This window comes from Paraniabella ginsengisoli (genome assembly GCF_022513635.1).
Lineage (GTDB): Bacteria > Bacteroidota > Bacteroidia > Chitinophagales > Chitinophagaceae > Niabella > Niabella ginsengisoli.
In genome coordinates, this window is the sequence record NZ_JAKWBL010000002.1 from 403,156 (window position 1) to 517,699 (window position 114,544).

Genomic DNA, 114,544 nt, shown 5'->3' on the forward strand with positions numbered 1-114,544 from the left:
AAAATCGAAAACTATGGGATTTGATCAGTATCATGAGCCACCAGAAGAGCTATCACAGCCAGTTAGAACCTTTGCCAGAATGATAAAATCGTTAGTTGAAGAGGCAGAAGCCATCGATTGGTATGAACAACGCATTCATGTGGAAAAGGATCAGGAAGCTAAAAAAATTATGACGCAGGCACAAAAGGAAGAGTTCATTCATTTTGCAATGGATCTGGAATTTTGCTACGCAAGAAGGAAGATTGGAGAACTGTTATGAAGAACGTATTATTTAAGCCGGGAGATATTGTAGAAAATGGCGAAAAAGCAGAAGATGCGATAGAAGAGTAAGTACTTAATCAATATGGCAAACAGCTGTCCGTGAAATTACAGACAGCTGTTTTGTATATATATTCGATTAAAGTTATTTTTTAGAGGTACGCATCGCTTTTACTTTTTTGATACCGGGATCTTTGATCAATTTTGAATATTCTTTTGACCCGACACCATATAAAGCTATTTTTCCTTCGCTATTTGCATGCACACCAAATCCATAGCGCTTTGTCAGCGGTGAAGCTCGCAGGCAGGGTTGCCCTTTAGAAAAAAAGTTTCGCGTGCTGTTTTGTGTTCTGCTTTTGTAAGGTCGTTTCTTTCAGCATAGACCTGGAAGATAATATCGTCAGATGTGAATTTGTAAGGATTTTTTACAATCAGTTCGTACTGTTGTTGTGCCACAGTTTTTAAATCATTTTTTGACTTTGGAATTTCAGCAGTTTCAACCGGGCAGTCTTCTGCAATTTCAATAAAAGTATCTATATAATTGGTAGTGTGCTGTTTCATTTGGAAATGAGTTAAATTATTTTATCAATCGCATTTCGGTCAGGATCGGTTTAAAACCTATTTTTTCATAAGCCCTGATAGCGTTGTTATTTTCGCTGTAAACCTGAAGACGTACTTCAGTCAATCCTTTAGATTGAGACCATTCTAAAAGGCTATCAACAATTTTTTGATTGAGGCCTTGCCCGCGGAAAGCAGGGGAAACGTACATAAAACCTAAAAATGCATAACTGTTGAAATTATTGTAAGGTTTCCCTTTTTGAATACGCGCTGATCCACTCGCCACCAATTGTCCATCTACTTCTGCTACAACAATAGCGCAGTCTTCCCTTTTGAGCATTTCTTCAATATCATAATAATGAAAATGCGCTTCAATCATCGTCGAATCATAAGGTCTTTCTGCTTCTACAATGCCTTGCTCAAATTCCAATAGTACCGACAGATCATCAATGCTTGCCTTTCGAATAGTGATCATCCTCAAACAGTTTATGCAATGTGCAATAATATATTTCTTATTTGTCTGGTATGCCGGCGGGTGTGAACAACTATAAAGCTCAACCATTCATATCTTGTAAGATGGCCTATTGTAGGGAATTCCATGTCCAGACAAAGTTCTTTGAGATTTTTACTAAGTGCCGTTTGTAATAATGTTTGTTTGTTTTCTTCGAGTGACTGTGTTAATTGAGTTGTATCGTGAGGCGGATTGTCTGGCCATAGTGATGGGTCTGCCTCGCCCTTGCTGTCCATATCTTCAAATATTTCTTTTAATACAGAAACATGTTCGTCAAATGCGCGGCTCGTTTCTTCAGTCTTCTCATCTGGCACACCGCTACTGCTTTTTATAATGTGTTCCGTAACCTGGCCAATGCTCCAGCTACCTTCAAAAGGAACTGTATTGAGTTGGTCGCTGTTTAGGGCCGAAATTATTTGTGTCAACTCCCCAAATGCATCTGTGATATCATATGCTATTTGCTGCTGTATCTCCATGTTATATCAATGGTTTTAAAGTTAGTGATGAAGATATAAAAAATGCGAAAGGATTATAAGATTGCGCTTCTCGAAGACTTGATAATTGAGACAAATAGAACCTGTGGAAATACAGGAGGTTTAAGCGTGAACTTCAACACATCTTTTTACAAGAATGAAAAGACGCGATTTTATTAGCTAATGAGTACAGTTGTATAACTAAAAAAGCACCTACAGAATGTAAATGCTTTTTAATGTGACCGCGTTAGGATTCAAACCTAAAACCTTCTGATCCGTAGTCAGATGCTCTATTCAATTGAGCTACGCAGCCATTCCCTTTACGGGAGGGCAAAGGTAATAATAATTACAATTCCATCAAAACGATTTTTCCAATTAATTGAAATATTTTAATGGATAATCAATATTTGAGAGCTCAAAGTGTTTTATTTTAAAGTAAATATCACTGTTTTGGAAAAAAATGTTTTTGGTCGATAAACAAATCTTCACCCATCCACCATTTTAGCTTAATATGATTGATAGGTTTTCCTTTTCTGTATTTTTTTGGAAAATGTAGATTTTTTAAGATATGAGTGAGTTTTGTAAGGTAGGTTTTCATGAGCGTTAATTTTATTAGTTCTGTCTTTCAAAGGTAAATTGAAAAAGATATAGTTCAAATAACTAATATTGGTGATGTATTAGCTAATTCTTATATTTACTGCTTAATTTCGTTTAAGCGTACTTAGCAGATCCTCAAATAAACCGTTGAAATTGACCGTGTTTCAATATTAAATGACTGCACGAAAGCCCATAAAAGTTTCAGAAAAGGTAAAGATTACTATTGCCTTATGCGTAAGTGCATTAATTCTCGTTTGCCTTGGTATTTACGCAAGTTCAAGAACGGTGCGCTATAAACAATCAATGCGCGACGTTAACCTTTCAGGTATTATCATCACGCATTCGCAGGATGTATTAAATGCGATACAAGATGTCCAATCTGCCTACCGTGGGTATATTATTACAAACGATTCTTCTTTTCTCAAGTCTTTCGATATTGCCAATCGTTTTCTGCAAGCTAGAATCAGTTCTCTAAAGAGCATGCCAATGACCTATACTCAGCGAAACTTACTGGATAGTATAAGCAGTTTAGCATTGGAGCAAAAACAATTTGCTTTCAGCATTATTGTGAAGAGGCGTTATGTATCATTCTTAGAAGCATGGAATTTTTTAAATAGCCGGGAAGAAAACAGGCTTGTAAATAAATTAAGATATAGCGTCTTGAAATTTACCAACGCTGAGAAGAATCTGCAATCGGCTAAGTTGAAACGTGAAAATGATAATTTCAATAAGGTAATATATGTTGTAGTGATAAGTGTGATCGCCGCAGTTTTAATCATACTTCTCACACTTATATACATACGTATTATTTATCAGCGTCTTGTCAATACTGAGCAGTTGTTGTTAAAGTCTCAGTTGAGATTGGAAAGCATACTTGATAAGCTACCTGTAGGAGTAATCATCGTTAACACTAAAAGCAACGAATATCATGCTAATAATAAGGCTGTAGTATTGCTTAATGAACAACTGCTTCCTGATGGAAATGTTTTTGAATCGCATGATAAAATAAACACATTAGAAGGGGTTCTAAAACCTGAGCTTAGAGATAAATTATTTATATCGCATGCCATTCATGGTGAAGAAAATATCGGGTTTAATGAAACAACCATTAATGTTGACGACCGTGAGGTACCTTTTAGGGTAAGTGCTATACCAGTTTATAATGAGAAAGAGCAGCTCGAATACGCTATTTCAGTTTTTGATGATATAAGTAACATCAAACAATTTGAGAATGAGCTTATAGAAGCGAAAAAACTTGTTGAAGAATCTTTAAGGTTAAAGCAATCTTTCCTTAGTAATATGAGCCATGAAATTCGCACACCTATTAATGCGATTTTAGGTTTTGCTGAATTGCTGGGCAAAAGAGATATAGGATCTGAAGAAAATGAATATGTCCGCATCATTCGCTCAGCAGGAGAAAATTTGTTGAGGTTGTTAAACGATATACTAGATTTTTCAAAACTGGAATCGAATATGATGGTGTTTGAAGAGCACCCTGTAAGTATTGATGGTATTTTAAATTCTATTTGTAATTTATATCTGCCGAAGGCAAGAAATAAAGGCATCACACTAAACTATGAATGTGATGCCAATGTTCCGGAAGTAATAGTGGGCGACCCTGTAAGACTGACGCAGGTTATTACTAATATTGTAGGAAATGCTATAAAATTCACGCCTAAAGGAAGTGTATTGATTTTTGCAAAATTGATATCTACAACCGACACACAATCTATTATTGAGTTTAAGATCAAAGATTCTGGTATTGGTATTTCAAAAGATAAGTTGTCAAGGGTCTTCAAAAGATTTGAACAGGCGGGTTCAGAAACAACCAGATTATATGGTGGTACAGGATTAGGATTGAGTATTGCGAAACATATTGTGCAAAGCCAGGGCGGTGCCATTTCTGTTACGAGTGAATTAGGTGTTGGTTCCATCTTCAGTTTTACAATGCCCTTTGCAAAATATGATTCAGAAAATTCGGTGAATAAAAAACCAGTAGAATCCGTTACCGATCTATCGTTTTTAGAGGATCTGAGAATACTTTTAGTTGAAGACAATACACTAAATATCAAACTTATTAACGGCATATTTTTAGGGACGAACGTTAAAGTGGATGTAGCAGAAACTGGTGGACAAGCCGTAGAAAAAGTAAAGGATAGTTTTTACGATATCATTTTGATGGATATAGAACTGCCTGATATGAACGGCTATGAAACTACACGTATTATCAGAAAGGATTTAAAAATTCAACTGCCTATAATAGCGTTAACTGCTCATGTATTAGCTGGTGAGAAAGAACGATGCCTGGAAGCTGGCATGAATGATTATCTTACCAAACCGGTTAATACAAGACAATTATTTGAAAAGATTAACGCATTGATCACGCGTGAATTTGGTTTAAAACAACTTGCCGAAGAGAAGTTGGCTGTTAATACACTACCTTCTCAAAAATTATTTTCGACCGAAAATACCGTTGTTGATTTAAGCTATCTTAGAGAATTGTCAGATAATAATAAAGAATTTGAAAAGGAAGTAATAGAACTATTTTTATCTCAGGTCCCATCGCAAATGCAAGAGCTGGAAGAAGCCATCGACCATAGAAACTATTCTGAGATCAAAATGCTGGCTCATAAATTGAAGTCATCGACAGCCGTAACCATTGGCAAAAACTTACTCCTCACTTTGAACTGCTTGAAGAAAAAGCGATCAATAACGAATTGCCTGATAGTGCACTGCGTAGCTATCGCATCATACAAAACGTATTGGCAAAAGGGATTATTCAATTGGAAAATTTACTCCAGACCTCTTACTGATTTTCATTAACCTATGATTATAGAAATTGTTGAGCCACATCTTCAATCTTAATAGTGGTTGAGTAAAAACCTACTATTTTTTCAATCACTTTTTCAACTAAAACATCAGGGCATGAAGCGCCGCTGGTGATCAGGATTTTTGCCGGATGTTTAACCGTTAGATAATTAGATGTTAAAACCTCCTGATGGGTATGGAAATTGAAATGCAGTATGTCTTTATCAGATATGATTTTTTCCGGACTGTTGATATAATAAGTAGGTAATTTTTCTTCACAAAGCTCAACCAAGTGTGATGTATTAGATGAATTATATCCTCCAACAACAATAGCCAGATCGGCATCTGTGCTTAACATAGCAGCCACGGAAGTCTGATTGTCATTAGTTGCATAACAAAGCGTATCCCTTGTATCTGCAAAGCGTTCTGCCAGGGATTCTTTGGAAAGCTGATACTTATCAATCATTACATCCTTTAAATAATCTGAAATGGCTTGCGTATCGCTGGCAAGCATGGTAGTTTGATTAACAACACCAATCCTTTGAAAATCCTTTTTTATATCAAACCCATCACTGTATTGGTTTTTGAATTCTTCATAGAAATCATTGGCATCAAGGTCTCCTTTAATGTATTCGGCCAGACGCACTGTTTGCTGCATGTCTTTTACAACAACGGTTGGGGCGCCGGAAGCAGCATGAGAAAAAGTCGCTCTTGTTTCTTCGTGTGATGGCTTACCATGAATGATGATGGTGTAATTTTTCTTAGCAATGGCGGCGCTTCGGTTCCAAACCTTTTCAACAAATGGACAGGTTGTGTTATATTTTTCCGTTGGAATGCCAATATCGTTTAGCTTTTTTCGATTGAAAGCGTAGTGCCAAATGCAGGTATCAGAACAATATCATCTTTTGTAAGGCTGGTAAAAGGAATTAATTCTTTTCCATATGTATCCTGTAAAAACTGAACACCATGGTTTATAAGATCTGCATTAACCTGGGGATTATGTATCATTTCGCTCAACAAAAAGATGCGTTTACCCGGATTTTCTTCAACTGTTTTGAAGGCTATTTCAATAGCGTTTTCTACTCCGTAGCAAAAGCCAAAATGCCGTGCCAGATAGATCTGTACCGAACCGAAATCGAGCAGAGTAGGAGTAAAGTCTTTTTTAAGCTTGTCGTTTTCCTTTCTGCGTTTCTTAATAGCGGATATTAGTGAACTTCTGTAAAAAACCGGTACATCAAACTGCTTCATGCTGCAAAGATAAACAGGAATAACTGATAACGAAAATTAGCAAATTAGCCAATGTGATTATGTGATAATAGTTTCAAGTTCCAGGTTTCAGGTTGTGTGTCCGTACGCCGTAATTCATACATTGTACATTGATTGAGGAGGAATATGCAGGATGAATTATAATCGGAACGATAAAGCGAGCGTGGCAATTTCGATGCTACATATTTACTGTTGATATAATAAAATCTTTTCCATGGACGGAGAATCTATATTTTCCTATCTTCATTTCAAGCATTTTTTATATACAAATTAATCGACAATGGGAGAAACTATGAATCATACAGACTGGAAACACACAGCTAATATTTATGAAGTTAACGTGAGGCAGTACACGCAGGAAGGCACTTTTGTTGCTTTTGAAAAAGAACTGCCAAGACTCAAAGATATGGGGGTACAGGTATTATGGTTTATGCCTATTACGCCAATTGCAATAGAAAAGATGAAAGGAACAATGGGAAGCTATTACGCTTGCTCCGATTATACTTCCATAAATCCTGAATTTGGAACTTTAGATGATTTTAAAAATCTTGTTGCAACGGCGCATCAACAAGGCTTTAAAGTTATTATAGATTGGGTGGCTAATCACACTGGTTGGGATCATGTTTGGACACGATCTCATCCTGAATATTATAAACATGATAGTAACACAGGAACTTTTCATGCGGCAAGTGGCATGGATGACATTATTGAGCTTGACTTTGATAATCCCGCATTGCGGAAGGCGATGATCGATGCTATGAAGTTTTGGATAGATGAATGTGATATCGATGGTTTTAGATGCGACCTTGCATCATGGGTGGAAGTTGATTTTTGGCAGGAAGCAAGGCCACAGCTTGATGCCGTAAAACCTTTGTTCTGGCTCGGTGAATTTGATGAATTGGAAAATCCTGATTATGGAAAAGTATTTGATGCAAGTTACTCCTGGAAATGGATGCACAAAACAAAGGATTTTTTCAGCAACATCAACCTTTACAAGAACTGCTGGATCTTTTGCAGCAATACGGGGGATTGGAAATGGAAGCATGCGCGCCTGGTTTACCACTAATCATGACGAGAATAGCTGGAATGGTACAGAATATGAAAAGTACGGCGATATGGCTAAATCTCTTGCAGTATTTAGTTGTATCTGGAATGGTATTCCTCTTATTTATAGTGGACAGGAACTGCCTTTAAAACATAAGCGTCTTATGTTTTTTGACAAAGATGCAATTCCCTGGACAGGCAAATATGCATTGCACGGCTTTTATAAAACCCTTTTTAACCTTCATGCCAACAATCCGGCATTACGTGGTGGTGATGCAGCAGCTCAAACGATTAAATTAGCTACGAATGCTGATGATAAAGTACTTGTCTATTTACGTAAAAATGAAAGTGATGAAGTGTTAGTTATATTGAATTGGTCGGCCCGATGCAGTATCTTTTTTAATAACCGATGACCGATTGGAAGGTATTTTTGATGAGGTTTTTTCCGGCATTTTAAATGATTTCAGCTCTTCAAGGAGCTTTGAAATTCGGCCATGGGGCTATTGGGTTTTTGTTAGGAAATAGGTAAATTGTAATAATAAAAATAGCCCACGATTTAAAAAACCGCGGGCTATTTTTATTATTGATTAATTGTGATTAGAATGAACCACCACTTTCATCTCCAGACAAATTAATTTGATAACTGTATCTACCGCTATATCCCGGATAAATACCTATCAACTCTATAACATTGCTTCTAGCCGCACCAAGCGTTTTAGCAAATTCATCCATGTTTTTAATTTCCTGCCCATTTACTGAAGTGATGATGAAACCTTTTTCCATTCTTGTTTTTTTCAACGGTCCATCAGCACGAATGTTAGCTACTTCAACGCCACCTCTGATTCGAAGTTGTTCTGCACGTTTAGCATCAACGTTCTTTAAATCAACACCAAGTCTATCGGCAATTGTTTCTGCCGAGCTAAGCTGAACCATTTTTGATTGTGCAGAAAGCGTTACATCAACTGTTTTTTCTTTTCCAGCTCTTAAATAAGTGATTTTTACTTTGTCGCCAGGTTGAGCAAGCGCTATTGCTGCGCTTATTTCCAAGCCAGACACGATACTTTGCCCATTAATTTTTGTTATAATATCGCCTTTTGTAAGGCCGGCTTTACCTGCGCCTCCTGCAGGATCGGTTCCAATAACATACACGCCATCCTGTACATTAGCTCTTTTCAGGAATTCTTCATTTTGTGAAGGCACTCCAGAATATGTAACGCCAAGATAACCTCGTTTTACATCACCATATTTTACTATATCGTTTACAATCTTTTTACAATGCTGGATGGTATTGCAAATGAGTAGCCAGCGTAAGTACCTCCTGGTGCTAATATTGCTGAGTTAATGCCTATTAGTTCACCATTCGTATTGATCAATGCGCCACCACTATTTCCAGAATTTACAGCAGCATCTGTTTGAATAAAAGACTCAACAGGTGACTCACTTTGCTGGCTGTTAATACCAATACTTCTACCTTTTGCACTAATGATACCAGCTGTTACCGTAGCTTCCAGATTAAATGGATACCCTACAGCTAAAACCCACTGGCCTAATGCCAGGTTATCAGAACTGCCATAAATTAAATAAGGAAGATTGGTCGCTTCTATTTTCAACACCGCTAAATCTGTGCTTGGATCACGGCCAACAACTTTTGCTGTATAAGTTTTGCGTCCTTCGTTTAAGGTAACTTTAATTTCTGGTGCTATACCTTTACCATCACGATCAGATATAACATGATTGTTGGTTACAATATAACCATCCTGGCTTATAATAACACCGCTACCCGATGCTCTTTGTTCAGGTATTATTTGCGGACCCATGCCGCCAAAAAAATCACCAAAGAAATCTTCAAATGGATCGCCGCCGCCTTGACTGTTAGGTAAATCGTTCGTCAGTTTTTTAGCAGGGATTTTAGTTTTGATATGAACAACCGCAGGAACTGCCGATTGCGAAGCCTTTGTAAAGTCGGTTGGCTCGGCGGCATTGCCCTTGTTGTCAAAAAAACTTGCATAATTTACGGGTAGTTTACCATCAAGTGGAACTCCTAAAGTGGCGGCAGGCCCCTAAAGAATTTTCCATAAATATAAACTCCTGCAAATGCTGATAGTACACTAATCACGACTACCAATAATAACTGTTTAGCTTTCATATTCTTTTTCACTTTTTTTATGAGTAATTCAAAAATTATTCCTAATGCCCTACAAAGTAACAAATTGTCAGACGTATTTCTTTTTGGCTATAAGCAGTTTAACAAAGTTTTACTAAAGTCTTCGTACTTTGAAATGAGACGTTATAATATACGATTTATTTCCTTTAAAATTTTGAAATCTATGTTAAAGAATTATATATGAAGTTAAGATAATGATTCCAACCACTTCATTGTATCTATTCCATCTGCATAATCAGTTAATCCTGGATGTTGAGCTGCTCCAAAGCTGATAAACTCTTTGCCAACTATGCATTGTATCGATTCGTTTGTTTGCAGATCATTTTTGATCTGATTGATATCATCATATTCTTCATAATGCAATTGACTGACCGGAGAAAAAATGTTCTTGTCATCAATTAATAGAAGAGCTGCATTACTCATATAGACCTTATTGTTGAGAATATGCAGCGCAAGATTATAATCGTAGTTATTTTTATACTTATGATGATCAGCCAGGTATTCGTATCGTTTAAATATGTTTATTAATGGTAGAAAATCATAGCCTTTTGGTACATATAGTTTTGTAATATTACGGCATCCCATGCCGAAGTATTGGTAAACATCATCTGCTAAAAGATCCAATTCTGTATCAGTTTCATGTCCTGTAAGAACAGCCACTGATGTTCTGTTTCTTCGTATAATATTCGGAAATTTTCCAAAGTAATAATCGAAATAACCTGCTGTGCTATTGCTGCCAGTTGCGATATATGCATCGCAGTTTTTAAGCATATCTGCAATACCAATAAAATTTTTTAAAGAAGCTTCCCATTCAATTAATTTTTCTACCAAATGTTTGATCAAAACCTCATCCTTTGAGGAGGGTTTGATAAGACTTCTGTGTCCACTTATAAAAACGCATAAAAAGTCGTGAAAGCCAACAAGCGGAATGTTGCCGGCCATTACAATTCCTATTAATTTTGGATTGGAAGGCTGTTCTTTAATTTTTGGATATAGAGCGATCCACTTTTCAAGTTCAGATTTTTGTAAAAAATGATTGACAATATTGTTAATACTAAGCTCAATAAATTCGGGTAAAAACCAGCCGTTCTTAGAGTAGGCTTTCTCTTTTACTTCCTGCCAATCTTCACTGTTTTGTTGCATGTATTGACCCAGCTTTGCCATCAGGTCAATACGTTTCGATAAATTCATGTCTATGTTTTTTAACAATGGCTCATTTTCGCCATCATTCAGTAATTTTGCCGTTTTAGATAACAAATATAGTTTCATAAAACAAACAATAGGCTATGGCAATAAAAATTACAGATGAGTGTATAAACTGTGGAGCGTGCGAACCTGAATGTCCTAATAACGCGATTTATGAAGGTGGGGTAGAGTGGGCCCTTTCTGACGGTACATCAGTTAACGGCGAATTTACTTTGATGAATGGCAATGTTGTAGATGCGCATTTTAAAAATGAACCTCTTGCAGTTGATACTTATTACATCACACCTGATAAATGCACTGAATGTCAGGGATTTCACGAAGAGCCACAATGTGCTTCCGTTTGCCCTGTAGACTGCTGTGTGCCGGACGAAATGTATCAGGAAACAGTAGATGCATTAATGGAGAAAAAGAAAAATTGCACGTTTAGTTTCCCTTGGACTCATTTAAGCTGATTTAATTTAATAACTATGCCACTTGTATCTTCAGGTCTCAGTGGCATATTTTTTTACATACAATGAAGAAAAATATTGCATTGGTTACGGGAGGTTATTCTGGCGAAGCCGTAATTTCTTATAAAAGTGCCACTACTATTCAGAATAATCTGGATAGGGAAAAATATAATGTATATAAGATTGACATAACCAGAGATGGTTGGTTTTACATTGCTGATGACAATAGTAAATCGGAAGTTGATAAAAACAATTTCACTATTACAAACAACGGGCAAATAGTGAGCTTTGATGCCGCGCTCATTATTTTACACGGTACACCCGGTGAAGATGGCAAGTTGCAGGGGTATTTTGATATGCTCAACATTCCCTATACCGGTTGTGATGCAGCAACTTCTGCGATAACGATGAACAAGAGTTATACAACTGGCGTAGCGGGTAAATCTGGAATAAATGTAGGCAAATCAGTTTTATTATTCGACCATTCGCCGAAACCTGCTGAAGAGTTATTGGAGAAATTGGATCTGCCGGTCTTTGTTAAGCCGAACAGCGGTGGCTCAAGTATTGGTATGAGTAAGGTTTTGAAAGCGGAAGAATTACAACCTGCCATAGAAAAAGCTTTTAAAGAAGATAAGCAGGTATTAGTGGAAGAAATGATTACCGGTCGTGAATTTACCATCGGTGTTTATAAATCAAAAGGTGAAATAATAACACTTCCGATGACGGAAGTAAAGGCTGATGCGTCTAAGGTATTCTTTGATTTTGAAGCAAAATACGAAGGAAAGTCAACCGAAATTACACCTGCGGAAGTTGAAGAATCGATTGCTGAAAAAGTGAGGACAGCTGCTAAACAAGTATATGCCACTTTTAACTGCAGAGGTGTAATCAGGATCGATTTTATTTATAATGAAGAGCGCGCTGCTCCGTTCATGCTGGAAGTAAATACTATTCCAGGCCAAAGCGCTGCAAGCCTGGTTCCACAACAGGTAGTGGCCGCAGGCGGAAACTTAAAAGATTTTTATACTTTACTGGTAGAGGAATGTTTTTTGTAAACAGTATATTTACCGAATAAATGTGAAGAATGTTTAGATTTATTACAAAAAAACCGCTTTGGATAAATATATTGGTAGGCGTTTTACTGGCTATTTTACTCTTTGTTGGAGTGATCAGCTCTTTAGGATGGTTTACCAATCATGACGATGCTAAAACTGTTCCAGGGGTTACAGGTAAATCTTTAGCCGAAGCAGAAAAGATTCTAAATGATGCGGGCTTTACTGTAGAAATACAGGATAGCCTTTATTTTGATACACTTTCGCCAATGCAGGTAATCCGGCAAGTTCCAGACGAAATGGAAGTTGTAAAATCAAGCCGTACTGTTTATCTGACTTATAACCGTGCACTTCCTCCACAGATAGAAATGCCAAATATTGTTGGTTATTCTTTTAGAAATGCAACAATGGTGTTGGAGAATGCTGGTTTAAAAGTAGGGGATACTACTTTCCGCCCCGATTTTGCTAAGAATTCCGTGTTGGAGCAGTTATATAAAGGTGTAACTATTCAACCTGGTGCTAAAATAGCTATGGGTAGTAAAATCGACCTCGTTATCGGATCACAATTAAGTACGAGTGCTTACGCCATTCCGAACCTTATTGGCCTAACTACTACACAGGCAAGACTATTGCTCGAAAGCAAGGGTATTATGCTGGCTTCTATTATTCCAAACCCTGATGTGCGCGATACCACAAACGCTTATGTGTATCGTCAAAGCCCGAACAGATTTGATGACCAGGGGAATATTATTAGCATACGAGCCGGCCAGGTGATGGATGTATGGGTTAGTGTGTCTGCTCCGGTTATAGATTCTTTAGGTATAGAAGGAAGTGGAAATGCAGATAGCCTTTCTGAAAATGAATAATCTTGCTGATCTAAAAAAATAAACTTTAAATATTATGGAAACCATTACGGTTCAAAGACTGAAAGAACGAATGGACAATGGTGAAAAAGTAAATCTCATCGATTGCCGTGAACCAGCCGAATATGAAGAATACAATATTGGTGCAACTTTAATCCCGCTCGGAGACATACAAAATGGTGATTTAGGGTCACTTGAAGGAAAAGAGGATGAAGAAATTATAATCCACTGCCGCAGCGGAAAAGAAGCGCGCCGCATGCCTTTACTTAGATTCGATGGGGTTTAAAAAAACAGTAAATGTTGAAGGTGGAGTGCTGGCCTGGAAAGAGGCGTTTGATTCAGAATAGTATCTAAAATATTACATTGTAAAACAGGCCTGCAAGGTTTTTCTAAACCTCGCGGGCCTGTGTTTTTTAAAATGTAAAACTCAAACCAACATTCCAATTCGTTCCTGCTTGGGTGAAATAATAATTTTCAGTAGCAACTAAACCGTCGGATAAATAGCTAAATGTATATCCATTGTTTTCATATTTTTTATTGAAAACATTATTAACCATAAATATCAGGCTGATGTCCTTGAATGTGGTTGATGAAAATTGATAACGCAATCTTGCATCGGTTAATGCGTACGGATTAATACTTCTCAATTTGTTTTGAGAATTATCCAGATATTGCCTTCCTACATATTTTTCTAACAGATCAATATAGAAATGTTGTTTAGTATCAGGCTTTGTGAAGGGCTCAAAAGTTAAAGAGGCACCTGCAATGGTATTTGGTGAAAAAGAAATATCAGTATTGCTAAATGTTTCCTCGATCTGCCCACCGTTGTCATAATCATCGCTGTATTGAATAATATTTTTTATTTTATTTCGGCTGAAAGTGGCGTTTGCATTGGCTTGCAGCCAACTAACGGGCCTGAATGCAGCGGTTAACTCAATGCCAGCGCGATAGCTATTGCCTACATTTGTTCGAGCGTAAGCTCCCACATCATTGATTTTTCCGGTAGCTATCAACTGATTTTTATACTTCATATAATAACCATTAACGCCGGCTTCAAATGTTTTGGCGTTGAACTGATAACCCAATTCGAAATCGGTGAGTTCTTCATGCTTTGGCGCTTCGTCAGTGTTTGCTTCAAAGTCATCACGATTTGGTTCTTTATTAGCAACAGCAACGGAACCATATATTTTACTTTGAGCTGTGTTGGTGTGTTTCAAAATATAACTCAAACCAGCTTTGGGATTAAAGAAAGTATAATTGCCTCCTGATTTAAGATCAGGGTTTTTTCTAAATCCGTTTATTACATAATCAACATTTCTTAATTGCAGATCAACAAAGCCAAACAGGTTTGTGATAATTTGTTGCTGCAATTTGGCATAAATATTAAAATCGTTTTTGAGGGCTGTTAAATGATACCATTGATAATCTAAAGGGATACCAACTTCTGCCCATTTTACAAAGCCATAATGTTTGGCGTCATATTTTGTAAAAGCGCCTCCAAAGTTTAATGTCGTATTGTTCTTATTATAATTGGCAGAGAATACGGTTCCGTAGTAATGATTGTCGAGCCATAATTGCCGGGTAAGTTGTATATGAGTAATAATAAAATCGCCGATAGTAACTGGCGAAAGACCATAGTCTTCTATTTCTTCACCTTCTCCAAAGTCGCCGTTTTTATATTCGTTATAATAACCTTTTCCTCTTGTCAGAAAAAAGCTCAGATTAGACGACCAGTAAGGATTGAATTTATGATTTAAAAATAACTGGTAATAATCCTGCTGATAATTATCAGTTTGATCGTTGTAATAATTTCCATTAGCCATTTTGCCTAATGTGTTTGTGTTTCTTCCAATCTGATCAAGTTGTTGTGCATAATCAACTGAAGATGGATGGTCGTCAGATGTAAAATAGGTGCCAATGCCATTCCATGCTTGGCCTGTCTTTTCTTTTCCACTTAACAAATTGAACTTGATATTCGTCATTTCATTTTTGGATGTCCAGCCTGCGATAAACTGAAGTGATTTCAAATCGCTGTTGGAGCGCTGAATATATCCACTGGAATTGATTTTTGATAAGCGTGCGTCAAATTGAAAACCGCCACGAAGCAGGCCGGTTCCGGCTTGCAGCGTATGTTTCCAGGTATTGAAAGATCCATATGCATTACTTATTGTAGCAAATGCTTCTTTACTTTGTTCGATGTTATAAATATTTAAAGATGCTCCGAAAGCACCGGCTCCATTGGTAGATGAACCAACGCCGCGCTGCAATTGAACCGAGCTGGTAGAAGATGCGATGTCTCCGAAATTCACAAAGAATGCGCCCTGCGATTCCGGATCATTCACGGGTATTCCATTAAAAGTGACATTGGTTCTGGCTATATCCGTACCCCTGATGCGCATGGACGAATAGCCAACGCCAACACCATCATCGGAACTGATCACAACTGAAGGAATTTGGTTTAAAAGATTAGGGAAATTCTGACCCAGGTTTTGTTTTGCAATTTCCTTTTTGCCAATATTGCTTATGGCAAAAGGTGATTTTTCATTCAGTCTTGTTGAGCGCACCTCAACCGGGTCAAGGGTTTGAGCGCTGTCTGTTTTTGTACTGTCGGTTTGTGCGAAAAGAGATGCGCTTACAATTGATAGCAAGCTGCTGAACATGAAAGTCCTCTTCATTTGTTTTTCTTTTTAAAAGATTAAAAAAATTAATGAGAGGGAAATGCTGAAATGAGAAAGGATTAGAAACTCTTCCTTCCCTGCGCAGGCATTACCCTGATCAGGTTTTACGGGTATTATCTCAGCTTCATCAATAACTAAATATTGAATCGGCACCCCGGGAAACACTGTGCTTTTTAAAAGCGCTGCAAAGGTAGGGATAAAGGCAGCCCATCCCCAAAAACTATTCTGTTAAATCTAACGATGCAACTAAAGCCCCTTCCCAAGGGGAAGGGGAAAATGTCTTTGGAAGTTTTTTATGTAAAGAATCTGTGAAGAGGGAAAGGAATCTCGACCTAAGTTTCTCCCTTCGGGGGACAGGGGGCTTTATTTTATAATATTAAACAACCTTTTCCACCTTGGGCCGTTTTCATAGCTAAACCAGATCATCCAGGCTTTACCAACTACAGCGCTTTCAGGAACAAATCCCCAGAAGCGGCTGTCCTGGCTTTTATGGCGGTTATCACCCATCATCCAATAATAATCCATTTTAAAAGTGTAGGTATTGGTTTGTTTGCCGTTGATGAAATAAGTGCCATTCTTGTTCTCAAGCGTATTGCCTTCGTAACTTCTTATAGCACGTTCATACATAGGATAATTTTCGGTTGTCAAAGTAATGGTAGCTCCTTTTTCAGGAACCCATATTGGACCATAATTGTCAACCGACCATTGATGTGCAGTATCGTAATAAGGAAATAGCCGATCCGCTTCGGCGCCAGCCGGATAAGTTTCTTTTTGTATTGTTGCTGCGTCAACCGCGGGAAGTTTTTGCAGCATATCCAACTCCGGAAGTGTAAGATTGATATGATAAATGCCATTCCCCATTGCACTGAAATCCGGGCTGCCACTTTCCATGTTTAATCTGATGCCTGCATCGCGCAGAAAAATCATCAAGCTGAAGATTGTTTTTTGTTTTGAAAGTATAAAAAGTAGCTGAAGTTGGAGAAACAAAAGCAGGTTTATTATCAATATAAACAATGCCATCAACAATTTTTAATGAATCGCCAGCCACGCCCACGCAGCGTTTGATGTAATTGTCTGTTTTATCCATCGGATGTACAGCAAGTGGATATTCGGCGGGAGTATTTAGAATGTATTGATATTGTTGATTACCCATTTCAGCGCCTCTTTTAATGTCGTAATAAGGCACGGCAGACTCAAAGCCATCTGCGTGAATCACCGTATCACCTGCAGGGAAGTTAAATACAACACAATCATTTCTCTTCACAGGCGCAGCAAACCAGCGGGTGTAAGGCAATTCAATTAAGGTTGAATAAGATTTTGTATTGACTTTAGGTAAATAGTTATGTACAAAAGGAACAGACAAAGGCGTATTAGGAATACGCGGCCCATAACTAAACTTGCTCACAAAAAGAAAATCATTTACCAGCAATGTTTTTTCCATCGAACTGGAAGGGATCGTGTATGCTTCAAAAATAAAAGTTCGGATAAGTGTGGCTGCGATGATCGCAAATATGGCTGCATCCACCCACTCGCGCCAGCTTGGTTTTTTATGCTTCTCTACACCTTCAGCTCCAATAAATCGGGCGTCTTTATGATTAGCCAGCCAGGGAAAATAAAACGGCGCTAACAATGCTGCGGCAGTATGATCTAAAAAAGAAAAGCGGCAAAAAACTTTTGCGAATTCTATAAAAATACCTGGCGTTATAAACCAGCCAACAACCGGGATGAACTGCCAGAAAACCCAATGTTTAGGTCTGCCTGCAATATCCTGCATAATCCATGTGTTATAAAATGGAACGTAGGCTTTCCACGATTCACGCCCTGCTTTTTTAAATAATTTTGATAAACCGAAAGACGGTAATAAAACAAGCAGTAAACTTATAAGATAGATTATTAGTAATTGATTGAACGGCATTGACCTGACTTTTAGCGGCAAATTTATCGGAAATGATTGACATAGTTAGCTGCATCGTTGATAATTAACAAATACCGTGAACTATGATTTGTCTGAACCTGGATTTATAGGATTAAACGGATTAAGGGGATACAAGTTACTTATCTCCGCTGCTTAACTAGAAAAGAGGGAAGTAGTTCATACACGGTGTTTATGATTTTATCTTCAACACCTGTAGCAAAAGGAGACGGCTTATCATAGTAATACATAGAGTTGGTAGTTTCATAAATAAATCGAGGGTCTTTCAGCGCTTCTTCTGATGCAATATAACAAGGCACATCATTAGAGTAGCCATTTACCCAAAGCTTATTTTTGTCTAGCTCCTTTTTTAATCTTAGCGAGTAATCGGACAAGGTTTTACCACCATAAAATACCATAACAAGATCTTCACCAAAGCTCCATACCTGAATGGGAAAATGTGTAAGAGCTGCGGGCAGAGCGCCGCCCCTGGCTATTTGTTCTAAAGCAAGCCGGGCGTAATAGGCTTTTACTTCTCCCTGCTTTGACTGTGCGATTAATTTATTTACATCTGGAACCTTGGCATAGGGCAGATCTATTTTTTTGTTTTGCATACAGGAATATCATTTACCGGCGTTAGCGTGGTGGCCAGCATCCTCCGGGTTTCATCTGCTATTTTTTGGCCACACAAAATTGTAAACTCAAGCGCTGATAATGTACGGGTATTTTCTTCCCTGAAAGGATTGGCATCAGCACCACAACCTACGGCTACAAGTGCGGTTACACCAGGATGGTCTTCTTCAATAAGCTTTAGAGCTTCTCCTGCCCAATCGCTAGGTATCTGATTGGTAGCGGCGCCCATAGCAACGGCATGGCAGGCATAATTTAAAAACACTGCACTTAATTTTCCGCTGGCATCTGTTACTTTTAAAAGCGGCATGTCGTGGTCTGCAGCTCCATCCATGGCACGCCTGTTTCTTGCGAAATCACCGTTGCCAATTCCCCAGCTTAATTTAGATGGCTTCCTGTTTTTGAGAGCAGCTAAAGCAACTTGCTCCAGTTTTTCCGGTAGTGGGTTAAAAAACGGGGCATTTTTTGAATCGTTGTGGAAGTTCCACCCCACCATGTTAAGTTATTCATTGAAACATATGCACTGGTATAATGTTTGGACATGTTATTTCATGCAAGTAAAGTTGGACAAACTATTACCTAAAATCCTTAAAAGATTTCAATATGTATAGAGACGGTGCGCGAAAAAGCTTATGGCAACAAGAAGTAATTACATTTGACCTGCCTGGATTATTTGAGTCATATGATGTAGCCATTGTTGGCGGCGGCATTACCGGATATTCCTGCGCTGTTAAACTTCAGGAAGTGGGTCAAAAATGCATTGTTATTGAAGCTGCTAATTCTGGATTTGGAACTACTGGTGGGACCACTGCTCACATCAATACATTTTTCGATGCGAGTTACGATCAGGTTATAAACGATTTTGGGTTGGAGCAGGCTACCAAATTAGCTCAGGCTGGGGAAGAAGCGTTGCAAATTATCAAATCAAATATAAAAAATACGCGATCGATTGTGAATTTGATGAGCGGTCGGGATATCTCTTTGCTTTAGATGAAAAGCAGGAAAAAACTTTGGAAAAAATATGGGAGGCATCAAATGAGGTTGGAATACCTATGGAATATACTAAAGATTGCCCTTTTCCTATCCCTTTTGTAAAGGCAGTACAAATCCCAGGACAGGGACAGTTTCATCCACTCAAATATATTGACGGGCTTGCAACAGTTTTTAATAAAAATGGGGGACATATTGCAGACAACTGTCGCGTCACAAGCGTTAGTCCCGACGACAACTATCTTACAGTAAATACAACGTCCGGGCCTATTATAGCAAGACAAGTAATCTATGCTACGCATACCCCACCAGGTGTAAATATCCTGCATTTTCGGAATGCGCCTTATCGCAGTTATGTGCTTGCTGCAAAGCTGAAGGGTTCCTATCCCCAGGCTTTAGGATATGATCTTGAAGACCCGTATCATTATTATAGAACTCAGAAAATAGAAGGGGAAGAGTTTTTGATCGCTGGCGGAGCAGATCATAAAACCGGTCATGAGGATGACACAGGCGTAAGGTTTTCTATGCTGGAAAACTATGTCAGGCAATATTTTGATGTTGAAACTATTGCCTACAGCTGGTCCAGTCAGTATTATGAATCTGCAGATGGCCTTCCTTACATTGGACGGCTACCAGGTAGCGACAAAAGAATATTTGTAGCTACAGGATATAGGAAACGGGATGACATTTGGCACGATAGCCGGACAAATATTATGCGATCTTATTGTCAAAAATGAAAGTATATATGAGGAGCTTTTCAAGCCGTCGCGCATTAAGCCCATGGCTGGCTTCTCAAATTTTGTTAAAGAAGGCGCTGATGTTGTGGCATCGTTTGTAAAAGATAAAATTTTTATTGATCAATTAAAGTCGCTTGCTGATCTGAAAGAAGGTGAAGCAAAAACAGTTAAATATGAAGGAGGGCTTTACGCCATGTATAAAGATGGCCGGGGCAGGATTCATGCAGTTAATAGCTCATGCCCCCATATAAATTGCAATGTTCATTGGAATAGTGCAGAAAAAACCTGGGATTGCCCTTGCCACGGTTCAAGGTTCGGTTTGAATGGGCAAGTGTTAAATGCACCGGCTGTAAAAGATCTTGAAAGAATAAAATTTATTGAAGACGATGAAGCAACAGATAATTAATACAGGTTTTCCAAGTTTAAATATGGATCGATCGAAAAGAAGTAGGGATGATTATTTTCTTGATACCGGTGCAGTCAGCCTTTCAAACAAATTCATCCTTTTTAGAAAGCGTTAAAAGTCTAAAAATACCTTCAGAAAATGCTGATGAAACTAATCGATTGATGCAACTCAACATCCTTTCGGTAAAGGATTTTAAATCCCAGATTAATAAAAATGAAATTTGAATAAATTCATGAAACAGGTATCAGTTAATAACTTTAAAACAAGTAACCTTAATACAACTATAATTTATCAATCCCGGGTAACTGTTAATATAAGCTGTTATGGTTTGATATGCAGGGCTGGAAGCGTCATTAATCACAAACAATACCGTACTTTTTGATTGATGTGATTTTTTCCCTATTTCTTTTTAGGAATAGGCTTGAAAATACCCTTTTGAATAGCGAACCGTTTTGCGGGAACAGCGTTACTATCGACAAGCTCATTTGTCTTCGCATTCATCACCCAAATATCCTCACCACTCTTTGTTAGCGTGGCAGGATAGCTAAACCTGTCTGCGGTTAAGGTTGTAGCCGATAGAACCGCGCTACCCCAGTTATCTTCTGTGGTCAACTGAAAGATCTTATCATTACCTCCATTCACAGCTAAGGTCAATTGACCAGGTTCGTTTAGAATCATACCATCAGCTCCCATAAAGTATTGATCAATCCTAACTGTTTGTACTTGCTCCGGGTCATTTAGTGATACTTATAAAGACGGCCTGTATTGCTATTACAAACTAACAGAAATCCATCAGGGTGGTAAACGATACCATTAAGCCCAACCCCTCAGTTACAAATATTTTATTTTTAGCAAATAAAGAAGGCGTGCCATCCGGAGCTAATTTATAGATGGCGTGCGCATAGCTGTCAGTAATATAAGCGTTCCCTGCCTGATCAAATACAACGTCATTGGGGAAGTGTTTGCCTGAAATAAGCGTTGACAGATCAATATCTAGGTTGCGACGACCACTAGATAAATCTATACTGATCAGCCGGGCCATTTTCTTTCTGGTATCTTGTGAAGTAAACCTACTATAGTTAACATCGCCGGCAAGAACGTAGAGGCTTTTTCCGTTGGGATGTATCTTCATTCCATAAGTGGATTTTAACGAACTGTACCGCTTGGTAATTGGTACAGTGACAGGGAACAGGAGCGAATAATTGTGGAAATCACTTCGCAATTCGTGTAACTTCGAGAATTTCAAGGTACTTGTCTAATTAAGCATTTTATTACTTTGCTTTTTAAATCCAGCGTTAAACCTTTTTAAACAGGATTTTGGATAGATGCTTTTTCCCATTAACTTGTTTCTTATATTGTTTGCCCGAATGCCGATTTCAGCCGCGGACTTGTTCTCTTGCGTTTGTATGTCTGATCGAATGTAAGGTATGATGTAGGGGCATTATAAAATTTTGATTGGTATGAGCGGCTGCCAATGACTGTTGACAAGCCCATAATGTTTCTGCATACGGTTGGTATAACTTTCTGCTTAAACCAGAATCAGCAACATCTATATCCCAAATGCCCGAGCGATGCCACAAATCTAATTGGTCCCAGTCTGGGCGGTCAATAAGTGGGTAAATACAAATGCCCCAAAAAGGAACGCCACTGGCCATTACTTTATCACATTCATTCGTAACCATTGAGATCCATTGTGAACGATGTTCCATGGTATGACTTGTTTCACTAAGAATAATGGGTCTCTTATATCTATGATAAGCGTTAAGTAATAATTCACTTAATGATTTTACATCTTCAATCGTTTCCTGATTTTTCCAGTTAACAGTATTTCGGCTAGGATGGTACCATTGGCTGTTATGATAATAATCCAGGCCCACTATATCGAGATATTCGGGCTTTCCTCCAAGTTCCGGGCAAATTTTCCCGCATAACATATCAAGACACTGAAACTGGCTCTCATTAAATTCAGCAGCCTGTTTACATAATAACAAGTCGGTTTGATCAGGTATCACATGGATGAGTGGCTCCACAGACAAAAATCTAACTGTCGGATCTATTGCTTTCATAGCTGCAATACCAGCGATATAAGCTTTCATCAAACTATATTTTACCTGCCATCCCATATTTATTGTATAAGGTGCTGTACCTGCTACATCGCCACCCAGCCATGCCAGAAAACTCACTTCATTAATAGGAGTTATGATCGGGCTGTCATCCGGTCTTAATTTTTTATAGAACGTAAGGAATGATTCACAGAATCTGACAAATCTTTTAACGAAGTGAGGATGGCAAGGAGAAAGGTCATCAGGGAATCCAAAGTGGCAAAGATCATACACCACTTGTATATCATGATTCTTTGCCGCCAGAATAATTGTTTCCACATCATTCCATCTATACTTAAAAGGCCGATACTCTACCTGGCTCCATCTTACACCTTCCCTAATTGTTGAAATATTGAATGTGCTCAACAATTTATAATCATCATTTATCTGATCCAGGTGGCCGGTCAGTGATAACAAGTCTATTCTGTCGCCATGAACATTTAAATGATCAGAGCATTCAAACCCGCCCATCCAAAAACTTTTGAACGGATTAATGTCGGTCATAGATCCCATTTTTAGATACAAAAGAATTAACATTGCCATTTGCAGGCATCAATGTATCAATCTCCTGGAGTCGTTTAAACAACGTTAACGACTGCGCTACAACCTGATCCATATTATAATACTTATAAGTACCCAAGCGCCCAGTGAAATAAACATCCGGAACACTTTCTGCTAAAGCTTTATACTTATTATATAACAACTGATTTTCTTTTCGCGGTACAGGATAATAAGGATCACCTTCATCTGCTGGATATTCGTAAACAACTGTTGTTTTCGGATGTTTTTGTCCGGTCAGTTTTTTAAATTCTGTACTCCGTGTGTATAAATTTGTTAATGGATAATTTACAGTTCCGGTAGGTTGAAAATCTTCCTGGTCGATAGTTTCAAATTTAAAATTGATAGACCGGTAAGGAAGTTTGCCAAAGCGATAATCAAAATAGCAATCAATAGGACCTGTGTAAATTACTTTTTTATGAGGTATAAAATGTTGGATGTCCTTGTAATCAGTATTAAGCATTGTATAAATATTAGGATGCGACAGCATCTTATTAAACAAATGCGTATAACCGCGCAATGGCATCGCCTGGAAAGTATCTGTGAAATATCTGTCATCTTTATTCAGTCGTGTTGGCACCCGCGCTGTTACGGAAGCATCCAGTTCAGAAGGATCCAGATCCCATTGCTTTTTTGTATATCCTTTAAAAAACTTTTCATACAATTCCCTGCCAACGCTGTTCAGTACTACATCTTCTGATGTTAATACAGGTGATATATTTTCAGCATTTTTATTTAAGAAGGAAGAAAGTTCGTCAGAAGAAAGATCCAATCCGTATAATTTATTAATTGTATTCAGATTGATGGGAATCGGGACAAGCTGCCCGTCTACACTTGCCAGTACACGATGCTCGTAGGGACGCCAGTCTGTAAACTTACTCAGATATGTAAATACCTGTTTTGAATTGGTGTGAAAAATATGAGGCCCATATTTATGAACCAAAATGCCAGCCTCATCATAGTAATCGTGGGTATTTCCGCCAACATGATTTCTTTGGTCAATGATAAGAACTTTCTTATCTATTTGCGAAGCGAGCCTTTCAGCCAGTACGCTTCCTGCAAACCCGCATCCAACGATAATAAAATCAAACATAGGTTTTTAAAGTTTTTTGCTTAGTTAAGCATTTTATAATTTCATTATTTATAGCCTCCCAGGTCAGGTCCCATGATTGTTCTTTAAGAAACTCATCTCTTATGTTATCCCTTTCGGCATTATCTGTCTCTAATTCGTGTTTGCCATAGGCGATAAATTCATCAACATTGTGCGCTATACTCACAAGACCCATTGTACCGTAAGGATCGATTACATCTTCGACTGCTGTGGAAATGACTGGCTTTCCTGCAGCCAGGTATTCTGGAGTTTTAGTTGGACTGATGTAACGTGTAGCTTCATTTAATGCAAAGGGCAGCACAGCCACATTCCAACCACTTATATAGGAAGGTAGTTCTGCATATTTTTTCATACCCAGGTAATGAATGTTCGCTCTTCTTGGAAGATTTTGTTCATCTATTTTCACTACAGGTCCAATAAGGACAAAATGCCATTCTGGTTTTTCTTGAGCGATTTCATCTAATAATTCAATATCAAAAATTTCATCAATCACTCCAAAAAATCCAAATCGGGGAAAAGGAATTTTAGACTGATCGGGCGGATCCATTTGCCGTTGTCTGGCTTGGCTAAAATGCGATGCATCAATACTGCTTGGGAAGCAATGAATATTTGCGTGCATTTGTTTTTTTTCATTGAAAAGGCTTCGCCCGCCTGTAAATACAATTGATGAAGAGTCCAACAATTCCCGCTCTAATATCAGAAGGTTCGTTGGTGCATTTTTAAATGCAGACAACTGATCCATACAATCATAAATGATCAGTTCAGGATACAGATGTCGTGTAAATTCCAAAGCCATCGGAGTGTAGTACCAGAGTAAATAATCTTCAATGTCAAACGCTGTGATTACGGTATTAATTATCGATGTTAAGCGCTCGTTAGTTCCATTGTTAATCTGATCATTTAAATGAGGCACAACAATCGTTATACCTTCTTCCCGTTGCGCATAAAATCCATCATCTTCTTTGTTGTAGACGGCCTCTTCAATGTAAAGGACATTGTATTGATTTGAAAAGCGACTGATCAAATGTTGCGGTCTTTGATAAACGAAGTTCCATCGTAGATGGGAAAATACAAGTAAACCTGGTTTGTGATCCATAGGAACTGTTTTAAAGAATTAACTGATTACAATTTCACCTTCCTTACTGAGTTTCGAAATAATGACCGATGTTTAGTAACATGCATCTTTTACATTAACTAGAGCAAATAAAAATATGATTTGATAAACCATGGAGGTGGCTAAAATAGTATTCGATATCGCTGTCTTCGATAAATGAAAGTTATTGTGTTTAAGGTCTTATCGCTATCCTAATCAATAGAATCTCTATTAGCATCAACACCGCAAAACCTGATAGGAGCATAGGACCTAACGGATAGTCAAAAGTATTAGTGATACCCTTCTAATTACTGGTGCAATTAGAAAAAGGCATAAGAAGGATTATTGTGAATAGACATGAAAAAGCCGTTGTCAACGAAAATGGGAAACGCCGTTACCGTCATGCTCCCGTATAATAGCTCCACTGCATGTCTTCCAATTGTGTTGCTTCGTTTACTTCTTTACTCCTTTTACTGCTTAGTGCCTTATTCAATGTCTCTACTTCTTCGTCAGTGCGGCCCGATCCCTCAATTTGTTCATCAATTAACCCATTGGTATCTCTTACTTTCTGTATTGGGTCCTCTTCATACTGCCATTCTTCTTTCAGCTGTGTACTAGTCCCCTCATTCCAGGGCCCCTTAAATTTATCCCCTTCAGACATGTTATAATATCTGTTACTATAACGTGGGTCGCTTTGCAGTATAGCCGGGGGAAATTTGGTTGTATGGTATCAAGTGCCGCTTCAAACATTTGGTAATGGGCTACCTCACGAGTCATTAAAAAACGAAGTGTTTCTTTTACATAAGGGTCATCCGTAAATTTTAAAAGATACTCGTAAACAATTTTTGCCCGTGATTCTGCGGCCATATTAGACCTGAGATCAACTGTTAGGTCTCCGTTGGCGGTAACATAGGCTGCAGTCCATGGGTTGCCGTTACTATCAGATAATATCGGGCCACCGCCTGACATGACTCCAAACTGAGGATTGATCATTGCTTCGTGAATGTAACTTTCCTTAGAGGCTGGGTTCATAGTCTGCATAATTTCTGATTCATCTGCAGCACTCTTCAGATCTCCACTTACCCCCGCTAAAAGCATTTGGATAGTGGCGCCAACAATTTCAAGGTGGCTAAATTCTTCCGTCGCAATATCCATTAACATATCGTACTTGTCTGGATGGGGCTGTCTGCATGGAAAAGCCTGTACGAAATATTGCATTGCAGCCTTCAGCTCTCCATTAGGTCCGCCGAATTGTTCTAATAAGATGCGTGCAAACTTAGGGTCTGGTTTGGAAACCCTTGCATTGAATTGTAAATCCTTTACGTGATGAAACATATACTTTATTTTTAGAGATAAAAGAACCATTATTATTAATGGCATGTCGGTTATTGAAGACTGTTGAGCATTGACCGGCTAGAAACCGATGATCTTTTTTGATAATAGTAACGTCCGGTTTTGGGTAAAAAGTCAAACTAGATGCCATGATTAGTGCATTCGACTATTATATTCGTAAACAGACTATTGTGAGATCGATGGTATTAACAATACTGCATCTCTAATTATATGTTGAGAAAAAAATATACAACTTACACATCAGATGGGGAATTTATGCCCATCAGAATGGAGGAGGTCTGCAAATTCATGTAAAAGTTGTGACTATCCGATAACGCTCATTAGTAAATAAGGTGAATACGATAGTTTTTCAATAGCCGACTTTTATTTATAGTTGGCCGAACAACCTTTCTTTTTCAAAGTAACATTTACTGAATGATAACTAATCGGGGAAAAGAATGCACAACCTGCGCAACTGGCGAAACAAACAAAGTATACTAGAGCCAACTCTATGCGGTCTTATTTTCGGCACCCGTCTTGTACTCACAAAGTGCTGCTCAACAATTCGAATTTGTAAACAACAATCTACACATCATGAATAGCTTCGGTAAGAATCCCAATAAGAAAATTCAGCCCGATATAGGGCCTAAATTATGGTTTATGGGAAAAAGTCTAGATTATATAGGTTATGTAAAGTTGCCGGTTTGTTTGGAAGAGTGGGAATGGCATGAAGCAGAAATGGACGGATATCGGTGCCAGATAATAACAGACATAAAACAAAAAGACCATAATCCGAAAGAATAAGCTAATTATAAATATAGGGTAATGCTAATTGGCTTATTAAAGCGTAGGCTGATCAATAATTCTCTGCATCAAACATACTTAATTGAGCGTATTGATTTGTTACACACGCGCATTTACATAGAAAAGAGTCGACCTTTTTCAATTTTACCTGGTGGTACATTTAATATTCGGAGAACATAATTTTTAATATCAAAAAATATCAAATCATGGTTAATCATTCTGAAGGAAAAGTAGCAGAGGCTATAGAAAGTCAAACAGCCAAAGTGCCTTCTGACGTTTTTTTATGGGCGTCGCTAGCAGCAATGGCAGCATCTTTATCATTCAAGCTTTTAAAGCATGATCACAAAGCATTGTTTGTTGGTCAATGGGCAGCGCCATTTTTATTAATGGGGATTTATAATAAGATCGTTAAGACAGAAGGATCTGATTAAGATGTGTCTTAGAAGCCTGTTGCTAATCAGACTGATTTTTAAAAAGATATGTAGCAGGCTTCTTTATTATTTTATAATAAAATTCTTATGGTGATAGCGGGTAGTAACGTGGTTGCTAAACTTTTTACAGCGAGGGCTCTCAAATCGCTATTTGTTATTGGATGAGATGCCGATGACCAAATGGGAGTAAAATTATAAATGCCTGATGCATTGCGGTCAAGACATCAGGCATTATAATTTACAACTAAAAGGTTGTAGTTTACACCCCATTTTTTTAAATGGCTTCTATATTGATACCATTTTTCGCCAAGTCGGTAAGTGTATTATCGCAGGTTTTTTCTTGCTCTAATATTTCTAGTAAGCTATTTAATGCATCTTTTTCATCTAACGCTTTGGCATAGGTAGCCAGCGTTCCATAAGTGGCAATTTCATAATGTTCCACTTTTTGAGCTGCCCCAATAATAGCCGCATCTCTAACAGGGCCTACGGTAGTCTCTTCAAGAATACCATTTGCTTCTTCTATAAGCCCCTGCATAGCATCGCATTTTTTTGCCTGAGCTTTTTTGCCTAAAGATTGAAATACTTTTTCCAGAATGGCCACATGACCTTCTGTTTCTTTTTGGTGCGCATCTATTGCTTCTTTTAGTTCAGGTGCAGAGGCGTTTTTAGATAACTTTACCAATGCTTTGGTTAAAGCTTTCTCTGCCCAATAAATATCTTTTAACCCGTGCTCAAGAAGTTCGTCTAATTGGGTTGCTGCATCTTTCTTTGGAGTGGTTTTCTTTGCAGGTGCTTTTTTGGGAGCTTGCGATTTTGCCTTTGACATAATAATAAAATTTAGAGGTAAAGTATTAGTGAAGAAATTTAATTTGTATATACAATTCAATTAGTGTACCAAAATATATTAATACTATACCCTGTATTAACCCGCAAAAAATAGCATTTCAATAGAATTAATTTCGCGTTGCGAATGGCATCAGTGTTCATGGTAAGATGGTTCGCTATTAATGTAAATGTTGACAAAACCCCTCGTTAAAACAAGGGGCTTTTGTCTTTACTCTAAATCTTAAACACGCTGTTAGGCTCATATAACTTATCAAACATAGTACCGCAAGTCTGCTAGCGGTAGACATATTCAAGTAAAATGTTACTTATTTAATGCGATATCATTTTGAAGAATGGCCTGAATGCCTGTGCTACACTGTGTTTCGATAATTGCTGATCAATATTTTTATTTTAAGATAGTTGTCTTTAATCTCTTTTATGTAACTGCTGTGATTATCTAACTCAGAAGGCTCAATTTCCAAAATTGATGTGGCTAGCGCAATATTATTCAGGCAATTTTTTATATCGTGAAACAGAGTGGCTAAATTTTTATCAATGTCATTATCAGGCATATTTTATAGATATTGGTTGGAACATAATATTTAAGGTGAGATTAAAACAAAGATCTGTGTAAATTCCACTATAAGTTGTGAAAATTATTGCACACTATACCTGTTAGTACTTTTGCGCATTGAGATTGCAATCTCAAAATGGCACATGGCTACCATTGTCAAACCCTAGCAAATAAACGGTTTTTAGTTTTAACAGCTTCCACTATGCATTCCACCAACTTCCTAAACTTAGCGTTACGATTTTAACCTGATGCAGCTATACGTGCGCAAAGACTACGCCATTGTTCATTAAGTAATCCTCTAAATAAAATTATGAACTATTTCTATACCATACATACCTATACAAAACGACCTTGGCGGTAGGAAATTATTTTCCAAACAATCAAGAAAAGAATAGTTTTCTTATTTCTTCTGACAATTTGTTTCAAAGTCTGGCAAAGAAAATGCTTATTATATGTGACCATTTCATCCTATTCAAGCAAGAAATAAGAATTAATCTTTATTTTTAATAAATACCTCTAATCATCATTTGTTTTTGTTAGCAGCTCTGATGATTCGCTTGAAGGATAGCGGGGTAGCCTTTGTGGAAATCGTAATACGACACAGATTCTTTGAAAATTTAGTATGCCCTTATCGAATGTTGGTACATTCACATTATTTTGATGCGGCCTTCTAGTAAAAAATATATTCACTAATGAGCAGAAGAAATATCATCGTTATCGGCGCATCCACGGGCGGCTTTGAAGCTATCCAAAAACTTGTATCAGGTTTACCGCGCCATTTGCCAGCCAGCGTTTTTATCGTCTGGCATATAAGTCCGGAAGTGCGCGGCTTGCTGCCGACTGTACTCAATAAATACGATACATTGCCGGCTGTAAACGCTTTCGATGGCCAGCTCATTGAAGAAGGCCACATCTATGTTGCGCCTCCTGATCATCATTTGATATTGGAGGAGGGGCGTATGCGCATTACTCGTGGTCCAAAGGAAAACCGCTTCCGTCCGGCTGTAGATCCACTGTTTCGCTCTGCCGCCTATGTTTATGGCTCAAAAGTAATTGGCATCGTACTTTCGGGGGCGCTTGATGATGGAACGGCTGGCCTTTGGATGGTTAAGCATTTTGGTGGCACAGTTGTCGTGCAAGATCCATCCGATGCGGCAATGCCTTCTATGCCTCAAAGTGTATTACGAGCAGTAAAAGTGGACTATTGTGTGCCAGTTGCAGAAATACCCTTGCTTTTAGAGCGGCTTTGTGCTACTCATATTTCTGTGGAACAAGATAGTAACGTAAACATGAAAGAGCAAAAAAATACAGCAGGAACTCGGGGTCGCCAAGGGAGATAAAGCCGCCGGCGAAAAAGTAAAGCAATTTGGCAAGCCTTCAAACTACGCCTGCCCGGAATGCCATGGCGTGCTTTTTATGCTGAAAGATGGTAGTCTTTCGCGTTACCGCTGTCATACGGGCCATGCTTATTCCACGGACAGTTTGCTTGCTTCAGTTACCGAGTCTATCGAAGATAACCTCTGGAATGTCATCCGTGGCATTGAAGAAAGTATTATGATGCTTAATAACACAGGTGACCATCACGCTGAACAAAATGACCCGAAGCTTGCGGCACAATATTTTCAGAAGGCAAAAGAAGCCGGTGATCGCCTTCAGGTGCTTAAAGATATGGTGGCTATCAACGAGCCACTTAGCATGGAACGGATATCTGGAGATGGATCTTAAAAAGTATGCAATAGTGGTACACACTTTACTGTTCGTGATTGTGTAATCCTCTATTAAGTATAAGCCCTATTAAGATATTCTTAATAATTTATTTTACATGAATAGTTTTCTTATCGTTGGTATTGGTGCATCTGCCGGTGGCTTACAAGCACTACAGGCATTTTTTCAAGCCACAGCACCTGATTCAGATATCGCATATGTAGTAATCCTGCATCTTTCACCGGATCATGACAGCCAACTGGCGCAGGTATTACAACACTCAACCACAATGCCGGTGTCTCAGGTAACCGAAAAGATACGCATTGAGACAAATCATGTGTATGTTGTACCTCCGGATAAACACCTGGAGATGAAGGACGGATACTTGACCGCAACCACTAATGCAAATCTTGCTGAACGGCGGGCTCCGGTAGATATTTTCTTCCGCTCATTAGCAGAATCTCATAATGAACGCTCGGTTGGTGTGGTGCTGTCCGGCACTGGTGCTAATGGTTCTATGGGGTTGAAACGTATCAAAGAATGTGGTGGCGCAGTTTTCGTTCAAAATCCACGTGAGGCCGAGTTCAACGAGATGCCGCGTAGCGCTATCGCAACGGATTTGGTAGATGAAGTGTTAAGCGTTTTGGATATTCCTTCCAAGATTATAGCTTATCGAAATTCTGTGGGAACTGTACAGATTCCGGAGGAACCTAAAGAACGGCATGAGGATGACCAGCAAGCCCTAAGAGTTGTGCTTACTGAGCTGCGGCTCCGTACCGGGCATGATTTTTCCAATTACAAGCGTCCTACTTTGCTGCGCCGTATTGAACGCCGGATTCATGTGCGTGGCCTTTTGGACCTGCCCGCTTATGCTTCGTTCCTGATTCAGCATCCGGAAGAAACCCATTCGCTGCTGAAAGATCTGCTGATTTCTGTCACTAATTTCTTTCGTGATAAAAAGCCTTTTGAGGAGTTGGAGGCAACGCTGTTACCACAAATAATGGAGGGTAAAAATGGCGAAGATCATCTCCGAATTTGGGTAGCAGGTTGCGCTACAGGAGAAGAGGCCTATAGTATTGCTATGATCTGCGCTGATCTCACGATGGGTAGGACGGATGCACCAAAGGTGCAGATATTTGCCACCGACATAGATGAGGCTGCTATTGCAGCTGCACGCGAAGGTTTTTATAGCCTCAATGATGCTGCCGACGTGTCTCAGGAACGTCTGAATCGTTATTTTACTAAAGAAGGGGAAGGTTATCGGGTACGCCGTGAATTGCGGGAAAACATTTTGTTTGCCAATCACAATTTTCTGAAAGATTCTCCCTTCTCGCGTATAGATTTGGTGAGCTGCCGAAATGTACTTATTTACCTGAACCGGCCTGCGCAGGAGCGCGTTTTTGAAACCTTCCACTTCGCGTTAAAGCCCAATTGCTTCCTGCTTCTGGGCTCCTCGGAAAGCGTAGACGGTGCTACTGACTTATTCAATATTTACAATCGTGAGCAGCATATATGGAAAAGCCGTCAGGGCGTCTCCCGCAGTATCATTGTCCCTGAAACTTTACCGCGCATCGAAGCTCCTCGGCTTCCGGCAGAAGTAATCCAGCCGCGCCCTCAGAAGCGCATATCATTTGGCGAATTGCACCAGCAGGTGGTTGAACTATACGCACCGCCTTCACTTATCGTAAATGAAGAGTACGACATCGTACATATTAGTGAGCATGCCGGCCGCTACCTTAACTTCGTGGGCGGCGAGCCGACGCAAAACCTACTTAAAGTGGTGCACGAAGACCTGCGGGCAGAACTACGTGGCGCACTTTACCAGGCCGCACAACGCCATACTCCTGTAAGCGCATTAAATCTGAAAACGCTTACTGACAATTACACACAAACACTTAATATTCATGTACGGCCGGTGCCGGAACATGAGACTGGGGTTGTGCGTGGGCTGCTGCTTGTGATCTTTGAGCCGGTAGCCGGACAAACCGAAGAAGTGTCTTATGTTGTGGCCAGCGATGAGCCTGCAAAACATCTTGAAGAAGAAGTAAGACGTCTTAAAACGCAACTTCGAAATAGCAATGAGCAACATGAGTTTGCTTCCGAAGAGTTAAAGGCCGGCAATGAAGAACTACAGGCAATGAACGAGGAGCTCCGCTCCGCTACTGAAGAGTTGGAAACCAGCAAGGAGGAATTGCAGAGTATTAACGAAGAGCTGAATACCGTTAACCAGGAGCTGAAGGTGAAAGTGGAAGAAGTGAGTATGACCAGTAACAATTTACGCAATATTATTAACTCTACGGATATAGGTACCATCATACTTGATCGTGCTTTCCGTGTAGTACTATTTACACCTGCTGCCCGCAATATTTTCAATCTTATCCTTGCTGATCATACCCGTCCGTTGTCAGACATTACCAATCGTTTAGTCAAGGACAATTTAGTAACCAGTGCAGAAAGAGTGCTTCAAAGCCTTCATGGTATGGAGCAGGAAATGGAAACCCTGGATGGACATACCTTTCTGACACGCCTCACTCCTTATCGCACCCACGAAGACAGTATACAAGGCGTTGTTATCTCTTTTGTAAATATCACCGAAAGTAAAAAAGCTGAAACCGCCCTGCGCGCCGCTGAGGAATGGCGCAGATTTATCCTGGAGAGTGCAACGGATTATGCCATTTTTACTATGGATCTACAGCGGCAGATAAATAGCTGGAATATTGGTGCGCAAAAGATGTTTGCTTACGATGAAGCAGATATCCTGGATAAAAAAGGAGATATTTTATTTATCCCTGAGGACCGTGAGAAAGGCGATCCCGACAAGGAGGCTCAACTTGCATTAAGTGAAAGCCGTGCGGAAAACGAGCGCTGGAACCTGCGCAAGGATGGTTCCCGCTTTTGGGGCTCTGGCCTTGTCCAACCATTACGTGACGAAAATGACATCCTAATAGGATTTGTCAAAATTATGCGTGACCTTACTGAAAAGCGACTCGCAGAGAAACGTTGCGCGCTAATGAAGCAAGGCAAACTTATCTTGTAAAACTTGACGATGCAGTGAGGCGCTTAGCAGCACCGGCTGGTATTGAAGAATCAGTCACACGCGTGGCTATGGAACACTTTGACGCAGATCGTTGTTATTACTGCGAGATAGAAGCAGGGAAAGCTGTCATACGTCATGATGCCAGGCGAGAAGGCCTGCCTTCCGTAGCGGGTGTCTATGATCTGGAGCGCTTTCCGCTTCACAAAACTATCGTAGAAAAGGGGCGCACGTTTATAGTGCCCAACGTTCGTGAAGCTGATAGCATTGACGAAGATCTCCGGCAACTGTGTGAAAGCCTTCAGCTGATTTCGTTTTTGAACGTGCCCGTCATAAAGGATGGGCAACCGGCGGGGCAATTGTGCATCGTACAGAGCATGCCACGGGACTGGGCCGATATAGAAGTGAGCCTTGCTGAAGAAACTGCAGAACGTATCTGGGCAGCTGTGGAACGATCGAGGACCCAAAAAGCCCTTTTTCAGTCAGAAGAAAAATACCGCACACTATTCAATTCGATTGATGAGGCAGTAACCACACTTGAAATCATTTTCGATGAGAACGATAAAGTCGTTGACTGGCTTATGATTGAATCCAACCAGGCCATGACAAAGGTGACTGGGTGGTCCGACGAAATTGTCGGTAAGAAAGCCAGTGAATATTTAGGAGATGTGGAAGCAGCCTGGACCGAGGCTGTTGAACATGTGGTAAAGACTGGAGAGCCCATTAGAGTTGAACATCCTGTTGCCGGACTCAACGGTAACTGGTTCGAGGTATATTTGGCGCTGGTTGGTGGCAAAGGAAGCCGTCAGGTTGTTTGCGTATATAACAACATCACCGAACGCAAACGTCGCGAAGAAAATCTTGCTTTTCTTGCCGAAATCAGCCAGGATCTGGTAGAGATGTCTAAACCCGAAGATACGCTGGAAGTGGTGGGAGCAAAGATCGGTACTCACTTCAACATTGCTCGTTCCATGTTTGTAGAAATACATGAGAATGAGGAGAAGGCGATGGTGCGCGACTGGCATCGAACGGACTTGACAGGCATTCACGGTGAAGTATTACTCTCCCAGTTCATTGACGAAAGATATCTTAAAAAATGCCGCGCAGGAGAGACCATAATCATTACAGATGTACACCACAGTCCGCTCGTTGATGGACCGCAAGTTGAAAAGATATTTGGTGTTACTTCATTCATCAATATTCCTATAGTTAAGGAGGGAAAATGGGTTTTTACCATGGGCATTTACGATGTCTTGCCACGTAAGTGGCACAATGAAGAGATTGAATTACTGGAAGAGTTGACGGCACGCATCTGGACGCGGTTGGAAAGAGCACACGCAGAAGAAGCTTTGCGCAGGTCTGAAGAAAATTACCGGGTTATTGTTAACCAAAGTATAGCAGGTATTCTTAAAATGGATGTTCAGGGGCGGGTTATATTTTCCAATGAGCGGTTTTGCGAAATGTTGGGATATGATTGCCCGACATTGTTACAAATGGACATAAACGATATCGTTTACGAAAAGGATCAGGAACGGAATACAGACGCTTTTATGCAATTGGTGTCCGCAGGTAAAGCATACGAGATTGAAAAACGACTGCTTCACAAGGATGGTTCGATAATATGGGTAAATAACCAGGTTTCGCCGATCTTCAACAATATGGGCAATGTGGAGGGCGTCGCTATTATTTCTATCGACATCAACCATCAAAAAGAATTGGAACAGCAGAAGGACGAGTTCATTGGTGTCGCCAGCCATGAGCTGAAAACACCTCTCACGAGCATCAGAGCATATGGTGAGATCCTGGAAGAGGTGCTTCTGGGTTCCGGTAATCCCAGGTACATCGCACTGATGAGCAAAATGAATGGACAAATAAACCGCCTGATCAAGCTTATTTATGCACTACTGGATACCACAAGGGTATCCGGCGGACAGCTTATTTTACAGAAAGAACGGTTTGATCTGAACACATTGGTGGAAGAACATGTGCAACAGGCCCGGCTTATTTCCGCCAACCATAACATATTAATACATGTGGAGACATTGACCGAACTATATGCTGATAAGGAACGTATAGGACAGGTATTGGACAACCTGTTGTCTAATGCTATAAAATATTCCCCTGATGGGGGTAATATTGTGGTTAATGTAGAGGAAAAAGAAAGCACCGTACAAGTCAGTGTGCAAGATTCAGGATTAGGGATACCTCCCAAAGCGCAGGAAAAAATATTCGACCGGTTTTTTCGGGTAAAAGTCCCAACTACAAAAATAATTTCAGGTATCGGCCTGGGCCTATATATATCCCGGGAGATTATTGAAAAGCATGATGGCAGCATGTCTGTTATAAGTGTTGAAGGAAAGGGCAGTATTTTTTATTTTGAACTACCAACAGCGGAAAAAAATCAAAATTTATGAAAACGATATTTTTAGTGGAAGATGACGAGAGCCTACAGGATATTGTCCGGCTGATATTTGGACAGTCCGGCTTTAATATTTCTATCTTTGGCAGTGGGGAAGACCTATTAACTGAAGCCTCTCGCCCTGATATATACCTGCTAGATAAAGAACTACCAGGTATCGATGGTTTAGAGGTGTGTAAAAAGCTTAAAGCCGATCCGCAGAAAAAAGTATTCCTGTAATTATAATCTCTGCGGTACCTAATATTCGCGCGTCCGCTTTAAACGCCGGCGCGGACGATGTGCTGGAAAAGCCTTTTTCAATTCATATATTAAGGAACCTGGTTTTGCAACATGTTAGCGAAACAGCAATATGATCAACCCTGATTTTTTCTCATGTTAATAGCTGGCTTAACATCAAACATTTTGTTTACAGGCCGAAGAGTAAATTTAAAGTCTGGGTGTCCGACATATTAAGAAAATCGTTTCTGGCAGGAGGATCTTGCCTATTCGCTAACTCATGTTTAAACTTCTGCTGTCGTACACACTCAAATGTAATCTAACTTATGTTATATCCATCTTATCGCATGCCTTAATAAAATAAGGTTAAACGATTTTATATCCGTGGAACTAATTTACTTTTAGTTTATTGTACAACGTTTTTCTGTCGATATTCAAAATCGCAGCGGCCTTGGTTTTATTATACTTGACACGCTTTAAGACTTCCATGATTTTAGTAAACTCTGCTTGCTGCGTTACCAGTTTTAAGTTTGATAAATTAGTTTCTTGCTCAGCAGGCATGCTTTCAGATGTATTGCTTTCTTCTTCATTTTTTAAAATAGCTAATTCACTTTTCAAAATATCCGGATTAATACTACTACCATCAGGCGTAAACAGGCACATGCGATTGATGAAATTTTTAAGTTCCCGAAGATTGCCCGGCCAGGAATAATGCCGCATGATGTCTACGGTGGAAGTTGGTATAGGGCCGAAATTTTTATTCAGCTCATTTTCCGCCAATGCAACAAAATTGTTTATGAAAGAGGGTAGGTCTTCAATCCTTTCACGCAAAGACGGGACAATAATGGTAAACTCATTAAGGCGGTGAAATAAATCATCACGAAATTTTTGTTCTTTCACCAATGTGTAAAGGTTTTGATTGGAAGCTACAATGATGCGAACATTAATAGGATCTTCCTTGCTGCCACCAACTTTTCTGATCCGGCGTTCCTGGATGGCCCTTAATAGTAAAGCCTGTACATTGTAAGATAAGTTACCTATCTCATCTAAAAATATAGTGCCATTGCGGGCTAATTCAAACGCTCCATGTTTTAACTGTTCAGCTCCGGTAAAAGCGCCTTTTTCGTGTCCAAATAGTTCGCTGGCGGCCAGTTCCTTAGAAAGACTCCCGCAATCAACTGCAATGTAAGGGCCTGAGGCGCGTGAACTTTCTTCATGTATTAAACGCGCCAGTCTTTCTTTACCTGTACCCGTTTCACCAATTAAAATGACATTATAATTGGTTGGGGCAATCAGCGTTATGTTGCTGTATAACATTTTTGCAGCCACGCTGTTTCCCTTCACATAGGTTTCACTCTTTTCGGTATGTATGACTTTTGGAGAATCATTAGCCGTGGTTTTTCTGTTAAAAACGCTTTCAATAAGTTCTAGTATTTTTTCCGGAAGAAGGGGCTTTTCAAGATAATAGAATGCGCCTGTCTTCATCAAATCTACAGCAACCTGCACACTGGCATAGCCAGTAATAAAAATAACTGAAACATCAGGTTGAACTGATTTTATTTTTTCAAACATCTCTTTACCTTGTATGTCGTTTAAGACGTAGTCGCAAAAAATAAGATCAAATTTTTCAATATTTAATATCCGCATAGCTTCCTTTCCCGATGCTGCGGTTGCCGTTTGATATTGATGCCGCGTAAGAAAAGTTGAAAGTAATTTACAGGTTGCTAAATCATCATCAATGATGAGTATCTTTTTCATTTATGAAGGTTTGGAGGGGTTATAGTATATAGAGTACCGTAAGTAACAAAATAAAAAGCATTAAAAAAATAAAAATTAAGTATCCCATAACGTCCTAAACATGAGCATTTGATTCCACAATGTGTGGTTTTATGTCCACTTGATGTATGCTAAAAGAGATTTAATGTTTTCTTATCGTAAACATTTCGCTAAAAATGATGTGATTTCTAACTCAATTACGCTCTGTATGTCAATAGAATAGTCAGAGAGGACACTTACGCTGCCTGGGATCAGTTTTTTGTTTTGTTATTTTATAAAATGATTGCTATTAGGCATACGTATTGTTTTGTTCATGCTGATTTATAGAAAACCTTTGACAGTCAGAAATATCAGACAATATTTATATGCTTGAAAAGAACAATTTAATCGTGTTTTCTCATCTCAGGTGGGATTTAGTTTATCAAAGGCCGCAACACATTATCAGCCGTATTGCGAAAGCGTACAATGTATTATATGTGGAAGAGCCTGTATTCAGCGACTTGAAAAAGGGAGTTGAAATGTCTCTTGATAAATCTGGAGTGATCGTAATAACGCCTATTTTAAATAAGAATGATAAGGAAAGAGCAACTATCACCTTGGCGCATTTATTAGAATTGCTACTAATGAGTTTGAATTTTAGCAGCTATTCATTTTGGTATTATACACCAACTGCCTACAGTTTTACCAAACATCTTCATCCTTCAACCATAATCTATGATTGTATCGATGAATTATCAACTTCTAAAAATACGTCGGTGGACCTGCTTGAATTGGAGTCTGAACTTATTGCTGCTTCATCTGTGGTTTTTACTAGCTGTAGGAGTTTATACAACCTGAAAAAAAGAGAAAATATTCATTATTTTCCCGATAGCGTTGATAAACAACATTTTTCAAAAGCCAGGCTACTTCAGGCTGGCGTTTCTGATCAGTTAAACATACCGTTCCACCGGTTTGGTTTTTTCGGCGTTATTGATGAGCAGTTTGACGCTAATTTATTAAGGGATGTAGCCCGTAAACGTCCGTCATGGCAATTTATCATTATTGGTCCTGTTATAAACATAGATGAAGAAGTATTACCGAGAGATACTAATATACACTACCTGGGGGCTAAACAATATGAAGAGCTGCCTGTCTACATCAGTAGTTGGGATGTAGCATTTTTGCCTCTTGCTTGTAATGAATTCACCAGGTATACAAGCCCCACTAAAACGGCTGAATGCTTAACTGCTGGTAAGCCGGTGATCTCTACAGCAATAGAAGATGTGGTAGACTCTTATGCTGACCTGGGGCTTGTGCATATTGTTAATGATGCAGAAGAATTCATTCAGTCAGGAGAAACACTGCTAATTCCACCTAGCTCAGCATCGCTTGACAAAGTAGATGCTTATCTTAACGGCAATACCTGGGATCGCACTTCACAGGAGATGCAACGTTTGATTGCCGATTCACTGAAAGGTAAAGTATCAGCTATCTAGGTAATTCCAAATATTCATATTTGGCAACCTGATAGCATAGTATGAGTAAGCGTTTAAAGAATCTGTTTTGATAGTTTAATCAATGGCATTGTGTTTCTACGCAACGCCATTTTATTTGCTGATAAATCGATAGTATTGACTTGCTTTCATATGTGGTTTTATTCGTGAATAAAAATAAACGTAGCGTAGCTAAAAATTTAGCGGTTGCTTTATATAGCTAACTATAGTTCTAAATTTTATTCATCCGGACCATGTTCACGAAATGTTCCGCTTTCGTTTCTTCAATAAAGTATTGGAAGTCGCTGATTAAAACGTTGCTCAGAAGGATCTGGATAGTCTGAAAACTCTATGAATTCATCCCAATAGCAATTGTACATTTACAACACTCTCTGCTCAGGGGAAGAAGTGATCCAAATTTAAGTACTCTAGAGTATAACTAATATTCATATTACCGTTAAGGTAATCATACACAGAGCCGCCTCGGTACGCATTTGTAACATGAAATTGAATTTGATCAGCAATTTTAGATAGTTGCGGGGAACCTATAAGAGTATTAAACATTCCGAAATGAATACAAATTGTTTCATGAGGTAAGTTGCTCGATGATTGACAAAAGTTCTTTAATCTCAAATGGCTTTTCTAAAACACCGTCTGCACCTGCTTCAGGAGCTAACATATTTATCTGAGGGTTGGCTGATAACATCAGCACAGGCACGTGCATAATCCTGCTATCCGCCTTTAATAACCTGCAAAGATCTACGCCATCTATATCAGGTAGCTGTTTGTCAAGAATGAAAATATCTGCATCCAGGAAGTTGCTGTTAAGCATACTTTTGGCAGTACCAAAGATTGCTAGGCAATAACCAGCTTTTTCAAAAATAAAACTAGCGACATCTAATATCGCGTAATCGTCTTCAACAAAGATGATTTTTTTAGTTTTTGCGTGTAACATATTTTGAATTGTAAAGATGAAGTTCGAGACTTTTCTTATTCTGCTGCTATCACAAATTTAACCGTTGTGGTTTTGACTTTTATTATTTGCACACTTAGCCGTGTCTGATTTTTCGACCTTTTTAATAAAGCAAAAGTGCTAAACTTATAAAATAAAAAAAACAGTTAGTAGACACTAACCGTTTTATCGAAAACTATGCTGTGAATAATATGCTACTAAAATTCTTTTTATCAACGGAATTTCTTACATCTGTGTTTAAAAATAGCCGTATAAATTTTTATAACAAGTGACTTATAATGAGAGCCTTTATTCAGTCGCTGCCCGGGAATTGATAAAGCTCTCTGCAATCTCCGTTAAGGCTTCATTTGTTGTCTTTTCATTATCAAGCGTTTTCTCTAATAAATCAGCTATTTCTATGTGGCTCATGATCCTGGCGAAGGTTCTTAATGTACCATAAGTAGCAATTTCATAATGCTCGACTTTTTGTGCCGCTAATATTAATGCTGCATCGCGCGTATAACTGTCCCTGTCTGTATCGGCAATGATACTTTCTGCTTCTTTTATTAGGCCCTCCATTGCTTCACATTTTTTACTGTCAGATGCTTCACCTAAAATATCGAAGATGCTTTCCAGGGTTTCCACATGCTGTTGTGTTTCTTCAGCATGCTTAGAAAAAGCGGTGGACAGTTCTTCACATGTGCTTGCTTCCTGCATGCGTGGCAAAGCTTCTACCAACGATAATTCAGCTCCATATATATCTTTTATTTCTTCAATAAAAAACTTATGAAACTCGCTGTTTTCCATATCCTCGAATTTGTTATTGTTTCCCATAATCTTTTTATTTATAATTTAATAATTATTTGATACGAGTTAATGTTCTGCACCTGTCTTAGAGTGAATCAGTCTATTGTGATTATGAAGATGTATTCCCGGGCTCCTTGCATCAACATCATCGCATTTAGGTTGCTTTCATCTCACCTACCTGGCGATGAGATCCGTGAGATTGTCGGAGTTTTTCAACATTTGAAGGGCTAGTCGCGTTCGTTGAAAATGTAACATTGTGTTCAAGTTGAGCCATGTCAAATTTCTCATTATCATATTCGACTGTATCTTTTGAATTATTATTACCAATTTTACATGCAGCGGTACAAAGCGCAAATGAATTACAAGTAGTAGAGCATTTTTTCATTTGTATAATTTTTTAGTTTGCAATTTTACTGCGATTGCTTCCGATCCGTTAACTGTTGGCGGAAACGATAAGTCGACGCCATATTTATATTGATAAGGATGATCAAGAGCCATGCCGTATGATTAAACTATAAGAAAATATGTTTAACGCACGATCAAAGTGACTTTTAAGCGAGAGAGGAGGCCTATTGTTTAAAGTATCTGGGGAATTTTTGCCACAAAAGATTATCATTATGTGGCAAAGCAGCATCAGGTAAGCGATCATAAACCTATCGAAAGATATTCAGGCCTGTAATCTGCCGTCACTTACACTAGTTTTATTAAAGTATGGAGGTTTTCAAATGCTCAGACTGTTCTAAAAAAATTGCTGTGTAAATTATTTATATGTAACAATTCCCAAATCTTTCTGATCATCAGGTGGCACTAATTCGAATAACGTGAGAATCTAATAAGGCTAATTTTGCCCTCTAACGAGTTTTTTTAGGAATCATCATAATATTATCGTCATCTTACGCCATCTATCCAAATTTTTAGGAGAGAACACTCTGTTGTTTGTTAAATAGCATATTTCAAAACAGCGCGGCCCCGTCGAGTGAAAGAGCTGGAAATTCTAAGCAGTACTTACAATATAAATTTTACAAGTCTTAGCAATTGTATTGATCATTAGCAGCAGTCTGCAGTATAGTAACCTGGCCAGCACCGTTGCTTTTTGGTGTTTCAAACTTAATTTGAAAACCACCTCGACAACAATTCGTGGCGATGTCTGAAGTGAGCGATATGGAAATGAATAAAAACCGATTAGTAAAATGAATGATTTTTTTGACAGAAACTGCGTCCGTCGTTGTTAAGGAACAGCCAGCTAAATTATATCAACTAAATGTAAACAGGGAGATTGAAGTATCGGTAACTATACCAGCACAAGGCAATACCTGGCTGGTTTTGGAGCAGGGAAAATAAGGCTGTTTAATACGATAGATAATGATATGAATGTATTCTCGTTGGATTTTTTTCATTCGAGGTTATCTTTTAAAATTGTGCCTGGTGATTTCGGGTTTTGCAGTCGTTCGGAAATCAAGGAATTTTTTGTCACTACAGTTGATCGAATTATTAAGCTTTAAGTTTATACGTCAACTCTGTGTTACAAACTGCCGTTTCCATAAGTTATTCAGTTGTCACAAGTAATTAAATATTTCGTTTGTTACTTTCCATTGCAATGAACTCTGGCAAGTAATTGGGCGTACACCCTTTTGATACCATTTCACCTTTATAAAGACCCGTTTTCTCGCCAAGAGCGACACACCTGTTTCGATACTTTTTTCATAAACTCCAATCCAGCCTGCAAGAAAATTCATAGCCCATTGAACTGCAGGCTCTTCAATGGTAATACTGGTCTCAATTGCTGAAAGTAAGTCGGGCGTATTTTCTGGCGGTGCCTGACCTGTCCATCTTAATCTTGCCTGATAGTACCAATAGGTGCGTCTTTGAAGTGAAGCCGGACTATTTTTCCAGGATTGAATCAATGTAATTGTCTTTTTATCCTTAGTGAGCTGGTTGGCCATTAGCCAATCCATTAGCTGATTTCGCTCATCAAATGGATGAGTCTGCATGTCCTTATCAAGCTTATCGATCAAATCCTGTGAAAGAAGCTTGTTGTCCATAATTAAGATGGCTAATTGTCTGGGCAAAAACCTTTCAGTTGACCATAGTTCCATAGCCAGTTCGTGGTCCTTTTTAATATCCTTCGCAATTTTCCGTAAGTCCCCTAATTTAGTTTTAGTATTGATTTGAGCCAAAATGTTTTCCGCCCGTGAAGAAAGTTTCATATCAATCTTTTGTTTTTAAGACAATAAATAATTCTGACTACGTCGGGTTATTTGCGATTAATTGCAATACATATTCGTCTATTCAGTTTTGTACTAAAGATAAATAGAAATCGGAAGTTGAGTATTTGTTGATCAACTGCCTTATTACAAATACCCTTGTTACGTACGTTTATGTTTGCCGTTCAAGTTCCGGTTTTAAATAGTCAACGATTTTGAGACGGCTAAACTGTCTTCTAATAATCTGTATTTAATGATCAGATTATCCTGAATTGTTATTTGTATGAAAAACATGGAGTCAACTATCTTGTTTGTTTGAAGCATTCTTGTAGAGAATTCTCCTGCAATTACAGCGTTGTTATTATCAATAAAAATATTCTCAATGTGTGCCGAAATAGGTTCAGTATTCTTCCATAGCAATTCATAAAACTTTGAAACTTCCTGCTTGTTGCTTCTTCTACCTAACCACGGTGCCTTGGTTTCATCTCCTGGTATATACCAATCAATCTTGTCTGAAAAAAGCTCGCCCAATTCCTTTAAATTCCTTTCGGATTGGTGTTTGAAAAATGTTTGAATGATGGTTTGAGTAACGATGTTCATATTTTATAGTTATTCTAAATTTTTCTCAAAGATGAGGTTGTTTTTTTACAATTACAGCGAATGGTTTGGGTATTGGCTATGAGGCGAAATATATATTCGTCTATTCAACATGTACTAAAGTAAATAGAAATCCGAATTTGAGTATTTGGTTCAGTCCACTTTTTCAATAAAAAAGCCTCCTGTTAAAGAGGCTCCAACCTATAATAATAGGTATGCCATTAACTCATTAACCAGGGTTACTAAATCTTTTAAAGAGAATAAGTAGAGTACCCGTTAAGTTTGTCAGAAACTTATAGTAAATACTCTTTTCATTAATATCTGTTCAAAGAATGATGAGGTGGTTACTATGAATATGAAATATGTAATCTTTATTCTAATTCCTCATTTATTGTTTTTTATTTTCTTTATAAATTGATTGGAGCTTTTAATTTCTTGTTTTTAGGCCTTTCGAAATATTTTTCTAGTTCGCTGGCTTAGCTCCAGGGATCCAATACAACTTTTACACAACCATCTTCTTTTTGCTTAAAGATCTCATAACCGTGTTCAACCTGAGATAGAGAAAGCCGATGTGTAATGATATCGTCCAGCTTTACTTTCCCATCAGTCACATACTTCAAAAGTGTATCTATGTATTTGTGAGCCGGAGCCTGTCCGCCTTTTAAAATAATTCCTTTATCAAAAAATTGTCCCACCGGAAAGTTATCGTAATGTGCAGGATACACCCCAAGTACCGATACGATACCTCCTCTGCGTACGGCACTCATACAAGCTTCCAGAACTTTGGGCGAACCTTTTTCAAGATTGATAACAGCCTTCGCGCGATCCCACATATTGCGGTCGGGTTCAAATCCGACGGCGTCTATACAAACATCAGCGCCGCGACCTTCTGTTAAATCCCGTATTGCTGCCACAACGTCTTTAGCGCCATCATCCCAATGCACAGTAACACAATCGGCTACTTCCTTTGCTTTAGTAAGGCGGTATTCAAGCGTATCAATAATGATTACTTTACCTGCGTTTCTTAAATGTGCTGATTTAAGGGCCATAAGTCCAACTGGCCCGGCTCCAAAAATAGCAACGCTTTCTCCTCCTTTCAGTTCGCCCCAGTCAACACCAGTGTAACCAGTTGGGAAAATATCAGTCAGAAATAATACCTGCTCATCAGTGAGTTGTTCCGGCACCTTGCGAGGTCCGTAGTCGGCATAGGGTACGCGTACATATTGAGCCTGACCACCATCATAACCGCCATACAAGTCTGTGTATCCAAACAATGCGCCACCCTTTTCCGTTAAAATACCACCTTCTGGTCCGTAATGTTCCGGGTTGCTATTTTCACAATGTCCCGGAAGATGGTGATCGCAGAAGAAACATTGTCCGCATGCGACAGGAAAGGGAACAATTACACGATCCCCACGTTGAAGGTTCTTTACACCTTTGCCCACTTCCTCAATAATGCCCATAAATTCGTGACCAAGTACCATATTTCTTGGTTGCGGTATTCCCCGGAGTAAATATGAAGATCGGAGCCACAAATCGCTGTGGACGTGACTTTCAGAATAACGTCACGATCGTTTTGGAGTTTAGGGTCATCTACGGTATCAAACTTGATGGAACCGGGACCATGTATAACTGCTGCTTTCATTGTATGTGGATTTAAAGTTTATAATATTGTTATTTTGTCTACTGTTCTGCAGGCTTTTGCGAATTTTTCATATTATCAGCCGCTATGCTATCTGGCATTATGTTGCTCATGGCTACATTCATTTTGTTTTTAAAACCAGCAACAACCATATCTTCATCGTTCATTAAAGCATTATATCCAGCTTCAGCGACATCCGCAGGATCTGCCAATTTACTTTTGTCCTGCACAGCTTTTGATTCAGTCATATTTGCTTTGTTGAAAAAATCTGTATCAGTAGCGCCGGGAAGTAACGCAGTAACAACAATCCCTTTTTCTTTTACCTCACTTCTCAATGCTTCTGTAAAAGACTGTACAAAAGCTTTAGTGCCATGATATACTGACTGCCATGGGCCGGGAGCTTTACTCGCAATTGAAGAAAGGTTCAAGACTCGCCCATCTCCCTGTACTAACATGTCCTGCAGATATAATTTGGTGAGAACAATGGTTGATGAAATATTCAGTTGCACAATCGCCAGTTCACGATCAATATCCGTGTTCTCAAATAGTCCATATAATCCTTGTCCTGCATTGTTGACAAGTATGTTGACCAATAGATTTCTGTCCGTAGTTTGCCGATATAATTCAAAAGCTGCATGAGGATTGAAAAGATCTTTTGCAATAGTAATAACCTCAACCCCAAAAGCCTCCAAATTTATTTTTGCCTTGGCTAGTTCATTCTCATGTCTTGCAACAATAATTAGGTTATGTCCGTTTTTCGCAAATATTTTTGCCAGTTCTAAACCAATACCTTGTGTGCCGCCTGTAATAAGTACATACTTGTTTATCATTTGTATTTTTTAAATTATGGATTTTCATTGTGTGCCATATCTACCGGCTTAGATTCAGGGGAACCTTTTTCGCGTAGCCAAATTGATAGCACCACTATTGCTGCAACTGCAAGGAATTCACTTTGCCAATTTTGAAAAGATTCGAACCAAAAGCGGGAACCTGTAATATAATCTTGCCAGCTTTCGAGGGAAAGATGTTTTTCAAATCGTTCTGTATTACTTTCTTTCAGGCTACCATAAAAATGAAGAATAAAACTCAGGAGGAACAGTAGGCCAAAAGCAATGGATAAAGAATGCTTGTATAAGTCAAGCCAAATTCCTCCTTTTTCACCGGCCATGGCGCGGCAGGGTGGGGTTTAGGTTCCTTATCAACATCTTCTTCACCTTCTAAACCTTTTGATTCACTTGATCCTTTTTGACGAAGAAATACTGTAAATACTACATACAACATCATCTGTAAAAATTCACTTTCCCAGTTTTCGAAGGTTGCTTGTATAAAATGTCCGCTATTTACATATTGTTGTAACTGTAGCGAGGGCCTGCCTTCTTCCATTCGCTGCTCATTGTCTGTTTTCCAACCTGTGATAAGTTGCGCGCAGAGGAAAATGATCATCAAACTCATTAAAACAATGCTGAGACTATTACGATAAAAAAACTTTTTCTACGCATGGTTTCCTTAATTAAACGTTTATGAAATTTGAACAAGGAATATTACGAATGCTTCTGGTGACCTGCCCCGTATTCAGCACGATTTAAACATTATACCATCTTAGTTTTATTAAGTACTAGCTATATTGGTTTTATAAAATAATATACTAGCCGATAATACCTTGAGAAAAGCGAACCTGATAAATAGTAGTAGCAATATCTTCATCCAATACGTTACTCATTCTTTTTTTGTATCTATACCTGCCTTTGATTTTAGCGTTTAGAAACTGTCCTTTTGAAAATGCTCCTTTCATCTCTTCATAAATATCGGCAGGCACATCTTTGTATTCATAAATCGAGCCCGAGATATAGCGGAACCTGAAGGGATCTGGTAGATGTGTTATATGTGAAATTGTCGACAACGGTTGAGGGCATATAGTTTACGGGCAACATGTATGCTGCAATTAATGCTATACTTAATGAATAACTCCGAATCCAAATAACCACATTGCAGCGCTAAAGATCAGGTGGCCAAAAAATATCAGCACCAAATAAATTTTAACTTCGCTTACGAGGGTATATTTGCTTGCATAGATAATAAGGCTCCACGCAAGTACAGCAAGGATTCCGCAAACGGCGCCGTACATTAGCGCCGTTGGAAATGAATGAAAAGTGGGGAAATAATGCCACAAATATAAAAATACAGCCGCAAAATTTATTCCTATAGTATAATGAATAACTGTTCCAAACAACAATTTTTGAGAGTGGCTTTTCAATTGCAAAACATTACCCAGAATAGCAGGTACATAATAACGTTGGGAAAAAACCATTGAAGCTAATTTTACAAAAAATGTCATTGTAAAAGTGCTGACAGTGCCTGAAATTATGACTATAAAAAGTAAGAAAATTGAATAAGGCATACTCTAGAAAATATTCATTCAGATTCTGTCAAAATAAGAAAACGTTCTCTATGCAGGCACTTTACGCTCCATTTCCCTTTCCCAAAAACGATGCTGGGCAATATTGCTTATAAAATTTTGACTATCTCCATTCATTGTAATTCCAGGCCCCTTCCTTACATAAGTGGCTTCGAAAAATTTTTCAGCCTTTGGCGAACCGCCTATAGCCTTGCAATGTCGATATTGTTCGTTTACAAAATGTATAGCATCTGGCTCACTCAACAAAGCTTCAGCATGCTGAGCATTTCCTGGTATATAAACAGCATCAAACAATACAGAAGCTGTGTTGAAAAAGTCATATCTGTAGCAATGGGGCTGCCATCTGAACTATTGATAGTACCAAGCCGGGGCCCAATAATTTTTGCCGTGGCGCCGCCATCAATTAATGCTTTTTTAGTTTCGTTATTTCTTTTTCGTCAACCCCGTCGGTTGCGAGTATAGCTATTTTCCGGCTTACAATGGAATCTTTAACTGTACCGGCCATACTTAATGCAGCAGACCGCTTGATGCTTGAAGTTCCTTTCAAAGGCTTATAGTCTTTAGGATTTCCGTCGGCGGGAATTGCGCCATTTTCGACAGGCTTGGCATTTTTGATTTGAGGTAAACCGATTTTTGCAGCTACGTATGAAGCGAGGTCAAGGTCAACGTTAGAAAGGTTATTCACCATCCGTTCACGAATTGCTGGAATAATGCATTTGGATAACTCAAAACTCAAGGCATCTTTTATATGATTCTTTTCAGGTTCGCTCTGGCTATTGTAAAAAAGTTTTGCCTGGCTAAAATGATCGAAGAAACTCTTGCTTCTTCCACGTATTTTTTGACCGTCTATCTTTTCCTGATGACTGGTGAAACCTTCTGCTGCCTTTGCCAGATACGGGCAACCACCTCCAATGCTATTAGGTGTATAGCTGGCCTTACCTTTGTTTATCTGCATCCTCATGTGTGCTTCACGCTGATTATTATAAACGGGTACAACAGGACGATTGATCGGTATTTCGTGAAAGTTAGGACTTCCCAACCTGGACAGTTGAGTATCTGTATACGAAAACAACCGGCCTTGCAAAAGAGGATCATTGGTGAAATCAATACCTGGAACAACATGCCCGGGGTGGAATGCTACCTGCTCTGTTTCAGAAAAAAGTTGTCAGGGTTTTTGTTCAAGGTCATAGTACCTACGCGCATTACAGGCACTAATTCTTCCGGAATGATTTTCGTTGCATCAAGCAAATCGAAATCAAATTTATGTTCATCTTTTTCTGCCACCAACTGAACGCCCAATTCCCATTGAGGAAAATTGCCCTGTTCAATCGCTTCCCATAAATCGCGTCGATGAAAATCAGGATCTTTACCGGATATCTTTTGGGCTTCATCCCATGCTACAGAATGCACGCCCAATAATGGTTTCCAATGAAATTTGACAAAGGTACTTTGGCCCTTTTCATTTATGAAGCGAAAAGTGTGTACGCCAAACCCCTCCATCATTCTCAAACTCCTTGGAATAGCCCTGTCGCTCATGGCCCACATTATCATGTGTGTACTTTCAGGCATTAAGGATATAAAATCCCAAAAAGTGTCGTGCGCTGTAGCCGCCTGAGGCATCTCATTATCCTGCTCTGGTTTTGCTGCATGTATAAGATCAGGAAACTTCATGGCATCCTGTATAAAAAAAACGGGGATATTATTACCCACCAGGTCAAAATTGCCCTCATTAGTATAGAACTTCACTGCAAACCCTCTCACATCCCGAGCAAGATCTGTCGAGCCGCGTGAACCGGCAACCGTTGAAAAGCGTACAAATACCGGCGTTTCATGTTCAGTATCATTTAAAAAACCAGCTTTAGTATATTGCCCTAAAGAGGTGTTAAGTTTGAAAGTGCCATGTGCGCCAGACCCTCGCGCATGCACAATACGTTCGGGTATGCGTTCGTGATCAAAATGAGTCATCTTTTCTCTAAAGACAAAATCTTCCATTAAAGTGGCGCCCCGATCGCCAGTTCTTAACGAATTGTGATCATCATTTATTTTAACTCCGTGATCCGTGGTCATCGTTTGTTCGGTGGCGTCACTCACATTATTCAAAAGGTCGTTTATTTTTTTATTGATATTTTTTTAGGTGGGTTTTGCTTGGGCATGGCTATATTTTTAGGATTTAGAGGGAAAAGTATTACTGTTTACAAAAGAGAGACGTATTTAAAGATATTAATGCTCAACTTTGGATTCACATTAATACGATCATCAATGTCAAGCCAAATTTGAGACACTGCATTATGACCAATATAAAATCACTGTTGATCATACGCTAGATTACTAAGGGTTTAAAGAATGTTATCTCTTGAAACAATAGGAGATGCAATTACTGTACCAATGGAGTAACGCCAGGCGGACAGTAGTAGTTCAGTTGTTGTATTGTATTAAAAATGGAGAGATTTGCTTCTCCCAAAATGGTCACATCTGTTAAAAAATTCGCTTATGTTGTATGTTGTGTACTAAATGTATCGAGAAATATTTTTATTTAGCTTTAGCTAAAATGCTGTCTATCTTTTTGGCTTCAGCAAGATGGTGTTCTAACTTACTTATTTTCGAAGACGCCGAGCTTTCACTTCCGGGTACTTTCCCTTTCTGGCCTGTTCTTTAAATTATCTATAATCTTCCTTATGATGCGGGTCAGCTGCTACTCTGTATCCAAATTTCGGGTTGGGAAATGGTTTTTTATTTCGACTCTTTTTGTAAAGGAATAAAATAATTATGTCATCTTCGCGCCGAAATTTTTATATATGATTTTACGTTTTGCTCTTGTCTCAATAACTATCCTGCTCTTTCAGGTTACCATGGCACAAAGCTTTACTATTAAAGGGGCTGTTAGGGACAGTGTAGAAGGTGGGCCGGTAAAAAGCGCCAGTGTTCAGGTTTTTGATTCAAATAATAAACTAATTTTTACAGATAAAACAAACGATACCGGAAATTTCTTTATTGAAGTTCCAAATACTAAACGGCCAGCTTTTATAATCTTAAGCAGTATAGGATATCAGAATAAAAAAATAAAAGTTGCTTTCAGTGATTTAACGGTGTACGAATCTGGTAATATTCTTCTGCTACCTTCTTCCTATTCGTTAGCAGCTGTTGTTGTAGAGGGTAAAAAAGCCCCGGTATCATTTACAGTAGATAGACAGGTATATAAGCTTTCGCAGTATGGAAATGCAGCGAACGGTACAGCAGTTGATGCTATTCGTAATCTTCCTTCTGTTAATGTAAATGGACAGGGTGAAATTTTTTTAGGGGCTCATCAAGTTTTCTGGTACTTTTAAATGGCAAACCAACCAAGGCGATCCGGCTTTTGTGCTAAGCCAATTGCCGGTTCTATCGAAAACATTGAAGTAATTACCAGCCCATCTGCAGCTTATGATGCGGATGGAAAAAGTGGTATTATAAATATTGTCACTAAAACTGCGGTTGAAGATGGATGGATGGTTCAGGCTAATATAATGGGTGGTGCACCTCCAATAAACGATTTTGACAATAAAACATATAACCATCCGCAACGCTATGGAATGGATATTTCTGCTGGTTACAACAAGAATAAATGGGGCTTTAATGCAGGCGCTAATTATTTAAGAAATGATATTGCAGGTTTTAGGGAAGGAGATGTTTATACAATAATTGATAATATTAAAACGTCTTTTCCTTCTGCCGGAGAAAGGAGTTTTAAACGATATAACTATGGCGCGAGGGTTGCGTTAAATTTTCAACCCAACAAAGCAAACTCGATTAGTAGCGGCTTTTACATTGGTAAAAAATTCCAAAGCAGGGAAGCCGATTTGTTGTATCATAATTCGCGACAGAATTTCACTACTGGTAATACTTCTCATTTTACTTATTACAATGCCAATACTCAAGACAAGGAAGGCATATTTACCTTACTTAATCTTGATTACAGCCATCAGTTTAACGATGCTTCTAAAATTATTTTTTCTGGATTATTTGAACGGGCTAATCTGTCAGGGCTAACGCAAAACCGGAACCTTTATTATCCTAATACACACGATACCATTCAATATACCCGCAATCCAAGCACCAATCCTTTGAATGCTTACAGAGCGAAAATGGATTATTCAAAAAAGATAGGAAATGGGGAATTGCAGGCCGGGTATCAATATCGTTACGATATTCAAAATGGCGATTTTTTATACCTTACCAAAATAAATGGGACGGATGATTATGAAAGAGATCCGCTTTTTTCCAGTGATGTAAAAGTGAATAACAAAATTCATTCTGGTTATTTACAATACAATGGCTCGGTTGATAAATTGAATTACGCAGCTGGGTTAAGATTAGAGCAGTCTGACAGGTTGTTGAAATTTTCGCAAGGTGTTGATGAAAGCCGTTTATCGCTCACCAATTTATTTCCATCTGTTATGTTGCGTTATGCAGCATGGAAAAAAGGTACAATCAAAGCAGGATATACCCGGCGCGTTAAACGTACTAATAATTTTGAATTAAATCCTTTTCCTGAACGAGAACACTCAGAAACGCTTGAGCAGGGAGATCCCAATTTGTTACCGGAATTTACGGGAACTTTTGAGGTTGGTTTAGAACAAAACTTTACAGGGGGTAACTTCTTTTTTACGCTTTATCATCAGCGCATACAGAATCCTATTCAAAGAGTGAATAAAGTGTTTGCAGATACTATTTTGAATCGGGTATTTACCAATGCTGGCCGGGCAACGCAAACTGGATTTGAAACTAATTTAAATCTTCAGATCAATAAAGTGTGGCAAACTGTTATTGGAGGGAACTTGTATAAATACAAAATCAAAGGCACCATTTTTAATGGAGACATACCCATACAAAATCAAAGTTGGGTATATAGTATCAACAGCACACAATCGTTTAGCCTGCCTCGAAGTTGGTTGTTACAGCTAAGTGTAAATTATCTTTCGCTAAGAGCAACGGCGCAGGGAGAAGACGGTGCGTTTTTAACACCTCATTTTACCGTTAAGAAAACAACACAGGATAAGCGATGGTATTTTCAGTTTCAATGGCTGAATATTGATGGAGGTATGAAGATCTCTAATAGGCAACGCATTAGTACCTGGGGCAATGATTTTTATACCACAACTAATTATATTTACGAACCAGATCAACTACAACTTTCAGTTGGGTTTAATCTACTTCGAAAAAATAGAAAAATCACACTACCTCAAAGTGAAATGGGAGAAAAAGAATTTTAGTTAACTTAAGCATAATATTTCTTTTTCATCCACAAACTTGCTTTTACCAAAAGTACTAATACCGGAACTTCCACCAAAGGCCCGATTACACCCACAAATGCCTGCGGCGAATGAATTCCGAAAATCGATATGGATACGGCTATTGCTAATTCAAAATTGTTTCCTGTGGCTGTAAAGGCAATTGAGGCATTTTTAGCGTAAGGCATTTTTAAAGATTTATTGATAAAAAAGCTTACAAAAAACATCAGTACAAAATAGATGATTAACGGCGCGGCTACTTTTAATATATCCATTGGCAATGCTACAAGTACATCACCTTTTAGGCTAAACATGAGTACGATTGTAAATAATAAGGCGTACAAAGTAATGGGTGAAATTTTCGGAATAAATTTTCTGGCGTACCATTCAATGCCTTTTAATTTTATAAGTAAATAACGGCTAATAAAACCGGCTAAAAATGGAACGCCTAAGTATATCAATATACTTTCTGTAACATCTTTCATTGGTACGCTTACATCAAAATTGGCCAATCCTAATTTGTTAGGTAATACGTTAATGAACAACCAAACTAAAAAAGTGTATGTAGCTATCTGAAAAATACTATTCAATGCAACCAGCAAAGCCGCATACTCCCGGTTGCCTTTTGCCAAATCATTCCACACAATAACCATTGCGATGCATCTTGCCAATCCTATCAAAATCAAGCCTATCATGTAATCCGGCTCGTTTCTTAAAAAAGAACGGCTAAGGCAAACATCAAAATGGGCCCGATGATCCAGTTCAACAATAAGGATATACTGATTACTTTTTTATCTTTGAATGCTGATGGTAATAAGGAATAATCGACCTTTGCCAAAGGCGGATACATCATCAAGATTAACCCAATGGCTAAGGGAATATTGGTTGTGCCAACAGTTAGTGAATGGGTTAGGTTTGAAATATTCGGGAACAAATATCCTAAACCAACACCTAGAAACATTGCCAGGAATATCCAAAGCGTAAGGTAACGGTCGATAAACCTGAGTTTGGGCTGCATTGTTAAAGAGTGATTTGTGAAAAAACATAAAACATTTCGGAGCCAATTTGCAAGCTTCTTTCTGCATAAACTTTAGATTGCTCGCTAGTTCCGTCTGATTTTTTTGGATCTTCATATTTAATCGGAAACCTGGCTTCTGCGCCAATTATTATAGGACACCCTTCATCAGCGTTGTCGCAGGTCATAATTGCGCCAAACGATTCTTTTGGATTGAACTTGTCATTATATTTTTAGAAAAACAAATAACTGCCGCTTCGTTGGTGTCATACTTTATGGCATAAACCGGATTGTTTGCTTCGCTTAGTTTTTCAATTTGAAGGCCTTGAGCCGTCAGCGTTTCAGCTACTTTCGGAAACATAGCTGTGGCTTCTGTTCCGCCCGAATAACAGAAAATATTTTTATTCCAAAATGGAATGCCATCGTTTGTGCCCATATCTGTGATAAATGGCTTCTGCGCGAATTGTGCGTGCAAATAAAATTTAATCGAATCGTTTCGTGTGCATTTATTTTTTCCTGAATATAATTTGCCAATAGGTTTAAAATTTCTTTTCGATCGTCGGCAATTTCTTGTTTACAAACTTGTTCGATGGTTTGGGATAATGTAATAAACATAGTTTTATTTTGGTAATTAACAGCATCCGCCGCCTGGTGTACAAATATTGGTTTGATTGACGCTTAAGTCGCTTAAGTTTTTCTTTTGCTTTTCTGTCGGAACTCCACAAGCGTCTTGAGCCAGGCATGCTGTTGCTTTGCTTTTAAGCAAAAATGTTTTTCCGTTAAAATCTAAATCGTATTTGCCAATGGTACCACTTTGATATTCTACTTCAATTTCCAAATCTTCGATACCCAATTTTTCTTCCGAAAGTTTAATGATGTTGAGTAGTTTATTCGGTTTCAATCGGTGTTCATAATCGTTTGCATTCCACAATTGAAAATTTACTATTTTTTCGTTTCGGATAACACCACCACAATCAATAAAATTTTTGGTAATGATTCCCACTTCTGTAACATGAAAATGTTCTGGAACAAATGATCCGTTTTCTAACAGGAATTCAACATTGTCTAATGTTGGTAATATTTGTTTTATGTCTGATAACTTCATTGACTTTTAGGTTATTGTTTTAATGCAATATTGCGATAGTGCTATTTAAAAAAATGCTAACAGCATTTTGCTTTGGAAACGGAGTTAATTACTTTGGAAAAATATTTGTTGATGGTTTCTATCGTTTTTTCGTCAATGCAGTAGCATATTGAATTTCCTTCAATATTTCCTTTTATGAGGCCAGCATTTTTCAACTCTTTTAAATGTTGAGAAACCGTTGGTTGAGCCAATGGAAGTTCGTTCACAATATCGCCGCAAATACACTCGTTCGCTTTCATTAGGTACTCAATAATTGCGATTCTTGCAGGGTGCCCTAATGCTTTTGCAATGTTTGCAATTTTATTTTGCTGGTCGGTAAAATGATCGGTTTTAGTAGCTCCCATGAGTTTAATTAATATTGCAATATTACGATAATGATTTTAAAAATAATCAATTTTTTAGAAAAAGCTGTATGTAATAGCATACAATTTTATCTTCTATACTGTATATTCTTTTTTCAAGTAAAAAACAGCTAATATTGAACTCGGTGGGGTGTTCATTATAAATAAGAGAGATATCACACCTATTAAATTTTGCTTGGACTAATTTTGAGCATTAAATAGATCCTTCGAATAAAATGAAATCAATACAAAATTCTAATAACTTAAAGGAGATAGCCGTTTGCTGCCTCAAACTAGGATGTATTGGGTTTGGCGGTATAGCTGGAATGGTGTCAACCATCGAAGCCGAAATCGTCAACAGAAGAAAATGGATAGATCAACAACATTTTATGGATGTAGTGAGTACCTCTTATATCATTCCTGGCCCAAACGCTGTAGAGGTAGTCATGCATTGTGGAAAGGAGAGGGGTGGTCGATTGGGATTAATAGTTGCCGGTATTTGTTATATTTTACCTGCCATGCTGATTTGCGTATGCCTGGGATTTTTTTATAAAAAATATGCTTCATTACCCAACGTTCAAGCGTTTTTATTTGGATTACGCCCAGCGACCACAGCTCTGATCATTGCCACAGTTATAAGGCTATCGAATAATATTTTGAAAGGAAATATCTTTTTAATATTCATCTGTTGCATAGTGTTCATTGGTTCTTATCTTGGATATAACGAGGTGCTTCTGATTCTGGGTGCTGGAATGTTGAATTACCTGATCCAATCTTCAAAAGGAAAAATCAACATCTATAGTGGCTTCTTATTTTATCCTTTGCTTTTACAAATAAGTAACAAATTCCCCAATGAGAAGCTATTTTTCATTTTTTTGAAAATAGGAGTAGTACTATACGGAAGTGGTTATGTTTTATTTGCTTACATGGAAGAGTCGTTGATTCGCAGAAATCACTGGCTAACGCATCAGCAATTAGTTGATGCTATCGCAGTGGGGCAGATTACTCCAGGCCCAATATTATCCAGCGCTACCTTTGCTGGATTTCTTATCAATGGGTATAGCGGTGCTATTATAGCCACGACCGGTATTTTTTTGCCTTCTTTTTTATTTCCTTTTTTCTACATCATTTACTTTCTAAGGCAAGAAAAAGCAGCCGATTACGTATTTTTTAGATGGGTTAAGTGCTGCATCAATTTCTATTATTGCAGTAGTTGGCATTCGTTTGGCAGGCCCAGCAATAGAAACCTGGCAAAGTGCTGTTTTATTGGTAAGTTGTTTAGCATTTACTCTTTTTATAAAAAGAGTAAATGCTTTATACATAATTATTCTGGGAAGTCTGGCCGGATATTTTTTACTAAAGATATAATCTAACTAAAATGATGATGTTTGGGCCTATTTATCCTTAAAACAGGTTTTGTTAAGATTAGAGCATGGAAGGCTCTTTTCTATCTTTTTCTGACTTTAATTGTCTACCTTTATAACTCTGTTCTCTATCACAACAGAAACTCTTTTAAAGTGTGTCGCAAATTGCAATAAGTATTTAGCCGCGTTTAAGCAAATTTACTCCTTAATACTTTCCAATCCTTGTAATAAGTTATCTGCTTTCTTAGAAAAGAAGGGCAAAATATGCCTTAGAATTAAACTTATTTTTTCACTTAATTTTTTTTTATTAAAAAGATATCCTTTCAAAAATCAGTTCCAGCCGATTTTTCTACAACATTAAAAATCCGCGTTTCAGAATATCTTAAGCAGAATGGTAAAAACAGGTTTGGAAATCAATCCATGATACTGAAATCAACATTTATGCTTTTGCTCTATTTTGTACCCTTGGGTTTTATTTGCTTTGGAAATATCGAGAGTACTATTTTATTATTTACTTTGTTCATTTTAAGTGGCTTTGGAATGGCGGGAATTGGAATGGGTATAATGCACGATGCCTTACACGGTTCCTATTCCAACAGCAAGGTTCTTAATAAAATAATGGGATACACGATGAACATGATTGGCGCAAGTGATGAAGTATGGAAGTTGCAACATAATGTTTTGCACCACAGTTTTACAAACGTTGAAGAACATGACGATGATATAAATGCTCCTTTTTTCTGCGCTTTTCGCCACATGCTAAAAGAAATTTTTTACATCGCTTCCAGCATTATTATGTTTGGTTTTTTTATGGGTTGTCTACAATATCCTGGATCACTTCCAAAGATTTTATAAGGTTGAATCGGTATAATAAAATGGGACTTATCAAAGACAAAGCTGAATATAGAAGAATTTTACTGAAGATCATATTCTGGAAAGTGATATACTTCTCTTATGTATTAGTATTGCCTTTGTTGCTTACTTCCTTTGCAGCCTGGATCGTTATATTGGCATTTTTGTGTATGCATTTTGTGACTGGGCTTTGTATATCTCTTGTGTTTCAATCGGCACATGTAATGCCAGACATAGAATATCCTTTGCCGAACGATGCAGGAAAGCTTGAGCACGAACGATTAGTACATCAGTTAGCCACTACATGTAATTTTTCGCCAAAAAGTAAATTCTTTTCATGGTTAATTGGCGGACTCAATTTTCAAATTGAACATCATTTATTCCCACATATTTCTCATGTACATTACAAACATATTGCTCCGATAGTTAAAACTACAACTAAGGAGTTCGGGATACCATATTATTCTTATCCGTCCTTTTTTTCTGCTCTTAAAGGACATGGTAATATGCTTCGTAAGCTGGGTCGCCTTGCTTATCAGAATTGATACATGTAACTCTCGTATCAAAACAATTGCGTCAAGCCCGCAAGCTCTTTCTGATTTGTCTTATTAGAAATAAAAATTTCTCTGCTGATATAATATACATCCAGCGATTATCTACCTAAATTTCATCTAACCGCATAGCTACTCATGCTACAACACCGCCAACTTATAAAGGATACTCCAGCATTAAACCTTGTGACAAAATACATGTCAAAGATTTTCTAAAATAATTTTCTTTCAAAATCGAATTAAATTAAAAGAAATTCTATCTTGTTGCTTTGGTATTGTATTCGTTACGTTTCTATACCTCAAACAAAGATGTCTTGCCCTTCTTCAACAAAAAATAAAGTTTAACAGTCTCATCTACATTAAAATATTTATGAAAAGTCGTTTTGTTCTGCTATGTGCATTAGTGTCTTTTTTGTGTAACGAAATTATGGCCCAGCCTGGATTTGGCGATGCAAGGAAAATAAATAATGATTGGTCTTTTGCATTAACACAGGATACCACCTCATTGCAGCCAACCAAGGGTGTACCATGGCAGTCGGTCGGTCTTCCCCATGATTGGAGTATAAGACAGCAGTTGGATGCTAAAAACGCAAGCAGTATGGGCTACCTTCCTGGTGGTATTGGCTGGTATAAAAAGTCCCTGCTTATTCCTAAGCAGAATAATAAAGTTTATATTTATTTTGAAGGCGTTTATAATAGAAGCGAGGTGTTTATCAATGGTCAATCCTTAGGAAAAAGACCTAACGGATACATTTCTTTTATGTATGATGTTACACCTTATATAAAGTTTGATAAAGAAAATGAGATTCTCGTTCGTGTAGATCACCACCGTGCAGCGGATTCCCGTTGGTACACAGGTGCCGGAATATACAGGGATGTTTGGTTAGTATACGCCAACCCGGTTCACATTGCACAATGGGGCGTTTATGCTTATCCCGAAATAAATGGGAATTCAGGTGTTTTGAATGTTGAGGTTCAGCTTGACAATAATGAAACGCAGCAACAAAACGTTACAATTATAAACGAGTTGCTCAACCCGAAAGGCAGTATAGTAGCGAAGAACAGTGGCACACTTATAATTGATGCTAATAGTTCTAACAAACTATCCTTAGATATGAAAGTTGCTGACCCTGTGTTATGGAGCCTTCATGATCCTGCATTATATAAGTTAAGAACTACAATTTTAAAAGATGGAAAGCAGATAGATGCTAAAACCACAAGTACTGGGTTCAGGAAATTCACATTTGATCCAGACAAGGGTTTTGCTTTAAACAATAAATGGATGAAGTTGAAAGGTGTGTGTCTTCACCATGATGCCGGCGTATTAGGCGCTGCCATGCACAAGGAAGTATGGCGTAGGCGTTTGTTGAACTTAAAAGAAATTGGTGTTAATGCTATAAGAACAAGTCACAATCCACAAGCAACTGTATTTTATGAGCTTTGTGATGAGTTGGGATTGTTGGTTATGAATGAGGCATTTGATGAATGGGAATTTCCAAAACGAAAATGGCTTGAGGGCTGGAATGTTGGCACACCTGGTTATCAGGGAACCTATGATTTTTTTGACGAGTGGGGTGAGAAAGATATGGCGGACATGGTACGCCGGGATCGAAATCATATTTCTATATTCGCATGGAGCATCGGAAACGAAGTAGACTATCCTAATGACCCTTATTCGCACCCTGTGCTTGATGGATCTTCAGAAAACGGTTTTACGCAAAAAATATTTGGAGGTTATAAAAAAGATGCTCCTGATGCAATGCGCTTGGGAGTTATTGCAAAAAAACTAACTGCGGTTGTAAAACAATATGATCGATCCCGCCCGGTAACTGCAGGCCTTGCCGGCGTAGCAATGTCCAACGAAACAGAATACCCTGCAGCCCTTGATATTGCTGGTTATAACTATACGGAAAGCCGCTATATATCTGATCATAAAAAATATCCCAAACGTGTTATTTTTGGTAGTGAAAATCGGCATGACTTTAAAGCCTGGAAAGCAGTAACGGATAATGAACATATTTTCGGTCAGTTTTTATGGACAGGAATTGATTATCTCGGCGAGTCTGGCAAATGGCCATCAAGAGGATTTTATTCAGGCCTTTTGGATTTTAGAGGCTTTATAAAGCCGCGTGGCTATTTCAGGCAGTCACTTTGGAGCGAAAAACCTATGGCGTATTTGGGAACTTACGCCTTGTCTACAAATGACAAAAGCCCCACAGATGATGTGCTTACAGAAAATGAAAATAATATCAAAGATAAAGCGCCGTCTATGGATGCCTGGTCGTCATGGAACTATAAAGAAGGGCAAGTAATTCGTGTGGTTTGTTATACAAATGCTCCTAAAGCAAGGCTGATGCTGAATGATAAACAAGTTGGGGAAACAAAAAATTATAATGATAAAACAGGTATTATTTTTTGGGATGTTCCGTACCAGCCTGGAAAGTTAAAAGTGGTAGGGTTAGATGATTCTAATAAAGTTTCATCTGAATATATAGTTCAAACAGCCGGTAACCCTTATGCAATAAAGGTTATAACTAATACTAAAACTCCCGATGACGCGATAGCTCAGGTTGCTATACAAATTGTGGATGCTAAAGGTGTGCCGGTAACATATACTGAATCGGAAATTACTTGCACGATTTCAGGTAACGCAACCTTATTAGGCCTTGAAGCAGGAGACAACAGAGATATGGGAGACTATACAGACAATAAACAAAAAACTTTTCGCGGAGGCCTTATGGCTTATATAAAAAAGAATACAAAAAGTGGCAATATGAAAATTGCATTTACAAGCCCGAAATTGAAAGGCATTAGCATTTCACTGTAATCAATTATCAATTCATAAATCATTTGTATATGCTATTAATAGCTATTACTGCTGCACTTTCGACATTTTTTGTTGGGGATACTAGTTTAAGTGTACAATCTACAGACAATTATAAATTGGTTTGGTCGGATGAATTTAATAAACCAGGCAAAGTAGATACAACCGTATGGCAGTTTGAAAAAGGGTTTGTTCGTAATAATGAATTACAATGGTATCAGCAACAAAATGCCTGGTGTGAAAACGGAAAACTAATCATTGAAGCGCGTCGCGAAAAGTTACCCAATCCTGGTTATAAAGAAGGGAGTAATAACTACAGAGAAAGCCGGAAGGAGATCAACTATACTTCGGCAAGCGTTAACACACGAAAAACTAAAGCCTGGAAATATGGCCGTTTTGAGATACGTGCAAAAATTATTGCCCAGCCAGGCTTATGGCCCGCTATATGGACTTTAGGTCAAAAAGGCGAATGGCCTTCAAATGGAGAAATCGATATAATGGAATACTATAAAGGCGATATTTTAGCGAATGTTGCAACCGGAACATCTGAAAGGTATAAAGCAAAATGGTTTACAACAAAAAAAGCATATACTTCTTTTAATGATCCTGATTGGGACAAGTCTTTTCATACCTGGCGGATGGACTGGGATGAACATTTTATTAAACTTTATATGGACGATATCTTGCTAAACGAAGTGTCATTAAATGAATTGAAAAATCCGGATGGAAGTAATCCTTTTCGACAACCTCATTATTTGCTACTTAATTTAGCTATTGGTGGGGACAACGGTGGAGATCCGACTAATACAGCATTCCCCAACAGATATGAAATAGATTATGTAAGGGTGTATCAGAAATAAAGAAGGATTAGTAAAGATTGAAATCATCTAAACATGAAACCATCAATTAAAATAAAACGGGCCTATGCAGATGTTTCGAATGATGATGGATACAGGGTATTGATAGACAGGCTCTGGCCGCGAGGCGTAACCAGGAAAGATCTTCAAATAAACCAATGGGCAAAAGATATTGCTCCGACTTCAACGTTGCGCAAATGGTTTGGCCATAAGCCGGAACGTTGGAAAGAATTTCAGAAAGATTATTTGAAAGAACTTAAAGTGAATAAAGCCGCAGATGAATTTGTTAAAAGCAATAAAGCACATGCGGTTATTACACTAATTTATGCCGCAAAAGATGAAAAGCATACTCATGCTTTAGTATTACAGAATTTTCTGGAGCACAAGTTTTGAATCGGGTTATTTTTCCTACCATATTGTATGATTTGTATTTCTCTTTATGCAATAACTTGTAACTGTTATACATTACATTCAAATTCCTTTTCTTTGAAGAAGAAAAATAAAGATGATCGTCATGAAAAAATTGATAAACTGGGTCTGTTGCCTGTATTTGCTAACAAGTAATGTATATGCTCAGAAAATTACACCTGTTATACCTGGAGACTTTCCAGATCCTTCTATAATCAGACAAGATAAAAAGTATTTTGCAATCGGTACATCATCTGAGTGGGCACCACATTTTCCTATTTTTTCGTCAACCGATTTACGCAATTGGAAACAATCTGGTTATCTATTCAATAAAGCACCAGAATGGACGTCTTCTTCTTTTTGGGCGCCGGAATATTTTTATCATAACAATACTTATTTTATTTATTATACGGCAAGGCGTAAATCGGATAATATATCCTGTATTGGCGTCGCCACCTCAAAATATCCCGACAAAGAGTTTACGGATCATGGAATTATTATTGAAACTGGAAAGGAAGCAATCGATGCTTTTGTTTTCGATGATAACGGGCAGCTCTACATAAGCTGGAAAGCTTATGGCTTAGATAAAAGGCCGATTGAATTGCTATCGTCTAAGTTATCTGCAGATGGATTAAAATTAGAAGGTGAACCATTCATGCTTTTGAAAGATACTAAAGGTGTTGGAATTGAAGGGCAAAGTATTTTGAAGAAGGACGACTATTATTACCTTTTCTATTCGGCAGGTGCATGCTGTGGTATGCGGTGCGATTATAATGTGCGAATCGCAAGATCAAAAACTATTCACGGAACTTATGAAGAGTATGCGGAAAATCCTGTGTTGCAGGGTAATGCTGCATGGAAATGTACAGGGCATGGCACTTTTGTAAAAGCACCTGATGATACTTACTATTATTTATACCACGCATATAACCGAGCTTCTATGGTTCGTACAGGCCGCCAGGGAATGTTAGCCCAACTCAGCTGGAGGGAAAAAACCAATGGCCTGTTTTCAAGGAGTTATCGGGTAATTCATATCCAACAGGTGTTACTGATAATTTTTTTGGAAAAACACCAGCGCTTCATTGGCAGTGGGATTTCCGTAATGCCTCTCCAAATGTAAAGCAAGATAATGGCAAGTTACTGCTGTCTGGTACTACTAACGCCGATAATAAAACCGGTATCGCGCTAACCCTTCGCCCCGCATTGCCGTATTACGAAATGCAGGTTACTGTTGTAAATGAAAATAATGCTGTAAAAGGATTGACTGTATACGGAGACGTAAAAATGGCTGTAGGTTTGGGTGTTACAAATAATAATATTGAGTATTGGTATGTAAAAGATGGTAAACGCGAAGTGCTTGCATCTTCGTTAATTAGGCAGGGTCCGGTACAGCTAAAAATGGCTGTGAGTGAGGATTTGCAAGTATCCTATAAACAAGGATCAAATAAATGGCAGACACTAACCCCGAATAAAGAAATTTCTTTTGATGCATTATCACCATGGGATAGAAGTTCAAGAATGGGGCTGCATTTTTTGGGTAATCCGGAAGAACAAGCCGTCTTTAAAGAGTTTAAATTGATCTACCAGCAGTAATAAATTGGTGTCTGGATACAATCGGGAAAGAGCAACATCTAAAGAGCAGTTTATTTTTGTATTCCAACGGGGACAATCCTGTTATTTTTCTAAAGACTTCTCTAAAGGCTTTTATATCTGAATAACCTACTTCATACATTACTTCGTTTATATGTTTGCGTGTAGTTTCAAATGCTTTTTTAGCCGATTCTATTTTGACTCTTTGTAAATATTCGACCGGTGTATTGTTAGTGGCTTTAATAAATCTTCGGTCAAAATTCCTTCTTCCCACAGCCAACTTTTTTGAAAGTTCTTCAAAGGATATCTTCTCATCAAAGTTCTTTTCAATGTAGGTTTGTGCTTTTTTACTACTTCGTCTTGATGTTCTTTCTGTCCTCTGAAAATGATAAATTCAGACTGGCGTTCCCTGTCCATCTCAATCTGAAATACTTTTGAACAATAAATAGAAGTCTGTCTGTCAAAATACTTTTCAACCAAATAAAGTACCAGGTTTAAAAAAGAATAAGCACCACCATTAGTGTAAATTCCGCCTTCATCAGTTATCAATCTGTCAGCTTCTACTTTTATTTTTGGAAACATGTTTTTTAAGGTATCTGCAAATCCCCAATGTGTAGAGCAGGATTTGCCATTTAATAAACCCGTTGCAGCAAGCAAAAAAGCACCGGTACACATGCTGGCAATCTCTGACCCGTTTTTGTATTGATCTTTGATCCATTCAATCAAGGCCTCGTTTTTATTGACCGCTTTTTGATAATTATGATTTAATGATGGGATAATTATAAGGTTCGTTTTAGCGATTGAGTCAATATGAATATGAGGTTGTACACTAAATAAACCATCATGAAAATCTACTTTTTTGAAATGCCAGCTAGCTCTATTTTAAAGATTTCTCTATTACCTTTTTCTTTCCAATGCGCATACGCTCTTGTAAGGATTTTATACGCGCCTACTATACTGCTTAGGTTATTTTGGCCATCGGGAACAAGAATAGTAATGTGTTTCATTCGAGTATTTTTAAGTATACAGCTATGCTGTTATTTTTTTGTATGAAATATTGATAGAAGTATTTCATTTTTTCTTTTACAAAGATAAAAAATAGTGTTGTCCAAATGCACCCGTAGTAAAGTCTGTTTTACACCCTGTGTTCATGAAAATTCATCTATAATTTTGACTAAAGCGTTTCAGCACTTTATTCAATTTTTAAAATTTTAATTATGACAAATCAGCATTTTACAACAAGCTTTTTAGTTAAGGCAACAGCTCAGCAAGTCTTTGATGCCATTAATAATGTTCGGGGTTGGTGGTCAGAAAATATAGAAGGCCCAACAGATAAGCTAAATACACAATTTGATTACCATTACCAAGACGTGCATCGAGCCAGCATTAAAGTGGTAGAATTTGTGCCGGGTAAAAGAGTTGCTTGGCATGTAGTTGATAATTATTTTAAGTTTACAGTTGATAAAAGTGAGTGGACAGGAACTGATATCATTTTTGAAATTTCAGAGAAAGATGGCCAGACACATTTGGTATTTACACATCGTGGCCTGGTACCCTCATACGAATGTTATAATGTTTGTCATGATGCATGGACGCATTATATACAAGATAGTCTAAAAGGTCTTATCCTTAATGGTGAGGGGAAGGCAACACCAAAAGATGATAATAAATATGACGATTCAAATGAGGCAGAGAAATCAACTAATCAAACCTCTACAAAAAGTATTTTTCACAGGTTGCTTATTAAGGCTCCCGTAGAAAAAGTTTACAATGCACTAACAACACACAGGGGTTGGCAGGATGGTGGACTCCGGATACAAAAGCAAAACCGGAAGTTGACAGTATTGCAAGGTTTGGTTTTGAAGCAGATTATTTTAAGGAAATGAAGATAACAGCACTTAAGCCGTATAGTCGTGTGGAATGGATCTGCATGAAAGGCTATCCGGACTGGATAAATACTACATTGACTTTTGAGTTAGAGCCTCATCAAAAAGGTTGTGTGCTACTGTTTCATCATGATGGATGGGCAAATTACACACCTGAGTTTGCGTCTTGTAGTTATGACTGGGCCATGTTTTTCAGAAGTTTAAAATTTCTTTGTGAAACTGGTAAAGGCCATCCTTATCCGGACTATAATAAATGATCGCTTTTGAAACAGGAATGAGCTTCTCAATAAGTTTTTGCAAGAAATCATACCTTTATTTTTTGCATTATAAAGTGTATTATTAACTATGTTTGCTCTTGTCATACGATTCAAATATAGTTGTCAAATGAAAGAAATAAAAAGAAGCTTATTGGTGTTGAGTTTGATGTTTGCCTTTGGTATTTTTTTGTCAAAAGGACAGACTAGTAACGCAAAGGTTACAAAAGCACATCGTGCTGGCATCGTTTTAGAAGAGTTTGTTTATACAAAAGCCGATTTTCCGCAATGCCATTCAGCAACCATTTTGGAAATTGAAAATGGTGAATTGTTATGTGCTTTTTTGGTGGTACCCGCGAGCGCCATCCTGATGTTGAAATCAAACTCAGCCGTAAAAAAGCTGATGGCAATTGGACTGCACCAATAAGCATAGCAGATGGTGTTCAGCCTGATGGAAGCAGGCAACCTACCTGGAACCCGGTTCTGTTTCAGCCCAAAAATGGTGATATAATGCTCTTCTACAAAGTAGGCCCTAATCCCAGAGATTGGTGGGGCGAAGTTAAAACATCACAAGATGGTGGAAAAACCTGGAGCGCAGCAAAACGTTTAACTAATAATATTGTCGGCCCAATTAAGAATAAACCTATACAACTAAATAATGGAACAATTCTGTCCGGATCAAGTACTGAAAAAAATGGCTGGCGTTGTCATATAGAACGCAGCACGGACGGTGGGAAAAGCTGGAGTTTTATAGGTCCTATTAACGATGGTAAAAAGGTTGGTGCTATTCAACCGACTTTACTTACGCATGCTGATGGCAGCATTCAGCTTTTAGCCAGAACAAGATATGACGAAGCGGGTTATATAGCCGAAAGCTGGTCTACCGATGGTGGTCTTCATTGGTCTGAAATGAAAGCCAGTAAGCTTCCTAATAATAATTCGGGAATTGATGCTGTAACGTTAAAAGATGGACGACAGCTTTTGATATATAATCATTCCACCCGCACACAAGCTGGAATGGGACATAAAGGGAGAGGAGTGCTGAATGTTGCTATAAGTAAAGATGGAAAAAAATGGGATGCCGCATTGGTGTTGGATTACATTGATCAACCAGAGATGCAGTTTTCGTATCCGGCGGTTATTCAAAGCTCGGATGGTTTAGTACATATTGTTTATACCTGGCATAGGAAAAGAGTAAAGCATGTTGTGATAGATCCTCAAAAGTTAGAAACTTTTCCTATTGAAAATGGTAAATGGCCTTTTGATAAAATTCCGCTTGTTAAAAGCACCGAGCAATAAGACGAACTCGTGTTGATTTATAGCACCTTTAAACCTTATAGAAAATGCAATCACAAAGATTGGAAGAAGTTGAAAGTAAACCGAAAAGTAATTTATTCGGCATTTCCTTAATAGCAGCTTTAGCAGGATTTATTTTTGGATTTGATACCGTTGTTATTTCCGGCGCCAATCTTCCTATAAAAGAATTATGGAATACATCGCCCTGGTTCCATGGTCTTTTTATTATGTCAATGGCATTATGGGGAACAGTAATAGGTTCGATTTTTGGAGGTATTCCCACTCAAAAGTATGGCAGGAAAAAAGTATTATTATGGATAGGCGTTCTGTTTTCTGTTTCAGCTATTGGAACAGCAATAGCGCAGGATCCTTACACATTTTCTTTTTTCCGGTTTATTGGTGGTCTTGGCATTGGTGTATCTTCTGTTGCGGCACCAACCTACATTTCAGAGATATCAACTGCTAAAACCAGAGGAAGGTTAGGAGCAATGTACCAGTTCAATATTGTTTTTGGAATATTGATAGCTTTTCTCTCCAACTATTTTTTGCAAGGCTTTGACGGGCAAAATGATTGGCGCTGGATGTTGGGTGTAATGGCAATTCCTTCCATATTATATACTATAATGGTATTGAGTATTCCGGAAAGTCCGCGATGGATCCTTTCAGTCAAAAATAATAGGGCAGAAGCAAAACGTATTATGTTGCGCTTAGGTGTTGAAGATCCTGATGCTTATATTTCAACCATTTTGGAGTCCGATAACAAGCAGGACAGCACTCCTAAAAGTTCAGGAATTTTTACTTCAAGATACCGGGTTGTTTTGTGGCTTGCTTTTTTGTTGCTTTCTTTAATCAATGGAGCGGGATCAATTTTATTTTATATTATGCTCCGGAAATATTAGAACGCGCTGGATTAGCTGCTAAAGATTCTTTAGGAAATTCGATTCTTATCGGGTTTACCAACCTCATTTTTACATTTGTTGGTTTGTATCTTATAGATCGTTTAGGACGAAAAACACTTTTGTTAATCGGCTCTGTCGGTTACATAATTAGCCTCGCCATGGTTGCATGGGCTTTTTACACGGGTGCTGGAGCTACTTTTTTACTTTTCTTTCTTATGTTATTTATTGCCTCGCATGCAATTGGGCAGGGCGCAGTAATATGGGTGTTCATCTCTGAAATATTCCCAACTAAAACGCGTGCAGCAGGACAGTCCTTTGGAGCCAGTATTCACTGGATATTTGCCGCTATTATCACGTTGATAACTCCTGTTTTTTTAGACAGTGAAAGCGGTATTTTTAAAGATAATCCATGGCCTATATTTTCATTCTTCGCATTTATGATGGCGCTTCAGCTGGTTTGGGTATTACTGAAAGTTCCTGAAACAAAAGGAGCCTCGTTGGAAGATATAGAAAGTAAACTGATCAAAAATTAAGGAGGGGATAACATTTCTTATAAACAGATTTTGGAGATAAAATGCTCTTTTAGAAAAAATACGAGGTTAACATAAGGTTACCTCGTTTTTTTTCTACCTTTAAAACATCTTAGTTGTTTTTCTAAGCATCTGTGTTATGAGCGATATCCCTACTATTAAAGAAATTGCAAAAAGACTTAATGTTTCTGTTTCCACTGTTTCAAGAGCTTTAAATGATCACCCAAGGATTGGCTTAAAAACAAAACAAGCTATTCAAAACCTTGCGAAAGAGTTGAATTATGAACCTAACCCAAAGGCTATTTTTTTTAAACAAAAAAAGAGTTTTGTAATAGGAGTAATACTTCCGCTTATTTCAGAGGACTTTTTTCGAAAAGCATTAGTGGTATTGAAGACGTAGCTATGGAGCATGGTTACACCATTTTATTTGGCCAAAGCCACGACAGTATTGAAAAAGAGAAAACCGTAATCGACGCAATGATAAAGCAACGCATCGATGGCTTGCTTATATCGCTTTCTAAGGAGACCAATAAATATGATCACCTGGTGTCACTTGATAAATACAATATTCCTATCGTTTACTTCGATAGGGTGCCCCCGTTTGAGAAAGCAAGCAAAGTATATTGTAGTGTTTACAAAGGAACAGAGCAAATGATTGAATGGCTTTTCAGGCAAGGCCGCAAACGAATAGCCTTTATTAATGGGCCTGATGAAATTGCTGCCAGTAAGGACCGCTTAAAAGGCTATATGGATGGTGTGTCTAAGAAGAAGCTTAAGATAGATATGCAAATGGTTGAGAAAACGGATCTGTCTGAAGAAGGTACACAAATGGCTTTGAACAAGTTGTTGAATTTGAAGAAGCCACCGGATGCTATCATAAGTTTTAACGACTATGTACATCTGGATGCCGTAAAATATGCGCTGCAAAAAGGTGTTAATGTAAACGAAGATATTCTTTTTGCCAGCTATGCTAACATTTCAGCTAACAAACATGCTGCCCATCCACCCGCTGTGTCTTTGGACCAGTTTCCATATCAGCAAGGGCAGCTTGCTATGAATATGCTTATTAATATTCTGGACAAAAAACAGTCAGGTGAAATCAATGATAACCCTTTCGAAAAGATAGAAGTGCCGATAACGCTTGTATATAGTTGATAAAAAGTTATACAATCGTTTGCGCAATTTTACAAGCTGAGTATATTCTACCTTTATTCGAAATGTAAATTGCAAAATGGATTTTATGCACAATGTGCTTGCCCACTATGGTTTTGAGAAAAGTAGCTATACCGTTGAGAAATTTGGAAGTGGCCTTATTAATGACACTTGCCTGGTAAAGAACGGAAAAGGAAAATATATTCTACAAAGAGTAAACGACAAAGTATTTGTCGATCCGTTTCTCATTGCTGATAATATAGAAAAAATAGAAGCCTATTTAGCAGAAACTAAAAGTGATTACTTCTTTACTACGCCCCATTATACATTGAAAGGCGAATCGATGGTGAAAACGGAAGATGGCTTTTACAGGGTATTCCCATTTGTAAAAGATAGCCATACCATCGACGTTGTTCAAACACCCGAGCAAGCATTTGAAGCTGCAAGCAGTTTGGTAAGTTTACTAAAGTATTATCGGGGATTGATATAGCTAAGCTGAATATTACTCTGCCGAATTTTCATGATCTGGCTTTGCGTTATAAACAGTTTCTTGAATCGCTTGAAAAAGGAAATGAGGAACGGCAGCAAGAAGTTGCTGATCTTATTAAACAACTAAAAAGTCATTCAGCTATTGTTGATGTTTATAATAAAATAAAGAATAGCAACGAATTTAAATTAAGAGTTACTCATCATGATACAAAAATCAGTAACGTTCTTTTTGATAAAGATAATTTGGGTGCTTGTGTTATTGACCTTGATACAGTAATGCCAGGATATTTTATAAGTGATGTTGGGGATATGATGCGTACTTATTTATGTCCAGTTAGTGAAGAGGAAGATGATTTTAGCAAGATCGAAATTAGGGATGAGTTTTATTTTGCTATTGTGAAAGGCTATAAAACTTTTATGGAAAGTGAGTTGACAGAAACTGAAAAAGAGTATTTTTTCTATTCAGGAAAATTTATGATTTATATGCAAGCTTTACGCTTTTTGACAGATTATATCAATAACGATGTTTACTACGGTGCAAAATATCCCAAGCATAATTTAGTACGGGCAGCTAATCAGGTAACGTTATTAAACAGGCTTATAGAAAAGGAGGAGAAACTTTGTGATTTTGCATAAATAAGGCAACAAAAATGTTTTCGGCTTTTTGATAATTAAAAGAAATTCCTTTACATTTGCAACCCATTAGCTAAAGCAGCTAGCACGGGAAGTAGCGCAGGCCGGTAGCGCACCTGGTTTGGGACCAGGGGGTCGCAGGTTCGAATCCTGTCTTCCCGACTTTTAAAGAAATCAAATTCTTTCAATCCTTGTAATTTTATTGATTTACAAGGATTTTTTTGCCATGTATATCAACATGGCAGGTCTTGAGAAAAGCTTAACCGGAAAAGAGAAATGATAGTGACTGCCCTTCTTTCTAAAGTGAAACTCAGCTTAGATTAGGTAGTTAGTAGCCTGACGGAGTAAAGATCTCAGGTAGTTTTACTTTAAAAACCACAGAGGTATCTCCGCGCTTTTATGATACAATTATGTTCTACATGTATTATAGGAAATAAATTCTCTATCACTTTTTACATACTCACTATCTTGATTCAGATTCGGGTACAAATATGAGCCAGGAAACTGCCGATCAGTAGGCCAATCGGATATTTAAATGGTTGACTCAATAATTATCTTATTTCCCCTCTAACTTTACTTCACCCATGAACCTGATACATCAGTCAATGATTAATAATGCATCAATAGCTATAAACAGTTACTGTGATTATTATTGTCATTAATAGTATCCCCATCTCATGAGGCCATAAGATATTAATGATATTAAACCGCCTCCGAGGCGGTTTTTTTATGTCCATCAATTATAGTGAAATGAAAAACCGGAATGTAATGAATTAAACGAGTTAATAAGTGTGATGAGTAAGTCTGACAAAAGATCGCTCTCCATGCGACTGGGTGATAGTAAGATGCTCAGTTTATTTCAATGCCGTGCTTTTCACAGTGTGTAATGTAAATGATCAGCAATGAGTTTTAAGGGCTGCAAAAGATAACCAGGGAAGTCCGTCCTTATGAATGAGGTAATCATATACCTTTTTTGATGGTACAAGATCTTGATACAAAGATTATCATTCTCAAAATCGATTACACTATAAAGTTGTTAATCGCTAATTTTACCACCCCATATTAATTTCTGTTTTGTTGATATAATCCCTTCGCCATACATTGGCAGGCACATTAATTCGTAAATCATGTTTATGTTTGGACTGTTCGGAAAAAGAAAAAATGGTAAGTGCTTTGATGCTACTCAATTGAAAGTGGATATGCATTCACATCTTCTTCCAAAAATTGATGATGGTTCAGATAGTGTTAAATCATCCTTGGAAATGATATCGGGGTTGGTAGAGTTGGGATATAAACAACTTATAACAACTCCTCATATAAGATGGGATGTCTTTAGAAATACTCGTGACATTATAGCGGATCGCCTGGAGATGATTCAAACCGAATTATTACGCAATAATATTAATGTTTCTTTTTGGCAGCGGCAGAGTATTATCTAGATGACTATGTGATGGATTTGATACGAAAAAAACAACCACTTCTTACTCTAGGTAAAGAGTTAGTATTGGTCGAATTTTCTATGATGCGTTTGCCTTTCAATATTCGAAAGAAAACCAATGACAAAAGAGGAGGTGATAGGTTAGAATCAAAAAATTAACATGTGTTGCACAAAGGCTGAACCATCATGTTCAGCCTTTACTTATTTTGCCTTTCAAAATTCTGTAGCGTTCCATTACCAGTTCACAGACTTTACATTTTTTTGAAATAGAATGAGTACAAATAATGATATTCCGGCTGAACATCTTAGCATCTTACTTCCTGTGGATTGCTAAATGAAAGGCGCAGAATTGGAAATGTAAAACTTCCCTGAATTACATTTGAGAATTGTTGTTTTTTACCCGCTGCCGATACTCATTGGGCGTCGTACTGGGATGTTTCTGAAAATTTCTTCCAAAATAGGAGGGTGAACTATAACCTGCCGTCTGAGAGACTTCTTTGACGCTTAAGTTTCTGAGACAATAAAAATAAGCCATGTAAATGGTAGGTTTATAGTTGTTGGATCTATTAAGAATCACCTGAATTCTGCTTTTTGTAACTATCCTGTTGCGTCGCCGATTCAAGATAAATAAATATTTATTTTGAGCTATAGGGCAGTTGATTGATTGCTTTATTTTGCTTATATTGCGTTTCAGAACCGTACACCATCAGCTAACAGCTATCTGCAAGAACGACGCAAATTCCCGGTTAATACGTCAAAGAGTATTCGCTCCCATGACTTTCAATATACCTGATTTGCATCAACGCTAAATGGATACTTAGAATGAGAACACAACCCAATATACTTTTCTATTCAATAAACTACATGCTATCGTTAATGTTTCCACTGCACAAATCAACATTTATAATAAGATTATTTGTTTCCCCAAAACATCAAACATCAAACAAAAAACAAACCACTAATACAATTTTTAAAAAAAGCAAATGAGAAAATCACTTTTATCAGCTATCCTGGCAGGTTCACTTTTAGCAGCATGCAACCAACCTACGGAAAACCAGCAAGCAACATCAACAACAGACAGCTCAACATCCGATTACGCTCAACTAGTCAAAAAAACGGTGCACAATTCCACATCAACTTCAGTGCTGGCGAATTCGACAAAAACGGACAATTGGTGACAGAAGACATTTATGTAAATTCAAACAATGCCATTTTAGTGGGAAGAGACAATTTTGTTACGCGAATTAAGCGTTACGACGGGCCTTTTCCGGGAATGCATTTGACCGACCGTATCGTGATTGTTGAAGACAATATTGCTGCCGTACATTATATTTTACAAGGTGAGCAAAAAGGAAAATATGGCGATTTAGATCCTACGGGAATAAGGTAGAAGCTATGAGTGCCGAGTTTTTTGTGATGGATGAAAACGGCATCATGAAAGACCTGCTTACGATTACACAGATAGACAAATTGGTAGCGCAAATAAAAGGTGAAGAAAAAATAGAAAAGCATCAGGACGTAACGCTTTATCCTATCGACAATTCGGTACCGAAAGCCACTACCGAAAAAACAACGGATATGTATGTTAGGCATTTCAACATCCGCAATTGGGACGGCTTTAAAAATCTTTTGGCCGCTGATGTAAATGTGAATTGGAATGGCGAAATGCTTACCAGTGCAGATGCTTTTATGGAAAAAATAAAAAGCCGCGTGGCTTCATTTTCCAATATCACTTATCAATTAGATAGAAGTGTTACAGAAGCCAACCGTTCGGCCATTGGTTACACCATGCATGGTAAACACGATGGTGCTTTTACCTATAAAAACACTACTTATCAGCCTACGCAAAAAGACTTTGAAATAAGAGAAGCCATACATTTTGAAGTGGGTGCTGATGGAAAAATCAAATCCATGATTGTCATTTCCAATCAGGACGAATTTTTACCAATCGTTAAAAAATAACACAATTTCTGATGGGAGTGGCGGGTTACACCGCTCCTCTATTTTACATACGTATCATCCACAAAAGCATTGGCTTTAATAGGTGATGCTAATGGCATATCAATAATTTTTAAAAAAATGACGATGAAAAATATTTTAGCAACATCCTTATTTTCTTCCTTGCTGTTTACGCTAATAGGTTGTCAAAGCGGGAAAACTGGCGGTGAGGTCAACCATGAAGATAGTCTGAAAGGCATCACTTCCGAAGTTTTGAAAACCGTAAACATTGCAGATGTGGTTATTCCCGAAGGCAACAAGCCACTTGAATGTAGAAGTATGCGACTCCGGCTTTTTACCTTAACCCCCGGTGGAGAAATAGGCCTACATAGCCACGAAAATCGGCCCGCGATTTTAAGTGCAGTAAAAGGTGTAGGAATGGATGTGTTTGCCTTTTCTGAAAACGAAACAGAGGCCAATACACCTGTAACCTTAAAGTATGGAGAATCCTATGCCAAACCCGGCGCCATCCATTATGCCATCAATCTGTCAAAAACAGACACCCTGAACTTGATTACATTTGATTTGCTGGACAATGGCTCTGAATGTAACGGCGTAAAATACCCGCAAAATACACCTGTTTTAGAGCGTATTAAAAAGGAAAACCATCCTTTTTATGCCAAAGCCCCCAAGTCTGAAGAAGATGAGTTCAGCCTCCCGATTTTTGATGTGCCGGTTTCTACCATAACATTTAAGGAGGGTAAGGCAGGTTTAAAAAACAGGATGTTGCGTACCCGAAAAATTACACTTGATGGAGGTGCATCCATACCGTCACAAAATTATGAAAACAGACCGTCATATATTTTCGTAATGGAAGGTAGCGTTAATGTAAAAAATGAGAATGCAGCCGCTGAAACACTGCAACCGTTTGGTACTACCAAACTTATCAATGCCGGCAATGTAGCTATTGGCAACGCCTCGGCTACCGAAAAATCCGTTTACATCATTATGGAAATTTGGGACCCTGCAGATAAGGACATTATATAAGGCTCTTGTCAAAATAACTGCTCATATCTATCAAGCATGAACCGCATGCGAGTATGTGATGGTAGTTTGGATATTTATGATAAAAAAATAATTACCACGCATAACATCATACAAATGAGTTGAGCCATAATCCCGAAGATATTCAGGATGCATATCTAAAAGACATGTCTAAAATGGGCCTCTTCGGAGATTATTTTGGTAAATTTCATCGAACAATTAATAAGAATAAACACAATGAAAAATTTATTAACGTCACTTTTTATTGCTACCCTGATGATTGCTTTATTAGGTTGCCAAGGCGAAAATAAGGGCGCTGAAGCAAACAGTTCCGACAGCTTGCAGGGAATCACTTCGGAGGTGCTTAAAACCTTAAAGGTTTCGGATATTGTAATCCTCGATGGCAATAAGCCGCTTGAATGCCGAGGCTTGAGGTTAAGGCTTTTAACAGCCGCTCCCGGTGCCAAGATTGCCGTACACAGCCACGAAAACCGCCCTGCCATTTTGAGTGTAGTTAGCGGCAAGGGAATGGACGTAACCAGTTATCACATGGATAAAGGAGCGAAGGAAACCGTAACCATACCTTACGGACAATCGTATGCCGAGTTTAATAACATTGTGCATTATGCCGACAACCTTTCGAAAACCGACACACTTAGGCTGATTACTTTCGACTTTTTGGACGATGGTTCGGACTGCGACGGGAAAAAATACCAACAGAATTTACCGGCATTGGAACAGTTAAAGAAAGATAACGACTCTTTTTACGCCAACAATTCTGCTCATGTAGAGGGAGCCGAATACAGTTCTCCGATTTTCTATGTGCCGCTTGCCGATATTAAATATCCTGCTGGTTCTGCAACTTTTAAGGACCGTGTGCTACGCACCAGAAAAGTTACTCTTGAAGCCGGAAAATCGCTTCCACAGCAGAATTATCTGAACAGGCCTACCTATGTATTTGTATTGGAGGGGCTTTGGAAGTTGAAAAAGGTACATCTGAAAAGGAAACTGTAAGTGCCGGAAAAGCCGCAAAATTAATCAACCATGGCGATGCCACGATTCGCAATGCTTCTGCCTCCGAAAAAGCGGTGTACATCACCATGGAGCTTTGGGACCCTGCGGACAAGGAAATTTTATAATCGTTCTGCCAAAACAATGGCCATTTAAAGGCAGCAGCAAAAAAATAAACTCACAATTATTAGAAACGAAATTTATGCAAATAAGAAAATTCATACTGCCGGTGCTTGCGGTGGGAACATTATTGGCGGGTTGTAATCAAACCTGCGATAAACCGGCTACTGCGGCTGTAGCCCAAACGGATACTGCTTACGAAGCCTTGGTAAGGAAGAACAGTTCGCAATTTCACAAAAACTTTACCGCGGGCGATTTTGATAAAAATGGACCCTTGGTTACCGAAGATATTCATGTCAACTCGAATGGTACGATTGTGGTGGGTCGCGACAAATTTGTGGGTCGCCTGTCCCGCTATGAAGTTCCTTTTCCCGGTCTTGCGGTGAACGACCGGATTAAAATTGTGGACGGTAATACGGTAGCGTTTCATTATTTGATGCAAGCGGAGCATAAAGGAAAATTCGGCGATTTGGAACCCACCGGCAACAAAGTAGAAGCGATGAGCAGCGAGTTTTTTACGATGGACGAAAACGGCTTGATGAAAGATTTGATTACCACTTCGCAAGTCGATAAGTTTTTGGCAACCGCCTCGGGGGAGGAAAAGATAACGGAACACCAAAAAGTGACGCTTTATCCTATCGACCATAGCGTACCCAGAGCAGTTAGTGCTAAAGCTGCCGATTTGTATTTACGCCATTTCAACTTCCGCGATTGGGAGGCGATGAAAGCCTTGTTGAGTGATGATGTGGAGGCAAATTGGAACAGCGATAAGGTAAGTGGCAAAGATGCGGTTATTGCAAAAATGCAGGAGCGTCTTACACCTTTCTCTGACCTGACCTACGAACTTATTCGCCATGCTGTTGAGGGTAACCGTGCCGCTATTGGCTATACCTTGCAGGGTACGCACAACGGTGTGTTTACCTACAAGGGAAAGACCTATCAGCCTACAGGAAAAACGGTAGAAACCAAAGAAACCCAGTTTTTGGAAGTAACAGCCGATGGTAAGATTAAAGCGATAATTACTATATCTGACCAGGCTGCATTTTTAAAGGATATTGATGCTGGGAAATAGATATACGGATTAAAACATAAAAACAACACCTACTTAAAACAAAACTAAAGTGAGCATTAAAAGAATTGAACAAAACAGTCGATTGAGCGAAGCCTCGCAAAGCGGAAACTTATTAATTCTTGCCGGGCAAGTTTCCAGTGGCGCAAATATTACCGAGCAAGCGCAAGGACTTTTTAAAAATATAGATGCGCTTTTGGCCAAGGCCGGCACCGACAAATCGAAGGTGATTTACGCCAACATTTACCTGACCGATATGGCAAATTACGAAGGCTTCAACAAGGTTTGGGACGAATGGGTGGCGAGCGACAAAGGGCAGGTTCCATCTCGTGCCGCCCTGCAGGTTGTACGTCTGGCCAAGCCCGAGTGGCTGGTAGAAGTACAGCTATTTGCAGCAGTGTAATCAAACAATACAGAACAACTTAAATTTTAAAGAAATGCAAGAACAGAAAAAAACAGTTATCCAACCCGGAACAATAGCACTAAACGAACACGAAACCTCTACCGAATTGGCGGCCATACGAATTAAGGACATTGTTATTCCTGAAGGCGGTGCGCCTATTTTGGATAGGTATATGCGTTGTCGGGTGTTGGAATGCCAGCCGGGCGAAATCATTGCTACACATTCGCACGTGAATCGTCCCGCCATTTTGTATGTATTGGAAGGCAATGGCGAAGAACACAGCAACCAATTTGAAGGCATACGTCTTTGGAAAGCCGGTGATTGTTTTACGGAATTTAACGATACCGAACATTGGGTAAAAAACCGCTCGGAAAAAGTGCCGCTCAAAGTACTTTCATTTGATTTGCTGGATGCCGAAGCAGAGCTTAAAAAAGCGGCGGAAAGAGATAAAAAGCATATGGGAGGTTGTTAATTTAAGATTCTTACAAACACGCAAATTGGAAGTCAATTCGAACTGGCGTGTATGCCCATCGTATAAATTTTTTATAAAACGATTAGAAAGATGAAAAAGACAATTTTCGCATTCATTGCCCTAAGCTTTATTTCACTTAGTGCATTTTCACAAAGAACGACATCGCAAAATCAACTTAAACAGAAAAAAATGAGTAATTATAAATGGACCAGAGAAAGTCCGTATTCTGTGAAAGAAACGGCAGAGCGGTTAAAGGCAATTTTAAAACATTATCCTACCGTGCTATTCATCAACCAAATAGACCAGCAAGCCAATGCCAAATCACAAGGCGTTGATATTGACGAAATGCAAACTCTGTTGTTTCAAAACAATGCATTGGTAGGTGCGCTTTTCAGAGCCAATCCCGAAGCAGCTTTTGAGTTACCCATTAAAGCTTTAATTTGGAAAGATGCAAAAGGTAAAACGTACATAAAGGTAACCGATATTGACCGTTTGGATAAAAAATACGGATTAAACGGTGCTTATGGTGCCATACAAATTATATACGATTTATTGCCGCCTTGGTTGGATATTTTGATAAGCGATACAGCGGTAGATAAATTCGGTGATGTGCTTCCAAAGGTTACCAGTTCGCCTGAAATAAAAGATTAAGCTATTCAATTATGCCAAATAAATTACGCTAACCATCGTAATTCATTTGGTATTTCATTACAGAAGACTATTAAAGATGAGACAAATGAAAAAGCTAATTCTAACACTATCCGCTTTATGTTTTATTGCTGTTCCTGGCTTTGCACAAGAAGTGGAAAAAGCAGAAGAGGAAGGTGAAAAAGGCACTTGGGAAATCAGCCTGTCACCCATTTACAGCTATGTTCCTTCACTATCTGAAAGCCTGCTCAAGTCTGAATTTCATGTTACTTATTGGGTCAACGCCAAATGGGGAGGCGGGGTCTCGTATACGCACAAATTTATTGATGGCGAAGAAATCAACGACGACATTGCCCTGATAGGTTCCTGGAACGTAAAAAATACCTGATGCTTAACCTCGGGCTAAATTATACCATTCCTAAAAAAGGAGGGGAGGCCGGCATTTTTGGTGTGTATAACGAAGCCGAAATTAATATCAGACCCAACAAATGGTTGAGCTTTGGTCCGCTTATAGGTTCTGTAATTTCCAAAAGGACAGAATTGTACACCGGGGTGCACGTAAGCTTTGAATTTTAAAACCAATACAGAAATCATGAAATATATATTGTTAATAACCTTGACTTTTATAGGATCTAATATGAAAACGCAAGCTCAAACCAATGACAAGCCGAAAAAAGATATCGTTAATCAATCCTTCGGTAAAATTGATTTTAAAAAAAGCTTTATGATAAAAATGTAACGAATTATACCGATTTGCCAACGCAAATTGCCAAAAAATATGGCTCATTCAGTTATGATAGTTTGCCCCTTGACCGCCAGACCGCAGAATTGATCAGGCTTTGGGCTTCTATCAGATACAAATGCAGTTATTGCACCATTTTTCACACACAAGATGCCAGAAATTCAGGTGTGGACATCCATAAGGTTGACAACATTATGGCTTTTAATGAAAGCGAGCTTTTTACAGACAAAGAAAAGGCCGCTCTTAGTTATGCAGCCGCCATATCGTATGTCGATTACAAAAAATTACCAGCAGCTACCGCCGAAGCAAAAAACATTTTAATGACGAAGAAATAGAAACCATCATTATGTGTACATTGCTAATGGATATTTGGGCAAGAATATTTGCGGTACAGGGAAATACGCCGTATTATACAAAATGAGTGGATAAATAATAATGATATTACAAAAAATCAAAAATCTGCCTTTGGGCTATTCTGAAGTTGTTTATCTGGATAGAAAATATGGTGTTACCCTTTCCGAATATAACAAGGGTAAAAGCCTCAAATTATACGCTGAAGAGTTGGGTGGGAATGATTTTATCAGTTTTAATTATTACATCACCAATCATTCAGAGTTGTTGAAACCCTGTGAAATGCCTGAACAGAAGGTTATTCATTTTTTGACAAATTATGAGAAAGTGATGCCGGAAAATTTTTCTGGTGATTTACCTGAAGTTAATTTATGAAAGAAATATTCCGTCAATTATACAAAAACAAAATCCTGTTTTATGGAGTGCTATTTGGCATGTCTCTATTTACGGTAGGCACTATACAACCAGATGCGCTACAAAAGTTTTTAAACATTGCCAATCAAAATTTGCTGTCAGTATTTGGCTTTTATTATTTATGGGTCGGGGTGATTATTGTCGTCATATCGTTTCTTATTTTGTTTTTGCCTTTTGCTAAAAAAAGTTAGGTAATGAAAAACCCGAATATTCCCGGTTCAGTTGGATTGCTTTATTGTATAGTACAGGAATGGGGTCTGGCTTGTTGTTAAGAGCCGTTCAGGAACCGGTGTATTATTTAAACCATCCTCCTGTAGCTGCTGCCAATATGAAAGTTCTGGCGCTTCAATACACGTTCTTTCATTGGGGATTTACTCCCTGGGCTATGTATAGTTTATTTGGGCTTATAGTGGCATACAACCTATACACCTTAAAAGCACAGAACATGCTTCAGGCACTTATTCCTCAATCGAACAACCATTATTTAAAAAGAATAACAATTGTATTTATTGTACTCATTACCATTACCGGAGTGATCGCCTCTCTGGGACTGGGTTCTGCACAATTGGTAGGCGGGCTTAATCATACATTTGACGTGAGTTTGGGTAATAATACTTTGCTGGCAACGGTATTTCTTATTGGATTGGTAGCCACACTTTCGGCTTTGAGGGATTAAAAGAGTGATCAAGTACTTGGCCGATTTTGATTTTGGATTTTCCATTTTACTAATGCTTTTCATTGCACTTTTTTAAATTTTAATCAGTTTTTTACACAGTTATTTACCGCATTTTATCAGTATGTTATTCATTTTTTTGAAATGAGTTTGTCAATCGGAAATTATAAAACCAGCGAAAGTTTTACAAGAGATTGGACGGTTTTTTATTGGGCATTTTGGTTGGCTTGGGTGCCGTTTACAGGGATCTTTATCGCACGAATATCGAAAGGAAGAACCATACGGGAATTTATTGTAGCCACTATTTTAGTACCCTCCGTCGCCACCATGATTTGGTTTTCTGTTTTTGCCAATAATGCGTTCGACTTGTTGGGTGTAAGCAATGATCAGCAATTTGACAATTTATACACATCCTTGTTCGTTTTTTTGGAGCACTTTCCATTCTATCAGCTCACTTTTGTTATAGCGGCGCTACTGGTTTTGACTTCCATTATTAATTCGGTGGATTCAGCCATTTTCGTATTAGGAATGTTGAGTGATAATGGAAATGAAAACCCTTCGCAAAAACATAAGCTCGTCTGGGGAATGATTCTTACTGCAACCGCTTTTGGTCTTTCGGCTTTGGGTACAGGCGATTTGCTCAATGCCATTAGCAATTTACTGATTATTATGGTGCTGCCATTTAGCTTGCTGTATCTGTATATCATTGTCAATTTTCTTAAAAAACACAATCGAAAAAATGGCATAGAGAATAATTAATTTCGCTAAAACTATATCGATGATACCAACTTCTTTTACTATTTTTTTAAGGGTAATAATTAATGCGAAAAAATTTTTTTTTACTTAAAAAGTATATTTTGTAATTATTAATTAAGCTAACCAAAATTAGTTATTACTATGAAAAAATCACTTTCAGACTCATCTCCCTATGCTTTAGCCAAAGTGCCATTGCGCAAACGTTTCATTATATACGGAGTTGATTAGTGCAACATGGAAAACGAAGCGTTTTTCTATGAGTTTTATCCTAATTACTGTTTAGTTAAGGCTGTTTATGGCGCAGAGGAGGGCATCTGTCGAAAATAGCTTCGGCGAGTGTTATACAATTCTTTTTTTGTATTCTATAATTATATGATTGAGTTTAAAATAATAGTATACCCGGATGTTTACTACTGCTTTAGGAGGAGGAGTAGGGCATCTACGCTTATGAAATTTGCACTAAGGTTTTTAACGAAAAATAATCTGAATGACAGAACAATTCAAAAAAGATGTTTATACAGGCCTGAACACCCCAAACAAGCGCTTGCCCTCAAAATATTTTTATGATAAAAAGGGAGATGCGCTTTTTGTAGAAATAATGAACTTGCCCGAATACTATCTTACACGTGCCGAAATGGACATATTCGAAAACCAAACGGACGATATCATCAAAGCATTGCAAATAAGCCCTGACTGTTATTTTGAGTTGATAGAACTGGGCGCCGGTGATGGCTCAAAAACGAAAAAATTATTGCAGATGCTGCATCAGCAAGGCTTTAAGTTTGATTATTTTCCGGTAGATATTTCTCAAAACGCTTTAGACAACCTAGAAGCGGATTTGAAAACCGAATTGCCTGGTGTTTCTGTGATAAAAAAACAGGGCGATTATTTTGAGATTTTGGCTTCTTTAAAAGAAATAAAAAAGCTAAAAGTCATTCTTTTTCTGGGTTCCAATATTGGCAACATGCCAGACGAGGTGGCTACACAGTTCATTTACGATTTGGGATCAAACCTGCACCCGGGAGATAAATTATTGCTTGGCGCAGATCTTATTAAACCTGCCTCTATAGTGCTTCCCGCCTACAACGACAGCAAGGGCGTTACAGCAGCATTCAATTATAATCTGTTAGCACGGATTAACAGGGAATTGGAGGCTGATTTTGATATCACAAATTTCAGGCATGAACCAGAATATACGGAGCAGGATGGCATTGCAAAAAGCTTTCTGGTAAGTCAGGCAGATCAGACAGTGTGTATTAAAAGCATCGGTCAATCTTTCGATTTTAAGAAAGGAGAAAGGATAGAGACCGAAGTTTCACGAAAATATAATGATGAAGTGATCCACAAAATAATTTCAGAAACGGACTTTAAAATATCCTATAAGCTAAGCGATGGCAAAAAATATTTTGCTAATTATATATTAGAAAGAACTTAAAGAATAAATGAGCAACAAATGGATTGGTACTTACCTATAACAATTCTTCCGGGATTGGGCATGTTAATTTTGTCTACCACAAACCAAATGATGGAATTGAGTAAAGAAACTGGCGTTTTGGTTTCCAAAAAATGTAATGATTTTCAACATAAGGTAGCCAATAAAAAGATAAAACAATTAGGCTTGTTAACCAAGGCGGCTACTTATTTGTACGTGGCATCTGGCTTATATGTGCTTTCAGGAATTTTAGAAGCCTTACATAACAGCCTGCCGTTTAATGTTGCTGATATGGCCCTGTATGTAGGTACTGCATTGGTGTTTGTTGCCCTCACCATGCTGGCGGCATATGCCTATCGGGATGTGAAAATAAGAAAATTCCAGTACGATAATAATCATTTGGCGGAAGAATAGAACAAGTGCAAAGAATCCTTACGCACACCAAGAAAACAATGAAGTAAACATAATGAAAACGTTTAAAGAAGGACATTAAACTTTATCGAATAATCATAAACAATAAAAAAATATGGATAAAAATTTAATTAAGCAGGAACTGCTTAAAAAAAGAAAAAAACATATTAAGGAATCGAATGAAAGCCACTATAATTTTTTAAGTGGAAGCGATGTGAGTTTGGAGGAGGTGATAGATTTAGACGACCGTTCGCACCAAAGCGAATCTGCCGATATTTCCCAAAGGCTCGAAAGTACCGTTCATAATCACGAACAGCATTTAGCAACCATCGAAGCCATTTCTTTCGAACCTAAAACAACGGTAGAACCAGGTGCTATAGTGAGCGTAAACGGAAGATGTATGATAGTAGCGGTTTCCAAGCCTCCGTTTAAAATCGGCGACAGAAATTTTATTGGCATTTCTACTGATGCTCCCATTTATAAAGAAATGAAAGGCAAAAAAGCCGGCGACAGTTTTACCTTCAACAATCAAAAATTTACAATAGAAATAGTACACTAGAAAATATAAAATATGAACAATACAAAAGACCTGGTAACTACAGTTGCCGATTTAAAAGACCAAGGATATAAACACGAGTTTAGAATTAAAAATAAACAGTTGTTCTCTGATGAATTGAAGAAAGGATTTGGAATGGAAGAATTTACGATTGATGACGTTTATGGATTCAGTAGTATTGAAGATGATAAAGAAGACGATGGAAGTGAAGCTGAACGCTTGTTTGCCATCACGCTTATCAAAGACAATATCAAAGGCTATTTGGTAGATGCCTATGCCGAGATTGAAAACATAGAAGCAACTGAAGTGCGTGCAAAATTCGATGCCAACAATGTACAAATTCATCATATAAGCGATGATGAAATGAAATACGGTTTGCCACGTGTAAAAAAGGCGTTGTTCAATGAAGCACCAAACCGCTATGTATTCCGTATCGGTTTTCCAGATTTTCCAACCTGTCCTTTTGGAAACAGTTTTGAAGCGCTTGGTTGGGATAATCAGGAAAATCAATATGTATGGCTTGTTTCCAGCATTATAAAAGACGATCGGTTGGTACGGGAGCATTACAAAAAGTAATTACAAAAAATTGAAACAGATGAAAAAGACACAGCTTGAAATTATCAATAAAAAGGGCAATAAGTTAAATGCTCATCTGGAGCTTCCTGCTAATCAGAAACCTCATAGTTATGCCATTTTTGCCCATTGTTTTACCTGCAACAGCACTTTTGAAACTGTAAAGAATATCAGCAGAACGCTTGCGCGTTACGGATTTGGTGTAGTTCGGTTCGATTTTATGGGCTTGGGGCACAGCGAAGGAGATTTTGCCGAAAGCCATTTTTCAGGCAATGTGGATGATCTGATTTCTGTTAGCGATTATCTGGACGAACACTTCAAAGCTCCTTCGCTTTTGGTGGGGCATTCCTTAGGTGGAGCTGCGGCCATTGTGGCGGCATCCCGGTTACAAAACATCAAAGCGGTTGCCACTATTGGAGCCCCTGCTTCGGTATCGCACGCCAAGCGTTTGTTTTCTGAGCAAGTAAAAAACACAGAAGGCAATGAACCCGTTGAAGTCACTATTGAAGGCCGTCCTTTTAAAATCAATGCAGAGTTTGTAAAAGATTTTGACAAAACCGATTTGATCGACATTGTAAAATCGCTGCGAAAACCTATCCTGATTATGCATGCGCCACACGACAACAGCGTTGGTATCGAAAATGCACGGGAGTTGTACCATCATGCTTTTCATCCCAAAAGTTTTATTAGTTTGGATGATGCCGACCATTTGCTGACCAAAAGCAAAGACAGCCAGTACGTGGGAAATATGATCGGCACCTGGGCGCAACGTTATTTTGATGAGGTAGAAAACGAAATGCTGGATCCGGCAGGAGAGCAATTGGTGGCGCATTTAAATGTAAAAGAAGATAAGTTTACCACCTTGATGCAAACCCGGAAGCATTCGCTTATTGCTGATGAACCTGCAAGTTTTGGTGGTGACGATTTAGGCCCCGCTCCTTATGATTTTTTAAGCGCCGCCCTGGCTTCGTGTTCTGTGCTTACAGTAAAACTTTATGCTGAAAGAAAAGGTTGGGATTTGCAGGAAGTGTATAGCTATATCACCTATTCTAAAAAGCACAGTGACGACCTGATGCTTGATGTAGAAAAGCCGGGACAAATAGACCATCTTTCCAAAAAGCTGAAATTTATTGGCGATTTGACGGATGAGCAGCGTACACGACTAACCGAAGTTGCTTCCAAATGCCCGGTACACAAAACCCTAACAAGCAAAGTAATTATAGAGACTGAACAAATTTAAAAGTATAAAAAATGAGCAAACCTTTTAAAAAATACAAATTAAACGACAACGTAACACTACAAGTGCTTTCCTACACAGAGGAAATGATGACTGCCCAACTTTGGTTTAACGGAAAGGGTTTCGATGGTACGCACCACCACAGCAATCAGGAAGTAAATGTTGTAGTAGCGGGCGAATTTGAAGCCACCAACGGAAATGGAAAACACAAAGTATACCCCGGCCAGGTGGTTGTAGTTTCCTCAGACAGTGAACACAATATGGAATGTCTGTCGCCAACCGGAGCAATGGTTACTTGTTGGACACCGGCTCGCAAAGACATTATCGAGAAATATACCGAATTGGAGGATTGATTTTTATTTATTAAAAATAAAACGCAGGATTTTGAGCCTGCATATTAATTAACAATTAAAAAATAAAGCAATGTTAAACTGGAATGACATATTAAATTTTGCCAACAAAGGCAATCCAACACCCAAGAAGAGTAGAAAAAACAGATGAAGAATGGAAAGCACAACTGTCAGATGAAGCCTATTATGTAACAAGGAAACACGGTACCGAACGGGCGCATAGTTCAGAAATGTGTAGCCTTTTTGAGCCAGCCAAATATGGTTGTATTTGCTGCGATACACCTCTTTTTGACAGCGGCGAAAAATATGAAAGCGGAACTGGCTGGCCCTCTTTTACCCAACCTATTGCCGTAGAAAATGTGGCTTATAAAAAAGATGGAGGGTTTGGAATGGTGAGAATTGAAGCTTTGTGCAATGTGTGTGATGCACATTTGGGACACGTTTTTCCTGATGGGCCTGCACCAAGCGGTTTGCGTTACTGCATGAATGCGGTTGCGCTTAGCAAAACGAAAGAGGAGAATGTGAAATAATAAAGTGATGAATCTGATTAAAAACGCATTGGTCGCAATTCCAATTATGTTGGTTTTTACCGTGAATCCGGCTTGTAAAAACAGTACCGCAGGCAATTCGGGCAATGCATCTAAGTCTATTAAACAAGAGGCAATGACAGATACTTTGAGCCCTATAGCAGTATTGGAATTATTTACTTCGCAAGGCTGTAGCAGTTGTCCGCCGGCAGATCGTTTGCTGAAGCAAGTTATTGAACAGGCGGAGGTAAAAGAGTTAAATGTTTACGCCTTGTCCTTTCACGTTGACTATTGGAACAGGCTGGGCTGGAAAGACCCTTTTAGTAAAAAGGAATATTCCGAGCGGCAGGCAGATTATGTGCGGTTTATGAGACTTCGCAGTGCTTATACACCTCAACTCATTGTTAACGGAAAAAGAGAATTTGTAGGCTCTGACGGAGGAGCGTTGTCAAAGGCATTGAGCGAAGCATTGGCCGAAAAGGCCACCGTAAACTTTACAGCTTTTAGCGTGAAGAAGAAAGACGATAAAATCCTTGCTGAATACAAACTGGAGGGCGATTTTAAAAACACAGTTATTCATTTGGCTTTAATATCGTCTACAGAAGTTACAACGGTAAAAAGAGGAGAGAATGGCGGCAGAACTTTAGAAAATGAAAATGTAGTGAAAGCCTTTGCTACCAAAGCTTCGCAGGAAGCAGGCTACATTTCATTAACAGATATTCCAGCTGATTTTAAAGGATACAGCATAATCGCTTATGTACAAAATAAGGATGACAAAAAAATTATTGGGGCGGTGAAGTCGAATCTTGATTAATAGTATAAATCAATCTACAAACAAATAAAAAATAATAATGGAAAATATAAAGAAAGCATACATAGCCGGAGGCTGTTTTTGGGGAATGGAAGAATTATTTCGCGTGCGTCCTGGCGTTAAAGACACGGAAGTAGGCTACATCGGCGGAGAAAACGAACACCCCACTTATAGAAACCATCCCGGACACGCAGAGGGTATTGAAATCGTCTACGATGCCAACGAAACGTCTTTTAAAGAACTATTGGATTATTTTTTCAGGATACACAATCCTACCACAATAGACAGGCAAGGCAATGACCGTGGTTCAAGCTACCGTTCCGCTATTTTCATCCAAAATGAAGAAGAGCAAAAAACTGCAGAAGAAGTAATTGCCATTGTTGATAAATCCAATAAATGGGAAGCCAAAGTAGTCACCACTTTAGAGCCTTATTCTACATTTTGGCCTGCAGAAGAAGAGCATCAGGATTATTTGGTAAAGCGTCCAAACGGGTACACCTGCCATTCTGAGCGGTTTGGAAGTTTTTTATAATGCATAACCTCCGGGAAAATTTGTTCAATTAACTTAAAACAACAAACAGATGAATAATAAAGACTTTGCTGATACATCTTTAAAGAATTTATACTCGCTAAAAGGAAGAAGTGCCGTAGTGACCGGGGCTGCACAAGGCATTGGCTTATCCATTGCAAAACGCCTGGCGGAAGCGGGTGCCAATGTGGTGCTAACCGATTTGCAGGAGGCTGCGGTAAAAAAGGCAGCGGAAGAGCTGGCAAAAGAAATGGGTGTAAAAGCAATAGGTGTAACACATGATGTGAGCGACACGGCAAGAGCTACTGAAATTGCGGAACTGACGCAAAAGGAATTTGGCAGCCTGGATATTTGGGTAAATAACGCAGGTATTTTTCCTGTCATGGACGCTTTAGACATTGGCGACAAGGAATTTGATTTTTTGATGAACATCAACTTCCGTGGGTCATTTGCTGGTGCGCGGGAAGCCGCAAAGCTGATGCAGCACAATAAAAACGGCGGCGTTATCATTAATATGAGTTCTATTTCTGGATTAAAAGCGGCTACCAACTCGGCGCATTATGTGGCAGCCAAACACGCTATTTACGGTTTTACTAAAGCCTTTGCCCGTGACCTTGCTCCACGCAACATCCGTGTACTGAGCGTAGCACCCACGTTGGTAGATACCCCGTCGGTTTCGGCTTTAGAACACGGCAGCCATTTCGCCGAAGAGGCGTTGGAACACATCCGCCACAGCATTCCGTTAGGCAGAGCGGCGTATCCGGACGATATTGCCAGAGTGGTGTTGTTTGCCGCATCAGATATGGCGGCGTTTATGACCGGCAGTATGTTGGTGGTTGATGGCGGTGATATGGTTTTGTAGGGTGGGTAAGATGTGTTGGTGTTTCAAGTAAATAACTCTTAGCTGTAAAGTATGTATATCAAAAGAATTTATTCCCTTCCTACTATTTTAAACTGGACTAAACGCTACATTGTTCAATTATTTATAGTTGGATTAATTCCAACCATACTTTATGCAGCTTTCATTGGCATTTTATCACTTTGCCATGGCAATTGATTGGCTTAGTAGGTACTGCATTAGCCTTCATTGTAGGATTTAAAAACAATGCATCTTATGATAGAATTTGGGAAGCTCGTAAAATTTGGGGTGGCATTGTAAACACATCCCGCTCGCTAACTATAATGGTTAACGATTTTATTACCAAACCAGATAACGAAACCAATAAAAGAGGTGAAGAATTGTTTGCCATAAGAAAACAGATTATTATGCGCCACGTAGCTTGGATGACTACATTGCGACACGCATTAAGGATTAAAAAACCCTGGGAAACATTTGCCTTTAACAAATCGGACAAAGAATATATTTCTCGAATTAAAATACGTGAATATACCTACAGTTTAGAAGAAGAACTTCAAGGTTATTTATCGGAAGAGGAACTTAAAGAAGTGCTATCAAAAAACAACAAAGCGACGGCTGTACTTACCATTCAATCGAGACATTTTAAAGCACTTTTCTTGGAAGGAAAAATTGATAATTTCCGGCACGTGGAAATAGAAAACCAATTGGTGGAGCTTTTTGCTTTACAAGGCCAATCCGAACGCATAAAAAACTTTCCATACCCTCGGCAATTTGCAACCTTAAACACTTATTTTGTATGGGTATTCATATTTCTTTTGCCTTTAGGGGCTATTGCGCAGTTTGATGAAATTGGAAAGTCGCTGGCAGAAAGTAGTTTGCCTTTTATACAGTTTATTGGCAATTATTTTATTTGGTTGGCAGTACCTGTTACGACCTTAATTTCTTGGATATTTTTGTTAATGGAACGAATTGGTGATGTTACAGAAAATCCCTTTGAAGGTGGTGGAAACGATATTCCTATCACATCCATGTCAAGAGGTATTGAAATTGATATCCGGGAAATGATTGGTGACGATCCAAATGAAATACCAAAGCAACACCCTATTACTTTTGATACGCAAATGTAAATTATAAAATATTTGCAATCTAAATTCTAATAAAGCAACCTTTTTTGAATAATGGAATAGCCAACATTATATTTAAAAAATAACAAATTATGAATCATTCAAGAATGATTGAAGCCTGTTTGGCCTGTTTTGCAGCTTGTGAAATAACCGCTGCTGAAAGTATTAAAATCAGCAATGCAGATTACCTGCGTTGCATTGCACTTTGTCGCGATTGTATTGAGCTGTGCCAGCTTTGTATAAAGTTGGATTTAAGAGATTCCGATTACAGACACCAAATTATGAAAGTGTGTATTGAAAATTGCCTTGACTGCGCAAAAGAATGCGAGCGTTTTCCTAATTCGGAATACCACGTACAATCGGCCAAAGCCTGCCGTGTTTGTGCAGAAGAAATGCAGAAAATGCTTAACTAAAGAAGAATATTAAGTTTGAAAAAATGGGTATTGGTGAAGCCAAAATAGGCCTCGGATTGGCAGCACTCGGAAGACCCGAATACATCAATATCGGAAAAACCCGGGCAAGCGATAAGACCGAAATTGCTTTTAAAGAAAATGCCTTTAAGGTGCTGGATGCAGCTTACAAAGCGGGTGTGCGGTATTTTGATACGGCACCTTCTTATGGAAAAGGCGAGCAGTTTTTATATGAATGGAGTGTAAACAAAGCCGATAAAGATATTGTGTTGGGTACGAAATGGGGCTATACCTATATAGCAAACTGGGAAATCGGTTTTAGCGGAAATCACGAAATAAAGGAACATTCCATTTCAAAATTGAGCGAGCAGTGGAGATTTTCCAAAAAGCTGTTACCGCTCTTAAAAATTTATCAAATCCATTCGGCAACCTTAGAAAGTGGCGTGTTGGAAAATGATGAAGTATTAAATTATTTAGCCGAATTAAAAGAGCAGTTCAACCTCAAAATTGGAATTACAACAAGCGGTTTCAATCAAAGTGATATTATTAAAAAGGCGGTTTCCATAAAAATAGATGCAAAGCCCTTGTTTGACAGCTTTCAGATAACCTACAATATTTTAGAAAATAGCACGCATCAAATTTTAAAGCAATTGATAGCTGATCATAAAACCGTTATTGTGAAGGAAGCATTGGCCAACGGAAGGATTTTTCCCAACAAGGAGTATGTGCATTATCAAAATTTATATAAAGACTTAACGGTTTTGGCTGGTAAATACAAGGTTGGAACAGATGCCATTGCCTTGCGGTTTTGTATGGATTATTTACACCCTGAAACGGTATTAAGTGGCGCGTCTTCCGTACATCAACTTCAAGAAAATCTAAAAGCAAACCGTTTTAAACTTTCTGAAGAAGAACTGAATACATTGAAAATACATAGTGTTTCAAGCGTTGATTATTGGAACGAAAGAAGTCAATTGGAATGGCATTGAGATTTTTGATGGACTTATAAAAATTAGTATTTTACAAAATGGTTAAAAAAATAAAAATTTCAGATAAGCATCAAGCACCTTTTTCATTTATGCCAAATGATTTGGATGAGGAGCTAACCATTATGTGGAATGTAGGTGAATTAACCATGGTAAAACTGGATGGTATCGATATTGAAATAGGAAAACATTGCATTCTTTTCGTATCAGAATTTTATATGAAGCTGCAGGCAAATGCCGGAACTTTTCGCATCATTAAGTTTAATAAAACTTTTATCAACCCCATCGAAACGATGGCAAATACCGGGGAATACTTAATGATTTTTTACGGATTGCACGCGGTAAATCATTTGCCAAAAATCATTTTAAGGGATGAAGAATTACCGGTATTTGAGCAAATTTGGCAGAATCTTCTTACCGAAGTAAAAAACATCAACAACCCCATTTCCGAGGCCTTGGTTAGAAATTCCTTTCAACGTTTTTTGTTGGTTAGTCAACAAAAGCACGCAGAAACGGAGTTTGATATTGCAATTGATTTTAAGGACTTAAAGCTCATCCGCGAATTTCAGTATTTGGTAAATACCAATTTTAAGGATTTGACGAAAGTGTCCGATTACGCAAGCATCTTAAAAGTTTCGCCTAAAAAATATCAGAAATATTTGGTTGCTGCTATAGTAAAAAGGCAAGCGAATTGATTGCAGACCGAAGAAACCTATTTGCCAAACGCCAACTAATGCATACCGATGAGTTGATAAAAAACATTGCCTACGATTTGAATTTTTCAGACCCGCAAGCATTTTCTCACTTCTTCAAAAGGCAAAATGGGATAACGCCTGATGAGTTTAGGAACAAGAATCAACCTATTTAAATCAAGCTAAAACCTTTGGAAAACCGAACACCAATTGAAGAATTTACAACACCCTTTTGGAATATTGTCCTGGTATCTTCGTGTGAGAAAAAATAAAAAAATGGGAAATAACACAATAAACACAGCAAGAACCAAAGCATTGATCAGTCTTTTAGACGATCCGGACACTAAGATATACGATACGGTGAGAGCGGAATTTTTTAATGCCGATTTCAATGTCATTACTGAGTTACAAACCGCTTTTGATACCAGTGATGACGAATTAAAAACAGAAAGAATTGTCGAAATACTCGACCGCATTAAATGCAAAAAATTACAAGCGGATATTGAAAACTGGAGTGCAATAGAAAACCCCGATTTAATGGAGGGAATGCTGCACATTGCAAGTTATGGCTACCCCAATTTCGATTTGGAGGCCATCACAAGTTTGATCGATGAAATTACGAATGTTGTAACAGCCAAAATAGAAGGAAAAGCTCCAGAAGAAACAGCTAAAGTACTCAATGAAGTTATTTTAAAGGATTTTAAATTTAGAGGGAATTTCAGAGAATATTCCGCTTTAAAAAATTCGTTTATTAACAAAATGGTCGAAACAAGGGCTACAAATCCCATTGGCTTGTCCATCATTTATTTATTGGTAGCAAAGTCTGTTGGAATTCCATTAGTCGGCATCAATTCTCCTGGTCATTTCATTTTGGGGTACCTTACCGAAAGAGATAGTGGTGAAGAAAAATCGATGAATGAAACGCCCGTGAAAAATTCTTCGCACACGGAGGATGTAGATGGCGTTCCATTCGACCATAAAAAAACGCAGCGAAGCTGCAAACTAATAAATATACGAATGAAATAGCATTTTTTATTGATCCGTTCAACAATGGACAAATCATCAGTAGTACTGATTTCAACACTTGGCTAAAAACGAAAGACGTACCTGAAAACGTGTTAGACACTATTGTCGCTACCAATAAAGCCATTGTAAAAAGGGTGTTCAACAATATGATTTACGCCTTGTACACTTCCGGCGAAAAAAGTACCGCAGAGAAATTATTGGCAGTGGCGGAATTAATTTAAAGAAGAAGGACAGAAAATATGAAGACTGATAGAAATCAACAACCTAAAGAGTTGGGGAAAGTTTCCTGGTATAGAGATTATGATGCGGCAATAGCAGAAAGCAGCCGAACTAATAAGCCTGTTTTTCTGCTTTTTCAAGAAGTGCCGGGATATTCTAATTGCGTGAATTTTGCACACGATATGCTGAGTTACCCATTATTTGTTGAAGCCATTGAAAATGAATTTATTCCTTTGGCGATATACAACAATGTGGCAGGCGAGGATAAAAAAGTGTTGGAAAAATTTAACGAGCGCGCGTGGAATAATCCCGTGGTGCGGTTTATAGACAAAAACGGTGCTGATCTTGTTCCGAAATTAGACTTCTCTTTAAACCCGTTGGCTCTTTATGAAAAAATGCGAAATGCAATTTTGATAAGTAGCAAGCAAGTGCCTCGGTATGTTGAATTATTGGGTGATGAATTGAAAATACTACATGGATTCAGCAAAATAACCTATTACGAAACCCCTTGCTTTTGGTCGGGCGAAACCAGCATGATCCAACATCCAATGGTGCTATCTACCGAAGCCGGTTGGATGACAGGCAAGGAAGTAGTAAAAGTACATTACGACCCGGATAAAGGAAGTTTGGATGAACTGAACAACTTTGCCATTGACCAGGGATTTTATTTAATGAAAAAGCCGGATACGTATAAGATTGATGTTAATCCTCAATACTATTTGAAAGGCTCTGTTTTCAGATTGCTGCCATTAAGTTTCACGCAAAGAACATGCTTAATTATGCTATTCCGTATAAAAAAGATGGCGAAGGAGAAACTTATCTAAGTCCATTACAGTATCAATTATTGCTGAAATATCGCAAAAGCGGCGGCAAAGGAGAATTGGCTTACGACCGAAATATAGAAGAAAGTTGGCCTGTGCAGGAAGCGGAGCAACAAGCATCAGTTGATAAATAACATCATCAGAATAATGAAATATATTTTTTAAATAGTGTTATGTTAAGTAAAAACTGTCATGTCTGTTGATACCCTGAGCTTGCCGACGGGTCGTCGGAGTGGGCTTCGGCAAGCTCAGCCTGACAATCATATATACTTAACTTAACAATAGTTATGTAATACTTCATCCTGAAAGAAACTGCTATGATAGAGATTTTATTAAAAAGCAAAGAGCTTTTATACCCTGAAAACATTACTGAAATTTCAGCTTCAAATTTGGAATTTCACTCCATGCGTTTCACAGCATACACCGATGTTGAATTGAACTGGCTTAGCGAAAATTATAATCTTGATTTCACCATCATAAAAAACATCAGGATATTGAAACGAGTTCTCATTTTTTAGAAAGTGCAAGCCAGGCAGCATTTCATTTTTCCGTTCCATATTTTAATAAGGAAGAAAAAATGGAAGAAGAGCAGGTTTATGTCATTTGTACTAAGGGTGGCGTTTTTATGTTTACAAGTATTGAGCTTGACGGCTTCTTTAATAGCACCTATTCTTACAGGTAAATTCAATCATACAAATAGCGGATGCCGACAATCTTTTTAAATTTCAGTTTGAATTTATTACAGACTATTTAGCAGATATTACAGAAAAGCTGACAAAGAAAATCAAATTACTTGCGGTGAGAGTTCTAATTGAAAAATCTTTTTCTAATGAAGAGTTAGATATCATTACAAGATACAATTTCGCTAACTTATTAATTAAGGAAACGTTGTTGGAAACAACGAAGATTTTTAATCTGTATTTAAAAAGTTATTGGGAAGCATCCAAAGGAATTAAAGAATGTGTGCAAACAGAATTGAATGATTTAGAAACGGTTTCGGATTATATACAATTTAATTTCGACCGTTTGGATGATTTAAAAGAAAACGTATCCAACAAAATCGATTTGGAGCAAAACCATATTTTTAAAGTACTCACAATAGTTACGGTGTGTATTTCTTTGCCAACTTTTATTGCAGGTATTTATGGAATGAATTTTAAAGATATTCCCGAATTGAAATTAGAACACGGTTACCCAATAATCATTTTTGTAATGCTGCTTTCAGCAGTATTGCCTTATCTATATTTCAAAAGAAAAAAGTGGTTGAAATAATAACAGTTAAAGCAGAAAACTGAACACCAATTAATGAAACATCAACACTGAAAAAGGCTACTACCTGTGGTAAATTTGTATCATTAAAAATTAAAAACAAAATAAAATGATACATTGGAATGACGTTATCAGATTTGCAACACACGGAAACCCCACCCCTGACAAAAGAGTAAAAAAGACGGAAGAAGAATGGAAAGCTATTCTTACCCAGGAGCAATTTAGGATCACTCGTTTAAAGGGAACGGAAATGCCGGGTAGCGGTGCTTTTTGCCATGCACATGATGCCGGAAAATACAAATGCATTTGTTGCGATAATGAACTGTTTGATTCTACCATAAAATTCAATTCGGGTACTGGTTGGCCCAGTTTTACGCAGCCCATAAGAGAAAATGCGATCAAGTATGAAAAAGACGGTTCTTATGGAATGGTTAGAGTTGAAGTGATGTGCAATAATTGCGATGGACACTTGGGACACGTATTTGAAGATGGCCCCGAACCAAGTGGTTTGAGGTATTGCATCAATTCTGAATCTATTGATTTGGTAAAAGAAACAGCTTAATCGTTTTCTCAATATTCAAAACATACTTTTAAAACGAACAGATGAACATGAAATGGCTTCATTTTTTAATAGTAACCTTATTATGGGCTATTTCATGTGGTTCTGTAGAAAATAAAGAAATAGAAAAAATGAAAAATACACAAGAACAAACTACTACAATAGCCCCGGAATTAAGAGTAGAGCAGTGGATAGATGCCAACGGCAAAAAGTTAGATCAACCTATCAAATTATCCGATTATAATGGGAAGCATAAAATTATTTATTGCTTTCAGCATTGGTGTCCAGGTTGCCACAGCGTAGGGCTTCCATCATTGAAAAAACTGGTGGATACATTTGAGGGAAACGACAAAATCGCTTTTCTTGCTGTTCAAACTGTTTTTGAAGGAGCGCACGCCAATACTTATGATAAGATCCTGGAAACCCAGAAGAAATACGATTTAAAGATTCCTTTTGGTCATGATCCCGGCAAAGGGCGATCTACTATTATGCAAGATTACCAAACAGGTGGAACGCCTTGGTTTATCTTTATCGACCCCGAAAATAATGTGGTATTTGCCGATTTCCATATTAATGTAGATGGCGCTATTCAATATTTAAAAGAAGCTACAAAATAATGGGTATCATTCACGATAAAATTAATAAGGAGTTTGTGCTGCCCATGGAAAACGGCACTAAAGCAAAGGTTAGCTATGTGCTGGATAATGCTTCCGAAATGAGACTTGTTCACTCTGAAGTGCCGTTAGCACTTAGGGGAAAGGGCATTGGAAAAGAATTGGTATTGAAGACGTTTGAACAATTAACGGAAGAAGGTTATCGGGCTAAAGCTGTCTGCGGTTACGTTAGGCACATTGCAAAACGTGACCCAAAATGGAGCGGTATTATTGGATAAGCGAAAAACAATAAAATGAAAGACCTTTTTGAACATAACATACATACACATTTCTCAAAAGAGTTACCGGCTGATCCGGTGATGGACAATCGATCGCGACAGGTTTTTAATGCTTGCTTTTCGTTCGTTAAACCTTTACAACCTTCCAATCCTAGTTTGGTGCATTCATCTAAAAATTTTACGGATGAATTGGGCGTTTCGATAAAAGACGAAGCAAAATTGGTACAGGTGATGAGCGGAGCTGCAGCTTTTAACGGCTTTGAGAGTTATGCCATGTGTTATGGCGGACATCAATTTGGAAATTGGGCAGGACAGTTGGGCGACGGAAGGGCAATAAATATAGCAGAAGTAGATTTGAAGGACGGCATCAACTGGAAATTCCAGTTGAAGGGTGCCGGGCCAACTCCTTATTCCAGAAACTCCGATGGCTTGGCAGTATTGCGGTCTTCAGTTAGGGAATATTTGTGTAGCGAAGCTATGCACCATTTGGGCGTTCCAACCACCAGAGCTTTGTCGTTGGTGAAAACAGGCGATTTGGTAAGACGCGATATCATGTACGACGGAAACCCCGAAAATGAGCAAGGGGCTATTGTTTGCAGGGTATCGCCCAGCTTTATCCGCTTTGGTAATTTTGAAATTTTCGCTTCCAGACAGGACAAGGAAAACCTGCAAAAATTGGTAGATTATACTATCAAACACCATTACCCGCATTTAGGTGAAGCCCGCGATAAATCGACCTATTTAAAGTTCTTTGAAGACGTGGCCGATCGCACATTGGAAATGATTGTGCATTGGCAACGGGTTGGCTTTGTACATGGCGTGATGAATACAGACAATATGTCTATCCTTGGTTTGACCATTGATTACGGGCCTTACGGTTGGTTGGAAGATTATGATCCGCTTTGGACGCCCAATACCACAGATGCACAAGGCAAAAGATACCGCTTTGGTCATCAGCCCGATATTGCATTGTGGAACCTGGTTCAATTGGCCAATGCGTTGTATCCTTTAATTGAAGAAGTTGAGCCGTTGCAAACGATTCTTGAAAAATTCAGAACCAATTTTCAGGCAAATTATCACAAAATGATGTGTGGTAAGTTGGGCTTGTTTAGCGAAGAAAATGTACCGAAAGAATTTATTCAAAACGTAGAAAATTTATTAGAACAATGGGAAATAGATATGACCATTTTTTTCAGAGAATTTTCTAAGAATATAACTGATTTTGATATGTTATGGGAAGGGATTTTAAAATCATCTTATCTCGATATTAAAAAACTGGAAACTGGAAGAAAAGATTGGGCAGTTTGGTTTGATTCATTTTCCAATTATCTCGCGCAAGAAAAAATAAGCATGGATGAAAGGATCATAAAAATGAAAGCCCTCAATCCAAAATATGTTTTGCGGAATTATATGGCACAGTTGGCGATAGATGATGCCGAAAATAATGATTACAACTTATTGGACGAATTGTATCAACTCTTATCAAAGCCTTATGAAGAACAATCGGGAATGGAAAAATGGTACGCCAAAAGACCGGATTGGGCAAAGCATAAAGTAGGCTGCTCTATGTTGTCGTGCAGCTCTTAAATTTATAGTAATCTAAAAAATAACAAAAAATGAAAATGAGAATTTTTAGCTTGTTGTCATCCTTTTTTTGCTGGCCACCTTTGCGGCATGTGGTACAGCTGGCAATATGGAAAAAGGAGAGTCGGAAACAAAAAATCATAATAAACAAACAAATATTAAAAACATGGAAAAAAGCAAAAAGGTGTATATCGCTGGTGGATGTTTTTGGGGAATGGAAGATCTTTTCAGAAAACAAAAAGGAGTATTAGATACCGAAGTTGGCTATATAGGCGGAGAAAATAAAAACCCCACCTACCGGAACCATCCGGGACATGCGGAAGGCATTGCAATAACGTACGATACGACCGAAACCAGTTTCAAAGAAATATTGGATTATTTTTATCGCATCCATAACCCAACCACAGTAGATCGACAAGGAAACGACAGAGGTTCAAGCTATCGTTCGGCTATCTTTTATCAAAATGATGAGGAAAAGAAAATAGCAGAAGAAGTGATAGGTATTGTAGATAATTCAAAAAGATGGGATGGAAAAGTTGTGACAAAGTTGGAGCCTTACGTTGAGTTTTGGCCGGCAGAAGAAGAACATCAGGATTATTTACTAAAACATCCGGGTGGTTATACCTGCCATTATGAGCGGTTTGGAACGTTTTTGGATAAATAAGAAAACACTATAAAAGCCCTTTCTCCGAAGAGAGGGCTTTTTCGGGTAGTACATAAAAGCCTATATTTAAAAGCAAACTCATTTTACATGATTCATTACGATTTTATCATTATAGGTTCAGGTCAGGCGGGTACGCCATTGGCATTCAACCTCGCTAAAAAAGGCAAGGTTGCTATTATTGAAAAGGGACAATTAGGTGGCACTTGTGTCAACAACGGCTGTATTCCTACCAAAACTTATGTGGCGAGTGCACGCAAAATGTGGGATATTTCTCACGGCGAAGAGTTTGGTATAGATATTTCTCAGCCGGCAAAGGCCAATATGCAAAAAATAAAACAGCGTAAAGAAGCCATTATTGGTGAAGACCGAAGTGGAATAGAAAAAGGTTTTCTTGAAAACGAAAACATCACCTTATACAGAGGCGAAGCTCATTTCGCAAGTAATTATGAAATTGTCGTAAACGGTGAAACATTGACCTCTAAAAATATTTTCATTAACGTGGGAAGCAGGCCCCGCGTGCCGGACGAGTACAAGCACATTCCATATTTTACCAATGAGAATTTACTAAAAACAACCGATTTGCCTGAACATTTGATCATTATCGGTGGTAGCTTTATCGGTGTAGAATTTGCCCAGATTTTCAGGCGCTTTGGCAGTAAAGTGACTATTGTTGCGCGCGGCTCTCGGCTTATTGCTGTGGAAGATGAAGATGTAAGCCACGAGGTTGCGGAGATTTTGAAATCGGAAAAAGTAGACATTATTTTCAATGCAGATGATATACAGGCTACAGAGAATGAAAACGGCTCAATTACAGTCGTGTCAAATAAAGAGAAGACGGTTTCTGTAACAGGTTCGCATGTTTTACTGGCCATCGGCATGCCCAATACCGATACTTTACAACTTCAAAATACCGACATACAATTAAACAAGAGAGGGTTTATAGAAGTAGACGATTATTGCCAAACTGATGTAGCGGGCATTTTTGCCATGGGCGATTGTAACGGCAAAGGCGCCTTTACCCATACGTCTTACCACGATTATCAGGTGGTAGAAAGTTTTCTGTCCGGAGTAAAATCAAGAAAAATAAGTGATCGAATTATTACTTATAGTTTGTTTACTGACCCGCCCTTGGGGAGGGTAGGCATGACAAAACGCCAAGCTATTGAAAAAGGGTACAAGGTTTTGTTGGCGCACAGACCGATGGATAGTATAAACAGGGCCAAAGTTAAAGGAGAAACAAAAGGCTTTATGCAGGCAATTATAGATGCTGATACCAAGCTCTTTTTGGGGGCCTGTATATTGGGTGTTGGTGGCGATGAAATTATAAGCGCCCTTACCAACCTGATGTATGCCAAACAGCCTTATACCGTTTTGCGGGATGCAGTACACATTCACCCAACAGTAAGTGAATTGTTACCAACAACATTGGAAGATTTAAAACCATTGAATTAAGAATTATACAAATGAAGACCTTGCACGGGAACCTGAGTTTAAACCAAATTGAGTTGGGTAAGCCTTTGCCCAATTGGCACCTGGAAAAAATATTCGACGAACCGGAACTCCCCAATAGGGTTGATTATATAGGCAAGCCTTTGGTTATTCTATTTTTCAATTTAGGTTGCCCCGGCTGCATAGGCCGTGCAGTTCCTTTTGCTAATCGACTGGTTTATGAGTATGGCGACAAAATAAATGTGCTGGGCATTCACACCATTTTTGAGGGCGTGGAATATGACAAGCAGGCATTTGAAAAGGCAAAAGAAGAACTTTATATCCGCTTTCCTTTTTTAAAGACTTTAAGTTCAACACAACTTACTTAGACTATGGTGCAGGCGGCACACCACATTGGATAGTGGTTGATAAAGACGGTAATGTAATTTATTCCATCTTTGGATCGGACCCAAACAATGCGCTTTTGAGATTAAATTATTTGATTCAAGAGATGGTGTAGTTGTGTGCATTTCACTAAAACCAAACTAAAAGAAAGGATATGTTGCAATTGCTCGGACTTGGTAATTACGCTACGCAGTTTTATCTGCACGTCTTGAATCAAATGGCGGAAGAAGAATGGGGTGAATATGCCACCTTTCCGCTTCGGTTGGTCAATGTCAATTTTCAAGAACTGAATCCATTTTTACCTGATCAATTTGAAAAATTAGTTCCTGCAATCAGACGTATCTTGACGCAAGATGAAGCAGGTGCAGATGAGTGGCTGATTCCCAATATCACCCTGTTTGAAACCATTGATCGTTTGCCAGCTTCTATATCTTCAAGGTGTATTCATGCTGTTGAAGAGACAGCAAAATATCTACAAGATCACGCAGTCGTAAAAATCTATTTATTCGGATCGTTATACACAATGAATGCTACTTATGTTAAGGGCTTATTAGAAAAAAATAAGATCAGGGTATGCCTGCCCGAACCTGACGATCAACAGCTATTAGACACATTGAGAAAAGAAGTATATGCAAAAGGCAAGCAGGCAGAATATGTTGTTCAGTGGAACAGTTTGCTTAAAAATATTCAGAACATCACATAGTTGTTGCCTGTACAGAACTCTCTATATTAGCACATGGGACGCCCGTTAGCCAACTTACTGATATGGCAATGGTTCAATTAAATAGTGCAAAAAAATGTTTGAAATCTTGTTTAGGAACAGAGAAATAATTATATTGAAAAACACCGATGAGATAACAGCCAATCAGATGAGTTGTATGCATTGCTTCATGATAAAACTGTTTATTACAAAAAACAATTCTGAAACTGTATTGCTTGATAAAAAATAATTAAATGCTTGATAAATTTTTAAGTGTCAGGGCACATTCCGAAACACTTTGTAAGCCATTATTGGTAGAAGATTATTCTGTTCAACCTATTGAGTTTGTGTCGCCACCTAAGTGGCATCTGGCACATACTACCTGGTTTTGGGAGGCCTTTGTACTGTCAAAATTTGCGACTGATTACAAAGTCTATCACGAAGATTTTTCTTATTTGTTCAACAGTTATTACAACAATGTCGGCAAGCGGGTGCTTCGCCCTCAAAGAGGATTGATGACAAGACCGCCTGTTGAGGAAGTATATGCTTTTCGCAATTATGTAAGCAAAGCTGTTGCAGAATTATTAGCGACAAAGCCTGATAAAAATATTTTGGACATTATAGAGATTGGTATCAATCACGAACAGCAGCACCAGGAGCTTTTGATTTATGATATCAAGTACATATTAGGCCACCAGCCTACTTTTACTGTTTATGATGTGGGATTTGAGACTAAAGCGGAAATCCATAAAGCTGATTTTATTAAGATAGATACGGGCGTGTATGAAATCGGGCATTCCGGTAATTCATTTTGTTTCGACAATGAATTTGGAAGACATAAAGTATATGTAGGGGACTTTGAAATTGCCAATAAACTCGTAACTAACGGCGAATATCTTGAGTTTATAAAGGCCGGCGGCTATCGGGATTTTAATTATTGGCATGATGAGGGGTGGGCCTGGATCAATGAACATGATATTGGAGCGCCGCTTTACTGGCACAATATTGAAAATGACTGGCATCATTACACTTTAAACGGATTGAAAAAATTGATACAGAAGCACCTGTTTTGCACATCAGTTATTATGAAGCCTTTGCTTATGCGCAATGGAAAGGATGCCGCTTGCCTACAGAGTTTGAATGGGAAGTAGCAAGCAGCCAATTCCACTGGGGGCAAGTTTGGGAATGGACAAATAGCGCTTATCTGGCTTATCCCGGCTTTACAAAGTCGCCCGGTGCATTGGGCGAGTACAACGGTAAATTTATGGTGAATCAAATGGTGTTAAGGGGAAGCTCGGTAGCAACGCCAGCAGCACATAGCAGGCATACGTACCGCAATTTCTTTCATCCTAATATGCGCTGGCAATACAGCGGCTTACGATTAGCAAAATAAGTAATTTATAATTTAAAATTTAAAAAAATGAAAGCAGTATTTAATGACGTGGTCATTGCAGAAAGTGACGAGACGATTTTATTGGAGGGCAACCATTATTTTCCTCCCAAAAGTTTGAAAAAGAATATTTCGTAGAAACCGATTACCACACTACCTGCCCCTGGAAAGGCCTGGCTTCTTATTACAGCATAAATGTAAATGGGGAAATTAGAGATCATGCTGGGTGGTATTATAAATCCCCATCCGAAGCAGCAAAGGAAATCAAAGACCATGTGGCATTTTGGAAAGGCGTAAAAGTTGAAGAATAAACCTACGGTATAATTATATAGTTATTATCATTTTCATTAGTCGATGTCGGTAAAATGGCAGATATCTGAAAAAAGAAAGTTATAGCATGATCGACTTGGACTGACTTTCTTCCTTACTATCACCATTCGTATATAGAGCTAACTTTGATCAACCTGATCTGTAATTATAGTAGTTGATTTGATTTTCTTTAGGCACATTTTTAATCTTTTTCCTAATTAGTGAGTAGTGAAAATTGAGACGCACAAATAAGGACAAAATCATTTCAATCCTTGTAAATTTCATTGAATTACAAGGATTTTTTTACCGATTATCAAATTGCATTAGAGTATAGCAATACCTTGACGACTAACTGGTGATAGTTATAGGTGCAAATGTTGCTATTGGTTAACCGTTTTGTGGTAGTATTTATTCAACATAATAGTGGTTCATATAAATAAATGCTTGTTATCTATTGAGTAGTCGATTTACGGATATTTAGCGAAGAGGAGAGTACCATCTTGTAATGGTCGGTAATATGTTTTTTCTTTTCAATCATGGTGATCAGTATTTCTGCAGCATGTTTGCCAATGTCGAATGCGGGTTGAGATATGGTTGTAAGGGAGGGGTTAAGCAGAGGTGCTGTTTCAAGCGTAGAAAAAGCAAGTACTTTAATGCGTTCAGGAATGGCGATGCCTTTCTCTGCACATACCAACAGTGTTTGTATAGCAAGTTTTTCTACAGAAGCTACGATGCCATCAATGCCTGGAAGCTTATCAAGAATTGAAACGATCTGGTCATAGATATCTCTGTCGTTGCTGCAATTAATAACAAATGGGTTAGTGGCGATTTTATTTTGAATTTTGCCAACCACATTTGCAAAGCCTGAAAAACGATTTTGACAGATAGCCAGAGCATCAGAGGTAGACAAAAAAACAGGGAACTTACATCCTTTTTCCAAAAGATGCCTGGCTGCAAGTTCTCCACATTCATAATCGTTTGTAACAACCTTAGGTGCCTCATATCCTTCCAACTCTCTGTCAAAAAACACAACGGGTATATTCTTGCTCTTCAAGTTTGAAATATGTGCTGTATCCCTGGTTTCGCTTGACACAGAAATTAGTACGCCATCTACCCGGCCACTGTTGCAATGGCTGATAGCTTTTTTTCAAGTTCAAAACTTTCATGCGAAAGATAGAATAACACGTGATAGTTTTTAACCAATGCCACTTCCTGAATGCCATTGATTGCAAGAGAAAAAAACTGTCTGCTACCTCAGGTAGAACTACTGCTATGGTTTTGCTGTGTTGTTTCCGCAGACTGCTGGCGTATGGATTAGGGGTGTAGTTCAGCTCATTGGCAAGGCTAACAATTTTCTTTTTAGTTGCGGCACTTATTTCGTAACTGTCTTTAAGTCCCTTTGAAACCGTGGCTATAGAAAGGCCCAATTGTTGCGCTAGTTCTCTAATAGTGATATTACCCATTAGCCTTTTTCTTTTTGTTCATTATTAGAAATAATCTTGTACAATCTACGAAAACGGTTTCGTAAATAAAGATTTTCGAAATAATAAAAGTTACAGTTAAAATAGTCACTTTTGAATTCAATTTTGAAAACGATTTGCATGAACTGATCAATCTACTGAGTGAGTGCTGTATGAGTAATGAGAAAACGAGTAAGATAAATTTTCCTTTCTGCCATATTCATTGTTAACAAAAAGCTTAATAAGAATAAATCAATAATTGCAGACAAAAGGCTGTTGTCCCTCGACGCCTTAAGAGATTTTGATATGTTTTGGATTGTCTTGATTAATTTTTTATCAACCTCCGAATTTATATTTGGCGACCTAACTAATTGGCTCAACGCAAGATGGTAGAATACGGTGCTTAGGTGGGTGTGGCACTCATTCAGTTTGCCGCGTTATATGGCTTATATGCGAAAGATATTTCTAAAATTGTAACGTATAAATTTTGTCAATGCATAAATTACTACTAGCTGATTATATTGTGTTCTTTGTGTACTTTATTGCAGTAGCTGCGTATGGGTATTATATATATAATAAGAAAAAGTCGGGTACTATGAGCTCTAATGACTTTTTTTAGCGGAGGGTTCGCTTACCTGGTGGGCCATTGGCGCATCGCTTATTGCATCGAATATCTCTGCAGAACATTTCATCGGTATGAGTGGGTCTGGTTTTGCTTTGGGTTTAGCTATTTCAAGTTATGAATGGATGTCTGCTGCAACACTTATTATAGTTGCAGTATTCATCATTCCATTATATCTGAAGAATAAGATCTTTACAATGCCTCAGTTTTTGGCCAGGCGATATAGCGATAAAGTGAGTACAATAATGGCAGTTTTTTGGCTTCTGGTATATGTATTTGTAAACCTCACTTCTATTATCTATCTGGGAGCATTGGCCATTTCTTCAATCTCGCCTGTTAGTTTTGAATGGAGCATCGTGGGACTAAGTGTATTCTCTGTTATTGTTACTTTGGGTGGTATGAAAGTGATTGGATATACCGACGTGATACAGGTATTTGTGCTATTGATTGGAGGACTGGTGACCACCTATCTTGCATTGTCATTACTGGCAGATAAATTTGGGTTGGATGGTAATATACTGGGCGCTCTGGGTGTATTGCGTCAAGAAGCGCCTGCCCATTTTAACATGATATTTGACAAAAGCAGCCCACATTATAAAGAGCTGCCGGGTATGTCGGTTTTGATTGGCGGTATGCTTATTAACAACCTGGCATACTGGGGTTGTAATCAATATATAGTTCAGCGTGCGTTGGGAGCCGATCTTAAAACAGCGCGGAACGGCATTTTGTTTGCTGCTTTTTTAAAGCTGCTGGTGCCGGTCATTGCTGTGCTGCCGGGTATAACCATGTATGTGATGCATCAGAATGGTATGTTTCAGCAGGAAATGAAAGATGCAGTAACGGGCGTCATTAAACCCGATCATGCTTATCCCACGTTGATGAATTTGCTGCCTGCCGGTTTAAAGGGAGTCGCTTTTGCCGCACTGACCGCAGCGGTTGTTGCATCGCTTGCTGGTAAAGCAAATAGTATTTCCACTATTTTTTCGTTAGATATTTACAGAAAGTATTTTGACAAGGATGCCTCTGACAAGAAAATCGTGAGGGTGGGCCGATGGGCTGTTGTTGTTTCCATGTTAATGGCAGCTATTGTAACCCCTGCCTTAAAATCGCTTGATCAGGCATATCAATTTATCCAGGAGTATGTGGGTTTTTTTTCTCCAGGTGTCTTAGCTATATTTTTATTAGGAATGTTCTGGAAACGCACCACAACTGCTGCTGCCTTGGCGGGGGCGTTGTTAACAATTCCATTATCCGCCATCCTTAAGTTTTTGCCAACATGGACTAACGGGGCTTTTCCCGACTATCCTTTTCTTGACCGTATGACCATTACGTTTTTTATCATAGCTATGCTTATGATTACGATAAGTTTACTGAAGCCGACAACTAATCAAAATGTAAATACTATTACGGTAGATAAACGCTGGTTTAATGTATCTACTGAATTTGTCATTGGCTCTATATTTATATGTGGCGTACTGATCGCTTTATACACGGTTTTTTGGTAGTGTTATCCATCGTTACCAGATACAAATATACTTAGGATGTTTAATAAGTGCTTGTGAACAAAGGGAGTAGTTGAAATTATAATCGTAATAAATAGCCCGGCAACACTTCGTCAATTGTTATAATGATCGTCTGATATCGAGCGTCCATGCATTTTCAATCGTTTCTACTTTTTTATTGTTAAGAATAGATGCCATCGTTTTTCCCATCTTTATAAAGTCTGTTGATAATGTGGTGATACCGCCAGATAAGATTTCTTTCAAGGGCGTGTTGTTGTAGGAGATAATACCGAATTCTTTGCCGGCAGCAAATTTTTGTTTATCAGCTTGTTTTAGCAGGTCTACCAAATCGCGATCACTGACAAGTATAAAAAGATCACCTTCTCTAATTTTTCTTCTATGTACTGAATTGATATATTTATGTTCCAACTTATAGTCCACGCAAAACTTCTGTAGCCCATTATATCTTTCGTAAGGTTCTTTTTCTTCATTTTGGACCATAAATATTCTTTTGTATTTAGTTACCTGGTTGGCAGCTGAACATAATGCTTCATACGTATCCTTTTCAAAATTCTGGGCTACTGAAGAGTATTTGCCTGTAAGTTCATTATGGTAATGATCTAATAAAAATACCCGGCCTTGTAAAGCTTGAAGTATTGGCTCAATACCTTGAAACTTACCGGGCATTATAACATAAGTTGTGTATTTACCATGGGCATCGTTTATTAAAGCTTCAAACACTTTTCGATTATAGTTATGAAAATACAGGTCTGCTGAGTCTGTCTTATCAAGGGCACCAATAAATGAATTGTAGAGATCCTGCTTGAAGTCAGTAAACTCATTAAATAATAAAAATATATTTTTCTTGGATGGCTTTCGTACAGATGAAATATAACCCACGCCTGGTGTCGATTCGATGATTCCTCTCGTTTTTAGATCTGTAATAGCAGCAAAAACAGTATCTCTTGACAAGTTGTATTTCTTCCTGAAATCGTTGATCGAAGGAATCCAGTCGCCTTTTTTAAGCTTGCCTGAATCTATTTGTTCAATGATAAAATTTATTATCTGTTTATATTTTGATTCATTTTTTTCATCAATACATCCTTTCATTTTTTAACTAAAATTGTAAAGATAAAATATATTTTTAACTGGTACGAACTGGTACGATATAGTTTGTATATTTGTTTTTTGCGATTGTAATACTTTTGTTGCTTAATAATCAAGTACTCCTAATAAATAATTGTCATGCGAAATACAATTCGGTTTTTTATATTAATAGCTACATGTTTTTCCTTTTCGTTATCAATGTCAGCGCAGGAAGTTGTTGACGATCCTATTCTGTTCCAGGAGCTAAAAGATGTAAAGATCACTGATGAGTTTTGGTTGCCTAAACTTAAACAGTGGAGTACAACTACTGCGAATGATGTGTTAGATAAATTTGAAGCAAAGCACATTAAAAATAGTGAAGAAGCACTACGTGAAAATGTGTTTGTGAACTTTGATGACGTAGCAAAAGGCAAGACCAACACAGGCCATCATGCAGGTCTTCCATGGTTTGATGGATTAGTATATGAGAGCATACGTGGCATTTCAGATCTTTTGCTATTATACCCGGATAAAGAATTGGAAAAAAGAATTGACGGTTATATTGATCGGATTTATGCGGCTCAACAGGTGGATCCAGACGGATATATAAATACCTATACACAATTAGTAGAACCTACACATAGATGGGGTGATAATGGTGGTATGCTGCGTTTTCAGCATGATGTTTATAATGCAGGAGTGCTGGTAGAAGCAGGTGTACATTATTATAAGGCAACAGGTAAAACAAGGCTTTTAGAAATAGCAACCCGATTTGCCAACTACATGTGTACATTGATGGGACCGGCGCCTAAAAGGAATATTATTCCTGCTCATTCGGGTCCTGAAGAAGCGTTGATAAAATTGTATTGGCTTTATAAAAATGATCCATCAATTAAGCAAAAGCTTCCATTTAAAATTGATGAACATAAGTATTATGACCTGGCTATCTTTTGGATAGAAAACCGGGGAAACAATAGTAAATATCCATTATGGCTTAGCTGGGGGAATGAAAAAGCTGAACAGTGGATAAAGGATGTAAAGTATAAGGAAGCCCCATTTGGTAAGAATTCCAGGCCATCTTGGGGAGACTATGCACAGGATTCCATTTCGGTTTTTAACCAGACATCTATTGAAGGACATGCTGTGCGTGCTACATTGCTTGGTACTGCTATAACTACGGCCGCGCTTGAGAATCGTTCTTCGAAATATATTAATACAGCAAGGCTGCTTTGGGATAATATGGATGGACGTAAAATGTTTATTACCGGTGGTGTTGGGGCTATTCATCATGATGAGAAATTTGGTCCCGATTACTACTTACCCACAGATGCTTACCTTGAAACCTGTGCTGCAGTAGGAGTAGGCTTTTTAGCCAACGCATGAACCAGCTTACGGGCAGCGGTAAGTATATGGATGAATTGGAACGTACACTTTATAACAGCATACTTACCGGCATATCTCTTTCGGGAAACAACTATACTTATCAAAATCCGCTGAATGCACATAAGCATGAAAGATGGGAATGGCATAGTTGTCCATGTTGCCCTCCGATGTTCCTTAAAATAATGTCTGCGATGCCTGGTTATATTTATGCAAAACAGCAGAGCAACGTTTATGTCAATCTTTATGTAAGTAGCGAAACAATCATTAAAACTGAAAATGATAATCAAATAAAGCTTGTTCAGCAAACAGATTATCCCTGGAAAGGAAAAATCAATATTAGTGTTGACCCAACAACAGATAAACCTTTTTCAATAAAGTTGCGCATACCAGGATGGGCTACTGGGAATGAAAATAATTATGGATTATATATTTCGAAACCTAGTGAAGAAATAAGCATTTCAGTCAATCAAATGCCGTATCCTGTAAATATTGTTGATGGATATGTGACATTAAAAAAGGTTTGAAAAAAGGGGATATAATTGAGCTTAACATACCCATGCAGCCAAGAATTATTACTGCTGATCAGCAGGTTAATGAATTGAAAGGGAAGGCTGCTATTGGTTTGGGGCCCGTTATATATTGTTTGGAGGAAGTTGATAATGCAGATATTGAGAATTTAAAATTAAATACCAACCAACAGTTTTCATCTAGTTACGATAAGAATTTGCTTAATGGCGTCAATATCATTTCTGGTAAAGGACTAAACAATAATGGCAGCCCCATTTCAATAAAAGCAGTTCCTTATTATGCTGCAGGCAATCGTACTAAAGGTGCGTATAAAGTATGGATTCCGATCGCAAAATAACCGGGCAAGTAACAATGCATAAGTTTTATTTTTTCGTATAAAAGTTTTTTTGAAATAAAAAAAGTTTCTATATTTGAAAAGCAAAAACGATTTTGCCATACTGGAATGACTTGCCGTTTTTCCGATAGAAATTATAATCGAACTATTGAAGCATCTAAGTCAAGAGTGGTTCAATAGAATATTGATTCATGTTTCAGTTTATAATAACTAAGTGAATTGTTCTTTGCAGAGTACAATAATGCTTATGGGTAATAATGTATTTACAAAATCAAAAGCTAATAGAATGATAATGAATAAATGCCGGTCTCCAGAATTGAAGTATAACCTGACAACTGTATATGCAAAAGAAAATAAACGATACTAAATATGACTGTAAAAATACTCAAACTAATAAGTATAAGCTACTTGCTGCTGGCCTTAATCGCAATTCCACCAGATGCTGCTGCGCAAATTAGCACACAACAACAATCGGAAATAACAGCAAATGGCTCTGTTATGAATGATAAAGGCGAGCCGCTTAATGGTGTTAGCGTGTCAGTAAAAGGAACCAATAAAGCTACCAGCACTAATAGCGATGGTGTTTTCTCTATTAAATGTAATGCAGGTGATACCTTATTGTTTTCTTACGTAGGATTTGTTGACATTGAAGTGGCAGCAAACGCTGCATCTCCTCATAATATTATCATGCAAACGGATACCAAGCTTATGGGAGAGGTGGTAGTAATAGGTTATGGTACCACCACGCGCAAAAATGTAATCGGGGCTATTGACCAAATTACTTCTAAGGCTATAGAAAACAGACCTGTGGCAAATCTTACTCAGGCGCTGCAGGGCGCATCTCCCAATCTTATTATTCAGCAACGAAGCATGAATCCGAATGATAATACACTCAATATTAATATTCGTGGTATTAAAACCACAACTAATAATACGCCGTTGGTTATTATTGATGGAGTGATCTCGGATGTTGGGAACATGAATAAACTAAATCCCAACGACGTTGCTAATATTTCTGTATTAAAAGATGCTGGTAGTGCGGCCATATACGGTTCGCGCTCGGCTAGCGGTGTTATATTAATTACTACCAAGCAGGGTGCTAAAAATTCCAAACCAAAAGTTCGGGTAGGTGGTTCGGTTGGCGTGCAAACTCCTGATATTTTGTATCAACCCTTAGACGGCTGGCAGAATGCGACAATGTTGAATGTAGCATTGGCTAATGGTGGAAAAACGCCTGCGTTTACACCTGCTCAGATACAAGATCTGAAAGACCAGGGCGATGCCGAATGGATGATGGATTACATATTTAAAGATGCTTTACAGCAGTCTTACGATGTCAGTATTTCTGGCGGTTCAGCTAATACTACTTACATGGTTTCTGGTGGTTATTATGATCAGAAGAGCAACTTTATTGGGCCAGGCTATGGTATTAAAAGGTATAACCTACGCAGTAAATTAACTACCGAATTTAAGAGACTTAAAGTAAATGTGATATTGGGCTACGCGAGAAATGATATAAAAGGTGATGAGGCCAATGGAGGATTTAAAATTGCCGATGCCAGCAGAACACCCAAATACTATTACAACGCCCCAAAAACCGCTGATGGTCGATACATCATCAGTTCTATTGGCGTTAATGCTGCTGCACCACTGGAATTAGGTGGATACAACAGACATAATAACGACTGGCTCAATATTAATACTTCCTTTGATTTTAAAATTACTAACGATTTAAAAGCGAGAGCATTGTTTGGTGCAGACATCACTAATAACTGGCGCTTTATAAGAAGGCTCGAGTTTCCACTTTATAACAGTCCCGAAGATACTGAACCGGCGCGCTTTGAGAATACAAATCGCGAAACAGAAAACTATGCTTTAAAAGGCGCATTCATCAATGCTCAGTTTTTGCTCGATTATAATAAGCAATTGGGTAAACATACTATTGCTGCATTGGCCGGTGTTTCTCAGGAAGTATTAACGAATCGTGGAATTGATGTGAAAACTTCTTTTACAGATCCGGATTTGGGAATTCCTATTTCCGATGGAGATGAAGAAACTATTTTTAATAATAGCAGGACCGAAGTAAACGGAACATTGAAACGTGTCATCCAGTCGGGGTTTGGCCGTTTAAATTATAATTATGATGATCGGTATTATGCTGAATTTACTATACGCGCTGACGGATCAAGCCGTTTCCCTGCAAATAACCGATGGGGAACATTTCCTTCTGTATCCTTGGGATGGCGGCTTTCAGAAGAATCATTTCTGGAATCTTATAGCCAGAATATAGGCGACTTAAAGCTGCGTGGTTCCTGGGGGATTTTAGGCAATCAGGAAATAGCAGACTTCCAGTATTTTACTACTTATACTGTCTACACGAACGCTGCTGGGTTTAACAATAATGGGGTATCGGGAACCGGTTTTCAGGGAGCAAGTCCTGATCTTAGATGGGAAAAAGTAAATACATCAAATATAGGACTGGATATGACGTTCCTAAAAAATGCATTAAGCGTTAACCTGGATTATTTCTATCAAAAAACGAACGATATTCTACGTAGGCTTGTGGTGCCAAGTGTTTACGGTACCCAACCGGGAGATATGAATATCGGCACTATGGAAAACCGTGGATGGGAAGCTACTATTAATTATCGTTTGCGAACATCGGCCTTTAACCACGCTTTCTCATTTAATATAGGAAACACACAGAATAAGGTAGTTGATTTAGGTTTTGAAGAAATCATCACAAGCGATAATATTGGATATATAA

Annotated in this window: 127 protein-coding genes, 2 tRNA genes, 9 pseudogenes and 1 riboswitch (1 of these 139 cut by a window edge); of the genes and pseudogenes, 90 read left to right on the forward strand and 48 right to left on the reverse strand. The window is 38.3% G+C overall.

The annotated features are described in order from the left end of the window. Window positions 1-13: 13 nt before the first annotated feature. Window positions 14-259 carry a ferritin family protein gene (locus MKP09_RS13300; RefSeq protein ID WP_240830482.1) on the forward strand — a complete coding sequence of 82 codons (246 nt, stop codon included), beginning with the start codon at window positions 14-16 and terminating at the stop codon, window positions 257-259. 144 nt (window positions 260-403) lie between these two features. On the opposite strand, the pseudogene MKP09_RS13310 reads toward MKP09_RS13300, so the two are convergent. From MKP09_RS13310 to MKP09_RS13325, 4 genes and pseudogenes are all read right to left on the reverse strand, one after another. Then, a pseudogene (locus MKP09_RS13310) lies at window positions 404-819 on the reverse strand (DUF6157 family protein). A 16-nt stretch (window positions 820-835) separates the two neighbouring features. Beyond that, complete coding sequence (locus MKP09_RS13315) at window positions 836-1,291, reverse strand: GNAT family N-acetyltransferase (RefSeq protein WP_240830484.1); 456 nt, start codon at window positions 1,289-1,291, stop codon at window positions 836-838. 11 nt (window positions 1,292-1,302) lie between these two features. Continuing rightward, on the reverse strand, window positions 1,303-1,803 hold the full coding sequence (locus MKP09_RS13320; RefSeq protein ID WP_240830485.1) for a DinB family protein: 501 nt from the start codon (window positions 1,801-1,803) through the stop codon (window positions 1,303-1,305). 236 nt (window positions 1,804-2,039) lie between these two features. Continuing rightward, a tRNA-Arg gene (locus tag MKP09_RS13325) sits at window positions 2,040-2,113 on the reverse strand. Between the two features lie 587 nt (window positions 2,114-2,700). Between MKP09_RS13325 and MKP09_RS13330 the strand changes: the two genes are divergently transcribed. Next, a complete protein-coding gene (locus MKP09_RS13330; RefSeq protein ID WP_240830486.1) occupies window positions 2,701-5,220 on the forward strand; it encodes a response regulator in 2,520 nt (839 codons plus the stop codon). Window positions 5,221-5,227: 7 nt separating this feature from the next. Here the strand turns inward: MKP09_RS13330 and MKP09_RS26170 are convergent, their stop codons facing one another. Next, a complete protein-coding gene (locus MKP09_RS26170) occupies window positions 5,228-6,085 on the reverse strand; it encodes a hypothetical protein (protein ID WP_317235348.1) in 858 nt (285 codons plus the stop codon). After that, window positions 6,052-6,453 (reverse strand): hypothetical protein, encoded by a 402-nt coding sequence (locus MKP09_RS26175; RefSeq protein ID WP_262915365.1) that lies wholly within the window; start codon window positions 6,451-6,453, stop codon window positions 6,052-6,054. The genes MKP09_RS26170 and MKP09_RS26175 overlap by 34 nt, the downstream gene beginning before the upstream one ends. A gap of 298 nt (window positions 6,454-6,751) precedes the next feature. Here MKP09_RS26175 and MKP09_RS13340 point away from each other — a divergent pair, with 298 nt between their 5' ends. After that, entirely contained in the window at window positions 6,752-7,537 is a 786-nt protein-coding gene (locus tag MKP09_RS13340) for an alpha-amylase family glycosyl hydrolase (protein WP_240830487.1), read from the forward strand. Further along, window positions 7,515-7,928 carry an alpha-amylase family protein gene (locus tag MKP09_RS13345; RefSeq protein WP_240830488.1) on the forward strand — a complete coding sequence of 138 codons (414 nt, stop codon included), beginning with the start codon at window positions 7,515-7,517 and terminating at the stop codon, window positions 7,926-7,928. Before MKP09_RS13340 ends, MKP09_RS13345 begins: the two co-directional genes overlap by 23 nt. A 184-nt stretch (window positions 7,929-8,112) precedes the next feature. Here the strand turns inward: MKP09_RS13345 and MKP09_RS27420 are convergent, their stop codons facing one another. The 3 genes from MKP09_RS27420 to MKP09_RS13360 form a co-directional block, all read right to left on the reverse strand. Further along, entirely contained in the window at window positions 8,113-8,715 is a 603-nt protein-coding gene (locus MKP09_RS27420; protein WP_240830489.1) for a PDZ domain-containing protein, read from the reverse strand. A gap of 59 nt (window positions 8,716-8,774) precedes the next feature. Further along, a complete protein-coding gene (locus MKP09_RS13355) occupies window positions 8,775-9,332 on the reverse strand; it encodes a S1C family serine protease (RefSeq protein WP_240830490.1) in 558 nt (185 codons plus the stop codon). Window positions 9,333-9,865: 533 nt separating this feature from the next. Next, window positions 9,866-10,948, reverse strand: coding sequence for an aldehyde dehydrogenase family protein (locus tag MKP09_RS13360; protein WP_240830491.1), 1,083 nt, complete (start codon window positions 10,946-10,948; stop codon window positions 9,866-9,868). Between the two features lie 17 nt (window positions 10,949-10,965). Here MKP09_RS13360 and MKP09_RS13365 point away from each other — a divergent pair, with 17 nt between their 5' ends. The 4 genes from MKP09_RS13365 to MKP09_RS13380 all read left to right on the forward strand — a co-directional run bounded on the left by MKP09_RS13365 (window position 10,966) and on the right by MKP09_RS13380 (window position 13,532). Next, the gene (locus MKP09_RS13365; RefSeq protein ID WP_240830492.1) at window positions 10,966-11,337 is read left to right on the forward strand and encodes a 4Fe-4S dicluster domain-containing protein; all 372 of its coding nucleotides are present in this window, start codon (window positions 10,966-10,968) and stop codon (window positions 11,335-11,337) included. Window positions 11,338-11,399: 62 nt separating this feature from the next. Continuing rightward, window positions 11,400-12,386: a D-alanine--D-alanine ligase gene (locus MKP09_RS13370; protein WP_240830493.1), complete on the forward strand. Its 987-nt coding sequence runs from the start codon at window positions 11,400-11,402 to the stop codon at window positions 12,384-12,386. A gap of 29 nt (window positions 12,387-12,415) precedes the next feature. Continuing rightward, complete coding sequence (locus tag MKP09_RS13375) at window positions 12,416-13,249, forward strand: PASTA domain-containing protein (protein ID WP_240830494.1); 834 nt, start codon at window positions 12,416-12,418, stop codon at window positions 13,247-13,249. Between the two features lie 34 nt (window positions 13,250-13,283). Further along, window positions 13,284-13,532, forward strand: a complete 249-nt coding sequence (locus tag MKP09_RS13380; RefSeq protein ID WP_240830495.1) for a rhodanese-like domain-containing protein — start codon at window positions 13,284-13,286, stop codon at window positions 13,530-13,532. 127 nt (window positions 13,533-13,659) lie between these two features. Here the strand turns inward: MKP09_RS13380 and MKP09_RS13385 are convergent, their stop codons facing one another. The 5 genes from MKP09_RS13385 to MKP09_RS13405 form a co-directional block, all read right to left on the reverse strand. After that, on the reverse strand, window positions 13,660-15,921 hold the full coding sequence (locus MKP09_RS13385) for a TonB-dependent receptor (protein ID WP_240830496.1): 2,262 nt from the start codon (window positions 15,919-15,921) through the stop codon (window positions 13,660-13,662). Window positions 15,922-15,980: 59 nt separating this feature from the next. Further along, window positions 15,981-16,091, reverse strand: a riboswitch (TPP riboswitch). Between the two features lie 196 nt (window positions 16,092-16,287). Then, a complete protein-coding gene (gene lepB, locus MKP09_RS13390) occupies window positions 16,288-16,737 on the reverse strand; it encodes a signal peptidase I (protein WP_240830497.1) in 450 nt (149 codons plus the stop codon). Next, the gene (locus MKP09_RS13395) at window positions 16,712-17,839 is read right to left on the reverse strand and encodes a DUF5684 domain-containing protein (protein WP_240830498.1); all 1,128 of its coding nucleotides are present in this window, start codon (window positions 17,837-17,839) and stop codon (window positions 16,712-16,714) included. The genes lepB and MKP09_RS13395 overlap by 26 nt, the downstream gene beginning before the upstream one ends. Window positions 17,840-17,979: 140 nt before the next feature. Next, on the reverse strand, window positions 17,980-18,450 hold the full coding sequence (locus MKP09_RS13400; RefSeq protein WP_240830499.1) for a hypothetical protein: 471 nt from the start codon (window positions 18,448-18,450) through the stop codon (window positions 17,980-17,982). Further along, window positions 18,432-18,962: a hypothetical protein gene (locus MKP09_RS13405; RefSeq protein WP_240830500.1), complete on the reverse strand. Its 531-nt coding sequence runs from the start codon at window positions 18,960-18,962 to the stop codon at window positions 18,432-18,434. Before MKP09_RS13405 ends, MKP09_RS13400 begins: the two co-directional genes overlap by 19 nt. A 107-nt stretch (window positions 18,963-19,069) precedes the next feature. On the opposite strand from MKP09_RS13405, the gene MKP09_RS26190 reads away from it, so the two are divergent. Genes MKP09_RS26190 through MKP09_RS13415 form a run of 3 tightly spaced genes read left to right on the forward strand, consistent with a single transcriptional unit; the run spans window position 19,070 to window position 20,599 of the window. Next, window positions 19,070-19,456: an FAD-dependent oxidoreductase gene (locus MKP09_RS26190; RefSeq protein ID WP_262915366.1), complete on the forward strand. Its 387-nt coding sequence runs from the start codon at window positions 19,070-19,072 to the stop codon at window positions 19,454-19,456. Beyond that, window positions 19,411-20,193: an NAD(P)/FAD-dependent oxidoreductase gene (locus MKP09_RS13410; RefSeq protein WP_317235349.1), complete on the forward strand. Its 783-nt coding sequence runs from the start codon at window positions 19,411-19,413 to the stop codon at window positions 20,191-20,193. The genes MKP09_RS26190 and MKP09_RS13410 overlap by 46 nt, the downstream gene beginning before the upstream one ends. A 43-nt stretch (window positions 20,194-20,236) precedes the next feature. Continuing rightward, complete coding sequence (locus MKP09_RS13415) at window positions 20,237-20,599, forward strand: Rieske 2Fe-2S domain-containing protein (RefSeq protein ID WP_240830501.1); 363 nt, start codon at window positions 20,237-20,239, stop codon at window positions 20,597-20,599. Window positions 20,600-20,998: 399 nt separating this feature from the next. Here MKP09_RS13415 and MKP09_RS13420 read toward each other — a convergent pair whose 3' ends face one another. The 7 genes from MKP09_RS13420 to MKP09_RS13450 all read right to left on the reverse strand — a co-directional run bounded on the left by MKP09_RS13420 (window position 20,999) and on the right by MKP09_RS13450 (window position 26,843). Next, window positions 20,999-21,292 carry a hypothetical protein gene (locus tag MKP09_RS13420; RefSeq protein ID WP_240830502.1) on the reverse strand — a complete coding sequence of 98 codons (294 nt, stop codon included), beginning with the start codon at window positions 21,290-21,292 and terminating at the stop codon, window positions 20,999-21,001. An 85-nt stretch (window positions 21,293-21,377) separates the two neighbouring features. Continuing rightward, window positions 21,378-21,731, reverse strand: a complete 354-nt coding sequence (locus MKP09_RS13425) for a hypothetical protein (protein ID WP_240830503.1) — start codon at window positions 21,729-21,731, stop codon at window positions 21,378-21,380. Window positions 21,732-21,975: 244 nt separating this feature from the next. Further along, complete coding sequence (locus tag MKP09_RS13430; RefSeq protein ID WP_240830504.1) at window positions 21,976-23,205, reverse strand: amine oxidase; 1,230 nt, start codon at window positions 23,203-23,205, stop codon at window positions 21,976-21,978. After that, the gene (gene glf, locus MKP09_RS13435; RefSeq protein ID WP_240830505.1) at window positions 23,192-24,352 is read right to left on the reverse strand and encodes a UDP-galactopyranose mutase; all 1,161 of its coding nucleotides are present in this window, start codon (window positions 24,350-24,352) and stop codon (window positions 23,192-23,194) included. Before glf ends, MKP09_RS13430 begins: the two co-directional genes overlap by 14 nt. Beyond that, the gene (locus tag MKP09_RS13440) at window positions 24,345-25,466 is read right to left on the reverse strand and encodes a glycosyltransferase (protein WP_240830506.1); all 1,122 of its coding nucleotides are present in this window, start codon (window positions 25,464-25,466) and stop codon (window positions 24,345-24,347) included. Before MKP09_RS13440 ends, glf begins: the two co-directional genes overlap by 8 nt. 397 nt (window positions 25,467-25,863) lie before the next feature. After that, window positions 25,864-26,124: a hypothetical protein gene (locus MKP09_RS13445; RefSeq protein ID WP_240830507.1), complete on the reverse strand. Its 261-nt coding sequence runs from the start codon at window positions 26,122-26,124 to the stop codon at window positions 25,864-25,866. Next, complete coding sequence (locus tag MKP09_RS13450; protein ID WP_240830508.1) at window positions 26,067-26,843, reverse strand: manganese catalase family protein; 777 nt, start codon at window positions 26,841-26,843, stop codon at window positions 26,067-26,069. Before MKP09_RS13450 ends, MKP09_RS13445 begins: the two co-directional genes overlap by 58 nt. Window positions 26,844-27,455: 612 nt before the next feature. On the opposite strand from MKP09_RS13450, the gene MKP09_RS13455 reads away from it, so the two are divergent. Together MKP09_RS13455 and MKP09_RS13460 are read left to right on the forward strand one after the other, a co-directional pair. Beyond that, window positions 27,456-27,599 (forward strand): hypothetical protein, encoded by a 144-nt coding sequence (locus MKP09_RS13455; protein ID WP_240830509.1) that lies wholly within the window; start codon window positions 27,456-27,458, stop codon window positions 27,597-27,599. Window positions 27,600-27,805: 206 nt separating this feature from the next. Further along, window positions 27,806-28,030 carry a hypothetical protein gene (locus tag MKP09_RS13460; RefSeq protein WP_240830510.1) on the forward strand — a complete coding sequence of 75 codons (225 nt, stop codon included), beginning with the start codon at window positions 27,806-27,808 and terminating at the stop codon, window positions 28,028-28,030. Between the two features lie 274 nt (window positions 28,031-28,304). Here MKP09_RS13460 and MKP09_RS13465 read toward each other — a convergent pair whose 3' ends face one another. Together MKP09_RS13465 and MKP09_RS13470 are read right to left on the reverse strand one after the other, a co-directional pair. Further along, window positions 28,305-28,856 carry a YciE/YciF ferroxidase family protein gene (locus tag MKP09_RS13465; RefSeq protein ID WP_240830511.1) on the reverse strand — a complete coding sequence of 184 codons (552 nt, stop codon included), beginning with the start codon at window positions 28,854-28,856 and terminating at the stop codon, window positions 28,305-28,307. Window positions 28,857-29,226: 370 nt separating this feature from the next. Then, on the reverse strand, window positions 29,227-29,427 hold the full coding sequence (locus MKP09_RS13470) for a hypothetical protein (RefSeq protein ID WP_240830512.1): 201 nt from the start codon (window positions 29,425-29,427) through the stop codon (window positions 29,227-29,229). Window positions 29,428-30,121: 694 nt separating this feature from the next. On the opposite strand from MKP09_RS13470, the gene MKP09_RS13475 reads away from it, so the two are divergent. The 5 genes from MKP09_RS13475 to MKP09_RS13495 all read left to right on the forward strand — a co-directional run bounded on the left by MKP09_RS13475 (window position 30,122) and on the right by MKP09_RS13495 (window position 36,805). After that, on the forward strand, window positions 30,122-30,769 hold the full coding sequence (locus MKP09_RS13475; RefSeq protein WP_240830513.1) for a chemotaxis protein CheB: 648 nt from the start codon (window positions 30,122-30,124) through the stop codon (window positions 30,767-30,769). Between the two features lie 76 nt (window positions 30,770-30,845). After that, window positions 30,846-31,154 carry a hypothetical protein gene (locus MKP09_RS13480; RefSeq protein WP_240830514.1) on the forward strand — a complete coding sequence of 103 codons (309 nt, stop codon included), beginning with the start codon at window positions 30,846-30,848 and terminating at the stop codon, window positions 31,152-31,154. Between the two features lie 97 nt (window positions 31,155-31,251). Beyond that, on the forward strand, window positions 31,252-34,170 hold the full coding sequence (locus tag MKP09_RS13485) for a CheR family methyltransferase (protein WP_240830515.1): 2,919 nt from the start codon (window positions 31,252-31,254) through the stop codon (window positions 34,168-34,170). After that, window positions 34,134-36,581 (forward strand): PAS domain S-box protein, encoded by a 2,448-nt coding sequence (locus tag MKP09_RS13490; protein WP_240830516.1) that lies wholly within the window; start codon window positions 34,134-34,136, stop codon window positions 36,579-36,581. Before MKP09_RS13485 ends, MKP09_RS13490 begins: the two co-directional genes overlap by 37 nt. Beyond that, window positions 36,578-36,805 (forward strand): response regulator transcription factor, encoded by a 228-nt coding sequence (locus tag MKP09_RS13495; RefSeq protein WP_240830517.1) that lies wholly within the window; start codon window positions 36,578-36,580, stop codon window positions 36,803-36,805. The genes MKP09_RS13490 and MKP09_RS13495 overlap by 4 nt, the downstream gene beginning before the upstream one ends. 387 nt (window positions 36,806-37,192) lie before the next feature. On the opposite strand, the gene MKP09_RS13500 is transcribed toward MKP09_RS13495, so the two are convergent. Next, on the reverse strand, window positions 37,193-38,560 hold the full coding sequence (locus MKP09_RS13500; RefSeq protein WP_240830518.1) for a sigma-54-dependent transcriptional regulator: 1,368 nt from the start codon (window positions 38,558-38,560) through the stop codon (window positions 37,193-37,195). Between the two features lie 383 nt (window positions 38,561-38,943). Between MKP09_RS13500 and MKP09_RS13505 the strand changes: the two genes are divergently transcribed. After that, window positions 38,944-40,053 carry a glycosyltransferase gene (locus MKP09_RS13505; RefSeq protein WP_240830519.1) on the forward strand — a complete coding sequence of 370 codons (1,110 nt, stop codon included), beginning with the start codon at window positions 38,944-38,946 and terminating at the stop codon, window positions 40,051-40,053. 583 nt (window positions 40,054-40,636) lie between these two features. On the opposite strand, the gene MKP09_RS13510 is transcribed toward MKP09_RS13505, so the two are convergent. The 3 genes from MKP09_RS13510 to MKP09_RS13520 all read right to left on the reverse strand — a co-directional run bounded on the left by MKP09_RS13510 (window position 40,637) and on the right by MKP09_RS13520 (window position 42,194). After that, window positions 40,637-41,005 carry a response regulator transcription factor gene (locus MKP09_RS13510; RefSeq protein WP_240830520.1) on the reverse strand — a complete coding sequence of 123 codons (369 nt, stop codon included), beginning with the start codon at window positions 41,003-41,005 and terminating at the stop codon, window positions 40,637-40,639. Between the two features lie 306 nt (window positions 41,006-41,311). Beyond that, window positions 41,312-41,836 carry a ferritin-like domain-containing protein gene (locus MKP09_RS13515; RefSeq protein WP_240830521.1) on the reverse strand — a complete coding sequence of 175 codons (525 nt, stop codon included), beginning with the start codon at window positions 41,834-41,836 and terminating at the stop codon, window positions 41,312-41,314. A 127-nt stretch (window positions 41,837-41,963) separates the two neighbouring features. Further along, the gene (locus tag MKP09_RS13520) at window positions 41,964-42,194 is read right to left on the reverse strand and encodes a hypothetical protein (protein WP_240830522.1); all 231 of its coding nucleotides are present in this window, start codon (window positions 42,192-42,194) and stop codon (window positions 41,964-41,966) included. Window positions 42,195-43,003: 809 nt separating this feature from the next. Between MKP09_RS13520 and MKP09_RS13525 the strand changes: the two genes are divergently transcribed. Next, a complete protein-coding gene (locus MKP09_RS13525) occupies window positions 43,004-43,150 on the forward strand; it encodes a hypothetical protein (protein WP_240830523.1) in 147 nt (48 codons plus the stop codon). Between the two features lie 215 nt (window positions 43,151-43,365). Here MKP09_RS13525 and MKP09_RS13530 read toward each other — a convergent pair whose 3' ends face one another. The 10 genes and pseudogenes from MKP09_RS13530 to MKP09_RS13585 all read right to left on the reverse strand — a co-directional run. Next, complete coding sequence (locus tag MKP09_RS13530; protein WP_240830524.1) at window positions 43,366-44,016, reverse strand: DNA alkylation repair protein; 651 nt, start codon at window positions 44,014-44,016, stop codon at window positions 43,366-43,368. A gap of 195 nt (window positions 44,017-44,211) precedes the next feature. Further along, complete coding sequence (locus MKP09_RS13535) at window positions 44,212-44,613, reverse strand: nuclear transport factor 2 family protein (protein WP_240830525.1); 402 nt, start codon at window positions 44,611-44,613, stop codon at window positions 44,212-44,214. A 473-nt stretch (window positions 44,614-45,086) separates the two neighbouring features. After that, window positions 45,087-46,094, reverse strand: coding sequence for a zinc-binding dehydrogenase (locus tag MKP09_RS13540; protein WP_240830526.1), 1,008 nt, complete (start codon window positions 46,092-46,094; stop codon window positions 45,087-45,089). Window positions 46,095-46,293: 199 nt separating this feature from the next. Beyond that, window positions 46,294-47,082, reverse strand: coding sequence for an SDR family NAD(P)-dependent oxidoreductase (locus MKP09_RS13550; protein ID WP_240830528.1), 789 nt, complete (start codon window positions 47,080-47,082; stop codon window positions 46,294-46,296). 14 nt (window positions 47,083-47,096) lie between these two features. After that, window positions 47,097-47,704 (reverse strand): annotated as a pseudogene (locus MKP09_RS28135) (DUF6766 family protein). A 193-nt stretch (window positions 47,705-47,897) separates the two neighbouring features. After that, complete coding sequence (locus MKP09_RS13565) at window positions 47,898-48,152, reverse strand: KTSC domain-containing protein (RefSeq protein WP_240830531.1); 255 nt, start codon at window positions 48,150-48,152, stop codon at window positions 47,898-47,900. Between the two features lie 54 nt (window positions 48,153-48,206). Next, window positions 48,207-48,587, reverse strand: a complete 381-nt coding sequence (locus MKP09_RS13570) for a hypothetical protein (protein WP_240830532.1) — start codon at window positions 48,585-48,587, stop codon at window positions 48,207-48,209. Window positions 48,588-48,698: 111 nt separating this feature from the next. Then, a pseudogene (locus tag MKP09_RS13575) lies at window positions 48,699-48,968 on the reverse strand (type 1 glutamine amidotransferase family protein); the annotation flags it as partial. A 103-nt stretch (window positions 48,969-49,071) separates the two neighbouring features. Next, on the reverse strand, window positions 49,072-49,629 hold the full coding sequence (locus tag MKP09_RS13580) for a catalase-related domain-containing protein (protein ID WP_394801073.1): 558 nt from the start codon (window positions 49,627-49,629) through the stop codon (window positions 49,072-49,074). Window positions 49,630-49,638: 9 nt separating this feature from the next. Beyond that, a pseudogene (locus tag MKP09_RS13585) lies at window positions 49,639-50,735 on the reverse strand (catalase); the annotation flags it as partial. A 728-nt stretch (window positions 50,736-51,463) separates the two neighbouring features. On the opposite strand from MKP09_RS13585, the gene MKP09_RS13590 reads away from it, so the two are divergent. Both MKP09_RS13590 and MKP09_RS13595 read left to right on the forward strand, forming a co-directional pair. Next, complete coding sequence (locus MKP09_RS13590) at window positions 51,464-51,994, forward strand: carboxypeptidase-like regulatory domain-containing protein (protein WP_240830535.1); 531 nt, start codon at window positions 51,464-51,466, stop codon at window positions 51,992-51,994. Beyond that, window positions 51,995-53,917 carry an outer membrane beta-barrel family protein gene (locus MKP09_RS13595; RefSeq protein WP_240830536.1) on the forward strand — a complete coding sequence of 641 codons (1,923 nt, stop codon included), beginning with the start codon at window positions 51,995-51,997 and terminating at the stop codon, window positions 53,915-53,917. A 5-nt stretch (window positions 53,918-53,922) separates the two neighbouring features. Here the strand turns inward: MKP09_RS13595 and arsB are convergent. From arsB to MKP09_RS13615, 4 genes and pseudogenes are all read right to left on the reverse strand, one after another. Continuing rightward, a pseudogene (arsB, locus tag MKP09_RS13600) lies at window positions 53,923-54,953 on the reverse strand (ACR3 family arsenite efflux transporter). 181 nt (window positions 54,954-55,134) lie between these two features. Then, window positions 55,135-55,425, reverse strand: coding sequence for a hypothetical protein (locus MKP09_RS13605; RefSeq protein ID WP_240830537.1), 291 nt, complete (start codon window positions 55,423-55,425; stop codon window positions 55,135-55,137). 156 nt (window positions 55,426-55,581) lie between these two features. Beyond that, window positions 55,582-56,055, reverse strand: a complete 474-nt coding sequence (locus MKP09_RS13610) for a DUF6428 family protein (RefSeq protein WP_240830538.1) — start codon at window positions 56,053-56,055, stop codon at window positions 55,582-55,584. Between the two features lie 56 nt (window positions 56,056-56,111). Continuing rightward, window positions 56,112-56,438: an ArsR/SmtB family transcription factor gene (locus tag MKP09_RS13615; RefSeq protein ID WP_240830539.1), complete on the reverse strand. Its 327-nt coding sequence runs from the start codon at window positions 56,436-56,438 to the stop codon at window positions 56,112-56,114. Between the two features lie 233 nt (window positions 56,439-56,671). On the opposite strand from MKP09_RS13615, the gene chrA reads away from it, so the two are divergent. From chrA to MKP09_RS13650, 8 genes and pseudogenes are all read left to right on the forward strand, one after another. Continuing rightward, window positions 56,672-57,808 (forward strand): chromate efflux transporter, encoded by a 1,137-nt coding sequence (gene chrA, locus MKP09_RS13620; RefSeq protein ID WP_240830540.1) that lies wholly within the window; start codon window positions 56,672-56,674, stop codon window positions 57,806-57,808. A gap of 432 nt (window positions 57,809-58,240) precedes the next feature. Continuing rightward, window positions 58,241-58,654, forward strand: coding sequence for a fatty acid desaturase family protein (locus MKP09_RS26200; RefSeq protein ID WP_262915367.1), 414 nt, complete (start codon window positions 58,241-58,243; stop codon window positions 58,652-58,654). After that, window positions 58,615-59,196, forward strand: a complete 582-nt coding sequence (locus tag MKP09_RS13625; RefSeq protein ID WP_262915368.1) for a fatty acid desaturase family protein — start codon at window positions 58,615-58,617, stop codon at window positions 59,194-59,196. Before MKP09_RS26200 ends, MKP09_RS13625 begins: the two co-directional genes overlap by 40 nt. Window positions 59,197-59,629: 433 nt before the next feature. Next, on the forward strand, window positions 59,630-62,029 hold the full coding sequence (locus MKP09_RS13630) for a glycoside hydrolase family 2 TIM barrel-domain containing protein (RefSeq protein WP_240830541.1): 2,400 nt from the start codon (window positions 59,630-59,632) through the stop codon (window positions 62,027-62,029). Between the two features lie 29 nt (window positions 62,030-62,058). Then, entirely contained in the window at window positions 62,059-62,886 is an 828-nt protein-coding gene (locus MKP09_RS13635) for a glycoside hydrolase family 16 protein (RefSeq protein WP_240830542.1), read from the forward strand. A gap of 33 nt (window positions 62,887-62,919) precedes the next feature. Beyond that, window positions 62,920-63,276 (forward strand): DUF488 domain-containing protein, encoded by a 357-nt coding sequence (locus MKP09_RS13640; protein ID WP_240830543.1) that lies wholly within the window; start codon window positions 62,920-62,922, stop codon window positions 63,274-63,276. Window positions 63,277-63,397: 121 nt separating this feature from the next. Then, window positions 63,398-64,222 (forward strand): annotated as a pseudogene (locus MKP09_RS13645) (glycoside hydrolase family 43 protein); the annotation flags it as partial. Window positions 64,223-64,272: 50 nt separating this feature from the next. Continuing rightward, window positions 64,273-64,884: a beta-xylosidase family glycoside hydrolase gene (locus MKP09_RS13650; protein WP_240830703.1), complete on the forward strand. Its 612-nt coding sequence runs from the start codon at window positions 64,273-64,275 to the stop codon at window positions 64,882-64,884. Here the strand turns inward: MKP09_RS13650 and MKP09_RS13655 are convergent. The 3 genes from MKP09_RS13655 to MKP09_RS13665 are packed head-to-tail and all read right to left on the reverse strand — an operon-like array spanning window position 64,862 to window position 65,888. Beyond that, complete coding sequence (locus tag MKP09_RS13655; protein WP_240830544.1) at window positions 64,862-65,155, reverse strand: helix-turn-helix domain-containing protein; 294 nt, start codon at window positions 65,153-65,155, stop codon at window positions 64,862-64,864. The genes MKP09_RS13650 and MKP09_RS13655 overlap by 23 nt on opposite strands. Continuing rightward, entirely contained in the window at window positions 65,074-65,697 is a 624-nt protein-coding gene (locus MKP09_RS13660; RefSeq protein ID WP_317235350.1) for a GlxA family transcriptional regulator, read from the reverse strand. The genes MKP09_RS13655 and MKP09_RS13660 overlap by 82 nt, the downstream gene beginning before the upstream one ends. A 35-nt stretch (window positions 65,698-65,732) precedes the next feature. After that, a complete protein-coding gene (locus tag MKP09_RS13665; protein ID WP_240830545.1) occupies window positions 65,733-65,888 on the reverse strand; it encodes a hypothetical protein in 156 nt (51 codons plus the stop codon). Window positions 65,889-66,098: 210 nt separating this feature from the next. On the opposite strand from MKP09_RS13665, the gene MKP09_RS13670 reads away from it, so the two are divergent. The 12 genes from MKP09_RS13670 (at window position 66,099) to MKP09_RS13725 (ending at window position 73,459) form a co-directional block, all read left to right on the forward strand. Further along, on the forward strand, window positions 66,099-66,767 hold the full coding sequence (locus MKP09_RS13670; protein WP_240830546.1) for an SRPBCC family protein: 669 nt from the start codon (window positions 66,099-66,101) through the stop codon (window positions 66,765-66,767). Then, window positions 66,674-67,024, forward strand: coding sequence for an SRPBCC family protein (locus tag MKP09_RS13675; protein WP_240830547.1), 351 nt, complete (start codon window positions 66,674-66,676; stop codon window positions 67,022-67,024). Before MKP09_RS13670 ends, MKP09_RS13675 begins: the two co-directional genes overlap by 94 nt. Window positions 67,025-67,151: 127 nt before the next feature. After that, window positions 67,152-67,448 (forward strand): hypothetical protein, encoded by a 297-nt coding sequence (locus MKP09_RS13680; protein ID WP_240830548.1) that lies wholly within the window; start codon window positions 67,152-67,154, stop codon window positions 67,446-67,448. Then, window positions 67,355-68,320 carry a sialidase family protein gene (locus MKP09_RS13685; protein ID WP_240830549.1) on the forward strand — a complete coding sequence of 322 codons (966 nt, stop codon included), beginning with the start codon at window positions 67,355-67,357 and terminating at the stop codon, window positions 68,318-68,320. Before MKP09_RS13680 ends, MKP09_RS13685 begins: the two co-directional genes overlap by 94 nt. Window positions 68,321-68,364: 44 nt before the next feature. After that, window positions 68,365-69,216: an MFS transporter gene (locus tag MKP09_RS13690; protein WP_240830550.1), complete on the forward strand. Its 852-nt coding sequence runs from the start codon at window positions 68,365-68,367 to the stop codon at window positions 69,214-69,216. Further along, window positions 69,138-69,749, forward strand: coding sequence for an MFS transporter (locus tag MKP09_RS13695; protein ID WP_317235323.1), 612 nt, complete (start codon window positions 69,138-69,140; stop codon window positions 69,747-69,749). Before MKP09_RS13690 ends, MKP09_RS13695 begins: the two co-directional genes overlap by 79 nt. Before the next feature lie 136 nt (window positions 69,750-69,885). Next, entirely contained in the window at window positions 69,886-70,146 is a 261-nt protein-coding gene (locus tag MKP09_RS13700) for a LacI family DNA-binding transcriptional regulator (protein ID WP_240830552.1), read from the forward strand. 2 nt (window positions 70,147-70,148) lie between these two features. After that, window positions 70,149-70,901: a substrate-binding domain-containing protein gene (locus MKP09_RS13705; RefSeq protein ID WP_240830553.1), complete on the forward strand. Its 753-nt coding sequence runs from the start codon at window positions 70,149-70,151 to the stop codon at window positions 70,899-70,901. Window positions 70,902-70,986: 85 nt separating this feature from the next. After that, complete coding sequence (locus tag MKP09_RS13710) at window positions 70,987-71,388, forward strand: aminoglycoside phosphotransferase/kinase family protein (protein ID WP_240830554.1); 402 nt, start codon at window positions 70,987-70,989, stop codon at window positions 71,386-71,388. A 17-nt stretch (window positions 71,389-71,405) separates the two neighbouring features. After that, window positions 71,406-72,023: a phosphotransferase enzyme family protein gene (locus MKP09_RS13715; RefSeq protein ID WP_394801074.1), complete on the forward strand. Its 618-nt coding sequence runs from the start codon at window positions 71,406-71,408 to the stop codon at window positions 72,021-72,023. An 85-nt stretch (window positions 72,024-72,108) separates the two neighbouring features. After that, window positions 72,109-72,182, forward strand: a tRNA-Pro gene (locus tag MKP09_RS13720). Between the two features lie 971 nt (window positions 72,183-73,153). After that, window positions 73,154-73,459 carry a CpsB/CapC family capsule biosynthesis tyrosine phosphatase gene (locus MKP09_RS13725; protein WP_240830556.1) on the forward strand — a complete coding sequence of 102 codons (306 nt, stop codon included), beginning with the start codon at window positions 73,154-73,156 and terminating at the stop codon, window positions 73,457-73,459. 372 nt (window positions 73,460-73,831) lie between these two features. On the opposite strand, the gene MKP09_RS28140 is transcribed toward MKP09_RS13725, so the two are convergent. Continuing rightward, the gene (locus tag MKP09_RS28140; RefSeq protein ID WP_394801075.1) at window positions 73,832-73,993 is read right to left on the reverse strand and encodes a helix-turn-helix domain-containing protein; all 162 of its coding nucleotides are present in this window, start codon (window positions 73,991-73,993) and stop codon (window positions 73,832-73,834) included. A gap of 381 nt (window positions 73,994-74,374) precedes the next feature. Between MKP09_RS28140 and MKP09_RS13730 the strand changes: the two genes are divergently transcribed. The 43 genes and pseudogenes from MKP09_RS13730 to MKP09_RS28890 all read left to right on the forward strand — a co-directional run. Further along, window positions 74,375-74,848, forward strand: a complete 474-nt coding sequence (locus MKP09_RS13730) for a nuclear transport factor 2 family protein (protein WP_240830557.1) — start codon at window positions 74,375-74,377, stop codon at window positions 74,846-74,848. Between the two features lie 5 nt (window positions 74,849-74,853). Beyond that, window positions 74,854-75,420, forward strand: a complete 567-nt coding sequence (locus MKP09_RS13735; protein ID WP_240830558.1) for a nuclear transport factor 2 family protein — start codon at window positions 74,854-74,856, stop codon at window positions 75,418-75,420. 123 nt (window positions 75,421-75,543) lie between these two features. Further along, window positions 75,544-76,443 carry a cupin domain-containing protein gene (locus tag MKP09_RS13740; protein ID WP_240830559.1) on the forward strand — a complete coding sequence of 300 codons (900 nt, stop codon included), beginning with the start codon at window positions 75,544-75,546 and terminating at the stop codon, window positions 76,441-76,443. 234 nt (window positions 76,444-76,677) lie between these two features. Further along, window positions 76,678-77,454 carry a cupin domain-containing protein gene (locus tag MKP09_RS13745; protein ID WP_240830560.1) on the forward strand — a complete coding sequence of 259 codons (777 nt, stop codon included), beginning with the start codon at window positions 76,678-76,680 and terminating at the stop codon, window positions 77,452-77,454. Between the two features lie 199 nt (window positions 77,455-77,653). Next, window positions 77,654-78,643: a nuclear transport factor 2 family protein gene (locus MKP09_RS13750; protein ID WP_240830561.1), complete on the forward strand. Its 990-nt coding sequence runs from the start codon at window positions 77,654-77,656 to the stop codon at window positions 78,641-78,643. A 49-nt stretch (window positions 78,644-78,692) separates the two neighbouring features. Beyond that, complete coding sequence (locus MKP09_RS13755; protein ID WP_240830562.1) at window positions 78,693-79,043, forward strand: RidA family protein; 351 nt, start codon at window positions 78,693-78,695, stop codon at window positions 79,041-79,043. Between the two features lie 34 nt (window positions 79,044-79,077). After that, a complete protein-coding gene (locus tag MKP09_RS13760; RefSeq protein ID WP_240830563.1) occupies window positions 79,078-79,515 on the forward strand; it encodes a cupin domain-containing protein in 438 nt (145 codons plus the stop codon). Window positions 79,516-79,605: 90 nt separating this feature from the next. Continuing rightward, window positions 79,606-80,166, forward strand: coding sequence for a DUF302 domain-containing protein (locus tag MKP09_RS13765; RefSeq protein ID WP_240830564.1), 561 nt, complete (start codon window positions 79,606-79,608; stop codon window positions 80,164-80,166). A gap of 85 nt (window positions 80,167-80,251) precedes the next feature. Beyond that, a complete protein-coding gene (locus MKP09_RS13770) occupies window positions 80,252-80,551 on the forward strand; it encodes a hypothetical protein (protein WP_240830565.1) in 300 nt (99 codons plus the stop codon). Next, window positions 80,551-80,739: a hypothetical protein gene (locus tag MKP09_RS13775; protein ID WP_240830566.1), complete on the forward strand. Its 189-nt coding sequence runs from the start codon at window positions 80,551-80,553 to the stop codon at window positions 80,737-80,739. The genes MKP09_RS13770 and MKP09_RS13775 overlap by 1 nt, the downstream gene beginning before the upstream one ends. A gap of 177 nt (window positions 80,740-80,916) precedes the next feature. After that, window positions 80,917-81,240 (forward strand): carboxymuconolactone decarboxylase family protein, encoded by a 324-nt coding sequence (locus tag MKP09_RS13780; RefSeq protein WP_240830567.1) that lies wholly within the window; start codon window positions 80,917-80,919, stop codon window positions 81,238-81,240. Window positions 81,241-81,340: 100 nt separating this feature from the next. Next, window positions 81,341-81,631: a hypothetical protein gene (locus MKP09_RS13785; RefSeq protein WP_240830568.1), complete on the forward strand. Its 291-nt coding sequence runs from the start codon at window positions 81,341-81,343 to the stop codon at window positions 81,629-81,631. A gap of 235 nt (window positions 81,632-81,866) precedes the next feature. Further along, a pseudogene (locus MKP09_RS13790) lies at window positions 81,867-83,102 on the forward strand (BCCT family transporter); the annotation flags it as partial. Between the two features lie 484 nt (window positions 83,103-83,586). Further along, on the forward strand, window positions 83,587-84,534 hold the full coding sequence (gene egtD / locus MKP09_RS13795; protein WP_240830569.1) for an L-histidine N(alpha)-methyltransferase: 948 nt from the start codon (window positions 83,587-83,589) through the stop codon (window positions 84,532-84,534). 18 nt (window positions 84,535-84,552) lie between these two features. After that, window positions 84,553-84,945, forward strand: coding sequence for a hypothetical protein (locus tag MKP09_RS13800; RefSeq protein ID WP_240830570.1), 393 nt, complete (start codon window positions 84,553-84,555; stop codon window positions 84,943-84,945). A gap of 112 nt (window positions 84,946-85,057) precedes the next feature. Beyond that, a complete protein-coding gene (locus MKP09_RS13805) occupies window positions 85,058-85,501 on the forward strand; it encodes a hypothetical protein (RefSeq protein ID WP_240830571.1) in 444 nt (147 codons plus the stop codon). 12 nt (window positions 85,502-85,513) lie between these two features. Then, window positions 85,514-86,074, forward strand: coding sequence for a hypothetical protein (locus MKP09_RS13810; RefSeq protein WP_240830572.1), 561 nt, complete (start codon window positions 85,514-85,516; stop codon window positions 86,072-86,074). A gap of 19 nt (window positions 86,075-86,093) precedes the next feature. Continuing rightward, entirely contained in the window at window positions 86,094-87,311 is a 1,218-nt protein-coding gene (locus MKP09_RS13815) for a bifunctional alpha/beta hydrolase/OsmC family protein (protein WP_240830573.1), read from the forward strand. 11 nt (window positions 87,312-87,322) lie between these two features. Next, window positions 87,323-87,661, forward strand: a complete 339-nt coding sequence (locus tag MKP09_RS13820) for a cupin domain-containing protein (RefSeq protein WP_240830574.1) — start codon at window positions 87,323-87,325, stop codon at window positions 87,659-87,661. Window positions 87,662-87,759: 98 nt separating this feature from the next. Beyond that, window positions 87,760-88,188: a peptide-methionine (R)-S-oxide reductase MsrB gene (gene msrB / locus MKP09_RS13825; protein ID WP_240830575.1), complete on the forward strand. Its 429-nt coding sequence runs from the start codon at window positions 87,760-87,762 to the stop codon at window positions 88,186-88,188. A 7-nt stretch (window positions 88,189-88,195) separates the two neighbouring features. After that, window positions 88,196-88,999, forward strand: a complete 804-nt coding sequence (locus MKP09_RS13830) for a DUF1223 domain-containing protein (protein WP_240830576.1) — start codon at window positions 88,196-88,198, stop codon at window positions 88,997-88,999. A 37-nt stretch (window positions 89,000-89,036) separates the two neighbouring features. Next, entirely contained in the window at window positions 89,037-89,528 is a 492-nt protein-coding gene (gene msrA / locus MKP09_RS13835) for a peptide-methionine (S)-S-oxide reductase MsrA (RefSeq protein WP_240830577.1), read from the forward strand. A gap of 49 nt (window positions 89,529-89,577) precedes the next feature. Beyond that, entirely contained in the window at window positions 89,578-90,387 is an 810-nt protein-coding gene (locus MKP09_RS13840) for an SDR family NAD(P)-dependent oxidoreductase (RefSeq protein ID WP_240830578.1), read from the forward strand. A gap of 131 nt (window positions 90,388-90,518) precedes the next feature. Continuing rightward, the gene (locus MKP09_RS13845; RefSeq protein ID WP_317235351.1) at window positions 90,519-91,511 is read left to right on the forward strand and encodes a bestrophin family protein; all 993 of its coding nucleotides are present in this window, start codon (window positions 90,519-90,521) and stop codon (window positions 91,509-91,511) included. An 89-nt stretch (window positions 91,512-91,600) separates the two neighbouring features. Further along, on the forward strand, window positions 91,601-91,921 hold the full coding sequence (locus MKP09_RS13850) for a four-helix bundle copper-binding protein (protein WP_240830580.1): 321 nt from the start codon (window positions 91,601-91,603) through the stop codon (window positions 91,919-91,921). Window positions 91,922-91,944: 23 nt separating this feature from the next. Continuing rightward, a complete protein-coding gene (locus tag MKP09_RS13855) occupies window positions 91,945-92,907 on the forward strand; it encodes an aldo/keto reductase (RefSeq protein WP_240830581.1) in 963 nt (320 codons plus the stop codon). 38 nt (window positions 92,908-92,945) lie between these two features. Continuing rightward, window positions 92,946-93,599, forward strand: a complete 654-nt coding sequence (locus MKP09_RS13860) for a hypothetical protein (RefSeq protein ID WP_240830582.1) — start codon at window positions 92,946-92,948, stop codon at window positions 93,597-93,599. Then, window positions 93,596-93,772: a helix-turn-helix domain-containing protein gene (locus MKP09_RS28145; protein ID WP_394801065.1), complete on the forward strand. Its 177-nt coding sequence runs from the start codon at window positions 93,596-93,598 to the stop codon at window positions 93,770-93,772. The genes MKP09_RS13860 and MKP09_RS28145 overlap by 4 nt, the downstream gene beginning before the upstream one ends. 100 nt (window positions 93,773-93,872) lie before the next feature. Then, the gene (locus MKP09_RS13865; RefSeq protein WP_240830583.1) at window positions 93,873-94,622 is read left to right on the forward strand and encodes a transglutaminase-like domain-containing protein; all 750 of its coding nucleotides are present in this window, start codon (window positions 93,873-93,875) and stop codon (window positions 94,620-94,622) included. A 239-nt stretch (window positions 94,623-94,861) separates the two neighbouring features. After that, entirely contained in the window at window positions 94,862-95,665 is an 804-nt protein-coding gene (locus MKP09_RS13870; protein ID WP_240830584.1) for a thioredoxin family protein, read from the forward strand. Then, window positions 95,611-95,796: a hypothetical protein gene (locus MKP09_RS13875; protein WP_240830585.1), complete on the forward strand. Its 186-nt coding sequence runs from the start codon at window positions 95,611-95,613 to the stop codon at window positions 95,794-95,796. Before MKP09_RS13870 ends, MKP09_RS13875 begins: the two co-directional genes overlap by 55 nt. Before the next feature lie 562 nt (window positions 95,797-96,358). Next, window positions 96,359-96,934, forward strand: coding sequence for a CorA family divalent cation transporter (locus tag MKP09_RS13880; protein ID WP_317235352.1), 576 nt, complete (start codon window positions 96,359-96,361; stop codon window positions 96,932-96,934). A gap of 106 nt (window positions 96,935-97,040) precedes the next feature. After that, window positions 97,041-97,493 carry a peptide-methionine (R)-S-oxide reductase MsrB gene (gene msrB / locus MKP09_RS13885; RefSeq protein WP_240830586.1) on the forward strand — a complete coding sequence of 151 codons (453 nt, stop codon included), beginning with the start codon at window positions 97,041-97,043 and terminating at the stop codon, window positions 97,491-97,493. Window positions 97,494-97,534: 41 nt separating this feature from the next. Then, window positions 97,535-98,107 carry a peroxiredoxin family protein gene (locus tag MKP09_RS13890; RefSeq protein ID WP_240830587.1) on the forward strand — a complete coding sequence of 191 codons (573 nt, stop codon included), beginning with the start codon at window positions 97,535-97,537 and terminating at the stop codon, window positions 98,105-98,107. After that, window positions 98,107-98,382 (forward strand): GNAT family N-acetyltransferase, encoded by a 276-nt coding sequence (locus MKP09_RS13895; protein ID WP_240830588.1) that lies wholly within the window; start codon window positions 98,107-98,109, stop codon window positions 98,380-98,382. Before MKP09_RS13890 ends, MKP09_RS13895 begins: the two co-directional genes overlap by 1 nt. A 15-nt stretch (window positions 98,383-98,397) precedes the next feature. Then, entirely contained in the window at window positions 98,398-99,969 is a 1,572-nt protein-coding gene (locus tag MKP09_RS13900; RefSeq protein WP_240830589.1) for a protein adenylyltransferase SelO, read from the forward strand. Window positions 99,970-100,132: 163 nt separating this feature from the next. Continuing rightward, a complete protein-coding gene (msrA, locus tag MKP09_RS13905) occupies window positions 100,133-100,630 on the forward strand; it encodes a peptide-methionine (S)-S-oxide reductase MsrA (protein WP_240830590.1) in 498 nt (165 codons plus the stop codon). An 87-nt stretch (window positions 100,631-100,717) separates the two neighbouring features. Further along, window positions 100,718-102,082 carry a mercuric reductase gene (locus MKP09_RS13910; RefSeq protein ID WP_240830591.1) on the forward strand — a complete coding sequence of 455 codons (1,365 nt, stop codon included), beginning with the start codon at window positions 100,718-100,720 and terminating at the stop codon, window positions 102,080-102,082. A gap of 11 nt (window positions 102,083-102,093) precedes the next feature. Beyond that, window positions 102,094-102,447: a TlpA family protein disulfide reductase gene (locus tag MKP09_RS13915; protein WP_240830592.1), complete on the forward strand. Its 354-nt coding sequence runs from the start codon at window positions 102,094-102,096 to the stop codon at window positions 102,445-102,447. Window positions 102,448-102,617: 170 nt separating this feature from the next. Beyond that, the gene (locus MKP09_RS13920; protein WP_240830593.1) at window positions 102,618-103,166 is read left to right on the forward strand and encodes an aspartate/glutamate racemase family protein; all 549 of its coding nucleotides are present in this window, start codon (window positions 102,618-102,620) and stop codon (window positions 103,164-103,166) included. A 251-nt stretch (window positions 103,167-103,417) separates the two neighbouring features. Then, complete coding sequence (locus MKP09_RS13925; protein WP_262915370.1) at window positions 103,418-104,314, forward strand: DinB family protein; 897 nt, start codon at window positions 103,418-103,420, stop codon at window positions 104,312-104,314. Beyond that, entirely contained in the window at window positions 104,233-104,556 is a 324-nt protein-coding gene (locus MKP09_RS13930; protein WP_262915371.1) for an SUMF1/EgtB/PvdO family nonheme iron enzyme, read from the forward strand. Before MKP09_RS13925 ends, MKP09_RS13930 begins: the two co-directional genes overlap by 82 nt. A 164-nt stretch (window positions 104,557-104,720) precedes the next feature. Continuing rightward, window positions 104,721-104,864, forward strand: a pseudogene (locus MKP09_RS28890) (DUF427 domain-containing protein); the annotation flags it as partial. 449 nt (window positions 104,865-105,313) lie between these two features. On the opposite strand, the gene MKP09_RS13940 reads toward MKP09_RS28890, so the two are convergent. Together MKP09_RS13940 and MKP09_RS13945 are read right to left on the reverse strand one after the other, a co-directional pair. Further along, window positions 105,314-105,955: a LacI family DNA-binding transcriptional regulator gene (locus tag MKP09_RS13940; protein WP_240830595.1), complete on the reverse strand. Its 642-nt coding sequence runs from the start codon at window positions 105,953-105,955 to the stop codon at window positions 105,314-105,316. Next, window positions 105,882-106,325 (reverse strand): LacI family DNA-binding transcriptional regulator, encoded by a 444-nt coding sequence (locus MKP09_RS13945; protein ID WP_240830596.1) that lies wholly within the window; start codon window positions 106,323-106,325, stop codon window positions 105,882-105,884. Before MKP09_RS13945 ends, MKP09_RS13940 begins: the two co-directional genes overlap by 74 nt. A 657-nt stretch (window positions 106,326-106,982) precedes the next feature. Between MKP09_RS13945 and MKP09_RS13950 the strand changes: the two genes are divergently transcribed. Then, window positions 106,983-108,449: a sodium:solute symporter family transporter gene (locus MKP09_RS13950; RefSeq protein WP_317235353.1), complete on the forward strand. Its 1,467-nt coding sequence runs from the start codon at window positions 106,983-106,985 to the stop codon at window positions 108,447-108,449. 117 nt (window positions 108,450-108,566) lie between these two features. Here the strand turns inward: MKP09_RS13950 and MKP09_RS13955 are convergent, their stop codons facing one another. Then, window positions 108,567-109,556 carry a GntR family transcriptional regulator gene (locus MKP09_RS13955; protein WP_240830597.1) on the reverse strand — a complete coding sequence of 330 codons (990 nt, stop codon included), beginning with the start codon at window positions 109,554-109,556 and terminating at the stop codon, window positions 108,567-108,569. A gap of 195 nt (window positions 109,557-109,751) precedes the next feature. Between MKP09_RS13955 and MKP09_RS28155 the strand changes: the two are divergent. The 4 genes and pseudogenes from MKP09_RS28155 to MKP09_RS13965 form a co-directional block, all read left to right on the forward strand. Further along, a pseudogene (locus MKP09_RS28155) lies at window positions 109,752-111,049 on the forward strand (beta-L-arabinofuranosidase domain-containing protein); the annotation flags it as partial. A gap of 57 nt (window positions 111,050-111,106) precedes the next feature. Further along, entirely contained in the window at window positions 111,107-111,439 is a 333-nt protein-coding gene (locus MKP09_RS28160; RefSeq protein ID WP_394801077.1) for a hypothetical protein, read from the forward strand. After that, entirely contained in the window at window positions 111,436-111,780 is a 345-nt protein-coding gene (locus tag MKP09_RS28165) for a hypothetical protein (RefSeq protein ID WP_394801066.1), read from the forward strand. The genes MKP09_RS28160 and MKP09_RS28165 overlap by 4 nt, the downstream gene beginning before the upstream one ends. A gap of 366 nt (window positions 111,781-112,146) precedes the next feature. Further along, on the forward strand, window positions 112,147-114,544 hold the 5' portion of the coding sequence (locus MKP09_RS13965) for a SusC/RagA family TonB-linked outer membrane protein (protein ID WP_240830598.1). The gene runs 713 nt beyond the window's last position; the window shows 2,398 of its 3,111 coding nt (coding positions 1-2,398); it begins with the start codon at window positions 112,147-112,149; the stop codon falls past the right edge of the window.

Coding starts and splice junctions, on each gene's coding strand:
- MKP09_RS13830 (WP_240830576.1), top strand. CDS start 88,196: ATGAATCTGATTAAAAACGCATTGGTCGCAATTCCAATTATGTTGGTT.
- msrB (WP_240830586.1), top strand. CDS start 97,041: ATGATACATTGGAATGACGTTATCAGATTTGCAACACACGGAAACCCC.
- MKP09_RS13405 (WP_240830500.1), bottom strand. CDS start 18,962: ATGGTGGGGTGGAACTTCCACAACGATTCAAAAAATGCCCCGTTTTTT.
- MKP09_RS13580 (WP_394801073.1), bottom strand. CDS start 49,629: ATGAGGATGCAGATAAACAAAGGTAAGGCCAGCTATACACCTAATAGC.
- MKP09_RS13380 (WP_240830495.1), top strand. CDS start 13,284: ATGGAAACCATTACGGTTCAAAGACTGAAAGAACGAATGGACAATGGT.
- MKP09_RS13925 (WP_262915370.1), top strand. CDS start 103,418: ATGCTTGATAAATTTTTAAGTGTCAGGGCACATTCCGAAACACTTTGT.
- MKP09_RS13520 (WP_240830522.1), bottom strand. CDS start 42,194: ATGAAAAAATGCTCTACTACTTGTAATTCATTTGCGCTTTGTACCGCT.
- MKP09_RS13945 (WP_240830596.1), bottom strand. CDS start 106,325: ATGGGTAATATCACTATTAGAGAACTAGCGCAACAATTGGGCCTTTCT.
- MKP09_RS13745 (WP_240830560.1), top strand. CDS start 76,678: ATGAAAAATTTATTAACGTCACTTTTTATTGCTACCCTGATGATTGCT.
- MKP09_RS13685 (WP_240830549.1), top strand. CDS start 67,355: ATGTGCTTTTTTGGTGGTACCCGCGAGCGCCATCCTGATGTTGAAATC.
- MKP09_RS13775 (WP_240830566.1), top strand. CDS start 80,551: ATGCTTAACCTCGGGCTAAATTATACCATTCCTAAAAAAGGAGGGGAG.
- msrA (WP_240830590.1), top strand. CDS start 100,133: ATGGAAAAAAGCAAAAAGGTGTATATCGCTGGTGGATGTTTTTGGGGA.
- MKP09_RS13725 (WP_240830556.1), top strand. CDS start 73,154: ATGTTTGGACTGTTCGGAAAAAGAAAAAATGGTAAGTGCTTTGATGCT.
- MKP09_RS13750 (WP_240830561.1), top strand. CDS start 77,654: ATGCAAATAAGAAAATTCATACTGCCGGTGCTTGCGGTGGGAACATTA.
- glf (WP_240830505.1), bottom strand. CDS start 24,352: ATGTTTGATTTTATTATCGTTGGATGCGGGTTTGCAGGAAGCGTACTG.
- MKP09_RS13770 (WP_240830565.1), top strand. CDS start 80,252: ATGAAAAAGCTAATTCTAACACTATCCGCTTTATGTTTTATTGCTGTT.
- MKP09_RS13320 (WP_240830485.1), bottom strand. CDS start 1,803: ATGGAGATACAGCAGCAAATAGCATATGATATCACAGATGCATTTGGG.
- MKP09_RS13470 (WP_240830512.1), bottom strand. CDS start 29,427: ATGCCTGATAATGACATTGATAAAAATTTAGCCACTCTGTTTCACGAT.
- MKP09_RS13395 (WP_240830498.1), bottom strand. CDS start 17,839: ATGCCGTTCAATCAATTACTAATAATCTATCTTATAAGTTTACTGCTT.
- MKP09_RS13345 (WP_240830488.1), top strand. CDS start 7,515: ATGCGCGCCTGGTTTACCACTAATCATGACGAGAATAGCTGGAATGGT.
- MKP09_RS13315 (WP_240830484.1), bottom strand. CDS start 1,291: ATGATCACTATTCGAAAGGCAAGCATTGATGATCTGTCGGTACTATTG.
- MKP09_RS26175 (WP_262915365.1), bottom strand. CDS start 6,453: ATGAAGCAGTTTGATGTACCGGTTTTTTACAGAAGTTCACTAATATCC.
- MKP09_RS13890 (WP_240830587.1), top strand. CDS start 97,535: ATGAACATGAAATGGCTTCATTTTTTAATAGTAACCTTATTATGGGCT.
- MKP09_RS13510 (WP_240830520.1), bottom strand. CDS start 41,005: ATGTTACACGCAAAAACTAAAAAAATCATCTTTGTTGAAGACGATTAC.
- MKP09_RS13760 (WP_240830563.1), top strand. CDS start 79,078: ATGCAAGAACAGAAAAAAACAGTTATCCAACCCGGAACAATAGCACTA.
- MKP09_RS13475 (WP_240830513.1), top strand. CDS start 30,122: ATGAGCAGAAGAAATATCATCGTTATCGGCGCATCCACGGGCGGCTTT.
- MKP09_RS13895 (WP_240830588.1), top strand. CDS start 98,107: ATGGGTATCATTCACGATAAAATTAATAAGGAGTTTGTGCTGCCCATG.
- MKP09_RS28140 (WP_394801075.1), bottom strand. CDS start 73,993: ATGGCTTATTTTTATTGTCTCAGAAACTTAAGCGTCAAAGAAGTCTCT.
- MKP09_RS13860 (WP_240830582.1), top strand. CDS start 92,946: ATGGTTAAAAAAATAAAAATTTCAGATAAGCATCAAGCACCTTTTTCA.
- MKP09_RS13450 (WP_240830508.1), bottom strand. CDS start 26,843: ATGCCATTAATAATAATGGTTCTTTTATCTCTAAAAATAAAGTATATG.
- lepB (WP_240830497.1), bottom strand. CDS start 16,737: ATGCTGCAAAAACTTCCCGCGGTTGACGCAGCAACAATACAAAAAGAA.
- MKP09_RS13915 (WP_240830592.1), top strand. CDS start 102,094: ATGAAGACCTTGCACGGGAACCTGAGTTTAAACCAAATTGAGTTGGGT.
- MKP09_RS13615 (WP_240830539.1), bottom strand. CDS start 56,438: ATGGGAGCTACTAAAACCGATCATTTTACCGACCAGCAAAATAAAATT.
- egtD (WP_240830569.1), top strand. CDS start 83,587: ATGACAGAACAATTCAAAAAAGATGTTTATACAGGCCTGAACACCCCA.
- MKP09_RS26190 (WP_262915366.1), top strand. CDS start 19,070: ATGTATAGAGACGGTGCGCGAAAAAGCTTATGGCAACAAGAAGTAATT.
- MKP09_RS13680 (WP_240830548.1), top strand. CDS start 67,152: ATGAAAGAAATAAAAAGAAGCTTATTGGTGTTGAGTTTGATGTTTGCC.
- MKP09_RS13610 (WP_240830538.1), bottom strand. CDS start 56,055: ATGAAGTTATCAGACATAAAACAAATATTACCAACATTAGACAATGTT.
- MKP09_RS13530 (WP_240830524.1), bottom strand. CDS start 44,016: ATGAAACTTTCTTCACGGGCGGAAAACATTTTGGCTCAAATCAATACT.
- MKP09_RS13570 (WP_240830532.1), bottom strand. CDS start 48,587: ATGACATTTTTTGTAAAATTAGCTTCAATGGTTTTTTCCCAACGTTAT.
- MKP09_RS13785 (WP_240830568.1), top strand. CDS start 81,341: ATGATATTACAAAAAATCAAAAATCTGCCTTTGGGCTATTCTGAAGTT.
- MKP09_RS13800 (WP_240830570.1), top strand. CDS start 84,553: ATGGATTGGTACTTACCTATAACAATTCTTCCGGGATTGGGCATGTTA.
- chrA (WP_240830540.1), top strand. CDS start 56,672: ATGAAATCAATACAAAATTCTAATAACTTAAAGGAGATAGCCGTTTGC.
- MKP09_RS13850 (WP_240830580.1), top strand. CDS start 91,601: ATGAATCATTCAAGAATGATTGAAGCCTGTTTGGCCTGTTTTGCAGCT.
- MKP09_RS13920 (WP_240830593.1), top strand. CDS start 102,618: ATGTTGCAATTGCTCGGACTTGGTAATTACGCTACGCAGTTTTATCTG.
- MKP09_RS13670 (WP_240830546.1), top strand. CDS start 66,099: ATGACAAATCAGCATTTTACAACAAGCTTTTTAGTTAAGGCAACAGCT.
- MKP09_RS13360 (WP_240830491.1), bottom strand. CDS start 10,948: ATGAAACTATATTTGTTATCTAAAACGGCAAAATTACTGAATGATGGC.
- MKP09_RS13690 (WP_240830550.1), top strand. CDS start 68,365: ATGCAATCACAAAGATTGGAAGAAGTTGAAAGTAAACCGAAAAGTAAT.
- MKP09_RS13840 (WP_240830578.1), top strand. CDS start 89,578: ATGAATAATAAAGACTTTGCTGATACATCTTTAAAGAATTTATACTCG.
- MKP09_RS13865 (WP_240830583.1), top strand. CDS start 93,873: ATGGGAAATAACACAATAAACACAGCAAGAACCAAAGCATTGATCAGT.
- MKP09_RS13505 (WP_240830519.1), top strand. CDS start 38,944: ATGCTTGAAAAGAACAATTTAATCGTGTTTTCTCATCTCAGGTGGGAT.
- MKP09_RS13640 (WP_240830543.1), top strand. CDS start 62,920: ATGAAACCATCAATTAAAATAAAACGGGCCTATGCAGATGTTTCGAAT.
- MKP09_RS13765 (WP_240830564.1), top strand. CDS start 79,606: ATGAAAAAGACAATTTTCGCATTCATTGCCCTAAGCTTTATTTCACTT.
- MKP09_RS13415 (WP_240830501.1), top strand. CDS start 20,237: ATGGCTGGCTTCTCAAATTTTGTTAAAGAAGGCGCTGATGTTGTGGCA.
- MKP09_RS13445 (WP_240830507.1), bottom strand. CDS start 26,124: ATGTCTGAAGGGGATAAATTTAAGGGGCCCTGGAATGAGGGGACTAGT.
- MKP09_RS13540 (WP_240830526.1), bottom strand. CDS start 46,094: ATGGTACTTGGTCACGAATTTATGGGCATTATTGAGGAAGTGGGCAAA.
- MKP09_RS13480 (WP_240830514.1), top strand. CDS start 30,846: ATGCTGAAAGATGGTAGTCTTTCGCGTTACCGCTGTCATACGGGCCAT.
- MKP09_RS13900 (WP_240830589.1), top strand. CDS start 98,398: ATGAAAGACCTTTTTGAACATAACATACATACACATTTCTCAAAAGAG.
- MKP09_RS13370 (WP_240830493.1), top strand. CDS start 11,400: ATGAAGAAAAATATTGCATTGGTTACGGGAGGTTATTCTGGCGAAGCC.
- MKP09_RS13455 (WP_240830509.1), top strand. CDS start 27,456: ATGGGAAAAAGTCTAGATTATATAGGTTATGTAAAGTTGCCGGTTTGT.
- MKP09_RS13855 (WP_240830581.1), top strand. CDS start 91,945: ATGGGTATTGGTGAAGCCAAAATAGGCCTCGGATTGGCAGCACTCGGA.
- MKP09_RS13465 (WP_240830511.1), bottom strand. CDS start 28,856: ATGTCAAAGGCAAAATCGCAAGCTCCCAAAAAAGCACCTGCAAAGAAA.
- MKP09_RS13810 (WP_240830572.1), top strand. CDS start 85,514: ATGAACAATACAAAAGACCTGGTAACTACAGTTGCCGATTTAAAAGAC.
- MKP09_RS13375 (WP_240830494.1), top strand. CDS start 12,416: ATGTTTAGATTTATTACAAAAAAACCGCTTTGGATAAATATATTGGTA.
- MKP09_RS13425 (WP_240830503.1), bottom strand. CDS start 21,731: ATGAAGATACATCCCAACGGAAAAAGCCTCTACGTTCTTGCCGGCGAT.
- MKP09_RS13955 (WP_240830597.1), bottom strand. CDS start 109,556: ATGAAAGGATGTATTGATGAAAAAAATGAATCAAAATATAAACAGATA.
- MKP09_RS13700 (WP_240830552.1), top strand. CDS start 69,886: ATGAGCGATATCCCTACTATTAAAGAAATTGCAAAAAGACTTAATGTT.
- MKP09_RS13635 (WP_240830542.1), top strand. CDS start 62,059: ATGCTATTAATAGCTATTACTGCTGCACTTTCGACATTTTTTGTTGGG.
- MKP09_RS13630 (WP_240830541.1), top strand. CDS start 59,630: ATGGCCCAGCCTGGATTTGGCGATGCAAGGAAAATAAATAATGATTGG.
- MKP09_RS13735 (WP_240830558.1), top strand. CDS start 74,854: ATGAGTGCCGAGTTTTTTGTGATGGATGAAAACGGCATCATGAAAGAC.
- MKP09_RS13355 (WP_240830490.1), bottom strand. CDS start 9,332: ATGGGTCCGCAAATAATACCTGAACAAAGAGCATCGGGTAGCGGTGTT.
- MKP09_RS13420 (WP_240830502.1), bottom strand. CDS start 21,292: ATGGGAGCTGATGGTATGATTCTAAACGAACCTGGTCAATTGACCTTA.
- MKP09_RS28160 (WP_394801077.1), top strand. CDS start 111,107: ATGCCTGGTTATATTTATGCAAAACAGCAGAGCAACGTTTATGTCAAT.
- MKP09_RS13665 (WP_240830545.1), bottom strand. CDS start 65,888: ATGAAACACATTACTATTCTTGTTCCCGATGGCCAAAATAACCTAAGC.
- MKP09_RS13440 (WP_240830506.1), bottom strand. CDS start 25,466: ATGGATCACAAACCAGGTTTACTTGTATTTTCCCATCTACGATGGAAC.
- MKP09_RS13385 (WP_240830496.1), bottom strand. CDS start 15,921: ATGAAGAGGACTTTCATGTTCAGCAGCTTGCTATCAATTGTAAGCGCA.
- MKP09_RS13740 (WP_240830559.1), top strand. CDS start 75,544: ATGAAAAATATTTTAGCAACATCCTTATTTTCTTCCTTGCTGTTTACG.
- MKP09_RS13705 (WP_240830553.1), top strand. CDS start 70,149: ATGGAGCATGGTTACACCATTTTATTTGGCCAAAGCCACGACAGTATT.
- MKP09_RS13710 (WP_240830554.1), top strand. CDS start 70,987: ATGCACAATGTGCTTGCCCACTATGGTTTTGAGAAAAGTAGCTATACC.
- MKP09_RS13595 (WP_240830536.1), top strand. CDS start 51,995: ATGGCAAACCAACCAAGGCGATCCGGCTTTTGTGCTAAGCCAATTGCC.
- MKP09_RS13820 (WP_240830574.1), top strand. CDS start 87,323: ATGAGCAAACCTTTTAAAAAATACAAATTAAACGACAACGTAACACTA.
- MKP09_RS13590 (WP_240830535.1), top strand. CDS start 51,464: ATGATTTTACGTTTTGCTCTTGTCTCAATAACTATCCTGCTCTTTCAG.
- MKP09_RS13365 (WP_240830492.1), top strand. CDS start 10,966: ATGGCAATAAAAATTACAGATGAGTGTATAAACTGTGGAGCGTGCGAA.
- MKP09_RS13500 (WP_240830518.1), bottom strand. CDS start 38,560: ATGAAAAAGATACTCATCATTGATGATGATTTAGCAACCTGTAAATTA.
- MKP09_RS13495 (WP_240830517.1), top strand. CDS start 36,578: ATGAAAACGATATTTTTAGTGGAAGATGACGAGAGCCTACAGGATATT.
- MKP09_RS13485 (WP_240830515.1), top strand. CDS start 31,252: ATGAATAGTTTTCTTATCGTTGGTATTGGTGCATCTGCCGGTGGCTTA.
- MKP09_RS13300 (WP_240830482.1), top strand. CDS start 14: ATGGGATTTGATCAGTATCATGAGCCACCAGAAGAGCTATCACAGCCA.
- MKP09_RS13515 (WP_240830521.1), bottom strand. CDS start 41,836: ATGGGAAACAATAACAAATTCGAGGATATGGAAAACAGCGAGTTTCAT.
- MKP09_RS13805 (WP_240830571.1), top strand. CDS start 85,058: ATGGATAAAAATTTAATTAAGCAGGAACTGCTTAAAAAAAGAAAAAAA.
- MKP09_RS26200 (WP_262915367.1), top strand. CDS start 58,241: ATGCTTTTGCTCTATTTTGTACCCTTGGGTTTTATTTGCTTTGGAAAT.
- MKP09_RS13460 (WP_240830510.1), top strand. CDS start 27,806: ATGGTTAATCATTCTGAAGGAAAAGTAGCAGAGGCTATAGAAAGTCAA.
- MKP09_RS13430 (WP_240830504.1), bottom strand. CDS start 23,205: ATGACCGACATTAATCCGTTCAAAAGTTTTTGGATGGGCGGGTTTGAA.
- MKP09_RS13550 (WP_240830528.1), bottom strand. CDS start 47,082: ATGATAAACAAGTATGTACTTATTACAGGCGGCACACAAGGTATTGGT.
- MKP09_RS13815 (WP_240830573.1), top strand. CDS start 86,094: ATGAAAAAGACACAGCTTGAAATTATCAATAAAAAGGGCAATAAGTTA.
- MKP09_RS13870 (WP_240830584.1), top strand. CDS start 94,862: ATGAAGACTGATAGAAATCAACAACCTAAAGAGTTGGGGAAAGTTTCC.
- MKP09_RS13910 (WP_240830591.1), top strand. CDS start 100,718: ATGATTCATTACGATTTTATCATTATAGGTTCAGGTCAGGCGGGTACG.
- MKP09_RS13525 (WP_240830523.1), top strand. CDS start 43,004: ATGATTTTTTTGACAGAAACTGCGTCCGTCGTTGTTAAGGAACAGCCA.
- msrA (WP_240830577.1), top strand. CDS start 89,037: ATGGAAAATATAAAGAAAGCATACATAGCCGGAGGCTGTTTTTGGGGA.
- MKP09_RS13340 (WP_240830487.1), top strand. CDS start 6,752: ATGGGAGAAACTATGAATCATACAGACTGGAAACACACAGCTAATATT.
- MKP09_RS13875 (WP_240830585.1), top strand. CDS start 95,611: ATGCTTAATTATGCTATTCCGTATAAAAAAGATGGCGAAGGAGAAACT.
- MKP09_RS13400 (WP_240830499.1), bottom strand. CDS start 18,450: ATGCAAAACAAAAAAATAGATCTGCCCTATGCCAAGGTTCCAGATGTA.
- MKP09_RS13330 (WP_240830486.1), top strand. CDS start 2,701: ATGCGCGACGTTAACCTTTCAGGTATTATCATCACGCATTCGCAGGAT.
- MKP09_RS13535 (WP_240830525.1), bottom strand. CDS start 44,613: ATGAACATCGTTACTCAAACCATCATTCAAACATTTTTCAAACACCAA.